Annotated in this window: 99 protein-coding genes and 4 tRNA genes (2 of these 103 only partly in view); 57 read left to right on the forward strand and 46 right to left on the reverse strand. The window is 71.3% G+C overall.

Annotated features, from left to right (window positions below; genetic code table 11):
• From RBJ77_RS52260 to RBJ77_RS52270, 3 genes are all read right to left on the reverse strand, one after another.
• Positions 1-101, reverse strand: the beginning of a protein-coding gene (locus tag RBJ77_RS52260; RefSeq protein WP_372351404.1) for a S28 family serine protease. Its footprint begins 1,309 nt before the window's first position; the window shows 101 of its 1,410 coding nt (coding positions 1-101); the start codon lies at positions 99-101; the stop codon falls past the left edge of the window.
• Positions 102-225: 124 nt separating this feature from the next.
• Positions 226-645 (reverse strand): hypothetical protein, encoded by a 420-nt coding sequence (locus RBJ77_RS52265; RefSeq protein WP_372351405.1) that lies wholly within the window; start codon positions 643-645, stop codon positions 226-228.
• 102 nt (positions 646-747) lie between these two features.
• Positions 748-4,464 (reverse strand): ABC transporter ATP-binding protein, encoded by a 3,717-nt coding sequence (locus tag RBJ77_RS52270; RefSeq protein ID WP_372351406.1) that lies wholly within the window; start codon positions 4,462-4,464, stop codon positions 748-750.
• A gap of 156 nt (positions 4,465-4,620) precedes the next feature.
• Here RBJ77_RS52270 and RBJ77_RS52275 point away from each other — a divergent pair, with 156 nt between their 5' ends.
• A complete protein-coding gene (locus RBJ77_RS52275) occupies positions 4,621-6,951 on the forward strand; it encodes a glycosyltransferase family 39 protein (protein ID WP_372351407.1) in 2,331 nt (776 codons plus the stop codon).
• Here the strand turns inward: RBJ77_RS52275 and RBJ77_RS52280 are convergent.
• Together RBJ77_RS52280 and RBJ77_RS52285 are read right to left on the reverse strand one after the other, a co-directional pair.
• Complete coding sequence (locus tag RBJ77_RS52280) at positions 6,944-7,765, reverse strand: helix-turn-helix domain-containing protein (protein WP_372351408.1); 822 nt, start codon at positions 7,763-7,765, stop codon at positions 6,944-6,946. The genes RBJ77_RS52275 and RBJ77_RS52280 overlap by 8 nt on opposite strands.
• Positions 7,762-8,568, reverse strand: a complete 807-nt coding sequence (locus RBJ77_RS52285; RefSeq protein WP_372351409.1) for a helix-turn-helix domain-containing protein — start codon at positions 8,566-8,568, stop codon at positions 7,762-7,764. Before RBJ77_RS52285 ends, RBJ77_RS52280 begins: the two co-directional genes overlap by 4 nt.
• A 236-nt stretch (positions 8,569-8,804) precedes the next feature.
• Between RBJ77_RS52285 and RBJ77_RS52290 the strand changes: the two genes are divergently transcribed.
• From RBJ77_RS52290 to RBJ77_RS52315, 6 genes are all read left to right on the forward strand, one after another.
• On the forward strand, positions 8,805-9,224 hold the full coding sequence (locus RBJ77_RS52290) for a peptidoglycan-binding protein (RefSeq protein WP_372351410.1): 420 nt from the start codon (positions 8,805-8,807) through the stop codon (positions 9,222-9,224).
• A 203-nt stretch (positions 9,225-9,427) separates the two neighbouring features.
• Positions 9,428-10,222, forward strand: a complete 795-nt coding sequence (locus RBJ77_RS52295; RefSeq protein ID WP_372351411.1) for an endonuclease I family protein — start codon at positions 9,428-9,430, stop codon at positions 10,220-10,222.
• Between the two features lie 316 nt (positions 10,223-10,538).
• Positions 10,539-10,946, forward strand: a complete 408-nt coding sequence (locus RBJ77_RS52300) for an RNase A-like domain-containing protein (protein WP_372351412.1) — start codon at positions 10,539-10,541, stop codon at positions 10,944-10,946.
• A gap of 42 nt (positions 10,947-10,988) precedes the next feature.
• Positions 10,989-11,645, forward strand: a complete 657-nt coding sequence (locus RBJ77_RS52305) for a hypothetical protein (RefSeq protein WP_372351413.1) — start codon at positions 10,989-10,991, stop codon at positions 11,643-11,645.
• A gap of 10 nt (positions 11,646-11,655) precedes the next feature.
• Positions 11,656-11,961, forward strand: coding sequence for an RNase A-like domain-containing protein (locus RBJ77_RS52310; protein WP_372351414.1), 306 nt, complete (start codon positions 11,656-11,658; stop codon positions 11,959-11,961).
• A 13-nt stretch (positions 11,962-11,974) separates the two neighbouring features.
• Positions 11,975-12,658 carry a contact-dependent growth inhibition system immunity protein gene (locus RBJ77_RS52315; RefSeq protein ID WP_372351415.1) on the forward strand — a complete coding sequence of 228 codons (684 nt, stop codon included), beginning with the start codon at positions 11,975-11,977 and terminating at the stop codon, positions 12,656-12,658.
• A 6-nt stretch (positions 12,659-12,664) separates the two neighbouring features.
• On the opposite strand, the gene RBJ77_RS52320 is transcribed toward RBJ77_RS52315, so the two are convergent.
• The 4 genes from RBJ77_RS52320 to RBJ77_RS52335 all read right to left on the reverse strand — a co-directional run bounded on the left by RBJ77_RS52320 (position 12,665) and on the right by RBJ77_RS52335 (position 17,934).
• Positions 12,665-13,489 carry a nitrilase-related carbon-nitrogen hydrolase gene (locus RBJ77_RS52320; protein ID WP_372351416.1) on the reverse strand — a complete coding sequence of 275 codons (825 nt, stop codon included), beginning with the start codon at positions 13,487-13,489 and terminating at the stop codon, positions 12,665-12,667.
• A 13-nt stretch (positions 13,490-13,502) separates the two neighbouring features.
• Positions 13,503-15,176, reverse strand: coding sequence for a thiamine pyrophosphate-binding protein (locus RBJ77_RS52325; RefSeq protein ID WP_372351417.1), 1,674 nt, complete (start codon positions 15,174-15,176; stop codon positions 13,503-13,505).
• Between the two features lie 253 nt (positions 15,177-15,429).
• The gene (gene speB, locus RBJ77_RS52330) at positions 15,430-16,425 is read right to left on the reverse strand and encodes an agmatinase (protein ID WP_255973458.1); all 996 of its coding nucleotides are present in this window, start codon (positions 16,423-16,425) and stop codon (positions 15,430-15,432) included.
• A 27-nt stretch (positions 16,426-16,452) separates the two neighbouring features.
• On the reverse strand, positions 16,453-17,934 hold the full coding sequence (locus RBJ77_RS52335; protein WP_372351418.1) for a sodium:solute symporter: 1,482 nt from the start codon (positions 17,932-17,934) through the stop codon (positions 16,453-16,455).
• A gap of 202 nt (positions 17,935-18,136) precedes the next feature.
• Between RBJ77_RS52335 and RBJ77_RS52340 the strand changes: the two genes are divergently transcribed.
• Positions 18,137-19,573, forward strand: a complete 1,437-nt coding sequence (locus RBJ77_RS52340; RefSeq protein WP_372351419.1) for a PucR family transcriptional regulator — start codon at positions 18,137-18,139, stop codon at positions 19,571-19,573.
• A 63-nt stretch (positions 19,574-19,636) separates the two neighbouring features.
• The gene (locus RBJ77_RS52345) at positions 19,637-20,440 is read left to right on the forward strand and encodes a phosphatase (protein ID WP_372351420.1); all 804 of its coding nucleotides are present in this window, start codon (positions 19,637-19,639) and stop codon (positions 20,438-20,440) included.
• A 308-nt stretch (positions 20,441-20,748) separates the two neighbouring features.
• Here RBJ77_RS52345 and RBJ77_RS52350 read toward each other — a convergent pair whose 3' ends face one another.
• The 5 genes from RBJ77_RS52350 to RBJ77_RS52370 form a co-directional block, all read right to left on the reverse strand.
• The gene (locus tag RBJ77_RS52350; RefSeq protein ID WP_372351421.1) at positions 20,749-20,898 is read right to left on the reverse strand and encodes a hypothetical protein; all 150 of its coding nucleotides are present in this window, start codon (positions 20,896-20,898) and stop codon (positions 20,749-20,751) included.
• A complete protein-coding gene (locus RBJ77_RS52355) occupies positions 20,895-21,884 on the reverse strand; it encodes a cation diffusion facilitator family transporter (protein WP_372351422.1) in 990 nt (329 codons plus the stop codon). The genes RBJ77_RS52350 and RBJ77_RS52355 overlap by 4 nt, the downstream gene beginning before the upstream one ends.
• A 20-nt stretch (positions 21,885-21,904) precedes the next feature.
• Entirely contained in the window at positions 21,905-22,786 is an 882-nt protein-coding gene (locus tag RBJ77_RS52360; RefSeq protein WP_372351423.1) for an acyl-CoA thioesterase, read from the reverse strand.
• A gap of 35 nt (positions 22,787-22,821) precedes the next feature.
• Positions 22,822-23,979, reverse strand: a complete 1,158-nt coding sequence (locus RBJ77_RS52365; protein WP_255973431.1) for an acyl-CoA dehydrogenase family protein — start codon at positions 23,977-23,979, stop codon at positions 22,822-22,824.
• A gap of 105 nt (positions 23,980-24,084) precedes the next feature.
• The gene (locus tag RBJ77_RS52370; protein ID WP_372351424.1) at positions 24,085-24,675 is read right to left on the reverse strand and encodes a TetR/AcrR family transcriptional regulator; all 591 of its coding nucleotides are present in this window, start codon (positions 24,673-24,675) and stop codon (positions 24,085-24,087) included.
• Positions 24,676-24,784: 109 nt separating this feature from the next.
• On the opposite strand from RBJ77_RS52370, the gene RBJ77_RS52375 reads away from it, so the two are divergent.
• The 10 genes from RBJ77_RS52375 (at position 24,785) to RBJ77_RS52420 (ending at position 37,868) form a co-directional block, all read left to right on the forward strand.
• Positions 24,785-26,407 (forward strand): carboxyl transferase domain-containing protein, encoded by a 1,623-nt coding sequence (locus tag RBJ77_RS52375; protein ID WP_372351425.1) that lies wholly within the window; start codon positions 24,785-24,787, stop codon positions 26,405-26,407.
• 23 nt (positions 26,408-26,430) lie between these two features.
• Complete coding sequence (locus RBJ77_RS52380) at positions 26,431-28,452, forward strand: acetyl-CoA carboxylase biotin carboxylase subunit (protein ID WP_372351426.1); 2,022 nt, start codon at positions 26,431-26,433, stop codon at positions 28,450-28,452.
• A complete protein-coding gene (locus tag RBJ77_RS52385) occupies positions 28,449-29,405 on the forward strand; it encodes a hydroxymethylglutaryl-CoA lyase (protein WP_372351427.1) in 957 nt (318 codons plus the stop codon). The genes RBJ77_RS52380 and RBJ77_RS52385 overlap by 4 nt, the downstream gene beginning before the upstream one ends.
• Positions 29,406-29,411: 6 nt before the next feature.
• Positions 29,412-30,572, forward strand: a complete 1,161-nt coding sequence (locus tag RBJ77_RS52390) for an acyl-CoA dehydrogenase family protein (RefSeq protein WP_255973425.1) — start codon at positions 29,412-29,414, stop codon at positions 30,570-30,572.
• Positions 30,573-30,723: 151 nt separating this feature from the next.
• Entirely contained in the window at positions 30,724-31,770 is a 1,047-nt protein-coding gene (locus RBJ77_RS52395) for an ABC transporter substrate-binding protein (protein WP_372351428.1), read from the forward strand.
• 4 nt (positions 31,771-31,774) lie between these two features.
• Positions 31,775-32,653, forward strand: coding sequence for a siderophore-interacting protein (locus RBJ77_RS52400; protein WP_372351429.1), 879 nt, complete (start codon positions 31,775-31,777; stop codon positions 32,651-32,653).
• A 176-nt stretch (positions 32,654-32,829) separates the two neighbouring features.
• On the forward strand, positions 32,830-34,272 hold the full coding sequence (desA, locus tag RBJ77_RS52405; RefSeq protein WP_372351430.1) for a lysine decarboxylase DesA: 1,443 nt from the start codon (positions 32,830-32,832) through the stop codon (positions 34,270-34,272).
• The gene (locus RBJ77_RS52410) at positions 34,256-35,536 is read left to right on the forward strand and encodes a lysine N(6)-hydroxylase/L-ornithine N(5)-oxygenase family protein (RefSeq protein ID WP_372351431.1); all 1,281 of its coding nucleotides are present in this window, start codon (positions 34,256-34,258) and stop codon (positions 35,534-35,536) included. Before desA ends, RBJ77_RS52410 begins: the two co-directional genes overlap by 17 nt.
• Complete coding sequence (locus tag RBJ77_RS52415; RefSeq protein ID WP_255973415.1) at positions 35,533-36,093, forward strand: GNAT family N-acetyltransferase; 561 nt, start codon at positions 35,533-35,535, stop codon at positions 36,091-36,093. The genes RBJ77_RS52410 and RBJ77_RS52415 overlap by 4 nt, the downstream gene beginning before the upstream one ends.
• Positions 36,090-37,868, forward strand: coding sequence for an IucA/IucC family siderophore biosynthesis protein (locus tag RBJ77_RS52420; RefSeq protein WP_372351432.1), 1,779 nt, complete (start codon positions 36,090-36,092; stop codon positions 37,866-37,868). The genes RBJ77_RS52415 and RBJ77_RS52420 overlap by 4 nt, the downstream gene beginning before the upstream one ends.
• A gap of 107 nt (positions 37,869-37,975) precedes the next feature.
• On the opposite strand, the gene RBJ77_RS52425 is transcribed toward RBJ77_RS52420, so the two are convergent.
• Positions 37,976-39,556 carry a beta-N-acetylhexosaminidase gene (locus tag RBJ77_RS52425; RefSeq protein ID WP_372351433.1) on the reverse strand — a complete coding sequence of 527 codons (1,581 nt, stop codon included), beginning with the start codon at positions 39,554-39,556 and terminating at the stop codon, positions 37,976-37,978.
• A gap of 179 nt (positions 39,557-39,735) precedes the next feature.
• Here RBJ77_RS52425 and RBJ77_RS52430 point away from each other — a divergent pair, with 179 nt between their 5' ends.
• Positions 39,736-40,635, forward strand: coding sequence for a DUF4429 domain-containing protein (locus RBJ77_RS52430; protein WP_372351434.1), 900 nt, complete (start codon positions 39,736-39,738; stop codon positions 40,633-40,635).
• A gap of 280 nt (positions 40,636-40,915) precedes the next feature.
• On the opposite strand, the gene RBJ77_RS52435 is transcribed toward RBJ77_RS52430, so the two are convergent.
• Positions 40,916-42,499 carry a purple acid phosphatase family protein gene (locus RBJ77_RS52435; protein ID WP_372351435.1) on the reverse strand — a complete coding sequence of 528 codons (1,584 nt, stop codon included), beginning with the start codon at positions 42,497-42,499 and terminating at the stop codon, positions 40,916-40,918.
• 196 nt (positions 42,500-42,695) lie between these two features.
• On the opposite strand from RBJ77_RS52435, the gene RBJ77_RS52440 reads away from it, so the two are divergent.
• Both RBJ77_RS52440 and glmS read left to right on the forward strand, forming a co-directional pair.
• Positions 42,696-42,953 carry a hypothetical protein gene (locus RBJ77_RS52440; RefSeq protein ID WP_255973405.1) on the forward strand — a complete coding sequence of 86 codons (258 nt, stop codon included), beginning with the start codon at positions 42,696-42,698 and terminating at the stop codon, positions 42,951-42,953.
• 32 nt (positions 42,954-42,985) lie between these two features.
• The gene (gene glmS / locus RBJ77_RS52445) at positions 42,986-44,803 is read left to right on the forward strand and encodes a glutamine--fructose-6-phosphate transaminase (isomerizing) (protein WP_372351436.1); all 1,818 of its coding nucleotides are present in this window, start codon (positions 42,986-42,988) and stop codon (positions 44,801-44,803) included.
• A gap of 140 nt (positions 44,804-44,943) precedes the next feature.
• Here the strand turns inward: glmS and RBJ77_RS52450 are convergent, their stop codons facing one another.
• Positions 44,944-45,516: a GPR1/FUN34/YaaH family transporter gene (locus RBJ77_RS52450; RefSeq protein ID WP_372351437.1), complete on the reverse strand. Its 573-nt coding sequence runs from the start codon at positions 45,514-45,516 to the stop codon at positions 44,944-44,946.
• A gap of 141 nt (positions 45,517-45,657) precedes the next feature.
• Positions 45,658-46,182 carry a universal stress protein gene (locus tag RBJ77_RS52455; RefSeq protein ID WP_255973401.1) on the reverse strand — a complete coding sequence of 175 codons (525 nt, stop codon included), beginning with the start codon at positions 46,180-46,182 and terminating at the stop codon, positions 45,658-45,660.
• Positions 46,183-46,640: 458 nt separating this feature from the next.
• Here RBJ77_RS52455 and RBJ77_RS52460 point away from each other — a divergent pair, with 458 nt between their 5' ends.
• The 4 genes from RBJ77_RS52460 (at position 46,641) to RBJ77_RS52475 (ending at position 49,620) form a co-directional block, all read left to right on the forward strand.
• A complete protein-coding gene (locus RBJ77_RS52460) occupies positions 46,641-46,928 on the forward strand; it encodes a hypothetical protein (RefSeq protein ID WP_372351569.1) in 288 nt (95 codons plus the stop codon).
• A 399-nt stretch (positions 46,929-47,327) separates the two neighbouring features.
• Positions 47,328-48,611, forward strand: coding sequence for a helix-turn-helix domain-containing protein (locus RBJ77_RS52465; RefSeq protein WP_372351438.1), 1,284 nt, complete (start codon positions 47,328-47,330; stop codon positions 48,609-48,611).
• 202 nt (positions 48,612-48,813) lie between these two features.
• Positions 48,814-49,425 carry an oligoribonuclease gene (gene orn, locus RBJ77_RS52470; protein WP_255973398.1) on the forward strand — a complete coding sequence of 204 codons (612 nt, stop codon included), beginning with the start codon at positions 48,814-48,816 and terminating at the stop codon, positions 49,423-49,425.
• 122 nt (positions 49,426-49,547) lie between these two features.
• Positions 49,548-49,620, forward strand: a tRNA-His gene (locus RBJ77_RS52475).
• A 58-nt stretch (positions 49,621-49,678) separates the two neighbouring features.
• Here RBJ77_RS52475 and RBJ77_RS52480 read toward each other — a convergent pair.
• Positions 49,679-50,734 carry a LacI family DNA-binding transcriptional regulator gene (locus RBJ77_RS52480; RefSeq protein WP_372351439.1) on the reverse strand — a complete coding sequence of 352 codons (1,056 nt, stop codon included), beginning with the start codon at positions 50,732-50,734 and terminating at the stop codon, positions 49,679-49,681.
• Positions 50,735-50,989: 255 nt separating this feature from the next.
• Between RBJ77_RS52480 and RBJ77_RS52485 the strand changes: the two genes are divergently transcribed.
• From RBJ77_RS52485 to RBJ77_RS52515, 7 genes are all read left to right on the forward strand, one after another.
• Positions 50,990-52,318 carry an ABC transporter substrate-binding protein gene (locus RBJ77_RS52485; protein ID WP_372351440.1) on the forward strand — a complete coding sequence of 443 codons (1,329 nt, stop codon included), beginning with the start codon at positions 50,990-50,992 and terminating at the stop codon, positions 52,316-52,318.
• Positions 52,315-53,340 carry a carbohydrate ABC transporter permease gene (locus RBJ77_RS52490; RefSeq protein ID WP_372351441.1) on the forward strand — a complete coding sequence of 342 codons (1,026 nt, stop codon included), beginning with the start codon at positions 52,315-52,317 and terminating at the stop codon, positions 53,338-53,340. The genes RBJ77_RS52485 and RBJ77_RS52490 overlap by 4 nt, the downstream gene beginning before the upstream one ends.
• Positions 53,337-54,236 (forward strand): carbohydrate ABC transporter permease, encoded by a 900-nt coding sequence (locus RBJ77_RS52495; RefSeq protein ID WP_372351442.1) that lies wholly within the window; start codon positions 53,337-53,339, stop codon positions 54,234-54,236. Before RBJ77_RS52490 ends, RBJ77_RS52495 begins: the two co-directional genes overlap by 4 nt.
• A 340-nt stretch (positions 54,237-54,576) precedes the next feature.
• Positions 54,577-56,028 carry a GH1 family beta-glucosidase gene (locus tag RBJ77_RS52500; protein WP_372351443.1) on the forward strand — a complete coding sequence of 484 codons (1,452 nt, stop codon included), beginning with the start codon at positions 54,577-54,579 and terminating at the stop codon, positions 56,026-56,028.
• Positions 56,029-56,138: 110 nt separating this feature from the next.
• The gene (gene aspT / locus RBJ77_RS52505) at positions 56,139-57,815 is read left to right on the forward strand and encodes an aspartate-alanine antiporter (RefSeq protein WP_372351444.1); all 1,677 of its coding nucleotides are present in this window, start codon (positions 56,139-56,141) and stop codon (positions 57,813-57,815) included.
• A 15-nt stretch (positions 57,816-57,830) separates the two neighbouring features.
• Positions 57,831-59,534 (forward strand): aspartate-alanine antiporter, encoded by a 1,704-nt coding sequence (aspT, locus tag RBJ77_RS52510; RefSeq protein ID WP_372351445.1) that lies wholly within the window; start codon positions 57,831-57,833, stop codon positions 59,532-59,534.
• A gap of 18 nt (positions 59,535-59,552) precedes the next feature.
• The gene (locus tag RBJ77_RS52515; protein ID WP_372351446.1) at positions 59,553-61,202 is read left to right on the forward strand and encodes a bifunctional aspartate transaminase/aspartate 4-decarboxylase; all 1,650 of its coding nucleotides are present in this window, start codon (positions 59,553-59,555) and stop codon (positions 61,200-61,202) included.
• A 98-nt stretch (positions 61,203-61,300) separates the two neighbouring features.
• Here the strand turns inward: RBJ77_RS52515 and RBJ77_RS52520 are convergent, their stop codons facing one another.
• The 3 genes from RBJ77_RS52520 to RBJ77_RS52530 all read right to left on the reverse strand — a co-directional run bounded on the left by RBJ77_RS52520 (position 61,301) and on the right by RBJ77_RS52530 (position 65,008).
• Positions 61,301-62,776, reverse strand: coding sequence for a cellulose binding domain-containing protein (locus RBJ77_RS52520; protein ID WP_372351447.1), 1,476 nt, complete (start codon positions 62,774-62,776; stop codon positions 61,301-61,303).
• 124 nt (positions 62,777-62,900) lie between these two features.
• On the reverse strand, positions 62,901-64,307 hold the full coding sequence (locus RBJ77_RS52525) for a sensor histidine kinase (RefSeq protein ID WP_372351448.1): 1,407 nt from the start codon (positions 64,305-64,307) through the stop codon (positions 62,901-62,903).
• Positions 64,304-65,008, reverse strand: a complete 705-nt coding sequence (locus RBJ77_RS52530; RefSeq protein ID WP_255979499.1) for a response regulator transcription factor — start codon at positions 65,006-65,008, stop codon at positions 64,304-64,306. The genes RBJ77_RS52525 and RBJ77_RS52530 overlap by 4 nt, the downstream gene beginning before the upstream one ends.
• A gap of 177 nt (positions 65,009-65,185) precedes the next feature.
• Here RBJ77_RS52530 and RBJ77_RS52535 point away from each other — a divergent pair, with 177 nt between their 5' ends.
• Complete coding sequence (locus tag RBJ77_RS52535) at positions 65,186-65,710, forward strand: hypothetical protein (protein WP_372351570.1); 525 nt, start codon at positions 65,186-65,188, stop codon at positions 65,708-65,710.
• Between the two features lie 21 nt (positions 65,711-65,731).
• Here RBJ77_RS52535 and RBJ77_RS52540 read toward each other — a convergent pair whose 3' ends face one another.
• Together RBJ77_RS52540 and RBJ77_RS52545 are read right to left on the reverse strand one after the other, a co-directional pair.
• The gene (locus RBJ77_RS52540; RefSeq protein WP_372351449.1) at positions 65,732-66,616 is read right to left on the reverse strand and encodes a spermidine synthase; all 885 of its coding nucleotides are present in this window, start codon (positions 66,614-66,616) and stop codon (positions 65,732-65,734) included.
• 69 nt (positions 66,617-66,685) lie between these two features.
• On the reverse strand, positions 66,686-67,099 hold the full coding sequence (locus RBJ77_RS52545) for a hypothetical protein (RefSeq protein ID WP_372351571.1): 414 nt from the start codon (positions 67,097-67,099) through the stop codon (positions 66,686-66,688).
• Positions 67,100-67,388: 289 nt separating this feature from the next.
• On the opposite strand from RBJ77_RS52545, the gene RBJ77_RS52550 reads away from it, so the two are divergent.
• Entirely contained in the window at positions 67,389-68,750 is a 1,362-nt protein-coding gene (locus tag RBJ77_RS52550) for a tetratricopeptide repeat protein (protein WP_372351450.1), read from the forward strand.
• A 538-nt stretch (positions 68,751-69,288) separates the two neighbouring features.
• Here the strand turns inward: RBJ77_RS52550 and RBJ77_RS52555 are convergent.
• On the reverse strand, positions 69,289-69,888 hold the full coding sequence (locus tag RBJ77_RS52555) for a histidine phosphatase family protein (protein ID WP_372351451.1): 600 nt from the start codon (positions 69,886-69,888) through the stop codon (positions 69,289-69,291).
• A gap of 230 nt (positions 69,889-70,118) precedes the next feature.
• Between RBJ77_RS52555 and RBJ77_RS52560 the strand changes: the two genes are divergently transcribed.
• The 7 genes from RBJ77_RS52560 (at position 70,119) to RBJ77_RS52590 (ending at position 76,406) form a co-directional block, all read left to right on the forward strand.
• A complete protein-coding gene (locus tag RBJ77_RS52560) occupies positions 70,119-71,051 on the forward strand; it encodes a phosphatase PAP2 family protein (RefSeq protein WP_372351452.1) in 933 nt (310 codons plus the stop codon).
• Positions 70,975-72,135, forward strand: coding sequence for a hypothetical protein (locus tag RBJ77_RS52565; RefSeq protein ID WP_372351453.1), 1,161 nt, complete (start codon positions 70,975-70,977; stop codon positions 72,133-72,135). Before RBJ77_RS52560 ends, RBJ77_RS52565 begins: the two co-directional genes overlap by 77 nt.
• 55 nt (positions 72,136-72,190) lie before the next feature.
• Entirely contained in the window at positions 72,191-73,783 is a 1,593-nt protein-coding gene (locus tag RBJ77_RS52570) for a hypothetical protein (protein WP_372351454.1), read from the forward strand.
• Positions 73,780-75,162 (forward strand): AAA domain-containing protein, encoded by a 1,383-nt coding sequence (locus RBJ77_RS52575; RefSeq protein ID WP_372351455.1) that lies wholly within the window; start codon positions 73,780-73,782, stop codon positions 75,160-75,162. The genes RBJ77_RS52570 and RBJ77_RS52575 overlap by 4 nt, the downstream gene beginning before the upstream one ends.
• 98 nt (positions 75,163-75,260) lie before the next feature.
• Positions 75,261-75,617, forward strand: a complete 357-nt coding sequence (locus tag RBJ77_RS52580; protein WP_372351456.1) for a hypothetical protein — start codon at positions 75,261-75,263, stop codon at positions 75,615-75,617.
• Between the two features lie 122 nt (positions 75,618-75,739).
• Entirely contained in the window at positions 75,740-76,342 is a 603-nt protein-coding gene (locus RBJ77_RS52585; protein ID WP_372351457.1) for a bifunctional DNA primase/polymerase, read from the forward strand.
• Positions 76,333-76,406: transfer RNA gene (locus tag RBJ77_RS52590), tRNA-Lys, on the forward strand. Before RBJ77_RS52585 ends, RBJ77_RS52590 begins: the two co-directional genes overlap by 10 nt.
• A 313-nt stretch (positions 76,407-76,719) precedes the next feature.
• On the opposite strand, the gene RBJ77_RS52595 is transcribed toward RBJ77_RS52590, so the two are convergent.
• Positions 76,720-78,006, reverse strand: a complete 1,287-nt coding sequence (locus RBJ77_RS52595) for a M6 family metalloprotease domain-containing protein (protein ID WP_372351458.1) — start codon at positions 78,004-78,006, stop codon at positions 76,720-76,722.
• Between the two features lie 389 nt (positions 78,007-78,395).
• Between RBJ77_RS52595 and RBJ77_RS52600 the strand changes: the two genes are divergently transcribed.
• A complete protein-coding gene (locus RBJ77_RS52600) occupies positions 78,396-80,114 on the forward strand; it encodes a putative bifunctional diguanylate cyclase/phosphodiesterase (protein WP_372351459.1) in 1,719 nt (572 codons plus the stop codon).
• 73 nt (positions 80,115-80,187) lie between these two features.
• Here the strand turns inward: RBJ77_RS52600 and RBJ77_RS52605 are convergent, their stop codons facing one another.
• Positions 80,188-81,285 (reverse strand): LLM class flavin-dependent oxidoreductase, encoded by a 1,098-nt coding sequence (locus RBJ77_RS52605; RefSeq protein ID WP_372351460.1) that lies wholly within the window; start codon positions 81,283-81,285, stop codon positions 80,188-80,190.
• A gap of 288 nt (positions 81,286-81,573) precedes the next feature.
• On the opposite strand from RBJ77_RS52605, the gene RBJ77_RS52610 reads away from it, so the two are divergent.
• Entirely contained in the window at positions 81,574-82,506 is a 933-nt protein-coding gene (locus RBJ77_RS52610; protein ID WP_372351572.1) for an RNA polymerase sigma-70 factor, read from the forward strand.
• 16 nt (positions 82,507-82,522) lie between these two features.
• Here RBJ77_RS52610 and RBJ77_RS52615 read toward each other — a convergent pair whose 3' ends face one another.
• Both RBJ77_RS52615 and RBJ77_RS52620 read right to left on the reverse strand, forming a co-directional pair.
• The gene (locus RBJ77_RS52615; protein ID WP_372351461.1) at positions 82,523-83,254 is read right to left on the reverse strand and encodes a decarboxylase; all 732 of its coding nucleotides are present in this window, start codon (positions 83,252-83,254) and stop codon (positions 82,523-82,525) included.
• Positions 83,251-84,090 carry an aspartate/glutamate racemase family protein gene (locus tag RBJ77_RS52620; protein WP_372351462.1) on the reverse strand — a complete coding sequence of 280 codons (840 nt, stop codon included), beginning with the start codon at positions 84,088-84,090 and terminating at the stop codon, positions 83,251-83,253. The genes RBJ77_RS52615 and RBJ77_RS52620 overlap by 4 nt, the downstream gene beginning before the upstream one ends.
• A gap of 167 nt (positions 84,091-84,257) precedes the next feature.
• On the opposite strand from RBJ77_RS52620, the gene RBJ77_RS52625 reads away from it, so the two are divergent.
• Both RBJ77_RS52625 and RBJ77_RS52630 read left to right on the forward strand, forming a co-directional pair.
• Positions 84,258-85,277: a D-2-hydroxyacid dehydrogenase gene (locus tag RBJ77_RS52625; protein WP_372351463.1), complete on the forward strand. Its 1,020-nt coding sequence runs from the start codon at positions 84,258-84,260 to the stop codon at positions 85,275-85,277.
• Positions 85,278-85,314: 37 nt separating this feature from the next.
• Positions 85,315-86,712: an amidase gene (locus tag RBJ77_RS52630; RefSeq protein WP_372351464.1), complete on the forward strand. Its 1,398-nt coding sequence runs from the start codon at positions 85,315-85,317 to the stop codon at positions 86,710-86,712.
• Positions 86,713-86,851: 139 nt separating this feature from the next.
• Here RBJ77_RS52630 and RBJ77_RS52635 read toward each other — a convergent pair whose 3' ends face one another.
• Complete coding sequence (locus tag RBJ77_RS52635) at positions 86,852-87,361, reverse strand: DUF3830 family protein (RefSeq protein ID WP_372351465.1); 510 nt, start codon at positions 87,359-87,361, stop codon at positions 86,852-86,854.
• 109 nt (positions 87,362-87,470) lie between these two features.
• On the opposite strand from RBJ77_RS52635, the gene ehuB reads away from it, so the two are divergent.
• From ehuB to RBJ77_RS52665, 6 genes are all read left to right on the forward strand, one after another.
• Positions 87,471-88,379 carry an ectoine/hydroxyectoine ABC transporter substrate-binding protein EhuB gene (ehuB, locus tag RBJ77_RS52640; protein ID WP_372351466.1) on the forward strand — a complete coding sequence of 303 codons (909 nt, stop codon included), beginning with the start codon at positions 87,471-87,473 and terminating at the stop codon, positions 88,377-88,379.
• Positions 88,376-89,125, forward strand: coding sequence for an ectoine/hydroxyectoine ABC transporter permease subunit EhuC (gene ehuC, locus RBJ77_RS52645; RefSeq protein ID WP_372351467.1), 750 nt, complete (start codon positions 88,376-88,378; stop codon positions 89,123-89,125). The genes ehuB and ehuC overlap by 4 nt, the downstream gene beginning before the upstream one ends.
• Positions 89,122-89,790 (forward strand): ectoine/hydroxyectoine ABC transporter permease subunit EhuD, encoded by a 669-nt coding sequence (gene ehuD, locus RBJ77_RS52650; RefSeq protein ID WP_372351468.1) that lies wholly within the window; start codon positions 89,122-89,124, stop codon positions 89,788-89,790. Before ehuC ends, ehuD begins: the two co-directional genes overlap by 4 nt.
• On the forward strand, positions 89,780-90,595 hold the full coding sequence (ehuA, locus tag RBJ77_RS52655; RefSeq protein ID WP_372351469.1) for an ectoine/hydroxyectoine ABC transporter ATP-binding protein EhuA: 816 nt from the start codon (positions 89,780-89,782) through the stop codon (positions 90,593-90,595). The genes ehuD and ehuA overlap by 11 nt, the downstream gene beginning before the upstream one ends.
• Positions 90,596-90,767: 172 nt before the next feature.
• Positions 90,768-91,538, forward strand: a complete 771-nt coding sequence (locus RBJ77_RS52660; protein WP_255980855.1) for an IclR family transcriptional regulator C-terminal domain-containing protein — start codon at positions 90,768-90,770, stop codon at positions 91,536-91,538.
• A gap of 60 nt (positions 91,539-91,598) precedes the next feature.
• Positions 91,599-91,672, forward strand: a tRNA-Lys gene (locus RBJ77_RS52665).
• A gap of 409 nt (positions 91,673-92,081) precedes the next feature.
• Here RBJ77_RS52665 and RBJ77_RS52670 read toward each other — a convergent pair.
• The 5 genes from RBJ77_RS52670 to RBJ77_RS52690 form a co-directional block, all read right to left on the reverse strand.
• Positions 92,082-93,746, reverse strand: coding sequence for an AMP-binding protein (locus tag RBJ77_RS52670; protein WP_372351470.1), 1,665 nt, complete (start codon positions 93,744-93,746; stop codon positions 92,082-92,084).
• A gap of 54 nt (positions 93,747-93,800) precedes the next feature.
• Positions 93,801-94,235 (reverse strand): DUF3592 domain-containing protein, encoded by a 435-nt coding sequence (locus RBJ77_RS52675; RefSeq protein ID WP_372351471.1) that lies wholly within the window; start codon positions 94,233-94,235, stop codon positions 93,801-93,803.
• Between the two features lie 119 nt (positions 94,236-94,354).
• Positions 94,355-94,951, reverse strand: a complete 597-nt coding sequence (locus RBJ77_RS52680; RefSeq protein ID WP_255978032.1) for a lytic polysaccharide monooxygenase — start codon at positions 94,949-94,951, stop codon at positions 94,355-94,357.
• Positions 94,952-95,137: 186 nt separating this feature from the next.
• Positions 95,138-96,310: an SPFH domain-containing protein gene (locus RBJ77_RS52685; RefSeq protein WP_372351472.1), complete on the reverse strand. Its 1,173-nt coding sequence runs from the start codon at positions 96,308-96,310 to the stop codon at positions 95,138-95,140.
• Entirely contained in the window at positions 96,307-97,611 is a 1,305-nt protein-coding gene (locus RBJ77_RS52690) for a peptidoglycan-binding protein (RefSeq protein WP_372351473.1), read from the reverse strand. Before RBJ77_RS52690 ends, RBJ77_RS52685 begins: the two co-directional genes overlap by 4 nt.
• A 197-nt stretch (positions 97,612-97,808) precedes the next feature.
• Between RBJ77_RS52690 and RBJ77_RS52695 the strand changes: the two genes are divergently transcribed.
• The 4 genes from RBJ77_RS52695 to RBJ77_RS52710 all read left to right on the forward strand — a co-directional run bounded on the left by RBJ77_RS52695 (position 97,809) and on the right by RBJ77_RS52710 (position 102,984).
• Positions 97,809-97,882 (forward strand) — tRNA-Lys (locus RBJ77_RS52695).
• 176 nt (positions 97,883-98,058) lie between these two features.
• Positions 98,059-98,754, forward strand: a complete 696-nt coding sequence (locus RBJ77_RS52700) for a FadR/GntR family transcriptional regulator (protein ID WP_372351474.1) — start codon at positions 98,059-98,061, stop codon at positions 98,752-98,754.
• A 340-nt stretch (positions 98,755-99,094) separates the two neighbouring features.
• Entirely contained in the window at positions 99,095-101,050 is a 1,956-nt protein-coding gene (locus RBJ77_RS52705; protein ID WP_372351475.1) for a glycosyltransferase family 2 protein, read from the forward strand.
• Positions 101,047-102,984, forward strand: coding sequence for a galactose oxidase-like domain-containing protein (locus RBJ77_RS52710; RefSeq protein WP_372351476.1), 1,938 nt, complete (start codon positions 101,047-101,049; stop codon positions 102,982-102,984). The genes RBJ77_RS52705 and RBJ77_RS52710 overlap by 4 nt, the downstream gene beginning before the upstream one ends.
• A 79-nt stretch (positions 102,985-103,063) precedes the next feature.
• Here the strand turns inward: RBJ77_RS52710 and RBJ77_RS52715 are convergent, their stop codons facing one another.
• Positions 103,064-104,065: a glycoside hydrolase family 6 protein gene (locus tag RBJ77_RS52715; protein ID WP_372351477.1), complete on the reverse strand. Its 1,002-nt coding sequence runs from the start codon at positions 104,063-104,065 to the stop codon at positions 103,064-103,066.
• A gap of 190 nt (positions 104,066-104,255) precedes the next feature.
• Between RBJ77_RS52715 and RBJ77_RS52720 the strand changes: the two genes are divergently transcribed.
• On the forward strand, positions 104,256-104,981 hold the full coding sequence (locus RBJ77_RS52720; RefSeq protein WP_372351478.1) for an ANTAR domain-containing protein: 726 nt from the start codon (positions 104,256-104,258) through the stop codon (positions 104,979-104,981).
• Between the two features lie 266 nt (positions 104,982-105,247).
• On the opposite strand, the gene RBJ77_RS52725 is transcribed toward RBJ77_RS52720, so the two are convergent.
• The 10 genes from RBJ77_RS52725 to RBJ77_RS52770 all read right to left on the reverse strand — a co-directional run.
• A complete protein-coding gene (locus RBJ77_RS52725) occupies positions 105,248-105,925 on the reverse strand; it encodes a class F sortase (RefSeq protein WP_372351479.1) in 678 nt (225 codons plus the stop codon).
• Between the two features lie 6 nt (positions 105,926-105,931).
• Positions 105,932-106,498, reverse strand: a complete 567-nt coding sequence (locus tag RBJ77_RS52730) for a hypothetical protein (RefSeq protein WP_255978013.1) — start codon at positions 106,496-106,498, stop codon at positions 105,932-105,934.
• Between the two features lie 118 nt (positions 106,499-106,616).
• The gene (locus tag RBJ77_RS52735) at positions 106,617-107,396 is read right to left on the reverse strand and encodes an HAD-IIA family hydrolase (RefSeq protein WP_255978011.1); all 780 of its coding nucleotides are present in this window, start codon (positions 107,394-107,396) and stop codon (positions 106,617-106,619) included.
• 84 nt (positions 107,397-107,480) lie between these two features.
• A complete protein-coding gene (locus RBJ77_RS52740) occupies positions 107,481-108,980 on the reverse strand; it encodes an alkaline phosphatase family protein (RefSeq protein ID WP_372351480.1) in 1,500 nt (499 codons plus the stop codon).
• Between the two features lie 141 nt (positions 108,981-109,121).
• On the reverse strand, positions 109,122-110,183 hold the full coding sequence (locus RBJ77_RS52745) for a 2-aminoethylphosphonate ABC transporter substrate-binding protein (protein WP_372351481.1): 1,062 nt from the start codon (positions 110,181-110,183) through the stop codon (positions 109,122-109,124).
• A 53-nt stretch (positions 110,184-110,236) separates the two neighbouring features.
• On the reverse strand, positions 110,237-111,034 hold the full coding sequence (locus RBJ77_RS52750) for an ABC transporter permease (RefSeq protein ID WP_372351482.1): 798 nt from the start codon (positions 111,032-111,034) through the stop codon (positions 110,237-110,239).
• A 92-nt stretch (positions 111,035-111,126) separates the two neighbouring features.
• Positions 111,127-111,999 (reverse strand): 2-aminoethylphosphonate ABC transporter permease subunit, encoded by an 873-nt coding sequence (locus RBJ77_RS52755; protein WP_372351483.1) that lies wholly within the window; start codon positions 111,997-111,999, stop codon positions 111,127-111,129.
• Positions 111,992-113,077, reverse strand: a complete 1,086-nt coding sequence (locus RBJ77_RS52760; protein ID WP_372351484.1) for an ABC transporter ATP-binding protein — start codon at positions 113,075-113,077, stop codon at positions 111,992-111,994. Before RBJ77_RS52760 ends, RBJ77_RS52755 begins: the two co-directional genes overlap by 8 nt.
• A 182-nt stretch (positions 113,078-113,259) precedes the next feature.
• Positions 113,260-114,027 (reverse strand): GntR family transcriptional regulator, encoded by a 768-nt coding sequence (locus RBJ77_RS52765; protein ID WP_372351485.1) that lies wholly within the window; start codon positions 114,025-114,027, stop codon positions 113,260-113,262.
• A gap of 102 nt (positions 114,028-114,129) precedes the next feature.
• Positions 114,130-114,144, reverse strand: partial view of a hypothetical protein gene (locus RBJ77_RS52770; RefSeq protein WP_372351486.1) — the 3' end only. The gene runs 705 nt beyond the window's last position; 15 of the gene's 720 nt are visible here — the last part of the coding sequence; its start codon lies off the right edge, out of view; the stop codon is at positions 114,130-114,132.

A 114,144-nucleotide genomic window follows, 5' to 3' on the forward strand; every position in this document is an offset into this window, starting at 1 on the left:
GTCGCGGGCTGTTCGACGGCGGTCGCCGTCGTCATCCCGGCCGCACTCACGGTGCCTATGAGCACCACGAGCGACAGCAGCCATCTGAGCGCTTTGCGCATGCACCCTCCCCTGGAGATACACAGATGCGCTCCGGAAGCTATCGGAGCAACTCGTGTACCACCAGAGCAACTTGGTGTCCGCTCAGCGCAGCGGCCCGACCGGTCCCTTCCGGTCCCGTCCGGTTCAGCACAGGATCCAGCCCGAACTGACCGACTTCGACCCCACCTGTCCCTTCACGCGCACGCAGCGGTGACCGGCGTGGACGGTGACCGGGCCCGCGTGGTGGGTGTAGCGGCCCTTGTCGACGACGGCCCGGTTGCCGCGGGCCTGGACGCTGACCGACATGGTCTGGCGGACGCCGGTGCGCTTGGCGAGGGTGACGGCGCAGACGTAGCCGCGGCTCTTGTAGACGACCGTGCTGCCGGTGGCGAACGGGAGGGTGCGTACCTTGTGGCCCGCGCAGAGCGCCGCGGCCTGGGCGCCGGTCACGCCGGGGCCCGCCACCGTGAGCAGGCCGGCCGCGACCAGGCCGGTCAGGGCCAGCGCGCACAGCCGGCGTGGCGTGCGTACGCCCCGTATGTCGGCGTCCTCACCTCTTCGCACTGCTGCCCCTCCCGTCACGTCGGCATCAGGGTACTGATGAACTGACGCGACACACGGTGCGTACGGTTGCACGAGGCCCCGCACCCTCTGGCGGAGCGCGTCTCAGCCCACCGTCTCCGTCTCCGGCTCCTCCTCACCGATGAACGTGCGCCACAGCGCCGCGTACCGGCCGTCCCTGCGCAGCAGCTCGTCGTGGGTGCCGTCCTCCGCGACCCGGCCGTCGGCCATCACCACGACCCGGTCGGCGCGGGCCGCCGTCGTCAGGCGGTGCGCGACGACGAGCGTGGTGCGCTTGCCGGCGAGACGGTCCGTGGCCTGGTTGACCTGCGCCTCGGTGGCGAGGTCGAGGGCGGCCGTCGCCTCGTCGAGGAGCAGGACGTCGGGGTCGACGAGTTCGGCGCGGGCCAGGGCGATCAGCTGGCGCTGGCCCGCCGAGAGGTTGCGGCCCCGCTCGGCCACCTCGTGGAGGTAGCCGCCCTCCAGGGTCGCGATCATCTCGTGCGCGCCGACCGACCGCGCCGCCGCCTCGACCTGGGCGTCGGTGGCGTCGGGCCGGCCGTAGGCGATGGCGTCGCGGACGGTGCCCTGGAAGAGGTACGCCTCCTGCGGGACGACGCCGAGCCGGTGCCGGTACGAGGTGAGGTCCAGGTCGCGCAGGTCCGTGCCGTCGACGGTGACCCGGCCGCCCGTCGGGTCGTAGAACCGGGCGACCAGCTTGACCAGCGTCGACTTGCCCGCGCCGGTCTCGCCGACGAACGCGACGGTCTGCCCGGCCGGGATGCGCAGCCGGACGTCGGAGAGCGCCGCCTCGTCCGTGCCGTAGGCGAAGTCGACGTCCTCGAAGGCGATCTCGCCGCGCAGGGAGAGGACCTCCAGGGGCTCGCGCGCCTCCTTGGTCGAGGTCGGCTCGCGCAGCAGTTCCTGGATGCGGCCCAGCGAGACGGTGGCCTGCTGGTAGCCGTCGAAGACCTGGGAGAGCTGCTGCACCGGGGCGAAGAACAGGTCGATGTACAGGAGGTAGGCGACCAGCGCGCCGGTGGTGAGCGTGCCCGCGTCGACCCGGTGCGCGCCCACCATCAGAACGGCCGCGGCCGCCACCGACGACAGGAGCTGCACGAACGGGAAGTAGACGGAGATCAGCCACTGGCCGCGGATGCGGGCGGCCCGGTAGCTCTCGCTGCCCGCGGCGAACCGCTCCCGGCCGTCCCGCTCGCGCCGGAACGCCTGCACGATGCGCAGCCCGGCCACGGACTCCTGGAGGTCGGCGTTGACGACGGAGACCCGCTCGCGGGCCAGCTCGTACGCCTTCACGCTGGAGCGCCGGAAGAAGAACGTGCCGACGATCAGCGGCGGCAGCGTCGCGAAGACGACGAGGGCGAGCTGGACGTCGATGACGAGCAGGGCGCCCATGATGCCGAAGAAGGTGACGACGGAGACGAAGGCCGTGACCAGGCCCGTCTGCAGGAACGTCGACAGCGCGTCGACGTCCGTCGTCATACGGGTCATGATCCGGCCGGTCAGCTCCCGCTCGTAGTAGTCGAGGCCGAGCCGCTGGAGCTGGGCGAAGATCTTGAGGCGCAGCGAGTAGAGGACCCGCTCGCCGGTGCGTCCCGTCATCCGGGTCTCGCCGGTCTGCGCCACCCACTGCACGAGCACGGCGACCAGCGCGAGCGCGGCGGCCGCCCACACGGCGCCGAGCGCCATTTGCGTGACGCCCTCGTCGATGCCGTGCCGGATGAGGACCGGCAGCAGCAGGCCGACGCCCGCGTCCACGGCGACCAGGGCCAGGCTGATCAGGAGCGGGGCCCCGAAGCCGCGCAGCAGCCGGCGCAGGCCGTACGACTCCTCGGGGGTGACGGCCCGTGCCTCGTCGATGTCGGGGGTGTCGACGGCCGGCGGCAGCGCGTCGACCTGCGCGAGGAGCTCGGGCGTCGCGGGCATCCCCGACAGCGCGGTGTCCTTGGGCTCTCGGTCCCCGGTCCACAGCCTGGGGGTGACGCCGCGCTCGGCGTCGAACTCGGCGTCCAGTTCGGCACGGACCGAGGTGTCCTCGGCGGGTGCCGTCGGCAGGGCGTGGCCCGGGGACACGCCGCCCAGCTCGTCCGGGTCGGTGAGCAGCCGCCGGTAGAGCGCGGAGTCCCGCTCCAGCTCCTCGTGCGTACCGATCGCGGCGAGCCGGCCGCCGTCCAGGACGGCGATGCGGTCGGCGAGGTTCAGGGTGGAGCGGCGGTGTGCGATGAGGAGCGTCGTGCGGCCCTCCATCACCTGCTTGAGCGCCTCGTGGATCTCGTGCTCGACGCGGGCGTCCACGGCGGACGTGGCGTCGTCGAGGACGAGGAGGCGCGGGTCGGTGAGGATGGCGCGGGCGAGCGCGACGCGCTGGCGCTGGCCGCCGGAGAGGGTCAGTCCGTGCTCGCCGACCTTGGTGTCGTAGCCCTCGGGCAGCTCGGCGATGAACCGGTCGGCCTGCGCGGCGCGCGCGGCGGCCTCGATCTGCTCGTCGGTGGCGTCCGGGACGCCGTACGCGATGTTGCTGCGCACGGAGTCGGAGAAGAGGAAGGAGTCCTCCGGCACGAGGCCGATGGCGGCCCGCAGCGACGGGAGGGTCAGCTCGCGCACGTCGTGGCCGCCGACGAGGACGGCGCCGTGCGTCACGTCGTAGAAGCGCGGCAGCAGCAGCGAGACGGTGGACTTGCCGGAGCCGGAGGAGCCGACGACGGCGAGGGTCTCGCCGGCCCGGATCTCGAAGCTGAGCCCGCCGAGGACGGGCCGGTCGGCGCCCGCGTACTCGAAGGAGACGTCGTCGAACTCGACGGTCGCGGGCGCGTCGGCGGGCAGCTCCTTCGTGCCGTCCGTGAGGCTGGGTTCGGTGTCGATCAGCTCCAGGACGCGCTCGACACCGGCCCTGGCCTGCTGGCCGACGGTGAGCACCACGGCGAGCATCCGGACGGGCCCGACGAGCTGGGCGAGGTACGAGGAGAACGCGACGAAGGTGCCGAGCGTGATCTGCCCGCGCACGGCGAGCCAGCCGCCCAGCGCCAGCATGGCGACCTGCCCGAGCGCGGGCACGGCCTGGAGTGCCGGGGTGAACTTGGAGTTCAGCCGGACCGTGCGCAGCCGTCCGGCGAACAGCTTGCGGCCGACCTCGCGCAGCTTCCCGGTCTCCTGCTCCTCCTGCCCGAACCCCTTCACGACGCGGACGCCGCTGACGGCGCCGTCGACGGCCCCGGCGACGGCGGCGGCCTGCGCCTGCGCGTACCAGGTGGCGGGGTGCAGTTTGGAGCGGCTGCGCTTGGCGATGAACCACAGCGCGGGCGCGACGGCCAGCGCGACCAGGGTCAGCGGCAGCGACAGCCACGCCATGATCACCAGGGAGATGAGGAAGAGCAGGATGTTCCCGATGGTCATCGGGAGCATGAAGAGCAGCCCCTGGATCAGCTGGAGGTCGCTGGTGGCCCGGCCCACGACCTGTCCGGTGGACAGCTCGTCCTGGCGCCGTCCGTCGAGCCGGGTGATCGTCCCGTACATCTCGGTCCGCAGGTCGTGCTGGACGTCGAGGGCGAGCCGGCCGCCGTAGTAGCGGCGGATGTACGTGAGGACGTAGACGACGACGGCCGCGCCTATCAGGACGCCCGCCCACACCCCCATGGACCGGGAGTGGTCGCCGATCACGTCATCGATGATGATCTTGGTGATCAGCGGGACGAGCGCCATGACGGCCATGCCGCCGAGCGAGGCGCCGAGCGCGAGGAAGACGTCCTTGGGGTAGCGCATGGCGTAGCCCCACAGCCGCTTCGCCCAGCCCCTTTTCTCCGCCACCTGTGCCGCCTCCCGCTCGTTCGACCTGCCGATGGGCCAACGCGGGCGGATCCGGATTTCATCCCGCCGCAACAATCGGATCCCGGGACGCGGATCCACAGGTGACGCCCAGGTTCGCCACAGCCCGCGCCCACCCGTGGCGTGCACGGTGCACTGGTGACCTCTGCGACCGAACCGCTCCCCCACGCCCCCGCCGCCCCGCCGCCGCCCGCGTCGGCACCGACCGCGCACCGCGCGCCGCGCTGGTCGCTGCCCGCGCTGCTCGCGATCCTGGCCCTGGCCGCGGTCCTGTACGCCTGGAACCTGTCCGATTCGTCGGCGAATGGCCTGAACAGCTTCTACAGCGCCGCCGTCTACAGCGGCACCCAGAGCTGGAAGGCCTGGTTCTTCGGCTCCATCGACGCGGGCAACTTCCTGACGGTGGACAAACCGCCGTTCGCCCTGATGGTGATGGGCCTGTCCTGCCGGATCCTCGGCTTCGGCACCTGGCAGATGATGCTGCCGCAGATCGGCGCCGCGCTCGGCACGATCTGGATCCTGCACTCCTCCGTGAAGCGGGTGTGGGGCCACGCGGCGGCCGCGCTCGCCGCGCTGGTGCTCGCGCTGACGCCGATCACCGTCGCGATCAACCGGGACAACAACCCGGACACGATCCTGCTCCTGCTGATGGTGGGCGGTGCGGCGCTGGCGCTGCGCGCCACCCGCGACGGCAGGCTGCTGCCGCTGCTCGCCTCGGCGGCGTGCTTCGGCCTCGCCTTCAACACCAAGATGCTCCAGGGCTACATCGCGCTGCCCGCGGTCTTCGCCGTCTACCTGTACGCCTCCGGCCTCGGCTGGGGCCGCAGGATCCGCAATCTGGCGCTCGCGGCCGTGGTGCTCGCGGTGTCCAGCTTCTGGTGGGCCACGGCCGTCTCGCTGGTGCCCGCCGACGACCGCCCGTACATCGGCGGCTCGACCGACGGCTCCGCCTGGGACCTGATCATGGGCTACAACGGCCTGGGCCGGGTCCTCGGCGGCGAGGGCAACGGCGGGGGCGGCGGGGGCGGGGGCTTCTCCGGCGCAGCGGGTCTCGGCCGGCTCTTCAACGACACCCTCGGCGGCCAGATCTCCTGGCTGATCCCGTTCGCCGCGATCGCCCTGGTCGCCGGTCTGGTGCTGCGCGGCCGCGCCCCGCGCACCGACGCCACGCGCGCCGCGCTGGTGCTGTGGGGCGGCTGGCTGGTGCTGCACTACGTCACGTTCGCGACGGCCGAGGGCACCATGCACCCCTACTACACGACGGCGGTCGCCCCCGGCATCGCCGCCCTGTGCGGTGGGGGCGGCGTGATGCTGCTGCGCGCCTTCCGCGCCGACCGGCGATGGGCGTGGGTGCTGCCGATGGCGCTCGCCGCGACCGGCCTGTGGGCGGTCGTGCTGCTGCGCCGGGCGTCCGGCTGGAACGGCTGGCTGTGGCCGGTGATCGCCCTGGTCATGGCGGCCGCCGTCGCGGGTCTGCTGGTGTTCCGTACGGCGTCGGGGGCCCGGCTGCGGCTGTTCGCGGCGGCCGTGGCGGCGGCGGTCGTCGCGTCCGTGGCGGGCCCGGCGGCCTACTCCTTCGCGGAGCCGCTCGCCTCCGGCGAGGCCGGGGGGATGGGCGGGACGAACCCGACGGCCGGGCCCACGACCGGGGGCGGGATGGGCTTCCCCGGCGGGGGCGGCGGGGGCGGCGGGGGCCGCGGCGGGTTCCCGGGCGGCGGTGAGCAGCAGGAAGGCGCGGCGCCGAACGGCGACGGGGGCGGCTTCCCAGGTGGTGGCGAGATGCCGGGCGGCGGTGACATGCCCGGCGGTGGCGAGATGCCGGGCGGCAACGGTGAGGGTGGCTTCCCCGGTGGCGGCCAGATGCCTGACGGCGGCCAGATGCCCGGCGGCGGCGAACTGCCCGGCGGCGGCGAACTGCCCGGCGGCGGCGAACTGCCCGGCGGCTCCGGACAGGGCGGCTCGCAGGAGAGTGGCGGCGGCATGCCGGGCGGCTCGGGCGGCGGCCCCGGTGGCGGCATGGGCGGCGGCATGGGCGGCAACGTCAGCAGCGACCTGATCGCGTACCTGGAGAAGCACCAGGACGGCGCCGAGTGGCTGCTCGCGGTCTCCAATTCGCAGTCCGCCGCGCAGATCATCCTCAGCACGAAGAAGCCCGTCATCTCGATGTACGGCTTCACCGGCTCCGACCGGGGCATGACGGTCGCGAAGCTCAAGAAGCTGGTGAAGAGCGGCCGGCTGCACTACATCCAGGTCGGCGGGAGCGGCATGGGCGGCGGTGGCATGGGCGGCGGCAACGACGTCAGCTCCGCGGTCACCGCGTGGGTGAAGAAGCACGGCACGGCGGTGAAGGAGAGCGCGTACAGCAAGAGCACGGACAAGGGCACGGACAAGAGCACGGGCACGAGCGAGAGCGGCGCCGGCTCGTCGTCCGCCTCGCTCTACCGCCTGGACCCGTCCGACGTCAGCTGACCGGCGCGCCGAAGCACCACCGCTTCCCGCCCCGCACCAGGCACGCCGTCACCCGGTCGAGCTCGCTCCGGGTGGCGGCGGCCATGGGGGTGGACAGGGCACCGCGCGCGTCGAACTCGTCCTCCACGGAGGCCTGTTGGGGCCGGCGCCCCGGGACGCGGATCTCGATCCGGTCACCCACCTCCCCCAGGTCGATCCGCGCCCACACGGCGGCGCAGTCCGGTCCGTGCCGGAGCTTGACGACGGTGCCGCCGGGGAAGGCCCGGCGGCGCAGCGTCGTCGGCACCGGGTCGATTCCGCAGCCGTACGCCTCCGGGTCCTTTCCGGTGCAGTCGGCGCCGTGGCAGCCCTTGGCCGCGGTGGTGACGGAGGCGGCGGCCGGTCCGCGGGGGTGGTCGTCGCCGCCGACCAGCAGGGCGACGGCCACCGCCGCGAGCACGAGGACACCGGCGAGGACCCCGATCCCGATCACCGGCCGCCTCCCCCACCGCCCCGGCCCCGGCACGTCCACGACCACCGGTTCCGGCACCGGATCCGCGACCGGCACCGGCACCGGCTCCGCCGCCGCGGCCCGCCCGCTCCACGCACCGTCCGCCAACTCCCAGAGCGCGAGCGCCCGTTCGGGCCGCTGGCCCGCGAGTACGCAGAGGTCCTCGACGGCCTGCCGCGGCGGCAGGGCCTTGCCGTTGAGATAGCGCTCCCAGGACGACTTGCTGTACGGGGTCTTCGCGGCCAGCGCGGCGAGGCTGAGCCCCGACCTGCTGCGGGCCGCGCGCAGCGTCTCCACCAGCCGGTCGCACTCCACCGCCGTCATGTGCGCAGCGCCTTCCAGGTGTCCTCGCCCACGATCCCGTCGACGACGAGGTGGGCCCGCTTCTGGAGCCGCTGCACGGCGCGTCCGGTGCGGGGCCCGAAGAATCCGTCGGCGATGCCGGGCGCGAGGCCGCGGTGGCGGAGCAGGCACTGGGCCTCGACGACGGGCCACTGCGCGGACTGCGGGCCGATCAGGCCGGTGCGGGTCCTGCTGTATCCCGCGTAGAGGAGTCCGTCGTCGGCGCGGTGCACCTTGCAGGGGTGGTCGACGCCCGCCTCGAACACGAACGCCTTTGTCTCCGAGGCCCTTTCGCCGCCGTCGCCCCAGGGGCGGACGAGGACGAGCGAGAGGGCGAGGGCGGCCACGACGACCGCCGCGACGACCGCCGCCCCGACGGCGAGGCCCGGGCGGCGCAGCCCCCGGACCCGCCCTGTCCGCGCCGGCCCGGCGTCCGCCGGCTCCGGAGCCGCGTCGGGGCCTGCCACGAGAAGCGCATCAGGAAGCGCATCGGGAAGCATCTCGGGAACCGCGTCGGCGTCCCCGCCGCGCTCCGCCGCCACTTCGTGCAGCGCGAGCAGCCGTACGGGATCGCCGTCGCAGGCGCGGGCGAACGCCTCGACGGCTTGGCGGGGCGGCAGCGCCCTGCCGTTGAGATAGCGGTCCCAGGACGAGCGGCTGTACCCGGTGCGGGCCGCGACCGCGCGCAGGGTGAGTCCGCTGCGGTCCTTGAACCGGCGGAGCTGGACGGTGAGTTGACGCTGCCTCGGCTCCATCGAGGCGGGCAGCTGCTTCCAACGAGACATGTTCCCCCTCCATGTCTGTTCGTCACACCCGGTAAAGATGCCCCGCACCGGTACTTCAGTTCCCCGGGCGCGCACGGCGTCCCGCCGCTGCCCCGTCCCGCCGGGCGTCCGTGCAGGTCAGCGAGTGGGACGTCCCGCGCTTGCAGCAGAATCGCGACATCTCTGGCCGCGTCCTGGCCGCTCCCGGCACCGTCGGTGGTGTTCGACAACCGACCACTCATCACGGGGAGTTGCCCATGACCAGGACCATCGCCACCACTCCGCGCCGGCTGCTCGGCGTCGGCCTCGCCTCGCTCACGCTGCTCGGCGGCGCGGCGGCCGGGGTCGCCACCGCGGACGCCGCCGCGCCGGCCGCCGCCCGCGGCACCGTGCACGCGGCAGCCGACAAGGCGTGCACCTACTACAACGGCGTCGGCTTCCGCTGCGGCTACTACAACGGCAGCGCGACGGTCGGCACCGGCAACAGCGGCCGGGCCGTCAAGGAGGTCCAGGCGCTGCTCAACCAGACGACCTCCGCGCCCGGCACCCTCAAGGTCGACGGCCGGTTCGGGTCGCGGACCAAGGCCGCCGTGGTCTGGTTCCAGAAGAAGTACCACGTCAAGCCGTACGACGGGATCGTCGGCCCGAAGACGTGGAAGGAGCTGCGGCTGAAGTAGGCCGGGCTGCCACGACGTGGCGCGACCGGCCCGCGCTCCCCGGGGGAGGGTGCGGGCCGCGTCGCGCCAACTGGTTCCCGGAAAACGGAAGTTGCCGCGTTCCGACACACAATCGTCGCCGAACGTTCACCCCTTTGCGTACGTGTCCATGTCACGCTCCGTCCGTCCCCAGTCGACACGCGTAGAACGGACGGACACCCCACATGCCCCCCATCCCCATACGCACCGCCGCCCTCACGACAGCCGCGCTGCTCGCCGCCGTCGCCCTCCCCGCGGCCACCGCGAGCCCCGCCTCCGCGACCACGACCGCGTACGACTCGACGTACTACAAGAACGCGATCGGCAAGACGGGACCGAGCCTCAAGTCGGCCCTGCACACGATCATCAGCAGCCAGACCAAGATCTCGTACTCCGCGGTCTGGGACGCCCTGAAGGCCACCGACCAGGACCCGAACAACAGCAACAACGTGATCCTGCTGTACAGCGGCGTCTCCCGCGCCAAGTCCCTGAACGGCGGCGACGTCGGCGACTGGAACCGCGAGCACACCTGGGCCAAGTCCCACGGCGACTTCGGCGAGGTGACGGGCCCGGGCACGGACCTGCACCACCTGCGTCCCGCGGACGTCCAGGTCAACAGCATCCGCGGCAACAAGGACTTCGACAACGGCGGCAGCGCCGTCAGCAACGGCGGCGGCAGCCTCACCGACTCCGACTCCTTCGAGCCGCGCGACGCCGACAAGGGCGACGTGGCCCGCATGATCCTCTACATGGCGGTCCGCTACGACGGCGGCGACGGCTTCGCCGACCTGGAGCCCAACGAGTCGGTGAACAACGGGAGCAACCCCTACATGGGCAAGCTCGCCGTCCTCAAGCAGTGGAGCGACGAGGACCCGCCGAGCGCCTTCGAGGAGAAGCGCAACCAGGTCATCTACGACTCGTACCAGCACAACCGGAACCCGTTCATCGACCACCCGGAGTGGGTCGACGCGATCTGGTAGGCACGGCGCCGGTTGAACTCTCCTCAGTCCACTGGGGAGTTCAACCGACCGTCAACGAATGCCCCCCATCCAGAGCCTCCGCCCCAACTCGTCCAGGTCCGCCCGCCGTGCCTGGTCAAGGGTGGCGCGGAGGTCGGCGCCGAGATCACCCTGAACATCGACACAGCTGCCCTCAACGCGGTGGTCGAGGGGTACAACGGCCAGGGCACTCAACGACTTCAAGAAGGAGCACAAGTACACGGTCGACGCGGACGAGAAGAACCACTTCTACGCGATCGACCTCGCCAACGCCGAGGGTCTCTACGGCGGTCACAGCGTGGACAAGCACGTCGGCAAGACCGACGAACAGCTCGTCCAGCGGCTGCGTGATCAGCAGATCACCCGCCCGGACGGCTCGGTCCGGCCACAGGCCGCCTCTTCGTTCAAGGATCTCGCGTCAGCGCAGCACTACACGCAGGCGACGATCGACGACGTCGGAAACGCCGAGAAGATCGAGCGGTGGCTCAGCCGCCTGGAACGGCAGCCGGTCGCCAACGAGAATTCCACCCTGACCCTCGACACGTCCTTCACCGAGGTGACAGGGCGCTCGGTCAGCCGGAGCGACTACGACCGGGACGGCCTCAAGGCGACAGCTACCGACGCTCATGGCACCAATGTCGTCCTACGGTACAAGAGGGGCATTGATCCGCCGTTTATCGTGCTCACGTCCATGCCGTCGGCATGACAGCATCCACCACCGCCCGTCATGGGAAGGAACCGCATCCCGGTGACCACGTACACCGACGCCGTCTACGAGAACGGAATTCTCGCCAAGCTGGCCGACGTCCTCGCGGTAGCCCGTGCACGCACCCCGCAGACTCCCGCACGGGACGAGATCGACCGTGTCGTCCGATGGTTGAACAGCGGCGCGGCCATGTCTGCTGCGATGCCCGTCGCGACTCTTGCGGCTCTCGTAGATCTGGTCGCAGAGGAGTTCTCCCAGGGAGCGGAGGCTCGGCTGCCTCAGCCCTTCATGTCTCAACTCGCCCTAGCAGCCGGAGATTCGGATGTACTGGATTTCCTCGGGGCTACGTCCGTGATGCTGCGCGCCTCCCAACGTGACGGGGCGCGGCGATTCGACGATCTTCCCCTGGCGCCTTGGGAGGCCGAGCTCCGTTTCGCGCATCTCCACGCCTTCGCCTGGTGGGTGGAAGGCGATGAGTACGACTCGTTCGAGGATGGCGTCCTCGCCGGTGTGGCCAGCGAGCATCCGTATGGCTGTGCGGACCTCCTCCCCGCTCTGATCGCAGAGTGTCACGCGGTGCTGCTGCTGGAGGCCGACGAAGCGTCTTCGGCCGCGCTCCGGTCGGTGGTGCCCTGGGCAACAGGACCGGTGACCCGCGAGATCCTCCGCCTCGCATCCGCACACCTGGAAGATCACTGAGGTCACCCCCATGCCGCAGCCGAACCGCTCCGCCACCTATCCCGACCGGGAAACCGCCCACTGGGCCACCCAGCACGTGGTCACGGCCAATGAGCAGCAGATCCACCGCTGGCTCGCCCAGTCGACCCGCTCTCGGCTCACCATCGAGGCATCCTGGCCGTCGCGGCCCGATCCGGTTGGCCGGGTGCTGTCGCAGCCGATGATGCTGGCCGACCGTGAACCTGTGGACGTGCGCGCGGCCCGGGTCGTTCTCAGACGTGAGCCGTCCAGCCCGCACGGCTTCGTCGTGCACGCCACCTTCCCGATCCTTCTCTAGAGGTCTGCCCGCCATGCCGATGAGCCCCCTCGAACACGACCACCGCTACGGCGAGCTGGACCAGCTGATGAGGGCGTACGCGGGTCAGCCCGCCGATGACACCGCGGACAGGCCGAGCCTCGCCCTGACCGCGTATCTGCGCCACACCTGGCACACCCGACCCTGGACTCTGGCCCTCTGCGAGTCCCAAGTGCGCGAGTACGCGCGCAATCCTCCTGGCCGGTTGCGGCTGCGGCTCGGGGAGTTCTACCCGGTGCCGGACGTCGGTCTGACCGAATCCGGCGTCCAGAACTGGCTGTTTGTCGTCGCCGATCACATCAGGCACAGCGTCGAGGACGGTGACGTACCACGCCCGTCCGCACCCTCGACGCACTGGGAATGGCACGCATGCTTCCCCGAACTGGCCCAGTTCCTTGGTGGCTGGTTCTCCCAGGACATGCCCGATGAGTTCGACAGTCACGACGCCGCCGTGGACGACTACATGGCGGCGGCCGACCGGAATCTCGTGGCTCGTCTCGCCGGTGAGCTGCACGAGCTGCTCGCCAGTGGACGGGAGGAACCCGATCTCGTAGCCGGGTTGGCCGAGCTGGGCATGGAGGTGGACCCGCCGCCCCCGCTCACACCCAGCGCGTGGTTGGCGCACGTCGCGGCCCGTGTTGCCAGGCCGGTCCCGGGCTACGGCCCGCCCGGACCATGACGCTGGTCAGCCCTCGTACAGCTCCGGCCGCCGGTCCCCGAACACGTCGTTGTGCTCGCCGAGCCGCTTGTCGCGGGCCTGTTCCAGGTCGCAGGCGGCAAGGAGCAGGGCCGGGCCCTCGGTCGGGGCGTGGCCGGCGAGCGGGAAGCCGTCCGGGTCGGCGATCACCGAACCCCCGGTCCATCGCACCCCGCGCTCCTCCCCCGCGCGGTCGCAGGCCGCGACGTACATGCGGTTGACGGCGGCGTCGGCTTGGACGCGGACGGCCTCGGCGGGCCGCTCGCCCTCGGGGCGCGGGAACAGCGGCCAGTTGACGGGCGCGCAGAGCAGTTCGGTGCCGGCCAGGGCGGCGAGCCGGACCCACTCGGGGAACTCCAGGTCGTAGCAGACCATGACGCCGATCCGGCCGACGCCCTCGACGTCGACGACGGGCGGCCGTTCGTCGCCCGGCACGAAGAAGTCCTTCTCCGTGCCGAAGAGATGGGTCTTGCGGTAGACGGCGCGGACGGTGCCGGTGGGGTCGATCAGGACCGCCGAGTTGCGGACCCGGTCGTCCGCGTCCAGCTCCGCCAGGCCCGCCACGAGCGTCACGCCGTGCCGGCGGGCCGCCGCCGACCAGGCGGTGACCGTCGGCCCTTCGACCGGTTCGGCGAGCGCCCGCGCCTCGGCGGCGGACGCGAACACATAGCCGCTGTTGGCGAGTTCGGGCAGGACGACGACGCGGGCGCCGGCGCCCGCCGCCGCCTCGATCGCCTCCTCGGCGGCGGCGAGGTTGGCCGCCACGTCGCCCACGCCGAGGGCGAGCTGGGCACAGGCCACGGTCGTCGTCATGCCACTTCCTCCGTCATCCCAGGTGGGTGGGGGCGAACATGCGCAGCAGCGCGGGGAGCACCACCACGTACGGGCCGGGCTCGGCCAGCGCCTTCGCCAGGTCGGCGCGGAGCGACTCCGGGCTGGTCCTGACGCCGGGGACGCCGAAGGACTCGGCGAGGGCCACGTAGTCGGGGCGGGTCAGCTCGGTCGCCGTGGCCTGGCCGAAGGCGTCCGTCATGTACTCGCGCAGGATGCCGTAGCCGCCGTCGTCGACGATCAGCCAGGTGACGTTCAGGTCGTGCTGGCGGGCGGTGGCGAGCTCCGCGATCGAGTACAGCGCGCCGCCGTCGCCGGAGACCGCGAGGACCGGGGTGGTGGGGTCGGCGGCGGCCGCGCCGAGCGCCGCCGGGAAGCCGTAGCCGAGGCCGCCCGCGCCCTGCGCCGAGTGCATCGCGCCGGGCCAGGCCGACCACGCCCAGTAGGCGAGGATCGTCATGTCCCAGAACGACGGGGAGCCGGCCGGGAGCGCCTCGCGCACGGACGCCAGGACCTGCTGCTCCAGGGTGAGTTCCTGGGCGTCGATGCGCTCGCGGACGGCCTTGAGGACCGCGGCGACGCGCGCCGGGGCGTCGGCGTCGGGCCGCTCGTCGACCGTCTCGACCAGCGCCTGGAGGGCGAGTCTGGCGTCGGCGTGGATGCCCAGGGCCGGGTGGTTGGACTCCAGCTTGCCGGCGTCCGCCTCGATGTGGACGACCCGGCCGCGCGGCTTGAACGTGTGGTAGTTCGAGGAGAGTTCACCGAGTCCCGAGCCGACGACGAGCAGCACGTCGGCGTCCTCCAGGAAGTCGGTGGTGTGCCGGTCCTCCAGCCAGGACTGCAGCGACAGCGGGTGCTCCCACGGGAAGGCGCCCTTGCCGCCGAAGGTCGACACGACCGGCGCGTTGACCCGCTCGGCGAGCGCGAGCAGCTTGCCCGCGGCGTCCGCCCGGACGACACCGCCGCCCGCGATGATCGCCGGCCGCTCCGCCCTGGCGAGCAGGTCGGCGGCGACGGCGGTCAGCTCGGGGCGCGGGACGAGCTCGCGCGGGGTGGCGTCCATCGCCGTGACGACCGGCAGGGTGGTCTGCGCGAGCAGCACGTCCTGCGGGATCTCCACCCACACCGGGCCGTGCGGGGCGCTCAGCGCGGACTCCCAGGCGGCGGCGATGGCCGACGGGATCTGCGACGCCGTGCGGACGGTGTGGACGGACTTGACCACGTCCCGGAACGAGGCCTGCTGGTCGCGCAGCTCGTGCAGATAGCCGTGGCGTCCGCCGCCGAGCCCGGCGACCGGGATCTGGCTGCCGATGGCGAGCACCGGCGCGGACGCGGCGGCCGCCTCCTGGAGCGCGGCGAGCGACATCAGCGAGCCGGGCCCGGTGGACAGCAGCAGCGGCGCGACCTCGCCGGTCACCCGGCCGTACGCGTCCGCGGCGAAGCCCGCGTTGTTCTCGATGCGCAGTCCGACGTAGCGCAGGTCGGAGCGGCGCAGCGCGTCGAACATGCCGAGCGCGTGCTGGCCCGGCAGACCGAACACGGTGGACGCGCCGAGCCCGTGCAGCGTCTCGACGACGAGGTCGCCGCCGTTGCGCCCGGGCGGGGGGTTCAGGGCGGCCTCGGTCTGCGCTGCCGTGGGCCGGAGCTCCAGGTCGTGGTCGTGCGTCATGCGGTTCCGCCTCCGCGGTGGTTCGGGTCTGCGCCTGCTCGCCGTAGGGGGTTCGCTTCGGTCGCGGCCGCGGCTTTCGTCGTGGCTGGTCGCGCAGTTCCCCGCGCCCCTGAAGGCATGCGCTGCGCGCAGCCTTCCCCGATGAGATGCGGAGCATTTCAGGGGCGCGGGGAACTGCGCGACCAGCCCACGACGACCGGTGGCCGCCGACATGACCGAACCCCCTACGGCGAAGGGGCCGGCCCGTCAATTGTCACTCGGCCCGGGCCGACGCGATCTGCCGGGACATGATCGTCGTCAGCTCGTACGCGGTGTGCGACGCGGCGACGGCAGTGATCTCGGCGTGGTCGTACGCGGGCGCCACCTCGACGACGTCCGCCGACACCAGGTTGCACGAGGCGAGGCCGCGGAGGATCTCCAGGAGCTCGCGGGAGGTCATGCCGCCCGCCTCCGGGGTGCCGGTGCCGGGGGCGTGCGCCGGGTCGAGGCAGTCGATGTCGATGGAGATGTACAGCGGGCGGTCGCCGATCCGCTGGCGCAGCTGGTCGGCGACCTCGTCGGCGCCGCGCCGGTAGACGTCGGCGGAGGTGACGATGCCGAAGCCGAGCTTCTCGTCGTCCGTCAGGTCCTGCTTGCCGTACAGCGGGCCGCGGGTGCCCACGTGGGACAGCGCCGACGTGTCGAGGATGCCCTCCTCGACGGCGCGGCGGAACGGCGTGCCGTGGGTGTACTCGGCGCCGAAGTACGTGTCCCAGGTGTCCAGGTGCGCGTCGAAGTGGAGCAGCGCGACCGGGCCGTGCTTCTTCGCGACGGAGCGCAGCAGCGGCAGCGCGATGGTGTGGTCGCCGCCGAGCGTCATCATGCGGGCGCCGGAGCCGAGCAGCTCGTCGGCGGCGGCCTCGATGGTCTCGACGGCCTCGTTGATGTTGAACGGGTTGGCGGCGACGTCACCGGCGTCCGCGACCTGCGCGAGGGAGAACGGCGACGCGTCCTGCGCCGGGTTGTACGGGCGCAGGAGGCGCGACGCCTCACGGATCGCGTTGCCGCCGAAGCGGGCGCCGGGCCGGTAGGAGACACCGGTGTCGAAGGGGACGCCCACGACGGCGACGTCGGCGGCACCGACCTCGTCGAGGCGGGGCAGGCGCGCGAAGGTCGCCGGACCCGCGTACCGCGGGATGCGGGAGGAGTCGACCGGACCGACAGCACCGGTGGGACCGGCGGGAACGCGGGGCGTCTCGAAGCTGTTCATTGCGCGCATGCCTTCTTTCTTACGGGGTTACTGCGGTACGGCGACGGGAGCCGCGTCGGGCTCGGGGGCGCCGCGCCCGGCGAGCCGCTCCCGCCAGTTGGCGAGGACGGCGGCGTCGGTGGGCCGGGTGGCCAGGGACACCACGACGTAGACGACGAGGGAGGCGGTCAGGCCGTAGTAGACGGGCTCGTTGGCGAGGATGCCGTAGTGCCACATCAGGCCGATGACGGAGAGACCGCCGACGACGACGGAGGTGAGGGCGCCGGTGCCGGTGCCGCGCTTCCAGACCAGGCCGCCGAGGATCGGTACCAGCAGTCCTGCGACGAGCAGGTTGTAGGCGACGGTCAGCGCCTCGACGACGTTGTTGAGGATGATCGAGGTGACGATCGCGACGATGCCCAGGACGAGGATGAAGATCCGGTTGCCCTTCACCTCGTCGTGCTCGCCCTCGGGCGCACCCTCCGCGGCGTCCGGCTTGATGCCGCGCAGCCGCTTCCAGATGTCGTTGTTGGCGACGGTGGCGCAGGCGATCAGGGCGCCGGACGACGTCGACATGACGGCGGCCAGGGCGGCGGCGAGGACCAGGCCGCGGATGCCGACCGGGAGTTCGTCCTTGACGATGCGGGCGAACGCCTCGTCGGCGGCGCCGAGCCCGTTCGGGTAGAGCACCTTGGCCGCGGTGCCGATGACCGCGCCGCCGATCGCGTAGACCAGGCAGTAGACGCCGGAGATCGTGCCGCCCCAGCGGGCCACCTTGTCGGTGCGCGCGGTGAACACGCGCTGCCAGATGTCCTGGCCGATGAGCATGCCGAACGTGTAGATCAGCACGTACGTGAAGATCGTCTCGCCGCCGATGCCCAGCGGGTCGAAGTACGAGGTCGGCAGGGACGCCTTCATCTCGCTGAAGCCGCCCGCCTTGACGACGGCCACCGGCAGCAGGATCAGCAGCACGCCGATCGTCTTGACGACGAACTGCACCATGTCGGTGATGGTGATGGACCACATGCCGCCGAGCGTCGAGTAGGCGACGACGATGGCGCCGCCGATGACGATGGCCAGCCAGCGCGGCACGTCGAAGAGGACGTCGAAGATCGTGGCGTAGGCGATGGTGGAGGTCACCACGAGCATCAGCGTGTACGCCCACATCACGATGCCGGAGATCATCCCGGCGCTGCCGCCGTAGCGCAGGTCGAGCATCTCCGAGACGGTGTAGACCTTCAGGCGGGCGATGCGCGCCGAGAAGAACACCGACAGGGCGAGCAGGCCGAAGCCGATGGAGAACACCAGCCAGGCGCCGGACAGGCCGTACTGGTAGCCGAGGCCGACGCCGCCGATGGTGGAGGCGCCGCCGAGCACGACGGCGGCCATGGTGCCGGAGTACATGGCCGGGCCCAGGCGCCGCCCGGCGACCAGGAAGTCGCTCTTGGACTTGGCGCGGCGCATGCCCCACCAGCCCATCGCCAGCATGCCGGCCAGGTAGACGACGATCACGATGTAGTCGACGGCCATGGGACGCCCTCCTTTGCACACCTCAGTGGCGTGTCGTGCACGGAATGTCCGGCTGCGAGGTCCCTCGGGAGGGGCCATCGGCGTCGGGGACATCCGCCCGTACCCGCGCCCACCGGTCCAGACGAATCTAGGTGGCCGAAAAGCAACACTGAAGTGTACGTTTCCTCCACTCCACACCCTTTCAGTAGAGGAACCATCCACCGTGCCGGTGCCCGCCCCCTCCGCACCCCCCACGCCGGGCGTCCCGCTCGCCGCGCTGCTGGCCCGCGCCGACCTGGGCCTGCGCCGGATCGCGGGCCCGGACGGCGCCGACGGCGTCGACGTCACGGTGCACGGGGCGCACACCTCGGAGCTGCCCGATCCGCGCCCCTACCTGCTCGGCGGGGAGCTGCTGCTGACGGCGGGCGTGCAGACCACCGGCGTCTCCTTCGACCCGGAGACACCCTTCGACACGTACGTGGAGCGGGTCGTCGAGGGCGGCGCCACCGCTCTGGGCTTCGGTCTCGCGCCCGTGCACGACACGGTGCCGCCGGGCCTCGTCGAGGCCTGCGACCGGCACGGGCTGCCGCTCGTCGAGGTGCCGCCACGGACCACGTTCAGCGGGATCGCGCGCGCCGTGTGGGATCTGATGGCGCAGGCCAGGCACGCCGAGCTGCGCCGGGTCACCGAGGCGCAGCAGGCCCTCGCGTCGGCGGCGGCACGGCCCGACCCGGTGCGCGCGGTGCTGCGTCAGCTCGCCCAGCGCACCGGCGGGTTCGCGCTCCTGGTCGCGGCGGACGGGGCGGAGCTGCACGACGCGGGGCCGCGGCCCGCGGACCCCGTGCACGCGGCCCTGACCGCGCTGACGCAGGTGGTGCGCCCGCACACCAGCCGGCTGCTGCCCACGCCGGCGTCGGCCGCGGACACGGTCGCGGACGCGCACCTGTCGGCGTACGCGCTGAGCACGGGCGGCGCGCTCGGGCTCGCCACCCGGGGGCGGACGGCCGGCGACCACACGATCGCGGGCGCGGCGGTGGTGCTGCTCTCGCTGCTGGCGGGGGCGCACCGTTCGGCGGACGACACCCAGCGCGCGGCGGCGCTGGTGGACCTGCTGCTCGGCACGGACCGGGCGGAGGCGGCGTCGGCGCTGCTCGGCCCCGGCCTGTGGAAGGTCGTGCACGCCCGCCCGAACACCGCGGCGGTCCCGGCGCCCGCGCTCGGCACCCCGCTGGCCGGGACGTCCGCCGACGGCACGGTGACCCTCGCCCTGGTCCCCGCCGACCAGGAGGTCCCCCCGTACGAGGGCTGCGCGCTCGGCGTCAGCGCGCCCGTCCGCCCGGCCGACCTGCCGCTCGCGGACGCCCAGGCGGCCCACGCCCTGGCCCGGGCCCGCGCGACCCGCACCCCGCTGGTGCGGCACCGCCCCGACGGCACGCCGGCGCCGACCCCGGCCGCGCTCGCCGGTCAGCCGGCGCTCCTGGAGACCCTGCGCACCTGGCTCGCCCTGCACGGCAGTTGGGAGAGCGCGGCGCTCGCCCTCGGCGTGCACCGCAACACGGTGCGCCAGCGCATCGCCCGCTGCGCGTCCCTCCTGGACACGGACCTGGACGACCCCGACGTCCGGATGGAGCTGTGGTTCGCGCTGCGGCACACGTCCTGAGCGGTGGGTCCCACTGTGCGGAACCGATCAACGCCGCACAGCGACCACCGGCACAATGGACCCATGCCGATACCCGGGATTCCCAGCGATACGCCGACCCGCGCCGCCCTGATCGACCACCTCGTCCGCACCCGCATCGCGGGCGACGTGGCCACGCCCCGCGAGAACAACCTCTCCCACTACCGGAAGCTCGCGAACGGCGACCGGAACTTCTGGCTGGGACTCGAACTCGGTGACCGCTGGACCGACGAGCAGGACGTGCTCGCGGTGATGGCCGAGCGCTGCGGGGTGATCGACGACCCGGAGTTCCGCTACGGCCAGGACACCATCGACCCTGAGCTGACGGTCGACGCGCTGGAGCGGATGGCGGCGCGGCTGCGCAAGGCGGCCGAGGACCGCCAGCGCGTCCTGTTCGCGACGGGCCATCCCGGCGGCCTCCTGGACGTGCACCGCGCGACGGCGACGGCGCTGCGGGCGGCGGGCGCCGAGGTCGTGGTGATCCCCGAGGGGCTGGCCACGGAGGAGGGCATGGTCTTCCAGTTCGCCGACGTGGCGATGCTGGAGCGCGGCGCGACGCTGTGGCACACGCACTCGCCCGACCCGATGTCGGCGATCCTCGACGGTCTGGCCCGCGAGGGCCGTCCGCTGCCCGACCTGGTCGTCGCCGACCACGGCTGGGCGGGGTGCGCGGCCCAGCGCGGCCTCGACTCCGTCGGTTACGCGGACTGCAACGATCCGGCGCTGTTCGTGGGGGAGGCGGAGGGCACGATGCAGGTGACGGTCCCCTTGGACGACCACGTCACGAGCCCGCGCCACTACGACCCGATGACGGCCTACCTGCTCTCCGCAGCGGGCCTCCTGGACTAGCCGGCAGCGTGCGGGTGGGTGGGGGCTGGTCGCGCAGTTCCCCGCGCCCCTGAGCGTCTGCCGGGCCGAACTTTCGTCGCGCTCTGCGGGCCGGTGGCGCTTCTCGCGCAGTTCCCCGCGCCCCTGAGCGTCTGCCGGGCCGAACTTTCGTCATGTTCTGCGGGCCGGTGGGGCTTCTCGCGCAGTTCCCCGCGCCCCTGGAAGGCATGCGCTGCGCGCAGCCTTCCCCCGTCGGGGAGATGCCGCACCGAAGGTGCGCATCTCAGGGGCGCGGGGAACTGCGCGACCAGCCACGACGAGACCCACGCTCAAAGAACCGGCCGCCACACGGCGAGACGCACCGCCGGCCCGCAGACGAAGAACCCGCCGCCACCCGGCAGACGCTCCAGGGGCGCGGGGAACTGCGCGATCAGCCCCCCACCCACCCGCACCCGGCCCGCGGCAGACGCGGTGTTCACCAGGGATTGAGGCCCTCCGTGCGGCGCTGGGCGAAACCCGGGGTCGGGTCCAGGTAGACGCGCCGCACCAAGGGGAACCGCTCCCGAAGGCGCCGCGCAGCATCCTCACAGGCCCACTCGATCTGCGCCGCGGTCGACGCGTCCCGGAAGTCGACCTTCGCCGCGACGAGCGCCTCCTGCGGCCCCTGCACCAACGTGGTCAGCTCCAGCACGGCCTCCACGTGCTCCACCCCGAGCAACAGCTCCCGCATCTCCGCCCGGACCCGCTCCGGCAGGGGCCGCCCGACGAGCAGCTGCGCGTTGGACCGCCCGAGCACCCACGCCACCCACAGCAGCAGCAGGCCGATGCACAGCGAGGCGATCCCGTCCCACACCCCGGACCCGGTGAGCTGCCCGCCCAGCAGGCCGCCGGCCGCGATGACGAGTCCGGCGAGCGCGGCGCTGTCCTCCAGGACGACGGCCTTCACGGCGGTGTCGGGCGTGTGCTTCAGATACGTGCCGATGGGCGCCCGCCACCGCGCCGCCTCGCCCCGGGCCTGCTTGACGGCGGTGCGCAGCGAGAACCCCTCCAGGACGAAGGCGATGGCGAGCACGATGTACGACACCAGCGGATTCCCGAGGTCCTCGCCCGCGACGAGCGTGTGGATCCCGTCGTACAGGGAGAAGACCGCGCCGCCCACGAACGTGGCGACGGCGGCGAGGAGCGCCCAGATGTAGCGCTCGCCCCCGTACCCCAGCGGGTGGTCCTCGTCGGCGGGCTTCTCGCTCCGCTTGAGGGAGGTGAGCAGCATCAGCTCGGTGACGGTGTCGGCGAACGAGTGAGCCGCCTCGGAGAGCATCGCGCTGGATCCGCTGATGACGCCGGCGACGGCCTTCGCGAGGGCGATGCCGAGGTTGGCCAGCGCGGCCACGACGACCGTGCCGACGCTCTCCCCGCCCGCGCCCTTCTCGTCCACCGTCACCGCGCCGTCCGCCCTTGCATCCATGTACGGGACGGTATGTCCGATCAGCGCGGAACGCGAACCACGCCTTCCTGGATCACGGTGATCGCGAGCTGTCCTTCCCGGGTGTAGATACGGGCCTGGCCGAGTCCGCGCCCGCCGGACGCGGACGGCGACTCCTGGTCGTAGAGCAGCCATTCGTCGGCGCGGAAGGGCCGGTGGAACCACATGGCGTGGTCGAGGGAGGCCCCCACGACGTCGCCGACGGCCCAGCCGCCGCGCCCGTGGGCGAGCAGCACGGAGTCGAGCAGCGTCATGTCGGAGACGTAGGTGGCGAGGCAGACGTGGAGGAGGTGCGCGTCGATGGCGCCGTCGAGCTTGCCGTTGGTCCGGAACCAGACCTGGGAGCGCGGCGGCTGCGGCTCGCCCACGAAGGCGAACGGCGGCGCGTCCACGTACCGCAGGTCGACGGCCTCGCGGGCTTCCAGCAGCCGCTGCACGACGCCGGGCTCGACGAAGGCGTCGGCGTGGCGCGGCAGGATCTCCGCGGCGGTGGGCAGCGTCTCGGGGTCGGGCGCGGGCGGCATGTCCGCCTGGTGCTCCAGACCTTCCTCGTACGTCTGGAAGGACGCGGAGAGGTGGAAGATCGGCTGCCCGTGCTGGACGGCGACGACGCGGCGCGTGGTGAAGGAGCGGCCGTCGCGGATCCGGTCGACGGTGTAGACGATGGGCGCGCCCGGGTCGCCCGCGACGAGGAAGTACGCGTGCAGGGAGTGGGCGTGCCGGTCGGCCGGGACGGTCCGCCCGGCGGCGACCAGCGCCTGGGCCGCCACCTGCCCGCCGAAGACGCGCGGGACGACGGCGGACCGGGACTGGCCGCGGAAGATGTCCTGCTCGATCTGCTCCAGGTCGAGCAGATCGAGCAGGGACTGAAGTGCCTGATGCATGGGGTCAGTTGTACCCAGCGGTCGTTCTCGGCGGGTTACAGGCCCATGTTCTTCGCGATGATCATCTTCATGACCTCGCTGGTGCCGCCGTAGATGCGGTTGACGCGGTTGTCCGCGTACAGGCGGGCGATCGGGTACTCGTTCATGAAGCCGTAGCCGCCGTGCAGCTGGAGGCAGCGGTCGATGACGCGGTGCGCGACCTCGGTGCAGAACAGCTTCGCGGACGCGGCCTCGGCGGCGGTGAGCTCACCGGCGTCGAGGGCCTCCAGGGCGCGGTCGGCGACGGCCTCGGCGGCGTCCACCTCGGCCTGGCAGGCGGCCAGCTCGAACTTGGTGTTCTGGAAGGACGCGACCGGCTTGCCGAAGACGGTGCGCTCCTGGACGTACTCCTTGGCGAACCGGACGGCGGCCTTGGCCTGCGCGTACGCGCCGTAGGCGATGCCCCAGCGCTCGGAGGCGAGGTTCGTGCCGAGGTAGCCGAAGCCCTTGTTCTCCTCTCCGAGGAGGTCCTCGACGGGCACCTTCACGTCGACGAACGCCAGCTCGGCGGTGTCGGACGTGCGCAGGCCGAGCTTGTCGAGCTTGCGGCCGATGGAGTAGCCCTCGGACTTGGTGTCGACGGCGAAGAGGGAGATGCCGAAGCGGCGGTCCTCGGCGCTCGGCGCGGAGGTGCGCGCGCAGACGATGACGCGGTCCGCGTGCACGCCGCCGGTGATGAAGGTCTTGGCGCCGTTGAGGACGTAGTGCGTACCGTCCTCGGAGAGCTTGGCGGTGGTCTTCATGCCCGCGACGTCGGAGCCGGTGCCCGGCTCGGTCATGGCGAGCGCCCACATCTCCTCGCCCGCGACGAACTTGGGCAGGTAGCGCTTCTTCTGCTCGTCGGTGGCGAGCATCTTGATGTAGGGCAGGGCGAGCAGCACGTGCACGCCGGAGCCGCCGAAGGAGACGCCCGCACGGGCGGTCTCCTCGTACTGGATGGCCTCGAACTTGTGGGTGTCCAGGCCGGCGCCGTCGAACTCCTCGGGCACGTTGATGCCGAACAGGCCGAGCTCGGCCATCTTCGCGTAGAACTCGCGCGGCACGATGCCCTGCTGGAACCACTCGTCGTAGTGGGGGACGACCTCGGCCTCGATGAAGGCGCGCAGGGTCTCCCGGAACGCCTCGTGGTCCTCATTGAAAACGGTACGGCGCACGGAGAACTCTCCCTTGACGACGAGTGTGCAGACAGCGATCAAACGACTAAGCGCTTGCTCAGAGGAACGTTACCGGCCAGTCACCGGAGCGTCCAGAGATACACATCACTCTGCGGCAGCCGCGAAGGCCCCGCGCGCCAACTTGTGCAGCATCTGCGCCGTCGCCGCCCGGCCGGGCAGCGAGCCGGGGCGGCTCAGGTGCGGCGTGGAGTTCAGCAGCCCGAAGACCGCATGCACGGCCACGCGCGCGTGCGGCTCCGCGAGCTCCGGATAGACCTTCCGCACGGACTCCACCCACAGCTCCACGTACTGGCGCTGGAGCTGCCGCACCAGCTTGCGGTCGCTGTCCCGCAGCCGGTCCAGCTCGCGGTCGTGCAGCGTGATCAGGTCGCGGTCGTCGAGGGCGAAGTCGATGTGCCCCTCGATGAGCGAGTCGAGCAGGGCGCCGGGCCCCTGCTCCGCCTCGGCGACGCGCCGCTTGGCGCCGGTCATCAGCTGCCCGCTGATGCCGACGAGCAGCTCGGCGAGCATCGCGTCCTTGCCCGCGAAGTGGCGGTAGAGCCCGGGTCCGCTGATGCCGACCGCGGCTCCTATCTCATCGACCCCGACCCCGTGGAACCCGCGCTCGGCGAAGAGCCGGGCGGCCTCTCGGAGGATCTGCTCGCGACGGGTGGGTGCGTCGGTTCTGGTGGCCATGGAAGCAATTCTAGACAGGGAGGTTAGCGACCGTTAACCTGGAGGAAATCGGTTAACGGTCATTAACTTTTTCCTACATCGCTTCATGACTCGGTGAGGGGACCGCAGGATGCACGAGGCACCGGAGCTGACGAGCGCGGCAGATCCCGCGTCGGAGGCCTGGCGGGCCAATGAGGCGGCGCACCAGGCGCTCGGCGACGAGCTGCGCGCGAAGCTCGCCGCGGCCCGGCTGGGCGGCGGCGAGCGGGCCAGGGCGCGGCACACCGCCCGCGGCAAGCTGCTGCCGCGCGACCGCGTGGACACGTTGCTCGACCCGGGCTCGCCGTTCCTGGAGCTGGCGCCGCTGGCGGCGGACGGGATGTACGAGGGACAGGCACCGGCCGCCGGGGTGATCGCCGGGATCGGGCGGGTGAGCGGCCGCGAGTGCGTGGTCGTCGCCAATGACGCGACGGTCAAGGGCGGCACGTACTACCCGATGACGGTGAAGAAGCACCTGCGCGCCCAGGAGGTCGCGCTGGAGAACCGGCTGCCGTGCGTCTATCTGGTGGACTCCGGCGGCGCCTTCCTGCCGATGCAGGACGACGTCTTCCCGGACCGCGAGCACTTCGGGCGGATCTTCTACAACCAGGCGCGGATGTCCGGCGCGGGCATCCCGCAGATCGCGGCGGTGCTCGGGTCGTGCACGGCGGGCGGCGCGTACGTCCCGGCGATGAGCGACGAGGCCGTGATCGTGCGCAATCAGGGCACGATCTTCCTGGGCGGCCCGCCGCTGGTGAAGGCGGCCACCGGCGAGGTGGTGACGGCCGAGGAGCTGGGCGGCGGCGAGGTCCACTCGCGGGTCTCCGGGGTGACGGACCACCTCGCGGAGGACGACGCGCACGCGCTGCGCATCGTGCGGACCATCGTCTCCACGCTGCCGGAGCGCGGCCCGCTGCCGTGGTCCGTGCGGACGGCGATCGAGCCGAAGGTGGACCCCGCGGGTCTGTACGGCGCGGTCCCCGTCGACTCGCGCACGCCCTACGACGTCCGCGAGGTGATCGCGCGCGTCGTCGACGGCTCGCGGTTCGCCGAGTTCAAGTCCGAGTTCGGCCAGACGCTGGTCACCGGCTTCGCCCGGATCCACGGCCACCAGGTCGGCATCGTCGCGAACAACGGCATCCTGTTCGCCGAATCCGCCCAGAAGGGCGCCCACTTCATCGAGCTGTGCGACCAGCGCGGCATCCCGCTGCTGTTCCTGCAGAACATCTCGGGCTTCATGGTCGGCCGGGACTACGAGGCGGGTGGCATCGCCAAGCACGGCGCCAAGATGGTCACGGCGGTGGCCTGCACGCGCGTGCCGAAGCTGACGGTCGTGATCGGCGGCTCGTACGGCGCGGGCAACTACTCGATGTGCGGCCGGGCGTACTCCCCCCGCTTCCTGTGGATGTGGCCCGGCGCCAAGATCTCGGTGATGGGCGGCGAGCAGGCCGCCTCCGTCCTCGCGACGGTCAAGCGCGACCAGCTGGAGGCGCGCGGCGAGGACTGGTCGGCCGAGGACGAGGAGTCGTTCAAGGCGCCGATCCGCGCCCAGTACGAGACGCAGGGCAGTGCCTATTACGCGACGGCCCGCCTCTGGGACGACGGCGTGATCGACCCGATGGAGACCCGCCAGGTCCTCGGCCTGGCCCTGACCGCGTGTGCCAACGCGCCGCTGCCGGAGAAGTCCGGCGGGTTCGGCGTCTTCCGGATGTGAGGGGAGGACTTCAGACGATGAGCATGTTCGAGACCGTACTCGTGGCCAACCGCGGCGAGATCGCCGTCCGCGTCATCCGCACGCTGCGGGAGCTCGGTGTCCGCTCGGTCGCCGTGTACAGCGACGCCGACGCGGACGCCCGGCACGTACGTGAGGCCGACGAGGCCGTGCGGATCGGGCCGCCCCCGGCCGGCGAGAGCTATCTGTCCGTGGAGGCCCTCCTGGCGGCGGCCGCCGAGACGGGCGCCCAGGCGGTGCATCCGGGCTACGGCTTCCTGGCGGAGAACGCCGCGTTCGCGCGGGCCTGCGAGGAGGCGGGCCTGGTCTTCATCGGCCCGTCCGCCGACGCCATCGCCCTGATGGGCGACAAGATCCGCGCCAAGGAGACCGTGGACGCGGCCGGGGTCCCGGTCGTCCCGGGCGGCCGCGACCCCGAGCTGGCGCAGGCGGCCCGCGAGCTGGGCGCACCCGTCCTGCTCAAGCCGTCCGCGGGCGGCGGCGGCAAGGGCATGCGGCTCGTCCGCGACCTGACCGCCCTGGAGGAGGAGATCGCGGCGGCCCGCCGCGAGGCCCGCGCCTCCTTCGGCGACGACACGCTCCTCGTGGAGCGCTGGATCGACCGCCCCCGGCACATCGAGATCCAGGTCCTCGCCGACGCCCACGGGAACGTGGTGCACCTCGGCGAGCGCGAGTGCTCCCTCCAGCGCCGCCACCAGAAGATCGTCGAGGAGGCGCCGAGCGTCCTGCTCGACGAGGCCACGCGCGCGGCGATGGGCGCGGCGGCCGTGGAGGCGGCCCGCAGCTGCGGCTACCGCGGCGCGGGCACGGTGGAGTTCATCGTGCCGGGCGAGGACCCGTCCTCGTACTACTTCATGGAGATGAACACCCGCCTCCAGGTCGAGCACCCGGTGACCGAGCTGATCACCGGCATCGACCTGGTGGAGTGGCAGCTGCGGGTCGCGGCGGGCGAGCGGCTCCCGTTCGCCCAGCAGGACATCACCCTCACCGGCCACGCGGTCGAGGCCCGCCTGTGCGCCGAGGACCCCGCGCGCGGGTTCCTGCCCTCCGGCGGCACGGTCCTCGCCCTGCACGAGCCCGAGGGCGACGGCGTGCGCACCGACTCCGGCCTCACCGAGGGCACCGAGGTCTCCTCGCTGTACGACCCGATGCTCGCGAAGGTCATCGCGTACGGCCCCGACCGGGACACGGCGCTGCGCAGACTGCGGGCCGCGCTGGCCCGCACGGTGACGCTCGGCGTGCCGACGAACGCCGGGTTCCTGCGCCGGCTGCTGGCCCATCCGGCGGTCGTGGCGGGCGAGCTGGACACCGGCCTCGTGGAGCGCGAGGCGGACGCCCTGGCCGACCCGGGCGTCCCCCCGGAGATCTACGCGGCGGCGGGCGCCCTGCGCCAGCGGCGGCTCGCGCCACCGGCGGCCGACGGCTGGGCCGACCCCTTCTCCCGCCCGACCGGCTGGCGCCTCGGCGGCGAGCCGGCCTGGACCGTGCACCACGTGAAGGCCACCGGCCACGGCCCGGTCGAGGTCCGGGTGCGCGGCACGGAGGTCCTGGTGGACGGCGCCCCGGCCACCCCCGCCCGCCTCACGGCCGCCGCCGGCGACTGGCTGGCCCGCGACGGGGACGCCTGGCACGTCCAGGACCACGACCCGGTCGCGGCGAGCCTGACCGGCGCGGGCTCGGGCGGCGCCGGTTCCCTGACGGCACCGATGCCCGGCACGGTGACCGTGGTGAAGGTCTCGGTCGGCGACGAAGTGACCGAGGGCCAGAGCCTGTTGGTGGTGGAGGCGATGAAGATGGAGCACGTCATCGCGGCCCCCCACGCGGGCGTGATCACCGAACTGGACGTGACACCGGGAACGACGGTGGCGATGGACCAGATCCTGGCTGTGGTCGACCCTTCCAGTGCCGCGGAGGAAAGCGCCCCGCCAGGGGCGCGGGGAACTGCGCGAGCAACCACGACGGCGCCGCACGCAGCGGACAGCCCAACCACCCACGGCGAGAAGACCCCGGAGGAGGCCGCCCGATGACGCTCCCGATGACCGTCCCCGTCCAGGGCCTCCCGCCCAGGATCCGCATCCACGAGGTGGGCCCGCGGGACGGCCTGCAGAACGAGAAGTCGACGGTGCCCACGGAGGTCAAGGCGGAGTTCGTCCACCGCCTGGCCGCCGCGGGCCTCAGCACGATCGAGACGACCAGCTTCGTGCACCCCAAGTGGGTGCCCCAACTCGCGGACGCGGAGGCCCTGTTCCCCCTCGTCCAGGACCTCGCCGGCGACGGCGTGCACCTCCCCGTACTCGTACCGAACGAGCGGGGCCTCGACCGGGCCCTCGCGCTCGGCGCGCACCGCATCGCCGTGTTCGCCAGCGCCACCGAGTCCTTCGCGAAGGCCAATCTGAACCGCACGGTGGCCGAGTCCCTCGCCGTGTTCGAGCCGGTCGTGGCGCGGGCCAAGGCGGAGCGGGCGCACGTCCGCGGCTACCTCTCCATGTGCTTCGGCGACCCGTGGGAGGGCGCGGTCCCCGTCCACCAGGTCGTCTCGGTCGCCAAGTCCCTGCTGGACATGGGCTGCGACGAGCTGAGCCTGGGCGACACGATCGGCGTGGCCACCCCCGGCCACGTCCAGGCGCTGCTCGCGGAGCTGAACGAGGAGGGCGTGCCGACGAACACGATCGGCGTGCACTTCCACGACACGTACGGCCAGGCCCTCGCCAACACGCTGGCCGCGCTGCAGCACGGCGTCACCACGGTCGACGCGTCCGCGGGCGGCCTCGGCGGCTGCCCGTACGCGAAGAGCGCCACCGGCAACCTCGCCACCGAAGACCTCGTCTGGATGCTGCAAGGACTCGGCATCGAGACCGGGGTGGACCTCGGCCGTCTCACCGCCACCAGCGCGTGGATGGCCCGGCACCTGGGCCGACCCAGCCCGTCCCGCACCGTTCGCGCCCTCGCACCCGAGGCACAGTCCCCGCAGGAGCAGTGAGACACGATGGACCACCACCTCTCCCCCGAGCACGAGGAACTCCGGCGCACCGTCGAGGAGTTCGCGCACGACGTCGTCGCGCCGAAGATCGGCGACTTCTACGAGCGGCACGAGTTCCCGTACGAGATCGTGCGCGAGATGGGCCGCATGGGCCTGTTCGGGCTGCCGTTCCCCGAGGAGTACGGCGGCATGGGCGGCGACTACCTGGCGCTCGGCATCGCGCTGGAGGAGCTGGCCCGGGTCGACTCGTCCGTGGCGATCACCCTGGAGGCCGGGGTGTCGCTCGGCGCGATGCCGCTGCACCTCTTCGGCACCGAGGAGCAGAAGCGGGAGTGGCTGCCGCGGCTGTGCGCCGGGGAGATGCTGGGCGCGTTCGGGCTGACCGAGCCGGAGGCCGGATCGGACGCGGGCGGCACGCGCACGACGGCCGTGCGGGACGAGTCAACCGGCGACTGGGTCATCAACGGCACGAAGTGCTTCATCACCAACTCCGGTACGGACATCACGGGGTTGGTGACGGTCACGGCCGTGACGGGCCGCACGGCGGACGGCAAGCCGCTGATCTCGTCGATCATCGTGCCGTCCGGGACGCCGGGGTTCACGGTCGCGGCGCCGTACTCGAAGGTGGGGTGGAACGCGTCGGACACCCGGGAGCTCCACTTCGCCGACGTGCGGGTGCCGGCGGCGAACCTGGTGGGCGAGGAGGGGCGCGGCTTCGCGCAGTTCCTGCGGATCCTCGACGAGGGCCGGATCGCGATCTCCGCGCTGGCCACCGGTCTCGCCCAGGGCTGTGTGGACGAGTCGGTGAAGTACGCCAAGGAGCGCCATGCGTTCGGGCGCAGCATCGGCGGCTACCAGGCGATCCAGTTCAAGATCGCCGACATGGAGATGAAGGCGCACACGGCGCGGCTCGCCTGGCGGGACGCGGCGTCGCGGCTGGTGTCCGGGGAGCCGTTCAAGAAGGAGGCGGCGCTCGCGAAGCTGTACTCGTCGACGGTCGCCGTGGACAACGCGCGCGAGGCGACGCAGATCCACGGCGGGTACGGCTTCATGAACGAGTATCCGGTGGCCCGGATGTGGCGGGACTCCAAGATCCTGGAGATCGGGGAGGGCACGAGCGAGGTCCAGCGGATGCTGATCGCCCGCGAACTCGGGCTCACTTCCTAGGGCCTGTCGGCCGGCCTCCGCACGGGCGCGGGGGCCGGTCACCGGGCAGAGTCTGCCCGCCCCCTGGACATGCCAGGAACTTAGGTTAACCTACCCTCAGTTCCACGACCCAGTCCGGCCGTCGATCCGGCACGTCCGAAAGCAGCCCGTCATGCCCAACGCCCGACTGTCCCGCCCCTCCCGCCGCGGCATCCTCGCCGCCGGCGGCGCCCTCGGCCTCGGCGCCGTGCTTGCCGCCTGCGGCGACGACGGCGCGAAAGACAGCGGTTCGGACTCGACGCAGGCCGCGAAGAAGTCCGGCCCCTGGTCCTTCAAGGACGACCGCGGCACGACCGTGAAGCTGGACAAGGTCCCGGCGAACATCGTCGCCTTCACCGGCGTCGGCGCCGCGCTCTTCGACTACGGCGTGCAGGTCAAGGGCGTCTTCGGCCCGACCACCACCAAGGGCGGCAAGGCCGACGTCCAGGCCGGCGACATGGACGTCTCCAAGGTCACCGTCATCGGCAACGAGTGGGGCCAGTTCAACATCGAGAAGTACGCGGGCCTCGCCCCCGACGTGCTGATCACCACGATGTTCGACGACGCCGGCACCCTCTGGTACGTCCCGGAGGAGTCCGCGAAGAAGGTCGCCAAGCTCGCCCCGAGCGTCGGCATCTCGGTCTTCGACCGCAAGCTGGACGAGCCGCTGCAGCGCATGTACGCGCTGGCCGAGTCGCTCGGCGCGGACCTGAAGGCCGACAAGGTCGTCAAGGCGAAGGCCCGCTTCGAGGCCGCCGCGGCCCGGCTGCGCAAGGCCGCCAAGGCGCACCCCGACATCAAGGTCATGGCCGGCTCCGCGAGCCCGGACATCTTCTACGTGTCCGGCACGGACCTCTCCATCGACCTGGAGTACTTCGAGTCCCTCGGCGTGAACTTCGTGGAGCCCACCGAGGCCGCGAAGAAGGCGTCCGGCGGCTGGTTCGAGAACCTGAGCTGGGAGAACGTCGACAAGCACCCGGCCGACATCATCATGATGGACGACCGCGCGCAGGCCATCCAGCCGGCCGACATCGACGAGCCGACCTGGAAGAAGCTGCCCGCGGTCAAGGCCGGCCAGGTCATCGCCCGCTCCCCCGAGCCGATCCTCTCCTACGACAAGTGCGCCCCGCTCCTGGAGAACCTCGCCAAGGCGATCGAGACGGCGAAGAAGGTGTCCTGACCCGATGACGCAGACGGCCGAAGCCCCCGCGGCAGCCCCTTACAAGATGTTCGATTTCTTCGATCTGGAAGTGGTCCGCACGCGGCGGCTCGGTCCGTCGCTGCTCAGGGTCACTTTCACCGGCCCCGCCCTCGCCGGTTTCCACGGCGGCGGCCGGGACCAGTCGCTCTCCCTCTTCCTGCCGCACCCCGGCCAGGACGCCCCCGTCCTGCCGCCGGTCGAGCCGGGCGACGACGGCCGCGCCTGGCACGCGGCGTACCGGGCGATCCCGGACCACGAGCGGGCGGTCATGCGCTCGTACACGCTCAGCGGCCAGCGCCGCGAGCCCGCCGAGGAAGTCGACATCGACTTCGTGCTGCACAACGACGACCCGGCGTCGGCCGGACCCGCCTGCCGCTGGGCGGAGGCCGCGCGGCCCGGCTCCCGGGTCGCCGTGCTCGGCCCGGCGGCCGTCGACAACACCGCGGTGCGCTGCCGCCCCCAGGAGAACTTCGACCACATCCTGATGTGGGGCGACGAGACGGCGCTGCCCGCCGCCCTCGGGGTGCTCGCCTGGCTGCCCGCCACCGTCTCCGCGCACGTCTGGCTGGAGGTCCCGCACCGCGAGGACGTCCAGCCGGTGCTGACGGCGGCCGACGTCACCGTGACCTGGCTGGTGCGGGCCGAGGGCGCGCCGAGCGTGCTCGACTCCGTGCGCGCGACCGAACTCCCCGACGCCTCCAGCCCGTACGCCTGGCTCGCGGGCGAGTCCGGGACGATGAAGGAGCTGCGCCGCCACCTCGTGCGCGAGCGCGGCTACGACAAGCGGGCGGTGACGTTCGTCGGGTACTGGCGGCGCGGTCTGAGCGAGGACGCGCTGCGGGAGCAACCCGCCGCCGCATAAGGGCGATTCGGCCACACAGGACTGACTCCGGCCACACATGAGGGGCGGGGTCGCAAGCTCAACTTAGGTTAGGCTAACCTAAGCAATGGGTTCGCGACCTCGCCCCTTTTTTCGGCCCCGCTCCCTTTTCCTGCCCCACCCGGGAACACCCTCATCCCCACCCGGAGGAACCGTTCATGCGCTCGCACCTGCTCAATGACACGACCGCGGAGCTCTATCGCAGCTCCGTGTCCGAGGGAGTCGAGCGGGTGGCGGCCAAACTCGCCACCACGACACGGCCGTTCACCGGCGTCACCCCGGACGCCCTGGCCCCCACCATCGACGCCGTCGACCTCGACCGGCCGCTGCACGACACCATCGCCGTGCTCGACGAGCTGGAGGACGTGTACCTCCGCGACGCCGTCTACTTCCACCACCCCCGCTACCTGGCCCACCTCAACTGCCCCGTCGTCATCCCGGCGGTGCTCGGCGAGACGATCCTCTCCGCGGTCAACTCCTCCCTGGACACCTGGGACCAGTCCGCGGGCGGCACCCTCATCGAGCGCAAGCTCATCGACTGGACGGCGGGCCGGATCGGCCTCGGCCCCGCCGCCGACGGCGTCTTCACCTCCGGCGGCTCGCAGTCCAACCTCCAGGCGCTGCTGCTGGCCCGCCAGGAAGCCAAGACGGAGGACCTCGCGAAACTGCGCATCTTCGCCTCCGAGGTCAGCCACTTCAGCGTCAAGAAGTCCGCGACGCTGCTCGGCCTCGACGCGAAGGCGGTCGTCTCCGTCCCGGTCGACAAGGACAAGCGCATGCAGACGGTCGCGCTCGCCGCCGAGCTGGAGCGCTGCCGCGAGGACGGCCTCGTCCCCATGGCCGTCGTCGCAACGGCCGGCACCACGGACTTCGGCTCCATCGACCCGCTGCCGGAGATCGCCGAGCTGTGCGCCCAGTACTCCACCTGGATGCACGTCGACGCCGCGTACGGCTGCGGCCTGCTCGTGTCGCCGAAGAACCGCGACCGGCTCACCGGCATCGAGCGCGCCGACTCCGTCACCGTCGACTACCACAAGTCCTTCTTCCAGCCGGTGAGTTCGAGCGCCGTGCTGGTCCGTGACGGTGCCACGCTGGGGCACGCCACGTACCACGCGGAGTACCTCAACCCGCGCCGTACGATCGCCGAGCGCATCCCCAACCAGGTCGACAAGTCCCTGCAGACCACCCGCCGCTTCGACGCGCTCAAGCTGTGGATGACGCTGCGCGTGATGGGCGCCGACGGCATCGGCAACCTCTTCGACGAGGTCTGCGACCTGGCCCGCGAGGGCTGGGAGCTGCTCGCCGCCGACCCGCGCTTCGACGTCGTCGTCGAGCCGAGCCTGTCCACGCTCGTCTACCGCTACATCCCGGCCGCCGTCACCGACCCGGCCGAGATCGACCGCGCCAACCTGTACGCCCGCAAGGCCCTGTTCGCCTCCGGCGACGCCGTCGTCGCGGGCACCAAGGTCGGCGAGCGCCAGTACCTGAAGTTCACCCTGCTCAACCCCGAGACGACCCTCGCCGACATCTCGGCCGTCCTCGACCTCATCGCCGGCCACGCCGAGCAGTACCTGGGAGAATCCCTTGACCGCGCTTCCTGAATCCCATGACCGTCACGACTTCATCGGGATCGGACTCGGCCCGTTCAACCTCGGCCTCGCCTGCCTGACCGAGCCGATAGCCGAACTGAACGGCGTCTTCCTGGAGTCGAAGCCGGACTTCGAGTGGCACTCGGGCATGTTCCTCGACGGCGCCCACCTGCAGACCCCGTTCATGTCGGACCTGGTCACGCTCGCCGACCCGACGTCCCCGTACTCCTTCCTCAACTACCTGAAGGAATCGGGGCGGTTGTACGCCTTCTACATCCGCGAGAACTTCTACCCGCTGCGCGTCGAGTACAACGACTACTGCCGCTGGGCCGCGTCGAAGTTGTCCTCCGTCCGCTTCTCGACGACCGTCGCCGAGGTGACGTACGACGAGGGCACCGGCCTGTACACGGCGACCACCGGGACCGGCGAGACCTACCGCGCCCCGCACCTCGTCCTGGGCACCGGCACCCCGCCGCACATCCCCGAGGCGGTCCAGGGCCTGGACGGCGACCACCTGCACAACTCCCGCTACATGCAGCACAAGCAGGAGCTCCAGAAGAAGGACTCGATCACGCTGGTCGGCAGCGGCCAGTCCGCCGCCGAGATCTACTACGACCTGCTCAGCGAGATCGACGTCCACGGCTACCGGCTGAACTGGGTGACGCGCTCGCCGCGCTTCTTCCCGCTCGAATACACCAAGCTGACGCTGGAGATGACGTCCCCGGACTACATCGACTACTTCCACGCGCTGCCCGAGACCACCCGGTACTCCCTGGAGGAGAAGCAGAAGGGCCTGTTCAAGGGGATCGACGGCGAGCTGATCGACGCCATCTTCGACCTGCTCTACCAGAAGGGCCTCGACGGCCCCGTCCCCACCCGACTGCTCACCAACTCGGCGCTCAGAAGCGCGAGTTACGAGAACGGCACGTACACCCTCGGCCTGCACCAGGAGGAGCAGGACAAGGCCTACGAGATCAAGACCGACGGCCTGGTCCTCGCCACCGGCTACAAGTACGCGACGCCCGCCTTCCTGGAGCCGGTCAAGGACCGCATCCGCCTGGACGGCCGGGGCCGCTTCGACGTCGCCCGCAACTACTCGATCGACACGACCGGGCGCGGCATCTTCCTGCAGAACGCGGGCGTGCACACCCACTCGATCACCAGCCCCGACCTGGGCATGGGCGCCTACCGCAACAGCTACATCATCGGCGAGCTGCTCGGCACCGAGTACTACCCCGTCGAGAAGACCATCGCCTTCCAGGAGTTCGCAGTATGAGCACCACCACCGTCGGCCGACTGACCTTCCGCCCGCTCGACCCGCAGAGCGACAGCGAGCTGCTGCACACCTGGGTCACCGACCCCAAGGCCGCGTTCTGGCTGATGCAGGACGCGAAACTGCAGGACGTCGAGCGCGAGTACATGGCGATCGCGGCGGCCGAGCACCACGACGCGTACCTCGGGCTGCACGACGGCGAGCCGGCGTTCCTGATGGAGCGCTACGACCCGCGGTACGTCGAGCTCGTCGGCCTGTACGAGCCCGAGCCCGGCGACGTCGGCATGCACTTCCTGACCGCGCCGTCCGAGATACGGATACCCGGCTTCACCCGGGCCGTGATCACCGCGGTCATGGACTTCCTGTTCGCCGACCCGGCCGTCGCGCGCGTCGTCGTCGAGCCCGACGTGGGCAACAAGGCCGTGCACGCCCTGAACGAGGCCGTCGGCTTCGTCCCCGACCGGGAGATCGCCAAGCCGGAGAAGACCGCGCTGCTGAGCTTCTGCACCCGCGCCCAGTTCGAAGCGGCGACCGGCACGACGACCGGGGGTGCCGCATGACCCTCGCCGACGCCGTCTCCCACCTGACCCCCGAGCTGTGGGCCGAGGCCAACCGCCTCCTCGTCCGCAAGGCCATCGCCGAGTTCAGCCACGAGCGGCTCCTGACACCGGAGCCGACCGAGGGCGCCGCCGACCGGTACGTGGTCCGCAGCGACGACGGCCTCACCCGCTACCGGTTCTCCGCCCGCCGACTGCGCCTCGACCACTGGCAGGTGGACGCCGCGTCCATCAGCCGGCACCGCGACGGCACCGAACTGCCGCTCAACGCGCAGCAGTTCTTCATCGAGATGAAGGACGCGCTCGGTCTGTCCGACGCGATCCTGCCGGTCTACCTGGAGGAGATCTCCTCCACGCTCTCCGGCACCTGCTTCAAACTGACCAAGCCGGACGTGTCGGCCGCCGAACTCGCCGCGTCCGGGTCCTTCCAGGACATCGAGACCGGGATGACCGAGGGCCACCCGTGCTTCGTCGCGAACAACGGGCGGCTCGGCTTCGGCATCCACGAGTACCTCTCGTACGCCCCAGAGACCGCGAGCCCGGTCCGGCTGGTGTGGCTGGCGGCGACGCGTGAGCGGGCCGCGTTCACCTGCGGCGTCGGCCTGGACTACGAGTCGCTGCTCCGCGCCGAGCTGGGCGAGCAGACGCTGGAGCGCTTCGACGCGACGCTGCGCGACCAGGGCCTCGACCCGGCGGACTACCTGCTGATCCCGGTCCACCCGTGGCAGTGGTGGAACAAGCTGTCCGTCACGTTCGCGGCCGAGATCGCCCAGCAGCACCTCGTCTGCCTGGGCGAGGGCGACGACGAGTACCTGGCCCAGCAGTCGATCCGGACGTTCTTCAACGCGACGTCCCCGTCGAAGCACTACGTGAAGACGGCGCTGTCGGTCATCAACATGGGCTTCATGCGCGGCCTCTCGGCGGCGTACATGGAGGCGACCCCGGCGATCAACGACTGGCTCGCCGGGCTCATCGAGGGCGACGAGGTGCTCAAGGGCACCGGCCTCACGATCATCCGGGAGCGGGCGGCCGTCGGCTACCGGCACCTGGAGTACGAGGCCGCCACCGACCGCTACTCGCCGTACCGCAAGATGCTCGCCGCGCTGTGGCGCGAGTCGCCTGTGCCGTCGCTCGCGCCGGGCGAACGCCTGGCGACCATGGCGTCGCTGCTGCACGTGGACCGCGCGGGCCGCTCCTTCGCGGGCGCCCTGATAGAGCGCTCGGGCCTGACGCCCGCCCAGTGGCTGAAGCCGTACCTGAAGGCGTACCTGACGCCGCTGCTGCACAGCTTCTACGCCTACGACCTGGTGTTCATGCCGCACGGCGAGAACGTCATCCTGGTCCTGGACGAGCGCGGCGTCGTGACGCGCGCGATCTTCAAGGACATCGCCGAGGAGATCGCGGTGATGGACACGGACGCGGTGCTGCCGCCGAAGGTGGACCGGATCCGCGCGGACGTCCCCGACGACATGAAACTCCTGTCGATCTTCACCGACGTCTTCGACTGCTTCTTCCGCTTCCTCGCGGCGAACCTGGTCGAGGACGGCGTGCTCGACGAGGACACCTTCTGGGCGGCGGTCGCGGACTGCGTGCGCGATTACCAGGAGGCCACGCCCCAACTGGCGGACAAGTTCGGCCAGTTCGACATGTTCGCCCCGAGCTTCGCACTGTCCGCCCTGAACCGGCTCCAGCTGCGCAACAACGAGCAGATGGTGGACCTGGCGGACCCGTCGGGCGCGCTCCAGCTGGTCGGCGACCTGGAGAACCCGATCGCCTAGGCGGTCGCGGACCCCATGACCGAAGGGGGCTCGGGAGACGGTCCTCCCGAGCCCCTTTCACTTACGGTCCTCGCCCCTTCTCTTCCTGGCCCGGCCCGGCCGGCCCGTCAGCCGTTCCAGGGCACCTGCGGCGACTTGTAGTAGGCGATGCCGAGGGCGTCCCAGCGCGGCGCCTGCTCGGCGAGCCGCACCTTGTACGTGTTCCAGTCGTGCGTGGCCGCGGGCGACCAGCCGAGCTCGGCGACCCCGGGCAGCCGCGGGAAGGCCATGTACTCGACCTGCGCGGACTCCGACAGGGTCTCCGACCACATCGGCGCCTCGACGCCCTTCACGGCCGCGGCCGGGGCGCCCGGCAGGTAGTTGCCCGGGTCCCAGTCGTACGACCGCTGCACCTCGACGTAGCCCGCCCAGGCGAGGCCGAGCGGGGTGTCCTTGGTGTACTTCATGTCGAGGTAGGTCCGGTCGGCGGGCGAGATGACGAGCCCGGTCCCGTTCTTCGCGGCCGCGGCGACCTGCGCCTTCTCCGCGGCGCTCGTGCCGTCCAGGCCCCAGTACTGCGCGAGGGCGCCCTTGATGGGCGTGGCCTCGGTCAGCTGGTGCCAGCCCACCACGGTCTTCCCGTACTTGGCGACGATCGGCTGCACCCGGTTCATGAAGGTGACGTAGTCCTCGTGACTGGTGGAGTGCGCCTCGTCACCGCCGATGTGCAGGTACTTGCCGGGCGTGAGGGCGGCGAGCTCGCGCACCACGTCGTCCACGAAGTCGTACGTGACCTGCTTGTTCACGCACAGCGAGCTGAAGCCGACCTCCGTGCCGGTGTAGAGCGGCGGCGCGACGCCGTCGCAGTTCAGTTCGGCGTAGGAGGCGAGGGCCGCGTTGGTGTGGCTCGGCATGTCGATCTCGGGCACGACCTCCAGATAGCGGGAGGCGGCGTACCGGACGATGTCCTTGTACTGGGCCTTGGTGTAGTGGCCGCCCGCGCCGCCGCCGACCTGGGTCGACCCGCCGTAGGTGGCCAGCCGGGGCCAGGAGTCGATGGCGATGCGCCAGCCCTGGTCGTCGCTCAGGTGCAGGTGCAGTTTGTTGATCTTGTAGAGCGCGAGCTGGTCGATGTAGCGCTTGACCTTGTCGACCGAGAAGAAGTGCCGGGACACGTCGAGCATGGCGCTGCGGTAGCCGTAGCGCGGGCTGTCCTCGACGGTGCCGCCCGCGACGAGCCACGGACCGCTCTGCCTGCTGTCGCTCTCGGCCTTCGCCGGCAGCTGCTGCCGCAGCGTCTGGACGCCGTGGAAGAGTCCGGCCGGCGCGTGGGCGACGATGGTGACGGACCGGCCGGTGCTGGTGAGCCGGTAGCCCTCGGCGCCGAGTGCCTTGTCCTTCGCGCTGAGTTCGAGGCGGATGCCGTCGCCCGCGTCGTCGTCGGTGACGGGCAGCCGGTAGCCGGTGGAGGGGCGCAGCACGTCGGCGAGGTAGCCGCCGATGCGGCGGGCGTCCTTCGATGCGTCGTCCACGCGGATCCGGGTCTTCGCCGTGATCTCGTACGCGGATCCGCCCGGGGTCACCTTCGCGGGTGCCGGGACGATCCGGCCCAGCGGGGTGGCCCCGTCCGGAGCGGCGGTGGCCGGGGCGGTGCCGAGCGCGCCGATGCCGGCGGCGACGAGCAGGGCCGCGCCCACGAGCGCGCCCATGGCTTTCGGTCTCTGCGGCGATCTGGGGTGCTTCCTCACGAACGGTCCCTTCGACGGCGGTCGTTGGCGGAGTTCGTCCTACGGGCTGAGCAACCGATCGGTCACCATGCGTACCGTCCGCCCCTCGGCCGGTCAAGGTGTAGACCACTTATGGCGGAGCCTGATGCCAGAATTGCCCCATGGCGGAAATCATCCAGCGGGACGGCACGTGGACGTTCGACGGGGAGACGCTGCGGCTGGTGCCGGGGCGCGACAAAGGCGTGAGCGTGCTGCGCAAGGCACTGGGTGAACTGACCGTCCCGCTGCGGGCGTTGGCGGGTGTCTCCTTCGAGCAGGGCCGCAAGTCGGGGCGGCTGCGACTGCGGCTGCGGGACGGCGCGGACCCGCTGCTCCAGGCGACGGGCGGCAAGCTGACGGAGGGCACGGACCCGTACCAGCTGACCGTCGAGTCGGACCGCTACGGCGTCGCCGAGTACTTCGTGGACGAGGTCCGCAACGCGCTGCTCCTGGAGCAGGTCCCGTCCTCGGCCTGCACCGCGTACGTGCTGTCCGGTCCTTCGGTGCCGCTGTCCGTCTCGGCGGGGGACGGCACGGCGAGCTTCGACGGGGAGCACATCCGCCTGGAGTGGAACTGGAAGACGGAGGACGCCAAGGCGTCGGCCGGGACCCGGCTGCTCGCCCTCGCGGACATCACGGCGGTGGAGTGGCAGCCGGCCCTCGGTCTGGAGAACGGCTGCCTGCGCTTCGTGGTCCGCTCCTCCCCCACCAAGGCGCCGCCGAAGTACGACCCGAACTCGATCGAGCTGTGGGGCTTCAAGAAGGACCCGCTGATGGCGCTCGTCGCGGCGGCGGTCCAGGCCCGCCTTCCGCATCCGGGGGCCGGCCCCGCCCCGAAGGAGCTCACCGCGCAGGCGCCGCCCGCCCCGGCCCCCGAGCCCGCACCGGCCGCGGCCGCCCCCGAGGACGACCACGACGCGCTGCTGCGCCGGCTGCGGGAGCTGGGCGAGCTGCACGGCGCCGGGATATTGACCGACGAAGAGTTCGCAGCTGCGAAGCAGGCCGTGCTCAAGCGGCTCTGACCGCGCGCCCGGCGCCGCCCGGGTGCACCGCGTCCGGCCGGACTCCGCCGGGCGGCGCCGACCACCGCACTTCGGCCACGCCCGGCGGTGCGGCGCACCCGGGCGGAACCCCGCCCGCCCCCGTCACGCGGGTCGTGGCGCGAAGTGGCTCGATCCCGGCCATCACCCTGGGCCCCGCGAGAGTGATCGGGGCCCAGTGGACGGCGCCCGGCGGGAGCGGCGCGCCCCCGGCGAGCCGCCGTGCATCATTCCGCGGACGGCCGTCCGGGGCGCGGGACGCTCAGTGCTTCACCTTGCGGGCCACGACGAACCGGTCGATCTCCTCACCGGTCTCCGCGAGGCCCCGCACGGTCAGCGTCGCCGTCCGCCCGACCGGCGCCGGATCGACGTCCACCCGCAGGAACGAGTAGTTGGTGTAGCGCACCCGGGACCAGTCCACGGTCACCGCCTGGTGGCTGCCGTCGGGCTGGACGACGAACGACTGGAACGGATCGGTCTTCTGTTCGTGTCCCTGGTACGTGTCGGCGACCGGGAAGGCGTAGAGGCTCTTGCCCGCCGCGCCCGCGGTGACGTACACGACGCCGTCGGTCTCGGGGTAGGCGGTGCCGCCGATCGGCAGCTCCTTGGTGACCTTCTCGCCCTTGAGCACGTCGGAGCGCTCGTACACGTGGTTGTGCCCGTTGATGACGAGGTCCACGGTGTACTTCTCGAACAGCGGCACCCACTCCTTGCGCACGCCCCCCTCCGAGGCGTGCGCGGTGGCGGTGCAGTAGGCGCAGTGGTGGAAGAAGACGACGACGAAGTCGATCCCGGAGCCGTGCGCCCGGAACTTCTTCAGCTGGCTCTCGAACCACTTGGTCTGGGTGCCGCCGGAGATCCCCAGGTTCGCCGGGATCTCGAACGAGACGTCGTTCGCGTCGAGCGAGATGACGGCGGTGTTGCCGTGCACGAAGGAGTAGACGCCCGGCAGGTTCTTGGGGTCGGGGCCGTTCGACGGCGGCGCGAAGCGGGCCTCCTGGCTGCCGTAGCCGTTCGGCGAGTACCAGGCCTCCATGTCGTGGTTGCCGTAACTGACCATCCACGGCACGGACTTGGCGACGGACTCGGTCTGGGCGAGGAACTGGTCCCAGGTGCGGGCGTCGAAGGTGTCCTTGGTCTGGCCCTGCCCGGACGGGTCCGCGTACGCGATGTCACCGGCGTGCAGGTGGAAGGCGGGGCCCTGGGCGAGGATCAGGCTGTCGTTGGCGAGCGCGTGGTAGCTGACGCCCTGGTCGCCGAAGGCGGTGAAGGTGAACCGCTCGGCGCGGGACGGCGCGGTGGTGAAGGTGCCGACGGTGCCCGCGAACTTCGGCGACGCCGGGTCGAAGCCCTGGTGGCCGACGCCGTAGTAGTAGGTCCTGCCCGGCTTGAGGTGGGTCAGCTTGGCGTGCACGTAGTACTGGGTGTGGTCGGCGCTCGTGCCGACGCCCGCCGGGGTGTACAGGGCGCGGATCTCGGCCGGGATCTTCCGCGACAGGTCGCCGGCGTGCGCGCCGATGCGGATGAACGGGTTCTTGACGGCGACCGGGACCTGCCAGGAGACGGTCATCTCGGTGCGCGCGTCGTCACCGTAGGAGAGGTGCCGGCCGAAGGGCGCGACGAGGGCGCCGTCGACGTGCTCGGCGGCCGGGGCGGTCGAGGTGGCCGCGGGCGCGGCGGCCTGGGCGGCGCCCGGTACGAAGACGCCGCCCGCGACCGCGCCGAGGGTGACGGCGCCGCCGCGGATCATCGTGCGGCGGGAGAAGCGGCCGCGCAGGTACTCGTGCTGCTCGGCGAGGCTTCTGTCAGCGAGTTCGTCGGGTACGCCCATACGAGGAATGTCCATGGCCGGAAAGGTGCTTGGGGCAATCATCCCGGTCGGATACGACAGGTGAACGCGGCCCGAACAACCGGCATGGCGCCCTTCAAGGCTTCACCACTTCCCTCCCAAGAACGGGGGAATCCGCCCCGCCGCTGTGATCCTTGCCCGATATCGGGCAGATTTCTTGCGAAAGCCCGGGGTCTCCCCCAGGATCTACCGGGTGCACGAGGAACTTGTCGATCATCTGACGCGCAGCACGCCCCTGAGCCGGGGCGAGGCGCTGCGGGTGATCCAGGACGTGCTCGCCTACTTCGACGAATCGACGGAGGACTACGTCCGCCGCCGCCACCGCGAGCTCCAGGGTCAGGGCCTGGTGAACGCGGCGATCTTCGAACAGATCCTGGCGGACCTGCGGTACCGGGCGGTCGCACCGCCGGAGCTCTCGCTCCGGCAGCTGCGCCGTATGGTCTACGGCTGACGCAAGCCGATCAGAGGGGATTTTCAGAACTTATGTGCGGAATTGTCGGTTACATCGGCAAGCGTGACGTGGCACCGCTGCTCCTTGAGGGCCTGCAGCGCCTGGAGTACCGGGGGTACGACTCCGCCGGCGTCGTGATCACCAGCCCGAAGGCCACCGGCCTGAAGATGGTCAAGGCCAAGGGCCGCGTCCGCGACCTGGAGGCCAAGGTCCCGGCCCGCTTCAAGGGCACCACCGGCATCGCCCACACCCGCTGGGCCACGCACGGCGCCCCCTCCGACGAGAACGCGCACCCGCACATGTCGGACGACAACAAGGTCGCCGTCGTCCACAACGGCATCATCGACAACGCCTCCGAGCTGCGCGCCAAGCTCGTCGCCGAGGGCGTCGTCTTCCTCTCCGAGACGGACACCGAGGTCCTCACCCACCTCATCGCCCGCTCCCAGCAGTCGGACCTGGAGGACAAGGTCCGCGACGCGCTGCGCCTGATCGAGGGCACGTACGGCATCGCCGTCCTGCACGCCGACTTCCCGGACCGCATCGTGGTGGCCCGCAACGGTTCGCCGGTCGTCCTCGGCATCGGCGACAAGGAGATGTTCGTCGCCTCGGACATCGCCGCCCTCGTCTCCCACACCCGCCAGATCGTCACCCTCGACGACGGCGAGATGGCCACGCTCAAGGCCGACGACTTCCGCACGTACACGACGGAGGGCACCCGTACGACGGCGTCGCCCACGACCGTCGAGTGGGAGGCCGCCTCGTACGACATGGGCGGCCACGACACGTACATGCACAAGGAGATCTCCGAGCAGGCCGACGCCGTGGACCGCGCGCTGCGCGGCCGCATCGACGACCGCTTCTCCACCGTGCACCTCGGCGGCCTCAACCTCGACGCCCGCGAGGCCCGTTCGGTCCGCCGCGTGAAGATCCTCGGCTGCGGCACCTCGTACCACGCGGGTCTGATCGGCGCCCAGATGATCGAGGAGCTGGCCCGCATCCCCGCGGACGCCGAGCCGGCCTCCGAGTTCCGCTACCGCAACCCGGTCGTCGACCCCGACACGCTCTACATCGCGGTGTCCCAGTCCGGCGAGACATACGACGTCCTCGCGGCGGTCCAGGAGCTGAAGCGCAAGGGCGCCCGCGTCTTCGGCGTCGTGAACGTCGTCGGCTCGGCGATCGCCCGCGAGTCCGACGCCGGCGTCTACGTCCACGCGGGACCCGAGGTATGCGTCGTCTCGACGAAGTGCTTCACGAACACCACGGTCGCCTTCGCGCTGCTCGCCCTGCACCTGGGCCGCATCCGCGACCTGTCCGTCGCCGACGGCAAGCGCATCATCGACGGCCTGCGCAAGCTGCCCGCGCAGATCGAGGAGATCCTCGCCCAGGAGGCGGAGATCAAGAAGATCGCCGAGGAGTACGCGGACGCCCGCTCGATGATGTTCATCGGCCGCGTCCGGGGCTACCCGGTCGCCCGCGAGGCGTCCCTCAAGCTCAAGGAGGTCTCGTACATCCACGCCGAGGCCTACCCGGCCTCCGAGCTGAAGCACGGCCCGCTGGCCCTCATCGAGCCGGCGCTCCCGACGGTCGCGATCGTCCCCGACGACGACCTGCTGGAGAAGAACCGCGCCGCGATGGAGGAGATCAAGGCCCGCTCCGGCCGCATCCTCGCCGTGGCGCACCAGGAGCAGGAGAAGGCCGACCGGACGATCGTCGTCCCGAAGAACGAGGACGAGCTGGACCCGATCCTGATGGGCATCCCGCTCCAGCTCCTCGCGTACCACACGGCGCTGGCCCTCGGCCGCGACATCGACAAGCCGCGCAACCTGGCGAAGTCCGTCACGGTGGAGTAGCGGTCCCCGCCCCCACCGGCCCGCACCCGGGACCCGGCCCGCACCCAAACGAACGGGCCCCACGCGCGCGCCACCATTACGCACGAGGGACCCGTTCACGAAGGGCCGGAGCCGCCCATTGCCCCGGCCCCATCTGGCTGTCAGCCGGCGGCCGTCACCCCCCGGCCGGCAGCACGTCCGGGCAGCGCCGTCGGCAGCCCCGCCATCGAGGCCGTGGCCCCGTACCAGGCCAGGAGCCCGCCCGCCGCGGCGAACCAGCCGCCGACCTTCGCGAGCCCCTCGGTGTCACCGAACGCGGCGACGGCGAGCAGCACGAGCGCCACGAACAGCGCCCCGTAGGTACCCCGCGCGAACGCGCCCGCGCCGGCCGAACCCAGCGTCAGGCTCAGCGCGAGCAGGGCGAACAGGAGCAGGAAGAGCCCCGCGGCGTTCGCGGAGACGGCGTCGTCCGCCCCGACGCCCCAGGTGAACCAGAAGGCACCGAGCCCGGCGAAGGCCGTACCGGTGAAGCCGTCCGCGCGCAGCGCGAGCAGACCGGCGACGAAGAGGGCGACCCCGCCCACATACGTCGCGATCGAGACGGCGTCGGCCGCCGTCACGCCGTCGATCACCTGGGTGTGACCGAGCCCGAACGCCAACAGGGTGACCCCGAGGGCGAGTTGACCGAGAGTCGAGACAGTAGAGGCACTTCCCGCGGAGACGTCGTTGTCCACAGCGGGCTCCCTTCGTGCAAGTGCGGGTGCTGTGCTGTTGTCCAGCGACCGGTATGTACCCTTCACAAGGGCACAAACCACCTCTACGCACGAGTAGATTTATCTGCCCGTCCGGCCCATCTCCCCCGGGACCAGGGCGAGTTAAGGAATGACGACGACGGGCCGCTTGGCGCGCCGCGCGAGCCGGCCGGCGACCGAGCCGAAGATCCGCCCGACGAGCCCGTGGGTCGAGCCCACGACGATGGCGTCGGCGGAGTACTCGCGTCCGACCTCCTCCAGCTCGTGGCAGATGTCGCCACCGCGCTCGACGAGGATCCAGGGCACCTCGGAGAGATACTCCGCGCAGGCGAGTTCGAGCCCGAGGACCTCGGTCCGGTGATCGGGGACGTCGACGAAGACCGGTGGCTCACAGCCCGCCCACACGGTCGTCGGCAGCCGGTTGGCGACGTGCACGATGATCAGGCCGGAGCCCGAGCGATGGGCCATGCCGATCGCGTAGGCGAGGGCCCGCTCGCTCGACGTCGAGCCGTCGAAGCCGACGACGACACCGTGCTTGAAAGCGGGATCACAGGCGTGACGTGTCTCTTGTGCCGCTTCGGGGGTCGTCGTGGGATCGGCGACCTGCCGCTTGCGGTCCGCGGGTTCGGGGAATTCGTGACCGGCCATGAGTGTCTCGGCGTGTACCTCGTGGGCCCTGTAGAGGGGACGGCAACTGAATCGGCGGAGCTGTGTCCGGGAATCATCTTCCCAACCCCATACCCCCAAGGGTACGGCGACACTCCTCCTCTGCCCAGACTCCGGCCCGCTGTCGGACCTGTACGTATCTGCGCTCCGCGGCGTTCAGGGGAGCATGCACGAGGCCCCGCCCGTATGGCAATGGTTGCTGCCCCGTACAGGCGGTTTGCGCACCCTTGTGGCCCTGTCGGGGGCGGATCAAGTGACCGGGGCCGGTGCCACGCGTTGAACTCCCGAACCCCAGACACAGGGAGCATTCCGTGCCCGGACCGACCACCGCGCACCATTCCGCGGCCCCGCACCGGACCGCGCCCCGGCGCATCCCGGCGCCCGCCCGCGCCCCCGAGTCGCACACCCGCGCGACCCCTCACGCCCATGACGCGCCACCCATGGGTGGCGACGGGGCGAGCGACGTGGTCCGCTGGGCGGGGTTCAGCTGTGTTCTGGTGCCGCTCGTTCTCGTCGGGTACGGAATCTCCGCGGCGGGTGCCGCCGGAGCCGCCCTGGGGCTCGCCGCGGTGACCGCGGCGTGCCGGGTGCTTCTGCGCCAGTCCGAACGCGGTGCCGCGAAGTTGCACAGCGAACAATGCTGTACTCGTCGCGGCCGGCACGGCAGGACCGGTCCGGGGGCGCGCGGGGGCGGTCGGCGAGCGAGTGGGAGTACGCCGGTCGACTGACCGGAATCCGGGCGCCGCCCCATAGATTTTCAGCCAACTTCGGGTGAGGGCCCGTTCCTTGTCATCCCCCTCCCCCAACCCCCGTTCCACCAGGGCTGAAAGGACCGCAAACCCCGCCTGCACCCTACGGGGACCGGCCACTGAGTTGAGGCGTACTTCCCAGCAACGCCCGTGAGTGCAACGCTTCGTGATCGAATGCTTCACGCCAAGTTGCCATGTCGACAATGTGCCAGGTCTTTAACTGGTCACGACGGCACCACGGGACACAGTAGATTCGATCATGACTGTCTGATCTGTAGGCGGCGGGGGACTTCGTGCAGGACCGAGGGGAAACGTGCAGGAGCGAACAGCCCGTCAAAGTATTGAGGGAGCCGCGATCACCGAGGGGGGCTTAGCAGGATGAGCCACGACTCCACCACTGCTCCGGAGGCGGCGGCTCGCAAGCTGTCAGGGCGCCGGCGACGCGAGATCGTCGCGGTGCTGCTGTTCAGCGGCGGACCCATCTTCGAAAGTTCCATTCCGCTCTCCGTGTTCGGGATCGACCGTCAGGATGCGGGAGTTCCCCGGTACCGGTTGCTTGTGTGCGCCGGTGAAGAGGGACCTTTGCGCACCACGGGCGGACTCGAACTCACCGCGCCACATGGACTGGAGGCGATCTCCCGGGCAGGCACGGTCGTCGTGCCGGCCTGGCGCTCGATCACTTCACCGCCTCCTGAGGAGGCGCTGGACGCACTGCGTCGCGCGCACGAGGAGGGCGCCCGCATCGTCGGGCTGTGCACCGGCGCGTTCGTACTCGCCGCGGCCGGGCTGCTGGACGGCCGCCCGGCCACCACGCACTGGATGTACGCGCCGACGCTCGCCAAGCGCTATCCGTCGGTCCATGTGGACCCGCGGGAGCTCTTCGTGGACGACGGCGACGTGCTCACGAGCGCCGGCACCGCGGCCGGCATCGACCTGTGCCTCCACATCGTGCGCACGGACCACGGCAACGAGGCGGCGGGCGCGCTCGCCCGCCGTCTGGTGGTCCCACCGCGCCGCAGCGGCGGCCAGGAGCGCTATCTCGACAGGTCTTTACCTGAGGAGATCGGCGCGGACCCGCTGGCCGAGGTCGTCGCCTGGGCCCTGGAGCACCTCCACGAGCAGTTCGACGTGGAGACGCTGGCGGCCCGCGCCTACATGAGCCGCCGTACGTTCGACCGCCGCTTCCGGTCGCTGACGGGGTCCGCCCCGCTCCAGTGGCTGATCACGCAGCGGGTGCTGCAGGCCCAGCGGCTCCTGGAGACCTCCGACTACTCGGTCGACGAGGTGGCCGGGCGCTGCGGGTTCCGCTCCCCCGTCGCGCTGCGCGGGCACTTCCGGCGGCAGCTGGGCTCGTCCCCGGCGGCGTACCGGGCCGCGTACCGGGCCCGCAGGCCGCAGCCGGGCGACAACCCGGGGGCCAACGGGCACGGCGGCAAGTCCGACAAGCCGGTGGAGATGGCACCGGCGCAGGGCCCCGAGACCCCGGGTCCGGTACCGGCGCAGTCCCGGCGCACGGCGGCAGCGGCCGCCTCGTCCGGGGTCGGTGCTTCCGCGGCGTCCATGCCGGCCGGTCCGGCGGGTCATGCGGAGGGCTTCACACCGCACCCCGACGCCTTCGCGCAGGGCCGGGCGAGCCTGCCGGGTCCGCGCACGGCTCCATAGCGGTCCCGCCGGGGCGTCCCCCGGCCGGGCCGTAGCCGATCGGTGCTGGTCAGCGAGGTCCGGCGCGTGCAGCTGCCGTGCAGCAGTCGTGCGCTCCGGACCCCGCGGCAGCGGCCGCGTCGGCGTCCGCCCCGGCCGGCCGGGGCAGGAGTCGGCGCACGCCGTCTGCCAGCGCGAAGGTCCTGCCCGTAGGGTTGACCGCATGAACGATCGCATGGTGTGGATCGACTGCGAGATGACCGGACTCTCGCTGGCGAACGACGCGCTCATCGAGGTGGCCGCACTGGTCACCGACTCGGAGCTGAACGTACTCGGCGACGGAGTGGACATCGTGATCCGCCCGCCGGACGAGGCCCTGGAGACGATGCCCGAGGTGGTGCGCACCATGCACACGGCCTCGGGTCTCCTCGACGAGCTGGCGGGCGGTACGACCCTCGCCGACGCCGAGGAGCAGGTTCTCTCCTATGTACGTGAGCACGTCAAGGATGCGGGCAAGGCCCCGCTGTGCGGGAACTCGGTCGGCACCGACCGCGGGTTCCTGCTGCGTGACATGCCGACGCTGGAGGAGTACCTCCACTACCGGATCGTCGATGTGTCCTCGGTCAAGGAACTGGCCCGGCGCTGGTACCCGAGGGCGTACTTCAACAGTCCGGAGAAGAACGGCAACCACCGGGCGCTCGCGGACATCCGCGAGTCCATCGCCGAGCTGCGCTACTACCGCGAGGCGATCTTCGTCCCGCAGCCCGGACCGGACTCGGAGACCGCGAAGTCGATCGCGGCGAAGCACGTCCTGCCTGCGGAACCCGCTGAATAACCCCTCGTAAGCCCCTGTGTACGGGGTCCGGACGCCCGCGGAAAAAGGTGGGCGCGAGCACCCCTTCGGACCCTGTACACTTTTTCTCGGCCGGTCGGAAGAACGACAAACGACCGGACATGGTGGGTGTAGCTCAGTTGGTAGAGCACCTGGTTGTGGTCCAGGTGGCCGCGGGTTCAAGTCCCGTCACTCACCCTGAAGGGTCGAAGGCCCCGGTTCGGAAGAACCGGGGCCTTCGTCGTTCCCCGTGCCCTCACGAGGAGCCACGGACGACCAGCTCCGTCGGCAGCACCAGATGGCGCTCGGCGCCCCGGCGGACCGAGGAGCGCTTGCCCTCGGCGGCCAGCGCGATCTCGTCCAGGAGCAGTCCCGTCATCGCCCGGCCCATGTCGCGGGTGGGCTGGCGCACGCTGGTCAGACCGGGCTCCATGTGGCGGGCGATCACCGAGTCGTCGAAGCCGACCAGGGCGACGTCGTCGGGGATGCGGCGGCCGGCCTCGCGCAGCACCTGGCGGGCGCCGGAGGCCATCAGGTCGGAGCAGGCGAAGACGGCGTCGAGGCCGGGGCTGCGCTCCAGGAGCTCGGTCATGCAGCGGCGGCCGCCCTCCTCGGTGAAGTCTCCGTAGGCCACCAGCTTCTCGTCGTACGAGAGCCCGCTCGCGGCCAGCTCGTCCTCGTAGCCGGCGAGACGGCGCTGGGCTCCGTACACGTCGAGGGGGCCCGCGATGATCGCGACGGAGCGGCGGCCCCGGGAGACCAGGTGGTCGACGGCGGAGCGGGCCCCGGCGTAGTTGTCGGTGTCGACCGAGGGCAGCGGCTCGTCCGCCGAGCGGGGGCCGCTGATCACGGTCGGGATGTCCATCTGGAGGAGGCGGTCCGCGAGCGGGTCGTCGGCGTGCACGGAGACCAGCAGGACGCCGTCGACGCGGTGGGCGGCGAGGTAGGCCGCGAGGCGGTCCTGTTCGCGCTCGCCACGGGCGAAGGTGAGCAGCAGCTGGAGGTTGGACTCGGCGAGGGCCATGCCGACGCCGCCGACCATGCCGGAGAAGTACGGCTCGGAGAAGAACCGGGACTCGGCCTCCGGAACGACCACGGCTATGGAGTCCGTGCGGTTGGCCGCGAGGGCGCGGGCCGCTGTGTTCGGGACGTAGCCGAGCTCGGCGACCGCCTCCTCGACCGCGGCGCGCGTACGGTCGCTGACCCTCGGTGATCCGTTGATCACCCGGGAGACCGTGCCCCGGCCCACGCCCGCCCGGGCCGCGACCTCCTCAAGGGTCGGACGCCTGCCGTGAGTGCCGCGAGCCGCCATGACTCCTACCTCCCCAAGTCTCACGCGGAATCTAACAGCCCGATAACCGCTGCGACTTGCCGCTGCCGAGTGTCTTGACACCCATCGGCCGAGCGACGACCCTTCAACTCATCACCGATGGGAGCGCTCCCACCCTAGTGGACGCATACAGAAGCCGCACGTTCCCCGACCGAGCCGCAGAGTGAACGAACGGGCACAGCAAGGCAGTTGGCCGGGATCAGTACAGATCAGTAATTGAGCACTTGGAGGACGCAAATGCGCACGACTGCCCGTACGTCCCGACGCGCGATGACCTTCGCGGTCGTCGCCACTCTCGCCACAGGGCTGCTCGCCGGATGTGCGAGCGATGACGACGACGGTGGATCCGACGGCGGTTCCGGGGGTGCCGGAGGCAACGGCAAGACCACCATCACCATCGGAACCTTCGGAACCTTCGGCTACAAGCAGGCCGGTCTCTACGACGAATACATGAAGCTGCACCCGGACATCAACGTCAAGGAGAACGTCACCACCCGCACCGACGTCTACTGGCCCAAGACGGTCACCCGGCTGCAGGCCGGTTCGGGCACCGACGACGTGCAGGCCATCGAGATCGGCAACATCACCGACGCCGTGCAGACGCAGGGCAGCAAGTTCGTCGACCTGGGCAAGGAGGTCGACAAGTCGCAGTGGCTGGACTGGAAGCTGAAGCAGGCCACCACCGCTGACGGCAAGACCATAGGGCTCGGCACGGACATCGGCCCGATGGCGATCTGTTACCGCAAGGACCTGTTCAAGAAGGCCGGTCTGGAGACGGACCGCACCAAGCTCGCCAAGATGTGGGCGGGCGACTGGAGCAAGTACGTCGCCGTCGGCAAGCAGTACATGAAGAAGGCGCCCAGCGGCACCAAGTTCGTGGACTCGGCGTCCTCGGTCTACAACGCGGCGCTCGGCGGCGAGGCCGAGCGTTACTACAAGGACCCCGAGACGGTCAGCTGGGACAAGTCCGAGGGCGTGAAGAAGTCCTGGGACGTCGCCATGGAGGTGGCGACCAGCAACATGTCGGCGAAGCTGAAGCAGTTCGACAAGTCGTGGGACCAGGGCTACGCGAACGGCACGTTCGCCAGCGTCGCCTGCCCGGCCTGGATGATCGGTTACATCCAGGAGAAGTCCGGCACCGCCGGCTCCGGCAAGTGGGACGTGGCCGCCGCGCCGACCGCGGCGAACTGGGGCGGCTCCTTCCTCGGCGTGCCGACGGCGAGCAAGCACCAGAAGGAGGCCATCGCCCTGGCGAAGTGGCTGACCGCTCCCGAGCAGCAGGCGAAGGTCTTCGCGAAGCAGGCCAGCTTCCCGTCCACCCCGTCGGCGTACAGCACGCTGAAGCCGAAGGCCGAGACGTCCGCGTACTTCTCGGGCGCCCCGCTCACCCAGATCTTCTCCGACTCGGCGAAGACCATCCCGTCGCAGTACTTCGGCATCAAGGACCAGCCGATCAACACCGCGATCACCGACGTCGGCATCCTCCAGGTCGAGCAGAAGGGCAAGTCGCCCGAGCAGGGCTGGGACGCGGCGTCCAAGGAAGTCAAGGACGTGCTCGGCCAGTGACCGTGTCCAAAGAGGCTCTCGCGCAGTCCGCGTCGAGTGCCGATGCCGCGCCCTCCGACAAGGAGGGCGCGGCCCGCGGTACTCACGGTCGCGGTACGGCCAAGGCTCCTGACTCGTGGCGCAGCCGGCTGTACCGCTGGGACATGAAGGCGTCCCCGTACGCGTTCATCTCCCCCTTCTTCATCATCTTCGGCGCCTTCTCGCTGGTGCCGCTGCTCTACACCGCCTGGTACTCGCTGCACCACGTGCAGCTGTCCTCGCTGGACACCCAGACCTGGGCGGGTCTCGACAACTACACCAACCTGTTCTCCTCGGACTTCTTCTGGAACGCCCTGAAGAACACGTTCAGCATCGGCGTCCTGTCGACCGTGCCGCAGCTGGCGGCCGCGATCTGGCTGGCGCACATGCTGAACTACCGGCTGCGCGGCTCGACCGTGTGGCGCGTCGTGATGCTCACCCCGTACGCCACCTCGGTGGCGGCGGCGACGCTGGTGTTCACGCTGTTGTTCGCCCCCGAGAACGGCATGATCAACTGGCTGCTCGACCTGATCGGGATCGATCCGGTCAACTGGCGCGAGTCCGACTGGGGTTCGCAGTTCGCGGTGTCCTCGATCGTGATCTGGCGGTGGACCGGCTACAACGCGCTGATCTACCTCGCGGCCATGCAGGCCATCCCCGCCGACCTGTACGAGTCGGCGGCGCTGGACGGAGCGAGCCGCTGGCAGCAGTTCCGGCACGTGACCATCCCGATGCTGCGTCCGACCATCCTGTTCACCGTGGTCGTCTCCACCATCGGCGCGACCCAGCTGTTCGGTGAACCGCTGCTGTTCGGCGGCGTCAGCGGCTCCAAGGGCGGGTCCGAGCACCAGTACCAGACGCTCGGCCTGTACATGTACGACCAGGGCTGGATGATCGGCAACCTCGGCAAGGCGTCCGCCATCGCCTGGTCGATGTTCCTGATCCTCCTGATCATCGCCGCGATCAACCTGCTGATCACCCGACGGCTGAGGAAGTCCCAATGACCACCACTGATGTGACCCTGCCTCAGGTGGCCGCGCCGGACGCGCCGGGTGGCCGGCGGCGGGTGATGGGCGCGGGCAAGCACCTGCACGCCGGGCCTGTCACCTACGTCGTCCTGGCCCTGTTCGCCGTGGTCTCGCTCGCCCCGCTGCTGTGGACGGTGGTCGCGGCCTCGCGGACCAACGCCCGGCTCGCCCAGACCCCGCCGCCGTTCTGGATCGGCGGCAACCTGTTCAAGAACCTCGAACGGGCGTGGAACGAGGCGGGCATGGGGACCGCCATGCTCAACACGATCCTCGTGGCGTCGGCGATCACGGTCGGCACCGTGCTGTTCTCCACGCTCGCCGGGTTCGCCTTCGCCAAGCTGAAGTTCCGGTTCTCCAGCCTGCTGCTCCTGCTCACCATCGGCACGATGATGGTCCCGCCGCAGCTCGCGGTCGTCCCGCTGTACCTGTGGATGTCCGACCTGGGCTGGGCCAACCAGCTGCAGACGGTCATCCTGCCGACCCTGGTCAGCGCCTTCGGCACGTTCTTCATGCGGCAGTACCTGGTGGGCGCGCTGCCGACCGAACTGATCGAGGCCGCCCGCGTCGACGGCGCGAGCAGTCTGCGCGTGGTGTGGCACGTCGTCTTCCCGGCCGCGCGGCCCGCGATGGCCGTGCTCGGGCTGCTGACGTTCGTCATGGCCTGGAACGACTTCCTGTGGCCGATCATCGCGCTCAACGGTGAGAACCCGACGGTCCAGGTCGCCCTGAACCAGCTGGGCACCGGCTACATCCCCGACGACTCCGTCATCATGGCCGGCGCGCTGCTGGGCACGCTGCCGCTGCTCATCGCGTTCCTGCTGTTCGGCAAGCAGATCGTGGGCGGGATCATGCAGGGCGCGGTCAAGGGCTGACGGTCCGGTTCGGGCCTGCCCGGTCCCGGCCGGGCAGCTGTCGGGCGCGCGCGACGGGGGGCGCGCCCGGCATCCCGCCGTGGGTGGTGTGGTCTGCGCTGCCGGGTGCGGGTCTCGTCGTGGTTGCTCGCGCAGTTCCCCGCGCCCCTGGAAGGCATGCGCTGCGCGCAGCCTTCCCCCGCCGGGGAGAGGCCGCCCGAAGGGCGTGCCTCTCAGGGGCGCGGGGAACTGCGCGACCAGCCCCCACCGGCCCGCACCCGGCCCCCGACCCGCAGAAGACGAGGCCCACCCGCCGCCTCCCCCAACTCGACGTCCCCTCAACCCCTATGGGAGCGCTCCTATGACCACCACTGACAACACCAGCACCACGACCGCCACCGCACCCCACCGCCCCCAGTTCCCCACCGGATTCCTGTGGGGCGCGGCCACCGCCGCGTACCAGATCGAGGGCGCCGTGCGGGAGGACGGCCGGACGCCGTCGATCTGGGACACGTTCAGCCACACGCCGGGGAAGGTGGCGAACGGGGACACCGGGGACGTCGCCGTGGACCACTACCACCGGTGGCGCGACGACGTGCGGCTGATGGCGGACCTGGGCCTCACCTCGTACCGCTTCTCCGTGGCCTGGCCGCGGGTGCAGCCCACCGGCCGCGGGCCCGCCGTGCAGCGCGGGCTCGACTTCTACCGCGGTCTCGTCGACGAGCTGCTCAGCCACGGCATCAAGCCCGTGGTCACCCTCTACCACTGGGACCTGCCCCAGGAGCTGGAGAGCGCGGGCGGCTGGCCCGCGCGCGACACCGCCCACCGGTTCGCGGAGTACGCCGGGATCGTCGGCGAGGCGCTCGGCGACCGGGTCGAGAACTGGGTGACCCTCAACGAGCCCTGGTGCAGCGCCTTCCTGGGGTACGCCTCGGGCGTGCACGCCCCGGGCCGCACCGACCCGGCCGCCGCGCTGCGCGCCGCCCACCACCTCAACCTCGGGCACGGTCTGGCCACCCAGGCGCTGCGCTCCGTCCTGCCGGCCCGCGCGGGCATCGGCATCAGTCTCAACCCGAGCGTGGTCAGGGCCCTCACGGAGTCCCCCGCCGACCTGGACGCCAAGCGCCGGATCGACGCGCTCGCGAACCGCGTCTTCACCGGGCCGCTGCTCAAGGGCGCCTACCCGCAGGACCTGATCGACGACACCGCGCGCCTGACGGACTGGTCCTTCGTGCAGGACGGGGACCTCGCGTCCATCCACCAGCCCCTCGACTTCATCGGTCTGAACTACTACACGCCCGCCGTCGTCTCGGCCGCCCGCCCCGACCAGGACGGCCCCAGGCTGGACGGTCACGGCGCCAGTGACCACTCCCCCTGGCCGGCCGCCGACGACGTCGCCTTCCACCACGCGCCCGGCGAGGTCACCGCGATGAACTGGCCGGTGGATCCGACCGGTCTCACGGACCTTCTCCTCGACTACACCGCTCAGGCCCCCGGGGTTCCGCTCTACGTGACGGAGAACGGCGCCGCGTACGACGACGTCGTGGACGCCGACGGCCGGGTCCACGACCCGGACCGCATCCGCTACCTGCACGGCCACCTCGGCGCCATCCACGACGCGATCCGTGCGGGCGCCGACGTCCGCGGGTACTTCCTGTGGTCGCTGCTCGACAACTTCGAATGGGCGTACGGGTACGGCAAGCGGTTCGGCGCGGTCTACGTCGACTACGAGACCCAGGCCCGGATCCCGAAGTCGAGCGCCGCCTGGTACGCGCAGGTCGCCCGGACGGGTGGGCTGCCCGCCACCGACTAGGACGGCCGGGGCCGGTGCGCGCTCGCATAGCGGAGTGACGCATCGGCCCTTATTTTGCGCATATGCCTCACATGTCCGACACATTCGCTCCAGAGATCCGCTGAGCTGCCATGGGCGTACTCAAGGATCATCCGGAACTCGTCCTGTTCGCGAGCCTCGCGCTCGGCTACCTCGTCGGGAAGCTGCGCGTCGGCCCGCTCACCCTGGGCGGCATCTGCGGAACCCTGATCGTCTCGCTGCTGCTCGGCGCCTGGACCAAGGCGGAGATCTCCGGCGACGTGAAGACCGTGTTCTTCGCGCTCTTCATCTTCGCCCTCGGCTACATGGCCGGGCCGCAGTTCTTCCGCAACCTCAACAAGAAGTCCCTGCGCTTCTTCGTGCTCTGCGGCATCGAGCTGGTCTGCGTCCTCGGCATCGCCTTCGGCCTCGCCAAGTGGTTCGACCTCGACGTCGGTACGGCCTCCGGCATCCTGGCCGGCGCCGCCACCGAATCGGCCGTGGTCGGCACGGCGACCGAGTCCATCGGCAAGCTCACCAACCTGACCGCCGCGCAGATCAGCGAGTACCAGGGCAACGTCGCCACCGCGTACACCGTCTGCTACCTCTTCGGCCTGATCACGATCGTGCTCTACACGAGCCAGATCATGCCGATGCTGCTCCGCATCAACCTGCGCGACGCCTCCCGCGAGCTGTGGGAGCGCACCCGCAGCAGCGGCAGCCTGGAGTCGGACGAGCGCGCCGCGCTGCCCACCATGGTGGGCCGTACGTACCTGGTGACCACCGCCGACGGACGGACCGTCGGCGACCTGGAGTCCAGCCTCGGCACCCGGATCACCATCGAGTCCGTCAAGCGCGGCAGCAGGATGCTGACGCCCTCCCCCGACCTGGAGCTCACCCTCTCCGACCTGGTCCTCGTGGTCGGCCGGCGGGCGAACACCATCGAGGCGGGGCGGCTGATCGGCCCCGAGACGCCCGGCGTGCCGGGGCTCGACTCGCCGCTCGCCACCAAGCAGGTGTCGATCACGGACAAGGCCAACGACGGCAAGACCATCGACGACCTCGTGCGCGAGAACCCCGAGTTCCTCAGCGACGGCGTCTACGTCACCGACGTCGTCCGCGCCGACCAGGACATGCCCGCGAACGGCGACACGGTCGTGCACCGCGGCGACGTGCTGACCCTGGTCGGCGCCCGCTCGGGCCTGAGCAAGCTGGTCGCGAAGCTGGGCTCGGTCGTCAAGAACGACGCCACCGACTTCATCTACCTCGGGCTCGGCATCGCGGCCGGTTCGCTGCTCGGCCAGGTCGTGGTGAAGTTCGGCGACGTACCGATGTCGCTCGGCACCGGCGGCGGCTGTCTGATCTCGGGCCTGCTGTTCGGCTGGTTCCGCTCCCGCTCGCAGACCTTCGGCGCGTTCCCGCCGCAGGCCGCCTCGACCATCAAGGACATGGGGCTCGCGGTCTTCATCGCCTGCACCGGTCTGGTGTCGGGGCCGCAGGCGTGGCCGCTGCTGAAGGAGTACGGGGCGCTGCTGCCGTTCGCCGGGATCGCGATGGTCCTGGTCCCCGCGACGATCTCGCTCGTCGTCGGCCGCAAGCTCCTCAACATCGAGAAGCCGTTGCTGATCGGCGCCATCGCGGGGCAGCAGTGTTCGACGCCCGCGATCACCGCCGTCACCCAGGTGGCGCAGTCGTCGGTGCCGATGCTCGGCTACACGATCACCTACGCCCTCTCGAACTTCCTGCTCCCCCTGACGGGCCCCGTGCTCGTCGGCGTACTCGGACACTGAGAGGCGGCACGTCCAGTGATCGACTTTCTCAACCGGAACATCTTCCAGCCCTATCCGGAACTGCTGGTGTTCCTCACCGTCGCGCTCGGCTTCCTCTTCGGCAAGCTGCGCTACAAGGCGATCGCGCTCGGCGCCGTCACCGGCTGCCTGGTCGCCGGCCTGCTGCTCGGCGCGCAGTTCAAGGTCACCGTCGACGGGACCGTGAAGAGCCTGTTCTTCATCATGTTCCTGTTCGCCCTGGGCTACAAAGTGGGTCCGCAGTTCTTCCGCGGACTGAAGAAGGACGGCCTGCCGCAGGTCGTCAACGCCATCGTCGTCTGCGTCACCGGCCTGCTGGTCTGCTGGCTCTTCGCGGCGATGCTCGGCTACGGCCCCGGGCTCTCCGCCGGTCTGCTGGGCGGCGCGCTCACCCAGTCCGCGGTCATCGGTGTCGCGCAGGACGCCATCGGCAACCTGCCGGGCCTCACCTCCGGGCAGGCCAAGAACGAGGAGAACCTCGTCGCGATCGGCTACGCGGTCACGTATCCGCTCGGCACGATCCTGTGCGCGATGCTGCTCGCCAACGTCCTGCCGAAGCTCTACAAGAAGGACCTCGCGGCCGAATCGGCCGTGCTGGCCAAGGAGCTGGACGCACCGGAGGACGACCCCGACCTGCACGAGGGCTACTACGAGGTCGTGCTGCGGGCCTACACGATCCAGCGCCCCGACATCGTCGGCCGCACCATCGACGACTTCGAGAAGCAGCAACAGCAGCTGGGCCACCGCATCTACCTCACGCGCGTGCGCCGCGACGGCCAGGTGCTCGACCACGACCAGCGGACGGTGCTGCGCGAGGGCGACGTCGTCGCGGTGAGCGCACTGCGCGGCTCCCTCGTCGAGTACGACGCCCGGACGCACATCGGCATGGAGACCGACGACGTCGAACTGCTCGGCTACGAGACGGAGACGCTGCACGTGGTGGCGTCGGAGAAGGCCCAACTGGGCAAGACCGTCGCCGAGCTGCGGCGCGAGCCGTTCATGGTCGGGGTCTACATCGACAAGATCTACCGGTCCGGTGCCGAGTTCCCCTACCGGCTCTCCACGAAGATCGAGCGCGGCGACACGCTCATCCTGACCGGGCCGCGACGCCTGGTGGACCCGGCCGGCGCCGCGATCGGCAAGCCGGTCCCCACCTCGTTCGCCACCGACATGATCTGGATCGGCCTCGGCATCTTCCTCGGCGGCTGCATCGGCATCCCCGCGCTGACCGTCTCCGGCGTGCCGATCTCGCTGTCCACCTCCGGCGGCGCGCTCATCATGGGCCTGGTCTTCGGCTGGATCCGCGGCAAGTACCCGACGTACGGCAACGTGCCGCCCGGCGCCCAGTGGTTCATGGACACGCTCGGCCTGTGCCTGTTCGTCGCGGTCGTCGGCATCAACGCGGGGCCGAGCTTCACCTCCGGCCTGTCGCAGGCCGGCTGGGGGCTGCTCGTCTTCGGCGCCGTGGCCACGGTGATCCCGCTGATCGTCGGCTTCCTCGTGGGCCACTACATCCAGAAGATCCGCTTCCCGATCCTGATGGGCGTCCTCGCGGGCGGCCAGACGACCACGGCCGCGATCGGCGCGATCAACGAGGCGTCCAGATCCCAGGTTCCGACGCTCGGCTACACGATCCCGTACGCCGTCGGGAACGTGCTGCTGACCATCTGGGGCGCCGTGATCGTCCTCCTCCACCACTGACCGTAAGGAAGCCACACCATGCCGAAGACGCCCCTCACCCGTGAGCAGATCCAGCACTACGCCCAGCTCTCCCCCTTCGAGCTGAAGAACGTCTTCATCGACCTGGCCAAGGAGGCGCAGGCCGACAAGCCGGGCCAGAAGGGCACCTCCAGCGTCCAGATGCTCAACGCGGGCCGCGGCAACCCGAACTGGGTGGCCACCGGACCCCGCGAGGCGTTCTACGCGCTGGGCTACTTCGCCCTGTCCGAGTCCCGGCGCGTGTGGACGGCCGACAACCTGGGAGGCATGCCGGAGAAGGACGGCTCGTACGAGCGCTTCGACACCTTCGTGCGCCGCCACCCGGACCTGCCGGGCATCGAACTCCTCGCCCAGTGCGTGCAGTTGGGCATCCAGCGGTTCGGGTTCGACAAGGACGCGTTCGTGCACGAGCTGACCGACAGCTCGGTCGGCGACAACTACCCGGTGCCGGACCGGATCCTGGAGCACGTCCAGGAGATCGTGCGCGGCTACGTCGCGGACGAGATGTTCGACAAGAAGCCGCCGGCCGGGCAGATCTCGTACTTCGCGACCGAGGGCGGCACGGCCGCCATGTGCTACATCTTCGACTCGCTGATGAAGAACGGGATCCTGCACAAGGGCGACAAGATCGCGCTGATGGTCCCGGTGTTCACGCCGTACATCGAGATCCCCGAGCTCGACACGTACGAGTTCGACGTGACCTACGTCGAGGCCAGCATGTTCGCCGAGACGGGCGTGCGCGAGTGGCGCTACCCGGCCGAGGAGGTCGCCAAGCTGGCGGACCCGGAGATCAAGCTGGTCTGCCTGGTCAACCCGTCCAACCCGCCGTCCCTCGCGCTCAGCCGGCGGGTCGCGGACCAGATCAAGGACATCGTCGCGACGAAGAACCCGAACCTGCTGATCGTCACGGACGACGTGTACGGCACGTTCGTGGACGGCTTCCGCTCGATCGCCGCCGACCTGCCGCGCAACACGCTGCTCGTCTACTCGTACTCGAAGCACTACGGCTGCACGGGCTGGCGGCTCGGCGTCATCGGCCTGCACGACGACAACGTGATCGACGAGCAGATCAAGGCGCTCCCCGCGGCCGAGACGGAGCGGCTGAACAAGCGGTACGGCACGCTCACCCTGGAGCCGGAGAAGATCAGGTTCATCGACCGGCTGGTCGCCGACTCCCGGCAGGTGGCGCTCAACCACACGGCGGGCCTGTCGCTGCCGCAGCAGGTCATGCTCGCCCTGTTCTCGCTCTTCGACATGCTGGAGGAGGGCCAGGCGTACAAGGAGCGGATCCGTGCGATCGTCCGGCAGCGGCTCGAACTCCTGCTGGAGGGCTCGCAGATGAAGATCGCCGAGGACCCGGAGCGGGCCGGCTACTACATCGAGCTCGATCTGCTGGCGCAGGCGGAGCTGGAGCACGGGCAGGAGTTCGCGGCGTTCCTGGAGAAGAGCTACGAGCCCATCGACGCGCTGTTCCGCCTCGCCCAGCAGACGGGTGTGGTGCTCCTGAACGGCGGCGGCTTCGAAGGTCCCGAGTGGTCGGTGCGGGTCTCCCTCGCCAACCTGGACGACCTGGACTACCTGAAGATCGGCCACCACCTGCGGGCGATCTTCAACGACTACGCGCAGGAGTGGCGGGCCGCGCAGGCCTGACCGCGCAGGCCCGACCTGACACAGCCCCGGCCGGGTGGGGGACTCCGCAGAGCGCCGGCCGGGGCCGCGGCCCCCGTTCCTCGCAGTGGCTGGTCGAGCTAGTCGAAGGCCACGAAGGCCTTCTGGAAGGCGTTGGCACCCTGCTCGATCGACGAGCAGGTCGGGTCCGCCGAGTTCTTGGCGCCGCCGGCGCACTGCTTGTCACGGGTCGCCGACCACATCGACAGGCCGCCCAGGCCCTTCTCCTTGGCGAAGGAGACGAGCTGGGTGGCGTCGTCGACCTTGAAGACCTCGGACGCGACGTCGTTGACGCCGATCATCGGGGTGATCGCGACGGCCTTCCAGGCGGCCGCGTCCGACAGGCCGAGGGCCGACTTGATCTGCGCCTGCGTGGCGGTGGCGGCCTGCTCGGCGTAGGTGCCCATGTCGCCGCTGTACGAGCCGCCGTAGTCCATCGCCATGATGTTGACGAGGTCGGTGGCGACGCCGTTCTCCTTGGCGTTCTTGAGGAAGTTCACGCCGTCCGACGTCAGGCCCTCGGGCATGACGGGCAGGGTGAAGGAGACGTTCAGGTCGGGGTTGTCCTTCTGCAGCGTGGCGATGGCCTCGGCGCGCTTGGTGTTGTTGGCCGTGTCGGGCAGCGCGCCGCCCTCGACGTCGAAGTCGACCCTGGTGAGCTTGAACTGGTCGATGACCTTCTGGTACGCCGCCGCCAGGTCGGACGCCGAGGAGCAGGCCTGCGCGAGTTCGGTGCCGGAGGCGCCGCCGAAGGAGACGCGGACGTCGCCGCCCGCGGACCGCAGGTCGCCGATCTGCGCCGCGACCTCGTCGCTGCCGAGGTCGGTGACGCCGCCCCACTTCGGGACGCACGAGCCGCCCGAGGTGATGAAGGCGAGGTTGTACTCCTTCACGCCGGTGGCCTTGGACGAGGCGACCAGGTCGAACTTCGGGTACAGGGAGGTGTCGACGTACGGGGCGAATCCGGCGGCCGCCGTCGAACCCGAACCCGAACCCGAGCCGGAGGACGACGAGGCGGTCGGGCTCGCGGTGGCCGTCTCGCTCGGCTTCGCGGTGGTGGAGGCCGAGGCGGTCGGCGACGGGGTGGCCGTCTCTGTGGGGCGGCCGGACGGCTCGGGGGTCGCGCCGTCGTCGACGGAGCACTTGGTGTCGTTGATGAGACAGCCGGCCGGGTCGGCGTCACCGGTGACGACGAAGCCGACGGTCACGGCCTTGCCGGCCGCGATGCCCGCCTTGTCCCAGGAGGCGGCGGTGACGGTGACGTGCTGCCCGTCGGTCTTCGACTCGGCGTTCCACAGCGAGCCCAGCTTCGTGCCCGCCGGCAGGTCGAACTCCAGGGTCCAGTCGGCCTGGGCCTTGTCGGTGTCGTTCGTGATGACGTACTGCCCGGTGTAGCCACCGGACCAGCTGCTGGTCCTGGTGAACGCGGCGCCCACCGAGGCAGCCGACGCGCTCGACGCGAAGAGGAACCCGCCGCCGCCCACGACGGCCGCGGCGACGACGCCGCCTATCGCCTTGTTCCTGCCGCTGACCCTGCGCCGGTGCGTGCTGCTCATCACGTGCCTGCCTTAGCTGTACGGGGGTGGGGGTGCCCTGGGGGTAGGGCGCGGCAGCACGCTAGCGATCCGGAATCCGTCAATTCGGTCAACCGGGGCGGGGGTTGAGGATCTTAGGGTTGGCTTAAGGAAGGGATCGGGAGCGATTAAAGGTAGAGACCAGTCCTTTACGTTCCCGGCTCCGGTGTCCGCGTCCGCGCCGGGTCCCGGCCGGGGCCCTGGTGGCCCGCTGGTCGGTCTGGACCCAGATCCGCACCTCGGTGCCGCCGAGCACGGACGAGCCGATGCGCACGTCGCCGCCGGTGGACTCGGCGAGGCGCCGCACGATGTCCAGGCCGAGGCCGGTCGAGCCGTCGCTGCCCGAGCCCCGGCCGCGGGCCATCGCCGCCTCGGGGTCGAGGATGCCGGGGCCCGCGTCCGAGACGAGCACGATCACGGCGTCCTCGCCGCTGTGCACGTCGACCGCGAAGGCGGTGCCCTCCGGGGTGTGCCGGAAGACGTTGCCGAGCAGCGCGTCGAGGGCGGCCACCAATTCGCCGCGGACGACCGGGATGCGGACGGGCCGGTCGATCCCGGCGACCCGCACCTTGCGCCCCTCGTCCTCGGCGAGCGCCGACCAGAAGTCCATGCGCTCGCGGATCACCTCGGCGGCGTCGCAGCCGGCGCCAGGACCGGCCGCGGCGGTCTGCGGCTTGGCGTCCCTGGCCGTGCGGATGATGGTGTCGACCTCGCGCTCCAGCTGCTCGACGGCGACCCGGGTCTGCTCGGCGGCGGGCCCGTCCCCCAGCGAGGCGGCGTTCAGCCGGAGCACGGTCAGCGGGGTGCGCAGCCGGTGCGACAGGTCGGCGGCCAGCTCCCTTTCGTTGGCGAGCAGTTGGACGACCTGGTCGGCCATGGAGTTGAACGCGACGGCGGCGAGCCGCAGTTCGGTCGGCCCGTCCTCGGGCACCCGCGCGCCGAGCCTGCCCTCGCCGAGTTCGTGCGCGGCGCCGACGAGCCGCTGCGCGGGCTGCACCATGCGCACCCCGAGCCGGTCCGCGACCGCCACGGACCCGATGACGAGCGCGATGCCGACGCCCGCGAGCACGACCCACGCGGTCGTCACGCCGTTGGTGACCTCGGCCTCGGGGACGAACACCTCGACGACGGCGATCTTCACGGTGCTGATCGCGATCGGCTGCAGCCACACGGAGCCGCCGGGCACGTCGACGACGGTCGCCCGCCGGATGTCGAGGTCGTCGGCGTCGACCCGCTGCTCGCCGAGCCGGATGGCGGGGTTGCCGTCGGCGGCCGGGACGTACACGGACATCCGGTCGCCGTCGCCGGTCTGCGCGGTGGCGAGGGCGCGGGCGAGCTGGTCGCGGTCGGTGGTGATGGAGAGGGTGGGGCCGATGGCGACGGCGGTCCGCTCGGCGTTGGAGAACGCGCGGTCCCGGGCCATCTCCTTGATGACGAGCCCGAGCGGGACGGCGAACGCGACGACCACCATGGTCGTCACGGCCAGACAGACCTTGACGAGCGCCCACCTCACGGCGAGGCCTCCAGGCGCGGCGGCTCCAGCTTCACGCCGACGCCGCGCAGGGTGTGCAGATAGCGGGGCCTGGCGGCCGTCTCGCCCAACTTCCGGCGCAGCCACGACAGATGGACGTCGATGGTCTGGTCGTCCCCGTAGCTCTGCTGCCACACCTCGGCGAGGAGTTCCTTGCGGGGGACGACGACGCCGGGCCGCCCGGCGAGGAAGGCCAGCAGGTCGAACTCGCGGCGGGTCAGGTCGAGCCGGGCACCGTCCAGCTCGGCCTGCCGGCGCAGCGGGTCGATGGACAGGCCGCCGACCTGGAGGAGCCGCGAGGGCGGCTCGGCGGTGGCGCTCCCCCGCGAGCGGCGCAGCACGGCGGCCATCCGCGCGGACAGGTGCTCGGGCGAGAACGGCTTGGTCAGGTAGTCGTCGGCACCGTCGTTGAGCAGCCGGACGATCTCGGCCTCGTCGTCCCGCGCCGTGGCGATGATCACCGGTACGTCGGTGATGCCGCGGAGCATCTTCAGCGCCTCGGCCCCGTCCAGATCCGGCAGGCCGAGGTCGAGGATCACCACGTCGAACCGGAAATGAGCGACCTCGCGCAGCGCCTCCAGGGCCGTGCCGACGCTGCGCACGGTGTGTGCCGCGTCGGTCAGGTGCCGGATGAGGGCCGAGCGCACGAACTGGTCGTCCTCGACCACGAGCACACTTGCCATGGGCGGCACCGTACGCCATCCGGACGTTTTCAGGCCTCCCCCGGGTGACGGTGGACCGTACGGGACACGGGTGGCGGGTGTGGTGCAGTATGGCCCGCGATGCAACCGACGCTCTCCTCGCCCCCACCGACGCCGACGCCGGAACCGCCCCGGGCACCGCGGTCGGTCCGCCGGGGGCTGGTGCACTCGGTCGCGTGGCTGCTCGCCACCGGGGCCGCGGTGACGCTGTCGTGGTGGGGCGTGCACACGGTGATGTCCGGCACGGCGTACGACCCGCCGCAGGCGCTGCCGGTGATGGCCACGGACGACGGGGACGCGGCGTCGCCGGTCTCCTCGTCCACGCACCGTCCGGAGCCGTCGCCCTCGGCGTCGTCCTCCGCGGCGTCGTCGAAACCGTCCCGGTCGGCGTCGAAGTCCGCCACGCCCGGCCCGAAGCCGTCGCCCACCACGCGCTCCTCGTCACCCGGCACCGCCTCGTCCGGCACCGTGAAGAGCTACGCGACGACGGGCGGGCGCGCGGTCTTCGACCTCGGGACGTCGTCCGCGACGCTGGTCTCGGCGACCCCGGCCTCGGGCTGGTCGGTGCAGGTGTGGAAGCAGACCACGTGGATCCGGGTCGAGTTCACGTCCGGCGCGGACAAGGTGTCGGTGTTCTGCACGTGGCACGACCACGCGCCGACGGTGGAGATCGCGAAGTACTGAGCCCTCACCGGGACGGGGCCCTCACCGGAACACGGACGGCGGCGGTGCCGGGGAGGCCTTGGCCGCCGCGTCCACGACGGGCACCGCCCCGCCCGTGAAGTCCGCCAGCGCCTTCCCGTGCTCGACCCGCCCCGGATGCGGGTCCCCCGCCGCGCGCCGGGTCAGCTCGGTGACCGGCAGGGGCTGCGCGGACGCCACCAGGACCGCGTTCCCGAACCGCTTGCCGCGCAGCACGGTCGGGTCGGCGACCAGGGCGAGCTCGGGGAAGACGGCGGCGGCCGTGGCGATCTGGGCGCGCAGGTGCGCGAGGGGCGGCCCGTCGGCGAGGTTGGCGACGTAGACGCCGGTGGTCCGCAGCACGCGGCGCACCTCGGTCAGGAACTCCGTGCTCGTCAGGTGGGCCGGGGTGCGGGCCCCGCTGAACACGTCCGCGACGAGGACGTCGGCCCAGTCGTCGGGCAGCTTGGCGAGGGCCTCGCGGGCGTCGGCGGTGCGGACGCGGATCCGGGCGCCGGGGTCCAACGGCAGGGTGGCGCGCACGAGTTGGACGAGCGGGCCGTCGCGTTCCACGATCTGCTGCGTGGAGCGGGGGCGGGTGGCGGCGACGTAGCGGGCCAGTGTGAAGGCGCCGCCGCCGAGGTGCAGGGCCTGCACCGGGCGGCCCTGGTCGGCGGCCAGGTCCAGGACGTGGCCGATCCGCCGCTGGTACTCGAAGGAGAGGTGCGTCGGGTCGTCGAGGTCGACGTGGGACTGCGGGGCGCCGTCCAGGAGCAGGGTCCAGGCGGCCGGGCGGTCCCGGTCGGGTATCAGCTCGGCGAGCCCGCCGTCGACGCTCTCCACGACGGGCTCCCGGGCCCCTCGGCCCCCACCGTCGCTGCTGCGCCCCTGCTTGCGTGACCTCGCCATTCGCCCATTATCGACGGGTGGCGGCGCATCGGCCCAGCGGCGGTCCCCGCGACGGTCTCAGCGGCGGTCTCAGCGGCAGTTGTCGGCGGCCTCGATCAGCCGGGCGGCCTCGTCCAGGGCGGCCCGCAGCACGGCCGGGTCGGTGACCAGGTCGCCGCTCTCCTCGCCGGGCGGCAGCAGCCATCCGGTGCCCTCGACCGGCGGCGGGGCGGAGACCGCGCCGAACGCGAGCCCGCGGCCCTCCGTGTGCGTACAGGCGCTGCCCGGGACGTCCCAGCCGTCGGCGGTGCCGGGCGGCACGAGGAAGCCGAGGGTGTCGCCGCCGCCGTCGTGCAGCACGGGACCGACCGTCTCCGTGCAGCCCCTGCGCAGGATGTCGACCGCCTCCAGGCCCTGCCGCGATGGCACCGTGACCAGATCGCAGGCGCCGGGCGGCTGCTCGCTGCGCTCCTCGGTCGGACGGTGTTGCGCTGTCGACGTCATGGGCTGTGCCGCGTCCAACACGTCGGCCCCTCCTCGTGTCCCGAGTGTCCCGATGGGGTTTCGCCGCATGGTTCAACGCACGAGGCTGTCAAGGGCTACGGCGGCACGCCGCCGCAAAGGATGGCACTTCATGGCGGATCGTGGGTGAGATATCCGGTTTGTAGCCAAACCCTGCGTGTCGCGTCCGTCACAGCCGGTACCTTCGAGCCTCGCCGGAACAAGGGAGTTGGCGGCCGGCGGCCCCAACTCCCGTGGCATCCGGCACGGTTCGCACGGGAGGACCCCGCTCATGACGTCGTCTCCGTATGTCTCGGCGCCACCGTCCCCACGGCCGAACCTCGCCTTCCGGGAGTTGCGCGGGCAGCGCTCGCCGGGCGAGTTCGCGGCCGCGGTACGGCGTGCGGCCCGGGAGATCGGCGAGCGGGTCAGCTGCGACGCTCGCTACATCGGACGGGTGGAGGCCGGCGAGATCCGCTGCCCCAACTACGCGTACGAGCGGGTGTTCCTGCACATGTTCCCCGGCCGGACGCTGACGGACCTGGGGTTCGCCCCCCGCTCCGCGGTGCGCGGCCGCGGCACGCGCCCCGCCGTCGCCACTGCCGAACCGCAGCACACGCATCACACGTACGACGAGGAGAGCGACGTGCGACGTCGCGCATTCATGACCGGCATGACCGGTTCCACGGCCACCGTGGCCGTCGCCACCCTGACGCCCTTCGGGGCGCCCCTCGCCCCCGGCGAGGCCGCCCACCACCCGGCGCGGGCCGGGATCGGCGCGGTGGAGGAGGCGATCCGGCGGATCCGGCTGCTCGACGACCGGCACGGCGCGGACGGCCTGTACCGGCGGGCCGCCACGCCCCTGCGGACCGCCTTCGAACTGCTCGACGCGGGCACCGCGCAGCGCGACGTCACCGAGCGACTGCAGACCGGGGCGGGTGAACTCGCCATCTCCGTCGGCTGGTTGGCGCACGACTCGGGCCGCTTCGACGACGCGCGCTCGCACTACGCGGAGGCGCTCGCGACGGCGCGGATGGCGGGCGACGAGGCGCTGGAGGCGCACGCGTTCTGCAACACGGCGTTCCTCGCGCGCGACGCGGGCCGCCCGCGCGAGGCCGTACGGGCGGCGCAGGCGGCGACCCGGGTGGCCGCGGGCAGCGGCTCGCCGCGCCTGCTGTCGCTGCTCGCGCTGCGGGAGGCGGGCGGCTGGGCGGGGCTCGGTGACCAGCGGGCGTGCGAGCGGTGTCTGGCGCGGGCGCAGGCGTTGTTCGCGCGGGGGGCGTCGGAGGCGGATCCCGAGTGGATGTCGTTCTACGGCGAGGCCGAGCTGGAGGGGCTCGAGGCGCAGTGCTGGTCCGCGCTCGGGAACTGGGACCGGGCGGCTCGGCACGCGCGGCGTGCCGCCGCGCTCCAGGATCCGCACTTCACCCGCAACATGGCGTTGTACACGGCCGAGTTGGCGGACGATCTGGCGCGGGCCGGTCAGCCGGACGAATCCGCTGCCGCGGGGGCGCGGGCGCTGGGCCTGCTCCGTGACGTCCGCTCGTCGCGCATCGAGTCGATGCTGGCGACGACGGCGCGCGTCCTGCTGCCGCACCGGCGGGCGGCCGGGGTGGCGGCCTTCCTCGAATCCCACGCGGCGTCCCGCCGCTAGCCGCCGTATGACGGGCGCGGGTCGGTGAGGGCTGGCCGCGCAAACACGGCTACGCGCCGTGACCACAACCGCTCGTTCACCGACTGCCGGCCGGTGGGCTTCTCGCGCAGTTCCCCGCGCCCCTAAAAACACGGCTACGCGCCGCGACAACAACCGTCCGCTCACCGAGTGCGGCCCGGTGGGGGCTTCTCGCGCAGTTCCCCGCGCCCCTGGAAGGCATGCGCTGCGCGCAGCCTTCCCCCGCCGGGGAGATGCCGCCCGAAGGGCGCATCTCAGGGGCGCGGGGAACTGCGCGACCAGCCCCCACACACCCGCAGACACAGTCGAGTTTCCAGGGGCGCGGGGAACTGCGCGAGCAACCCCCACACACCCGCAGACACAGTCGGGTTTTCAGGGGCGCGGGGAACTGCGCGAGCAACCCCCACACACCCGCAGACACAGTCGGGTTTTCAGGGGCGCGGGGAACTGCGCGACCAGCCCCCACCGGCCCGCAGCCCGCAGCGAAACAGGGACCCGGCAGATCCGCACCGGGGTCCGGTCAAGCCGCCGCCAGGTGACCCGTTTCGTTCCAGGATTCGAGCGCCGGCTCCCCGTACGCCCACCCCAGTACCGACAGCGACGTCGGGTTGAGCCGGATGCGGGAGGCGAAGTCGAGCGGGAGGCCGAGCCAGCGCGCCCCGATCGACCGCAGGATGTGCCCGTGGGCGAACACCAGCACGTCCCGCTCGGCGCCCCGCGCCCACGCCACGACCTCATCGGCCCGAGCCGTCACCTCGGCCAACGTCTCACCCTCCGGAACCCCGTCCCGCCAGATGAACCACCCGGGCCGCAGCTCCTGGATCTGAGCCGGGGTGAGCCCCTCGTACGCGCCGTAGTCCCACTCCAGGAGCGCGTCCCACGCGACGGCCCGGTCCCCGAACCCCGCCAGCTCGCACGTCTCGCTCGCCCGCGCCAGCGGCGAGGTGCGCACCTCGACCCCGGCCAGACCGTCGTACGGGGCGTGCCGCAACCGCTCGCCGAGCAGCTTCGCGCCGCGTCGGCCCTCTTCCAGGAGCGGGATGTCCGTCCTGCCGGTGTGGCGCCCGGACAGGGACCATTCCGTCTGTCCGTGCCGGGCCAACAGGATGCGCGGTGCCATGATCGGGCCCTTTCACAACTTCAGGGATGAACACGATGAACACGGGGCAACAGCAGATGTCACCCGTTCCATCATCCCGCAACAGGAACGCCGAGGGTCCGCCGGGCAACCCGCCGGCTGATCTCAGCGTCTACGAGGGTCAGGGGTCACCCACACAGGCCCCCGTGAACGCCGTAGGGTGACCGAGTGGCCGGAGGCCGCCGAACGAGGAAAGAGGGGGAGCGGCCCGCATGTCGCAGACCGACGACGCACCTTGCACGGAGGCGATACCGGGCGCCCGGCTCCGATGGTGGACCGAGCTGCCGCTGATCGTCCTGGTGTACGGCGCGTACTCGGCGGGCCGGCTGCTCGCCCGCGGCGACGTGAGCACGGCCGTCGACCACGGCCTCGCGATACTCCGGGCCGAGAAGGCAGTCCGGCTCAACCTCGAACACCCGCTGAACCGACTCTTCACGCGCGAGGCCTGGATCGGCGTACCCGCCGACTTCTGGTACGCCTCGCTGCACTACCTGGTCACCCCGCTGATCCTGGTCTGGCTCTTCCGCCGCCGCGCCACCGTCTACCGCGCGGCCCGCACCTGGCTGATGACCTCCACGCTGATCGGTCTGATCGGCTTCACCCTGCTGCCGACCTGCCCGCCCCGGCTGCTCAGCCAGGGCCACGGCTTCGTCGACACCATGGCCCAGTACAGCTCGTACGGCTGGTGGGGCGGCGCGGCGAGCGCGCCCAAGGGCCTGGGCGGGATGACGAACCAGTACGCGGCGATGCCCAGTCTGCACGTCGGGTGGGCGCTGTGGTGCGGGATCATGCTGTGGCGCCACGGCCGCAGCCCGTACGCGAAGGCCGCGGGCGTCGCCTATCCCCTCATCACGACGATCGTCGTGATGGGCACCGCCAACCACTACTTCTTCGACGCGCTCGCCGGTGTCGCGGTGATGGGCGTGGGCCTGCTGCTCACGAAGCCGGTGATGCGGCTGGCGGCACGGATCAAGGACCGGGTGAACACGGTGCTCGCGGGCGGCTCGGCGACAGCCCCTTCCGCCACACGTTCCTCGATTGTCAGTGGAGAGTGCCAGACTTCCCCGGGTGAGCGAATTCCCCGACAGCGCAAGGCCGCCGCACCGCACGACTCAGGCGACGGGGCTGCGGCGCCGGCTCGCTGAGCTGCGCGGCCCGGACCATCCGCCGCGTCCGCTGGACGCGCGCGCCCTCGCCGCGCTCGCGGCGAACCCGGGGTGCGACCGCCGTGCGCTGATGGACGGCGCGGGGGTGGACAAGGCGCTGCTCGCCGACGCCCTCGGCGCCCCCTCGGCGTTCGGCCAGTCGCAGTTCGCGCTGGCCCGGGGCAATGTGTTCGAGGCGCGGGTGAAGGCCGACGGCGGCGCGGAGCTGCTGCGGCTGGTGCACGCGCGGGTGGGCGGCGCCGGCGACCCCGAGCCGGTCCCCGAGCTCGTCCGGGCCCCCGATCTGTCGGCGGCCGGGCCCGAGGGCCGCACCGCGCGCACGGCGCTCGCCCTGCGCGAGGCGGTGCAGGCACCGGGCACGTGGACGTTCCTCGACCACCCGATGGTGGCGCTCGACGTGGCGGGCAGCCCGGCGTTCCTGGAGCCGGACGCGGTGGTGGTGCATCCGGACGGCAGCTGGACGGTCGTCGAGATCAAGTCGTTCCCGATGATCGACGGCGCGGCGGACCCGGCGAAGGTGGGTGCGGCGGCCCGTCAGGCGGCGGTGTACGTGCTGGCCCTTGAGCAGGTCGCGGCCCGGCTGCCCGAGGCGTCGCCGGTGGTCAGGGACCGGGTGGTGCTCGTCTGCCCCAAGGACTTCAGCAACCTTCCGGCCGCGTCCGCCGTGGACGTGCGCAAGCAGTTGTCGGTGACGCGCCGCCAGCTGACCCGCCTCACCCGGATCGAGGACATCGCGGCGGCGCTGCCGCCCGGCACCGCCTTCGACCCGGCGCTGCCCGCCGCCGAACTGCGGGCCGCTGTCGAGTCGGTCCCCGCGACGTACGCGCCGGAGTGCCTGGCCGCGTGCGAGCTGGCGTTCCACTGCCGCGACCGGTCGCGCGCGGCGGGCGCGGTGACGGCGCTGGGCCGTCCGCTCCGCGCCGAGCTGGGCGGTCTGACGACGGTGGACGCGGTGCTCGCCGCCGCCCGTGGCGAGTCGGGCGATCCGGCGGATCCGACGGTGGCGGCGCTGCGGCGCGCGGCCGCCCTGCGCGCGGAGGCCCTGGAGGGCGCCCGGTGCTGACCCCGTACGTGACCGGCCCGCGCACGGCGTGCGGGGTGTGCAAGGAGATCGTCCTGTGAGCCTGATCGACCACTTGGCCCGCCTGGAGGCCACCGCGTCCGGCCGCGCCCAGCCCACGGCCACCGTCCGGCACCGGCACCTGTCGCAGCGCCCGCTGGTCCTGGTCCCGCTCACCACCGCGGGCGAGACCGGCGCCCCGCTCGGCGCGCTGGTCGGCACCGAGCGCACGTCGCCGCGGCTGCTGGTCGTCCCGCAGCCCCGCGACCGCGATCTGCGCTTCACGTTCCTGACGCAGCTCGCGGAGTCGGTGCTGCCGTACATCGACACGTTCGCCGCCGACGTCGAGGCCGCCGAGCGCAGCGAGACCGATCCGGAGACCGGCAAGAAGGTCAAGGTCGAGGTCGAACTGTGCGCGGACGCGCCCCAGTTGATCGTGCCGAGCCGCGCGGGCATCGAGTTCGTCCGGCTCCTCGGCCGCTCGATGCGCTTTCGCCGCACGGCGGAGCAGGACCCGGAGACGCCGTACCCGGCGCCGCCGCACGTGCCGCTCCTCGGCCGCTGGCTGACGCACTACGGCGAGCGGGCCAGGGTCCCCGGCTCCGCGCTCCTCCTGGCGATGACGGACCTGCTCTCCCACCACTGGGCGACGGGCCAGTCGAGCCTGGAGGACCAGCACCTGGGCGCGCTGCTCGCCTGGATCGACGCGGCGGAGGGCACGTCGGGCGCCGAGGCCGCGCTCCGCGCCGAGCTGGGCCGCGACGCCCGGGGCCAGCTCCTGTGCCCGCCGGCGGGCCCGGCCACGGACCCGGCGTTCGACAACAAGCTGCTGGCGCCCGCGATCGAGCGTTACGACCGGGCGCGTACGAGGCTGGCGGCCACGGAGGACGCGATCGAGGCGGACGGCCGGCTGGCCGAACTCACGGCGGCGGAGCGGGAGATCCACGCCCTGGTCGAGTCGCGCACCCGGCCGACGTGGGACGCGGTGTGGCGCGGTCTCGACCTGCTGTGCACACTGCCCGAGGGCGGGTACGCGGCCGAGCGCTGGACCCGCGACCGCTGGTCGTTCACCGGCCACCGGGACCGGGTGGCGGCGGGCGAGCCGCCGCAGCCGCGCCGCGACGACGCGGTGACCGCGGCGAACAAGCTGGCGACGCGGGAGCGCGAGCAGGCCCGCCTGGACGCGCAGGAGGCACTCGACGACCCGCTGGTGATGGCGGGCCGGCGGCTGGCCGGTGAGGCGTTCGCGGGCGAGGTGACCGAGGTCGTGGCGGCGTACAACGAGAAGAAGCGCCCGCGCCCGCTGATCACCGTGCGCACGGACGACCGGCCGCACCTCGGGGAGCGCGTGAAGGTGTTCCGCTCCCTCGAAGGCAAGCCGCAGAGCGCCGAGTTCGTGGCGTACGAGGACGCGGCGGACGGGGGCGGCGCGGTGGTGCTCCGGGTGCTGGACAAGATGGGGCGCGGCAAGGAGCCGGAGGACGGGTCCGTGCCGCGGAAGGGGGACCGGGTGTGCTGGACGCTGTTCGAGCACGAGCAGCGGGTGGGCCCGAAGCTGCCGGAGCCGGAGCTCACGCCGTGGACGCACGGGGGGCCGCCCGGTGCGGGGGCCGAGACACCGGACGCGGTGACGTCGGAGGACATCCTGTGAGCAGCACGGCCATCACCGAGCCCGGGGCCGGGACCGGAACCGAGACCTTCGACCCGGGTGCCGCGGCGACCCGGGCCACCGACGCGATCCTCCACGACACCCTGCACGGCGACGCGCGCGGCGTGGTCGTGGACTCGCCGCCCGGCGCCGGGAAGTCGACGCTGGTCGTGCGGGCCGCGCTCGAACTCGCGGACGCGGGCCGCCCGTTGATGATCGTGGCACAGACGAACGCGCAGGTCGACGATCTGGTGCTGCGGCTGCACGAGAAGAACCCCGAGCTGCCGGTGGGCCGGCTGCACAGCAGTGACCCGGACGCGTACGACAAGGCGCTCGACGATCTGGCGCAGGTGCGCACCTCCACGAAGGTGGGCGATCTCGCGCCGCTGCCGGTCGTCATCTCGACGGCGGCGAAGTGGGCGCACGTGAAGGCGGACGACGCCGGGGGGCCGTGGCGGCACGCGATCGTCGACGAGGCGTACCAGATGCGCTCGGACTCGCTACTGGCCGTGGCCGGGCTGTTCGAGCGGGCGCTGTTCGTGGGCGACCCGGGGCAGTTGGACCCGTTCTCGACCGTGGGCGCGGACCAGTGGGCGGGCCTGTCGTACGACCCGTCGGCCTCGGCGGTGGCGACGCTGCTCGCCCACAACCCGGAGCTGCCGCAGCACGAACTCCCGGTGTCCTGGCGGCTTCCGGCGTCGGCGGCGCCGCTGGTGTCGGCCGCGTTCTACCCGTACACGCCGTTCCGCAGCGGCACCTCCGAGGGCGACCGGCTGCTGGACTTCCGCGCTCCGTCGGACGGTTCGGGGCCCGACCGGGTCATCGACGAGGCCGCGCGCGCCGGCTGGGGCCTGCTCGAACTGCCCGCCGCGCACACGCCGCGCACGGACCCGGAGGCGGTGCGGGCCGTGGCCCTCGTCGTGCGGCGGCTGCTCGACCGGGACGGGGTGACGGTGTCGGAGCGCGGGCCGCAGGAGGTGCCGCTGACCGCGGACCGGATCTGCGTCGGCACGGCCCACCGCGACCAGGCGGCGGCGGTGCGGGCGGCACTGGCGGAGCTGGGCGTGCGGGACGTCACCGTGGACACGGCGAACCGGCTGCAGGGCCGGGAGTTCGACGTGACGGTGGTCCTGCACCCGCTGTCGGGCCGGCCTGACGCGACGGCGTTCCACCTGGAGACGGGCCGGCTGTGCGTGCTCACGTCACGGCATCGGAACGCGTGCATCGTGGTGTGCCGGGCGGGCGTCTCCGCCCTCCTGGACGAGCATCCGTCGGCGGAGCCGGTCCAGTTGGGCGTGACGGTGAAGTTCCCGGACGGCTGGGAGGCGAACCACTCGGTGCTGGCCCGGCTCGCGGAACACTGGGTGACCTGGCAGCCGTGAGCGCCGGGTGTGGCGGTCTTGCGCGCCGCCGGACAATGGAAGGTGGCCCGGGCTACGAACCACGGGTCGCACCACTCCCGCAACAAGGAGGAACCACCATGGCGGAGCCCGAGCGGCCCCGTAGCTCGCAGCCGCGGCTGCGGCCCGCCCCGCTGATCTTCGAGCCCGCGGAGGCCGCCGCCGACCCGGAGCACTTCTTCGACCTGGAGTCCATCGAGGACCCCCGCGAACTGCTGACGCGGGCCACCGAGCTGACGCACGCGTTCCGCGCGGCGACGGACCGGTCCGTCGAGTTCCAGGCGATCGCGGCCGCCCAGCTCGCCGACCCGCGCCGGTTCGACCGGCTGACCACCGCGGACATCGCCGAGCGGGCGCAGTGGACCGAGGACTATGCGAAGAAGATGGTCGAGTTCGGCCGTGACCTGCTGCGCGGCGGCGCCGAGCAGGCTCCTTGATCACTCCATAAAGATCATTTGGCATATGCCAGAGGGGCAAGATACTCCACCCCGCCCCTCCCTGTCCCGATTTCCCGCAACCCTGGGGAGCCGCACCCTCACGCCCTGTAGATGTAGTCGACATGAGCACCGCACACCCCCACTTCGCCCCCGCCCCCCACGACCGGTTCGACGTCTCCGGCGTCACCCCCGAGGGCGCTGCCTGGCTCGCCTCCGCAGGAACGTATCCGCGCTCGACCGTCGCCCACTGGGAGTCCCGCCCCACCGCCCCCGTGGTGCTGCCCTGCGGGTCCGTCTTCGACGTGGTGAACGTGCCCGCGATCTTCGGCCGGCGGATGTTAGACCGGCTCTGGGACGAGGGCCCCGGCTCCGGCCCCGTCGCCTCGCACCGCGGCCGGATGCTCCTGTTCACGGCGCCGGGCACGGCCCAGCGGCTCCCCTCGCTGCTCCAGTGGGAGGAGTGGGGCCCCGCGGTGCCGCCGCTCCTGTGCCACGGCTCCGGCGACGCGGTCACGGTCCCCGCCCCCATGACCCGCGCCACCCCCGCCGACCAGCGCCTCGAGTCCCGCTGGGTGGTGGCCCCCGACACCCGCCACCCCTGGCTGCCGGGCCCGGAGGTCCTCCTCTGGGCCTGCGTCCGCGCGGCCCGCGCCACGGTGCGGATATCGATTTTTCCCTCCGCCGATCAGGATGCTAAGGTCTACGACGTCAGCAGGCGCCGCTAGCTCAGTTGGTTAGAGCAGCTGACTCTTAATCAGCGGGTCCGGGGTTCGAGTCCCTGGCGGCGCACGTTGTCGGTGGCGGGATGTGTTCGCGGAAAGCGCGAACCGTCCCGCCACCGTTGTTTTTGCCCGGCTGCGCCGCGCGCAGTGGGGGCTCCGCCACCCACACCCCCGCAAGCCGACGCACCCCGGGAAACGCCCCGCCAAGGGGCGCGGGGAACTGCGCGACCAGCCCCCACCAGCCGTCAGCCGAAGACCACCCCGCCTCCCGCAAGCCAACAACACCCGGCGCACGCCCCACCCAGGGGCGCGGGGAACTGCGCGACCAGCCCCCACCCGCGGTCAGCCGAAGAACACCGGACCGGACCGGACCGAACCGGTCAGCCCGTCGTCACCTTGACCGTCCAGGCGCCGGAGGCTGTACGGTCCTCCGCCTCGATGCGGATGTTCTCCCCCGGCACCGTGAAGCTCTCCCCCAGCCCGACAGGCGCATCGGCGAGCGGCGGATACACCGAGTCCCCGTAACAGGCCTCACTGTCCGGATGGGCGTCGAGGACCTGGACCGGCCCTCCTCCGGAGGAGGAGTCGCTGCGGATCCGGTAGACCAGCACCCCCTGCGTACAGGTCGCACTGTCATTCCCCCCGGCCCCCCGCGCCTCCAGCGCGACCGCACTGGACGGCCCCGTACGGACGACGGCCAGCTTGGTGCCGCCCCCCGTACCGAACGGCGCCCCCGCCGCCCGCGGCGCCGTGCTCAGCGGCTCCAGCGTCAGCCGCGTCACCCCGGTCCGCGTCACGCACGCCACCTGCCGCGGGTCCAGCCACCCCAGCTTCCACTTGTGCCAGCCGAAGAAGTCCGGCGCGAGCCCGAACTGGCTGCCCATGACGTCCCAGTCCCCGACGTACGTGTCCCAGTCGCCCTTGCCGTCGGACGGCCGGTGGTACAGGTCGGGGAGGTCGAAGACGTGACCCGTCTCGTGGGCCAGCACGTTGCGGTCCGGCGGATGCTGCTCGAAGACCGTGACGATGCGCCGGATGTCGGTGCCGTCGGCCCGCATCGGCCGGTCGAAGTTCACGACCTTCGTCGCGTCCGAGTCGACGCCCGGCGCGTCCGGGTCGGCGACGAAGTAGACGATGTCGTACTTGCTGAAGTCGGTGTGCGCGTCCGCCGCCTTCAGGGCGTCGCGCAGGTACGCGCTGCGGTTCGCCGCGTTCCAGTCACGCTGTATCGCGTACGTCGTCGAGTCCTGCGGCATCTCGATCCACTCGCGCTGCGGGTGCGGCACCAGGTGGAACTTGCCGTACGAGGCGCGGTCGAAGAACCGGCTGGTGGCCGGGAAGTAGTCGGCCGTCAGCTCCGCGGGCGTGGTCAGCGGACGCGAGTCGGGGAACGAGAGGAACACCATCACCGCGTCGAGGGTCCGCTCGGGCCTCGGGTACGCCGTGTTCCAGGTGTCCAGTCCCTCGGAGTGGTGGGCCGGGGTGCGCTCCAGGGCGCAGGGGCCCGCGTAGGGGGCGGCGACCGCGGGGCCCGCGACCAGACCTGTGGCGGCCAGGGCGGTGAGAGCGGTCAGCGCCGCGGCGACGGTGCGCAGGCGGGGCTTGTCCACTCCCCCGAGTGGCTGCGGACGCGGCAAGTCGACCTCCGGGAGGGGAATGCGGGACACCCCACCCAGACTGTGGGTGTTTGTAGCGTTTCGCCCTGTTTATCTGGCCCGGATGAGTGAGCCGACGACACCCCGAGCGGTCACAGAACGTCACACGTGATCGAGGTGTGCAAGAACCGCGCTCCCTCACGAGCAGAAACGATCTGCCGTAGCGGAGTTCGACCATCCGGAACCTGCCCGCACCGTGGACAAGGCTGGATGGGCCGTCCGACCTGCCTCTATGATCGGCACACTTTCCTGCCGGGACCCGGCTGCACCAGACCACGCAACCAGACGACGCACTGCGGGAGCGAGCGGTGAGCGCACAGCCCGATGGGCCCACGACCGCGACGGAAGCGTCTCCACCAGGCCCGCGGGTCGAAGTCCTCACGGAGCGTGGCCGCACCGCGGTGAGCGGCCGGAGCTCCGCCTACGACGCGGCCTTCCTCGCCGCACCCCTGGCCATGCTGGTCGTCGACCGTGCCGGCCTGGTCGTCGGCGCCAACACCGCGGCGCTCGTCCTGCTGCGCGGCGAGGGCACCGAGCCGCTCACCGGCCGCGTCGCCGCCGATCTGCTCGACCTCTCCTCCGACCCGCGCACCTGGCACGCGTACCACGAGGTGCTGCGCGGCCGGGAGGCGCGGCTGTCCCGGACCCGCCGCATCAAGCACGCGGCGGGCCACTCCCTGTGGGTACGGGTGACGGTGTCGCCGGTGCCGGGCGCCGAGGTCGTCCTGCTCTCGCTCACCGACATCAGCGCCCGCCGTGAACTCCAGGCCCGGCTGCGGCACTTGCAGATGCACGACCCGGTGACGAAGCTGGCGAACCGGGCCCTGTTCTTCGAGCGGCTGTCGGCCGCCCTGGAGGCGGGGGCGTACGAGGGCACGGGCGCCACCGGCCGGGTCGGGCTGTGCTACCTCGACCTCGACGGCTTCAAGGCGGTCAACGACACCCTCGGCCACCACGTCGGCGACCGGCTGCTCGCGGCCGTCGCCCAGCGGCTCACGCACTGCGCGGACCGGGCCGGGCACGCCGCGGGCGCACCGCTGGTGGCCCGGCTCGGCGGCGACGAGTTCGCGCTGCTCGTGGAGGACTCGACCGGTACGGAGCAGGTGGCCGCGCTGGCGGAGGCCGCGCTCAAGGCGCTCCAGGAACCCTTCGACCTGTCCGGCCGGCGGCTGTCGGTGTCGGCGTCGATCGGTGTCGTGGAGCGGCACGTCGCGGAGACGACGAGCACGGGTCTGATGCAGGCCGCCGACACCACGCTGTACTGGGCGAAGGCCGACGGCAAGGCCCGCTGGACGCTCTTCGACCCGGAGCGCAACGCGCACCTGATGACCCGGCAGGCCCTCTCCTCGGGGCTGCGGCCCGCCGTCGAGCGCGGCGAGTTCGTCCTGGAGTACCAGCCGCTGGTGCGGCTGGAGGACGGGCGGCTGCGCGGGGTGGAGGCGCTGGTGCGCTGGCGGCACCCGCAGTTCGGGCTCCTGACGCCGAATCGGTTCATCGGGCTCGCCGAGGAGGACGGGTCCATCGTGCAGCTGGGGCGGTGGGTGCTGCGGACCGCGTGCGCGCAGGCGCGGCGCTGGCAGCTGGAGCACCCCGGGGTGCCGCCGGTCTTCGTGAGCGTGAACGTGGCGGTGCGCCAGGTGTGGGACTCGGATCTGGTGGCCGATGTGGCGCAGATCCTGGAGGAGACCCAACTGGCGCCGGAGCTGCTGCAGTTGGAGCTCACGGAGTCGGCGGTGATGGGCTCGGCGGGGCGGCCGCTGCAGGCGCTCCAGGCGCTCAGCGACATGGGGGTGCACATCGCCATCGACGACTTCGGCACCGGCTACTCGAACCTCGCGTACCTGAGCCGTCTGCCGGTGTCCGTGCTGAAGCTGGACGGCTCGTTCGTGCGCGGGTTCCAGGACGGCGGGGACACGCCGTCGGACCCGGCGGACGCGGTGATCGTGGAGGCGATGGTGCAGCTGGCGCACCAGCTCGGCCTGACCGTGACCGCGGAGTGCGTGGAGACGGCCGAACAGGCCGACCGGCTCCGCCGGATCGGCTGCGACACGGGACAGGGCTGGCTGTACTCGCGGCCCGTGGCGGCGGAGCGCATCGCCGGGATGCTGGCGGAGCGTTAGCACCGGCCGGGCCCGGCGGGGCAGCACGAAGGCGCCGCCCGTGCGGGGCGGCGCCTTCGTCGTCCGGCCGGTGTCAGGCCGTCGGCAGCCCGTAGGCGTCGGCGATGAGTTCGTACGAGCGCAGGCGCACGTCGCCGCTGTGGGCGTTGGCCGTGAGCATCAGCTCGTCGGCGCCGGTGCGCTTGTGGAGGTCGTCGAGGCCGGAGCGGACCTCGTCGACGGTGCCGTGGATGACGTTCGCGTTCCAGGTGCGGATGAAGTCGCGCTCCATCTCGTTGAACTGGTGGGCCTCCGCCTCCTCGGGCGTCGGGACCAGACCCGGGCGGCCGGTGCGCAGGCGGACCATGTTGAGGGCGGCGGCCATCACCTGGCGGCGGGCCTCGGTGCCGTCGTCGTCGGTCGCGAGCGCGGAGACGCCGATGAGGGCGTACGGCTTGTCCAGCACCTCGGAAGGCTGGAAGGACTCGCGGTACAGGTCGAGCGCCGGGATCGTGTTCTGCGCCGAGAAGTGGTGGGCGAACGCGAACGGCAGGCCGAGGACACCGGCGAGGCGGGCGCTGAAGCCGGAGGAGCCGAGCAGCCACAGCGGCGGGCGGTGCGGGTCCTGGACGCCGCCGGGCGAGGTGGCCTGGACCGGTCCGGGGACCGCGTGGATGCGGGCGTAGGGGTGACCGTCGGGGAAGTCGTCGTCGAGGAAGCGGGTCAGCTCGGCGAGCTGCTGCGGGAAGTCGTCCGCGCCCTCGTTCAGGCGGTCGCTGCGGCGCAGGGCGGCGGCGGTGGCGCCGTCGGTGCCCGGGGCGCGGCCGAGACCGAGGTCGACCCGGCCCGGGGCCAGGGCCTCCAGGGTGCCGAACTGCTCGGCGATGACGAGCGGGGCGTGGTTGGGCAGCATGACGCCGCCGGAGCCGAGCCGGATGCGGTCGGTGTGCGCGGCCAGGTGGGCGAGGATCACGGCCGGGCTGCTGGAGGCGACGCCCGGCATCGAGTGGTGCTCGGCGACCCAGTAGCGGTGGAAGCCGCGGCGCTCGGCGAGGCGGGCGATGTCGACGCTGGTCCGCAGGGCCTGCGTGGCGGTGCGGCCCGCTCCGACGGTGACCAGGTCCAGGACCGAGAGGGGCGTCGGGGCGGTGCCGTGGGATGCGCCGCGGATCTCGTCGGGGGTGGCCGGCACGGAGTCCTCCTGCATGCGTACGTGGGGTGGGACCACCGGTTAACGGAGGGAGTCTCCGCTTTATTCCCCGCGGGCGGTCCGGGCCGGGGAACCGTCGGATGTCACAGGAGCGGGCGCCGTCTCGTCCCAGGGGTGGGGCCGGCCCCACGCCTCCGCGAACCGTGCGTCCCGCGCCGCGGGTTGTGGGTCGTCGGCCGATCATGGAAGGTGAGGAGGGTCCATGAGGATCATGGGCGGAGACCGTCATGGGGGGCGATCGTGCGAATGTCCGACGACCGGGACGCGGGGATGAGCAGGACCGAGGAGTTCCAGGAGCTGCGGCCGCTGCTGTTCTCCGTCGCGTACCGGATCCTGGGCAGTGTCAGCGAGGCGGAGGACGCGGTGCAGGAGACCTGGCTGCGCTTCGAGGCCAGCGGGACCGAGCCACGTTCGGTCAAGGCGTTCCTCTCCGCGACGGTGACCCGGATCTCCATCGACGTCCTGCGCTCGGCGCGGGTGCGGCGGGAGGCGTACGTCGGTCCGTGGTTCCCCGAGCCGCTGCTCGACGACCCCTACGAGGACCCGGCGCGCTCGGCCGAGCTGGCCGACTCCGTGTCGATGGCGGCCCTGCTGCTCCTGGAGCGGCTCAGCCCGCTGGAGCGCGCGGTCTTCGTGCTGCGCGAGGTGTTCGACTTCGGCTACCCCGAGGTGGCCTCGGCCGTGGGGCGCTCGGAGGCGGCCTGCCGGCAGCTGGCGGCGCGGGCCCGGCAGCACATGACCGAGGGCCGGCCCCGCTTCGAGGCGGACCGCAAGGAGCGCGGCGAGCTGGCGTCCCGGTTCTTCGACGCGCTGCGCCAGGGCGACGTCGGTGAGCTGCAGGACCTGCTGGCCGCCGACGTGTCGCTGGTCGGCGACGGCGGCGGCAAGACGCCGCAGCTGTCCAGGACGGTGATGGGCGCCGAGAAGGTGGCCCGCCTGGTCGGCTCCACGTTCGAGATGATGGCCCGCGTCGACGTGACCTGGGAGCCGCAGGAGGTCAACGGGGCACCCGGCGCGATCATGCGGGACGCCGACGGCAAGGTCCTCAACACGATGGTGCTCGACGTGCTCGACGGCCGGGTGCAGGCGATCCGCCTGGTCAACAACCCGGACAAGCTCGCCCACCTGGGCCCGGTCGCCGACGCCTGGGCCGTCCACCACGACGTACAGGAGGCGCGCAGGGCCGACCGGAACAGGCCCTAGGGCCTGTTCGGCAGCCTCAGACCTGGACCACCGGTTCCTTGGTGAACAGGGCGCCGAGCGCGGGGGCGTTGATCCGGCGGTCGACCAGGCGCAGGGCCTCCCACACCGTGACCTGGTTGGCGGTGAGGACCGGCTTGCCGAGCTGCTGCTCCAGGTCACGGACGTACGCGGCCGTGTGCAGGGCGGTGTCGGGCAGCAGCACCGCCTCCGCGTCCGGGTGGTCGCCCGCGCGGGCCATCGCGAGGACCTCGTCCCACCCCCACGTCCCGACCTCGGCGGCGGTGATGATGCCGCTGCCGCGCACCGAGAGGACCTCGGCGCCGGCCGCCTTGAGGAACGTGGCGAAGTGCCCCGCGACGTCCTCCGGGTACGTCGCGGCGACGGCGACCCGCCGCGCCCCGACCTCCCGGATCGCGTGCGCGAAGGCGAAGGACGTGCTGGAGGCGGGGAGCCCGGCGGCCCGGGCGAGGGAGCGGACCTGCTCGTGCGCGCCCTCCCAGCCGAAGACGAAGCTGCCCGAGGTGCACGCCCAGACGACCGCCTCCGCGCCGGAGAGCCGCAGCTCCTCCACGCCGGCGGCCAGCCGCCCCGGCGCGCCCATCTCCAGGAGCGCGTCGACGCGGTGCGCGTCCTCGCCGATGTCGGTGTGCACGACGGGCAGCCGTACGTCGCTGTCGATCAGCATCTCGATCCGCGGATAGTCGTCCTCCGCGGAGTGTCCGGGGTAGAGAAATCCGAGCGCGGTCATGACCGTCCCTCCTGTCCCTCCGGAAGTTCCGGAAGACCGTGTCCTGGCGGGAGCCCGTGCTCCGGTGGGAGCCCGTGCCCCGGCAGGGGCCACTGCCGTCGCGCCGCCGGGTCGAGCAGCGCCTGGTACGGCCCCACGGCACGGGTACCCAGCCGGGCGAGGGCTGCCCACATCGTGACCTGGTTGGCCGAGATCACCGGCATCCGCAGCTCGGCCTCCAGCTGCGGGATGACGTCGTAGGTGGGCAGGTTCGTACAGCTGATGAAGAGCGCGTCGGCCACGCCGCGCACGGCCTCCCTGGCCATCCTGGCGACGTCGCGGTACGGCACCTTCCAGATGTGCCGGGTCAGGCCGAGATAGGCGCGTCCGGTGACGACGATGCCCGCCTCGGCCAGGTACTCCTCCAGGGACTCGGTCACCGAGCGCGTATAGGGGGTCACCAGGGCGATGCGCCGCGCGCCCAGTTCGACGAGGGCATCGAGCAGCGCGCCGGACGTGGTGAGCGCGGGCAGTTCGCCGGAGCGGCGCATCGCCTCGCACATGGCGCGCTCGCCGGCGATGCCGCCGACGAAGCTGCCCGAGGTGCAGGCGTACGCGAGGACCTCCGGTTCTGCGGCGCCGAGCGCCCTGACCGCCTCGCCGAGCGTCTCGTGCTCGCTGACCAGGCGGGCCAGGTCGAGGCTGACCTCGACGGGGACGAACGGCGTGCGCGTGAGGTGGAGGGAGACATCGTCGGGCACCCAGCGCCACAGCTCGCGGTCGAGGGCGAAGTCGAACGGTGCGACGACGCCCACGCCGCGCTGCGGCTGCGGTCCCCCAAGGAATGAGACGTCCATGAGAAGGCCCCAAGTTCAGCTGACGTGATATTTGCCGGTGCGGTGCAAAGCCGGCGAACCGCCGGGACGTCGGGACAGCGGAGAAGGGCGGGCGGTCCGCTCGGTTCGCGCGCGGAGGACCCCTGTTGACGAAGGTAGGTTCAGGTGCCAGCGTGGTCAATCCGCGCATGTCAGAAGGGTTCGATCTGTCTACCCAGGAAAGCGGAGTTTCGTTGCGAAACGATGTCCCGGCGGTTCCGACCGTGCTCGTTCTGGACGCAGGGCCCACGGAGCCGGAGCCCCGGCTCGGCAGTCTCACCGGCCGCGCCCGGGTCCTGCACGCCGCCGACGCGGACCAGCTGCGTGATCAACTGCCCGCCGCCGACGTCCTGCTGGTGTGGGACTTCCTCTCCGACGCGGTACGGGCCGCGTGGCCGGGCGAGGGGCCGCGGCCGCGCTGGGTGCACACGGCGAGCGCGGGCGTCGACCGGCTGATGTTCCCCGAACTCGTCGACTCCGACGCCGTGTTGACCAATGCGCGAGGCGTCTTCGACACCCCGATCGCCGAGTACGTCGCCGCGCTGGTGCTCGCGCTGGGCAAGGACCTGCCGCGCACGCTGGAGCTGCAGGCGCGGCGCGAGTGGCGCCACCGCGAGTCGCAGCGCATCGCCGGGACCCGGGCCTGCGTCGTCGGTTCCGGCCCGATCGGGCACGCGATCGAGCGGCAGCTCAAGGCGCTCGGCATCGTCACGGCGCTGGTGGGGCGGCGGGCGCGGGCCGGGGTGCACGGCCCCGCCGACCTGGACCGGCTGCTCGCCCGCGCCGACTGGGTGGTGTGCGCGGCGCCGCTCACGGAGGACACTCGGGGCATGTTCGACGCGCGCCGGTTCGGCGTGATGCAGCCGTCGGCCCGCTTCATCAACATCGGCCGGGGCGCGCTCGTCGTGGAGCCCGACCTGGTCGCCGCCCTGCAGAAACGATGGATCAGGGGTGCGGCGCTCGACGTCTTCGAGCACGAGCCGCTGCCGCGGGACAGTCCGCTGTGGACGGCGCCCGGGCTGCTGGTCTCACCGCACATGAGCGGGGACACGGTGGGCTGGCGGGACGAACTCGGGCGCCAGTTCCTCGAGTTGTACGGGCGCTGGGAGGCCGGCCGGCCGCTGATGAATGTAGTCGACAAGAAACGTGGGTATGTCCCCGGGAACTGATCACCGCACTGCACCGTAGCTTCGCCGTGGAGGACGGATGACGACCGAGCTCACCCGACTGACCGCACAGGATCTCGTCGACGGCTACCGCAAGGGCGAGTTCAGCCCCGTCGACGCCACCCGGGCCGTGCTCGCCCGGATCGAGGAGACGGAGCCCGCGCTGAACGCGTTCGTGCGGGTCGACGCGGAGGGCGCCCTCGCCGAGGCCGGGGCCAGTGCGGAGCGATGGCGGCGCGGGGAGCCGCAGGGCCTGCTCGACGGGGTGCCGGTGACGGTGAAGGACATCCTGCTGCAGCGCGGCGCGCCCACCATGCGCGGCTCCAAGTCGTCCCGCACGCAGGGGCCTTGGCAGGAGGACGCGCCCTCGGTGGCCCGGCTGCGGGAGCACGGCGCCGTCTTCGTCGGCAAGACCACCACGCCCGAGTTCGGCTGGAAGGGCGTCACCGACTCGCCGCTGTCGGGCGTGACCCGCAATCCGTACGACACCGCGCGCACCGCCGGCGGTTCGAGCGGCGGCAGCGCGGCGGCGGTCGCGGTCGGCGCGGGACCGCTGTCGCTGGGCACCGACGGCGGCGGCTCGGTACGCATCCCCGCCGCCTTCTGCGGGATCTTCGGGCTGAAGCCGACGTACGGGCGGGTGCCGCTGTACCCGGCGTCGGCGTTCGGCACGCTGGCGCACGTGGGGCCGATGACGCGGACCGCGGCCGACGCCGCGCTGATGCTCGACGTGATCTCCGGCGCCGACGCCCGGGACTGGTCGGCGCTCGGCCCGGCGCCCGGCAGCTTCCTGGACGGGCTGCGCGACGGGGTCCGGGGACTGCGGGTGGCGTTCTCGCCGACGCTGGGCGGGCAGGTCGCGGTGCGGCCGGGGGTGGCGTCGGCGGTCCGGGAAGCGGTGACGCGGCTCGCCGGGCTCGGCGCGTACGTGGAGGAGGTCGATCCCGACTTCACGGATCCGGTCGAGGCGTTCCACACGCTGTGGTTCAGCGGGGCGGCCCGGGTGACGCAGCAACTGTCGGCGGCGCAGCGGGAGTTGCTGGACCCGGGGTTGCAGGAGATCTGTGCGCGGGGGGCCCGGTACAGCGCGCTCGACTACCTGGCGGCGGTGGACGTCCGGATGGAGCTGGGCCGCCGCATGGGCGCCTTCCACTCCACGTACGACGTGCTGCTCACGCCGTCGCTGCCGATCACCGCGTTCGAGGCGGGGGCGGAGGTGCCGAAGGGGTCGGGCCTGCGGCGCTGGACGGGCTGGACCCCGTTCACGTACCCGTTCAACCTGACCCAGCAGCCGGCCGCCTCGGTGCCGGTCGGGGTGGACCGGGCCGGGCTGCCCGTGGGGTTGCAGGTGGTGGCGGCACGGCACGCGGACGGCCTGGTCCTCCGGGTGGCGCATGCGCTGTACGAGGCCGGCGCCGCGGGCATCAGCGCCCCATGAGGGGCGCGGCGAACTGCGCGGCCGGCCACGACGGCGCCGCACCCGCGACCGCATCGGACGCCCCAACGGCGCGAGGGCCACGGGGCTCCGCCGCTCGATCGCCGCAGGGGCTTGACTGCCCCAACGGCGCGAGGGCACCTCAGGCGCGCCGGAACCCCAGCGTCTCCCCCGCCGCCCCGTTCCGCCACAGGTCCTGGCAGGCCGCCGCCATCTCGTCCAGGCCCTCGACCACCTGACCCCACACGATGCCGGGCACCCACCCCACGTCCCCGTTCAACAGCAGGTTGTTCCGTTCGTAGAACAGCGCGAGGTCGATGACGGGAGTTCCGGCGTCGACGCCGGCGCCCGTTCCGTAGCCGTACGACTGCGACCCCAACTGCGTACCGTTGAAGGAGAAATAGCAGAGGTCACCCGGAATGGGCGTCACCGTCGGATTCTCCAGCGGTGGCTCCTGTTCCGCGAATGCCGGGAACAGGGCGTAGATCTCGTTGCGCGCGTATTTGGCGTGATAGACGTCGGATACGAGCGGCAGTGCGTCCCACACCGCCGCGCAGGTCAGCGGCGCCCGGTCGGCGAGCAGTTTCGCCGTACAGGTAACGCCCCTTTTGGCCAGGGAGACTTCGAGGTACCGGTCCTGATTCGCAGCCATACGTCCCATGGTCGACCTCATCCACCCCTCCCGGTCAAGACCGCCTCGCCCGCATCAGGGGCGCGAATTGATCGGCATAGGTTGAGTCGAGCCGGGTAGCCGCGCGCCCATGGCTCCACCAACTGAGACACGGACGAACGAGATAGCGGAAAAACGACCTCTACGCAGACGATCACTGCTTTTCGGCGCGGGCGCGCTGGGCGCGACGGGCGCTCTCGGCGCGGCCGGCTGCAGCCGCGTACCGGACGGCGACACCCTCGCCCGGCTGCAGGGCCAGGGCACGGTGCGCCTGGGCATCGCGGGCGAGGTGCCGTACGGCTACATCGACGACTCGGGCGAGTTCACGGGCGAGGCGGTGGAGCTGGCCAAGGTCATCTTCAAACGGCTCGGCGTCGGCCACGTCCAGCCCGTCGCCACCGACTTCGCCTCTCTGATCCCCGGCCTGAAGACGCAGCAGTTCGACGTCGTCTCCGCCGGGATGTACATCAACAAGGACCGGTGCCAGCAGGTCATCTTCGCGGACCCCGAGTACCAGATGCTGGACTCCTTCATCGTGGCCAAGGGCAACCCGAAGGACCTGCACGACTACGCGGACTGCGTGAAGGCCAAGGCCAAGATCGGTACCGGCACCGGCTACGCGGAGATCGCGTACGCCGTCGAAGCCGGTTACAAAGAGGCCGACATCGTGATCCTCCAGGACCAGGTGGCCGGTCTGAACGCCGTCGAGTCGGGCCGGATCGACGTCTTCGCGGGCACCGCCCTGACGACCCGCGAAGTCACCAAGAAGAGCCGCAAGGCCGAGTCCACCGAGCCGTTCGCCCCGCTGGTCGGCGGAAAGAAGCACGTCGACGGCGGCGGCTTCACCTTCCGCCCCAACGACACGAAGCTGCGCGACGCCTTCAACGTCGAGATCCACAAGATGAAGAAGAGCGGTGAACTGTTCCGGATTCTCCAGCCGTTCGGTTTCACGAAGGCGGAGATGACGACGCTGACCGCCAAGGAGCTGTGCCGACAATGACCTCAGGACTGTGGGAACACTGGGTACTGCCCGGCATCTGGATCACGATCCAACTCACCATCTACAGCGCCGCGTTGGCGACGGTCGTGGCGTTCGGCGTCGGGATGGCCCGCACGCACCGGCTGTGGATCGTGCGGTTCGTGGCCGGCGTCTACACCGAGATCTTCCGGGGCACGTCCGCCCTGGTCCTGATGTTCTGGATCTTCTTCGTCCTGCCGCAGATAGCCGGCTGGTCGCTCGTCCCGATGTGGGCGGCGGTCCTCGCACTCGGCCTGTCCTACGGTGCGTACGGTGCGGAGATCGTGCGCGGCGCGCTGAACGCGGTGGCGCCGGCCCAGCGCGAGGCGGGGGTCGCGCTGAGCTTCACGCCGTGGCAGCGGATGCGGCTGATCCTGCTGCCGCAGGCCGTGCCGGAGATGATCCCGCCGTTCAGCAACCTCCTGATCGAGCTGCTCAAGGGCACCGCCCTCGTCTCGCTGCTCGGCATCGGTGACGTGTCCTTCGCGGCGTACCTGGTGCGTCTGGCGACGACCGAGAGCGCGGAGATCTACTCGCTCACGCTCGTCATCTACTTCGTGATCGCGTTCCTGCTGACGCGTGGGATGCGTGCGCTGGAGCGCAAGACCAAGGCGGGGATCGGACAGCGTCCCGCGGCCGGGAACGGAATCATGGGCAGCAAGCTCAACATGCGTCAGACGACGGACGTGTCGCAGGTCCCGGCGGGCTCGGGAGGTGGCGGCGCATGATCACCACTGCCGCATCCACCTGGGACTGGTCGGCCGTCGGCGACTTCATGCCGCACTTCTGGGACGGCCTGCTCGTCACGCTCCAGGCGCTGGTCCTCGGCTCGCTGATCTCCTTCAGTCTCGGCCTGGTCTGGGCGCTCGCCTTCCGGGCGCCGACCCGTTTCGTCAGATGGCCGGTCGGGCTCATCACGGAGTTCATCCGCAACACCCCGCTCCTGGTGCAGCTCTTCTTCCTCTACTTCGTGCTGCCGGACTGGGGCATCCAGTTCTCCGCGCTCACCACGGGTGTGGTGGCGATCGGCCTGCACTACTCGACGTACACCGCGCAGGTCTACCGCGCGGGCATCGAGGCGGTCCCGGCCGGTCAGTGGGAGGCCGCCCGCGCGCTCAGCCTGCCGTACCGCAAGACGTGGACCGCGGTGATCCTGCCGCAGGCGATCCGCCGCGTCGTGCCGGCGCTCGGCAACTACGTCGTGGCGATGCTGAAGGACACCCCGCTGCTCGCGGGCATCGGCGTCCTGGAGCTGCTGCAGCGCTCGCGCCTGGAGGCGGCCCAGACGTTCCAGTACACGGAGGCCCTCACGGTCGTCGGTGTCGCCTTCATCGTCATCTCCTACACCGCATCCCTTCTTCTCCGATCCCTGGAGCGCCGCCTTGTCCACTGACACGAACCTCTCCAACGAACAGCCCAATCCCAAGGTGGACGGGAGCGAGCTGATCCGCTTCGACAAGGTCGTGAAGCGGTTCGGCGGCAACACCGTCCTCGACGAGCTGGACTTTTCGGTCGCCTCCGGCAAGCACGTGACGCTGATCGGCCCGTCCGGCTCCGGCAAGACGACGATCCTCCGTCTCCTGATGACCCTGATCAAGCCGGACCAGGGCACGATCAAGGTGAACGGCGACTACCTCACGCACGAGCAGAAGAACGGCAGCCTGGTCCCGGCCGGCGAGAAGCACATCCGTGAGGTCCGCAAGAACATCGGCATGGTGTTCCAGCAGTTCAACCTGTTCCCGAACATGAAGGTGCTCAGGAACATCACCGAGGCGCCGGTCACCGTGCTCGGCCTGTCGAAGGACGAGGCGGAGGAGCGGGCCCGCGAGCTGCTCGACATGGTCGGGCTCGGCGACCGCTGCGACGCGTACCCGACGCAGCTGTCCGGTGGCCAGCAGCAGCGGGTCGCCATCGCGCGGGCGCTGGCGATGCGGCCGCAGGTGCTGCTCCTCGACGAGGTGACGTCGGCGCTCGACCCGGAGCTGGTGGCGGGGGTCCTCGACGTCCTCAGGGACATCGCGCACACCACGGACATCACCATGCTCTGTGTGACCCACGAGATGAATTTCGCTCGGGACATCTCTGACCAGGTACTGATGTTCGATGCGGGCCGGGTCATCGAGTCCGGATCTCCGGACAAGATCTTCAGCGAACCGGAGCACGAGCGCACGCGAGAGTTCCTGAGCGCGGTCCTGTGACCAGCCGCTCACGCAATGGAGCATGACTTTGGCATATGCCAGGGTGGCGCGTTCCAGTTGAGAGCCACGGAACGCGCCACCAATCTCGCCAACAGCCGCCCCGAATCGGTGCGTTGACGGCTATCGTGGACGAAGCCCAGCTGTCCGGAACCGTTCCATGCAGGGGGATCCCGTGGCGCTGAAGCACGAACCGGATGCGTCATCGCATCAGCCGCACCAGTCGGTGCAGCACGCTCTGCGCGTGCTGGAGACCGTCGCCCACCGTGGCGTCGGTGTCACCGACACGGAGCTGGCGCGCGTGTCCGGTCTGCCCGCCGACCAGCTCACCGCTCTCCTGCGCATGCTGCGCCGCGAGGGCTACGTCCAGCAGACCGCCGACGGCGCGTACGTCACGGGCGAGACCCTGACCAGGCTCAGCTCGGCCGACGGCCGCGAGGCCGCCCTCACCGCCAAGCTCCAGATCACGCTCGACGAGCTGCGGGACACGGTGGGCGCGGCGGTCTACATCAGCCGGTACATCGACGGCGAGGTCCGTGTCACCCAGTACGCGGCGGGGCCCGAGGCCCCCGCGGTGAACGAGTGGGTGGACTTCCGCGTCTCGGCGCACGCCAGCGCGGTCGGCAAGAGCCTCCTCGGCCAGCTCGACCTGAACGGCAGGCGGGACCACCTCTCCCGCCACAAGATGGCCCGCCTCACCTCGCGCACCATCACGAACGAGCGGATCCTGCTCTCCAAACTGGCCGCCCAGCCGGCGACGGTCCCGGTCCTGGACCTCCAGGAGTACGCGGTCGGCACGGTCTGCGCGGCGGTCCCCATCACGGCCGGCGCGGCTGTCGGCTGCCTGGCCCTCTCCCTCCCGGTCGAACACGCCCACCGCCTCCACCACGCGGCCGACCGCCTGAACAAGGGCGCGGCCCCGGTCCTCCTCTCCCTGGCCATCTGACCCCACCCACGGTTGGTCAGAAGCACCCCTCCCGGCCAGGTACTATTTACGAGTCAGCAAGCGCCGCTAGCTCAGTTGGTTAGAGCAGCTGACTCTTAATCAGCGGGTCCGGGGTTCGAGTCCCTGGCGGCGCACGTTGTCGGTGGCGGGATGTGTTCGCGGAAAGCGCGAACCGTCCCGCCATCGTTGTTTTTGCGCGGCTGCGCCGCGCGCAGTGGGGGCTCCGCCACCCACACCCCCTCAAGCCGACGCACCCCGGGAAACGCCCCGCCAGGGGCGCGGGGAACTGCGCGACCAGCCCCCACCGGCCGTCAGCCGAAGACCACCCCGCCTCCCGCAAGACAACCCCACCCGCGAACACGCCCCCCAGGGGCGCGGGGAACTGCGCGACCAACCCCCACCAGCCGTCAGCCAAAGAACACCGCACCCTCCCGCAAGCCGACAATTCCCGGGGCACGCCCCACCCAGGGGCGCGGGGAACTGCGCGACCAACCCCCACCCGCGGCCGGCCGAAGAGCACCGCACCCACCACCCCCACCACCCTCACGGAGTGAGCAGCTCCCGCCGCCCCCGCTCCACGAACTCACCCAGCAACCGGTCGAGCCGCGCAGCGTCGAGCCGCTCGTACGCCGCCTCACCCGGCGGCCGCCACCACAGCTCGCCCCCGCTCCAGAACCCCTCCCGCCGCAACTCCCCCCGCCGCACCTTGTTCGTCGCGGTCACCGGCATCCGCTCGACCACCCGCACGAACCGGGGCGCCATCTTGGTCCCCAGATCCCCCTGCGCCAGCAGGAACTCACCGAAGCCCAGCGGGTCGAACCCCACGCCGGACCGCAGCGCCACGGTCGCCATCACCTGGTCCCCGGAGACCGGATCGGGCACCCCGTACACGGCGACGGCGGCCGCCTCCCGCCACCGGGCGAGGATGTTCTCGATCATCGCGGGGGCGAGGTTCTCGCTGTCGACCCGGATCTTGTCGTCGCCGCGCCCGGCGAAGTAGAGGAAGCCGTCGGCGTCCCGGAAGAACAGGTCACCGGTCCAGTACCAGCCGTCCTCGCGCACCCTCTCCGCGTACGCGCCGTCATTGCGCCAGTACCCCTCGAACGGCGACCGCCCCCGGTTCACCAGCTCCCCGATCGCCGCCGCCCCGTTCAGCAGCCGCCCACCGGCGTCGAACACGGCGGCGGGGCACTCGGCCCGCGTCACCGGGTCGAGCACCGCGAGGTCGTCCCCGGCCACCGCCCGCCCGATCGCACCCGGCGGGGTGTCGGCCGTGCGCTGCACCGCGGCCCCGCCCTCCGACGACCCGTACCCCTCCACGAGCCGCACCCCGAACCGCTCCTCGAACCGCGCGGCGTCCACCGCCCCCGCCTCGGTGCCGAACCCGACGCGCAGCGGATTGTCCCGGTCGTCGGCCCGCTCCTCCGTGGCCAGGAGGTACTGCACGGCCCGCCCCACGTACGTGAAGTAGGTCGCCCCGAACTTCCGTACGTCACCCAGGAATCCGGAGGCCGAGAAGCGCCGTCTGAGCGCCACGCCCGCGCCCGCCGCCATGGCCGGCGCCCAGTCGGCGATGACCGCGTTCCCGTGGAAGAGCGGCATGCAGACGTAGTGCACGTCGTCGGCCCGGACGCCGAAGTGGCCGACCAGCGACTGCCCGGCGGCGGCGAGGCGCCCCTGGGTGCAGATGGCGGCCTTGGGGGCGCCGGTCGAGCCGGAGGTGAAGTACAGCAGCATGTGCGCGCCGGGGCCGACCCGCCCGTCGACCTCAGGCTCCGCCCCTTCGTAGTCGGCGAGCAGCTCCGCGTACGCGCCGGTGTCGGTCACGAGCACCCGGACGCCCGGCAGCCGGAGCCCGTCGAGCAGCGGCAGATGGGCCCGCTCGGTGATCAGGACGCGGCATTCGGTGTGGGTGATGTCGCGGGCGAGTTCGGCGCCGCGCCGGGTCGGGTTGATCCCGGCGACGGCCGCCCCGGCGAGCGCGGCGGCCCCCAGCCACTGCGGGAACTCGGGGGTGTTGTCGAGCAGCACCCCGATGTGCGGGGCGGCGCCGCGGGGCAGCAGTTCGCCGAGCAGCACGGCACGGGCGGCCGCCCCCGCGGCGATCTGGTGATGGCTGAGAACCTGATCCTCGAACGCGAGTCCCGGCCGGTGGTCCTGCCACCGCGCCTGGACGAGTTCGGCGAAGGTGCGCGTCATGGATCCCATGGCGGCGCACGATAATTGACGTACCGTCAGATGTGGAGGGGGCGGGTCGGCGGATCAGAAGGCGTCCGTGGGCAGATCGGTCACGAAGTACACGCAGCAGCCCACCACGAGGCCCAGGAATCCGATCAGGAGCACCGTTCCCGTCAGGTTCGCCACCGGTCGCGGCTCCCTGGCCGTGGCGTGCTCGGGGCGGCGGTCCGTGTAGTGCACGACCACGACGTCCCCGGCGACGGTCGTGGCGGGGCCGCCCTCCTCGTCGAAGCGGACGGTGCCGCCCTCGCGGGTGGTGAACTCGTAGACGTGGTGGTGCACCGTGCGCGGATGGTCGCCGCCGCGCGCCTTCGTGTACGCGCGCAGACAGCGCGCCTCCGCCGTGAGCCCGCCGCGCCAGGCCGCACGCAGGTGCAGCGTGCGGCGCAGCACCGCGCAGCCGACGGCCAGCGCGACGCAGGCGATGAACGCCGGCGCCCCGTAGAAGATGACGTCCATGGGACTCCCCCGTGCTCGAACCCTGCGCACCGCCCCGCGGTCGAGACGGGGTGGTGCGCAGGGAAGTTACCCGCATCCGGGCCGGAAGAGCCTCAAGGCGACCTCAGAGATCCCGGACCTCAGAACGTGACGTCCGAGCAGGCGTAGAACGCGTTCGCGGTGTCCGCGATCGTCCACACCGCGAGGATCACGTGGTGCCCCGACTTGCCGGACGGCAGCGCACCGGAGTGCGACAGGGTCGCCGGGGGCTGGCCGCTGAAGGGCACCGTGAGGAAGGGGGTGGTGTTCAGGGCCGACCGGGTCAGCGGCTTGCTGTCGTCCCAGCCGTCCTTGGTGACGTAGTAGCGGAAGTCCGTGGTGGAGTGCCGCGCGGTGAACTGCCAGCGGAACGTGTAGTTCTGACCGCCCGTCACCTTCGTGGTGGGCCAGGCGGTGCCGTTCGGCTGCTTGGCGGCGTTCAGCGCGCCGAACTCGCCGTGGCCCGCCGAGCAGATCTGCCCGTCGGCGGGGCCCGCGGCCGGGAAGCCCTTGGGCCCCTCGACGCTCTGCGGCTCCCACTGGATGTTGCCGCAGCCACTGACCGTGCCGTTGGCACAGAGTTTCTGCCGGCTGATGGGCAGGTCGGTGTAGCCGTGGCCGCTGGCGCCACCGGCCGAGAGCGCGAAGGCCCCGGCGGTGGTCAGACCCAGCAGGCCCGCGTAGATCCTCTTTCGCATGCTGCCGCTCCTGGGGGTGTGGGGAGTTCCGGTAGCCGTGCGCACAGCGATAGTTCAGGTCTAGACCAACTCCCAATGTATTGCCGGAAGTTGAACATGTCCATACCAATAGCGGAGCCGCACCGCACGACCCACCGGACCCACCGGACCCACCGGGCCCGCCGGACCCGTCCGTCCCGAGGAGCGTCACTCACCTCGCCCGGTGTAGAACGCCACCGTCAGATCCTTCACGAGCGCCTTGCGCTCGTAGTCGTCCAGCTCGACCAGACCCCGTGTGGTCAGCCGGGTCACCGTGTCCTCCACCGAGTCCACGACCGACGTCAGGACCGAGTCCCGGTGCTGCGCGTCGAGCGCGGCGATCCGGCGGCGCTGCATCGCGGCGGCCACCTCGGGCGCGTACTCGATCCGGGTCGGCTGCGCCGAGAACACCTCGATGCCGACCGGCTCGGCGTCCGCCGCCAGGCGCCGGGTGAGCAGCCCGCCGACGGCCTCGGCGTTGCGCAGCGTCGGCGCGTCCTCGTGGAAGGCGTCCGCGGGCAGCTGGGACAGCACCCGCGCCATGTCCGCCTCCACGCACGCGCGCAGGTACTCCTCGTGGTCCTCCACCCCGAGCGTCGCCTTCGCGGTGTCCTTGATCCGCCACACCACGAGAACGACGACGCGCAGCGCGACCCCGTTCGCGTCGACCGCGGGCATCGGCTCGCTGCGCCAGTGCCGCAGGCGTACGTCGACCCGGCGGCGCAGGAACAGCGGGTTCACCCACATCAGTCCGGCCCTGCGCACGCTCCCCCGGTACCGCCCGAAGAGCGTGAGCACCCAGGCCCGCCCGGTCCGCCCGCGCGCGAGCCCGCCGAAGCCGAGGAGCGCGAGCGCGCCGGAGCCCGCGACCGCCGCCCACTGCACGGGCCCGAGCCCCGCCCCCTCGTACCCGGGCAGCCCGGCGATCTCCGTCATGATCCTCGGCAGCGCCCCGGCCCAGCCGAGCGACACCGCGGTTCCGGCCGCGCCCACCGCCCCGCCGAACACCCCGGCCGCGCCCGGCAGCACCCGCCCCGGCCGCTCGACGATCTCCGGGTCGACGGAGGGCACCGGGCGGACGGGCGCGCGCTGCGGCATCCGGCGCGCCGCGGGCCGGCCGGTGCTCCCGGTACCGGTGCCGGTGCCGGTGCCGGTGCCGACGACCACGGGGCTCATCGGCACGGGGACCGGGTCCGGGTCGTCGCGGAACAGGAGGTGGACAGGGATCTCGGTGGTGGCCTCGTTGTGGATGAGCCGAGCGCCCCGCGCCCCACTCTCGGTTTCGGTCATCGAACCCTCCGCGTTGCGATCACTGCACTCGTGCGAGGAAGCCGTGCTCATGAGAAGAGCCGTCGCCAGGTCTCGGGCCCCGGATAGCCGTCGGCCGCGGCGCCCCGCCAGCCCTGCGCCCGCTGGAACGCCTCGACGGCCCGCCGGTCGGCCTCGCCCCAGCGCGGCCCCGGGCCCTGGCTGTAGTACCTGCCAAAACCTTTCTTCACGAGCTGCTTGCCGAGCTGCGTGACGGCGGCGTTGTTCGCGCCGGGCCGGAACGAGCCGGTCCCCGGGAAGGCCGGGACCTTCGACCCGGTGCTCCCGCCGCTCCCGGCACTCCCGCCCGGGATGTCCTTCCCCTTCCCGCTGACCAGGTACGACCAGGTCGTGGGCCCGGGAATGCCGTCCGCGTCCGCCCCGGTCCAGCCCTGCGCCCGCTGGAACGCCTGGGTCGCCCTGCGGTCGGCGTCGCCCCAGCGCGGCCCCGGCCCCTGGGTGTAGAACCGCTTCCCGCCCCGCTCCACGAGCAGCCGCCCGAGCTGGGTGACGTACGCGTTGTCGGCGCCCGGCCCGAAGGAGGCCGCCCCCGGGAACTTGGTCGTCGAGGCCCCCGACCCGGAGGTGCCGCCCGCCTTCACGCCCTTGTAGCGGTAGGCGAGGTAGCGGCTGGAGTTGCTCCAGTACGCGTAGGGCGTCGCCTGCTTCCGCGTGCCGGGCCGGGTCTGCTCGTACGCGATGTAGTAGGTGCGCGTGTAGTCCGTCCACCCGCCGAAGATCGTGACGTGCGACCCCTTCTCCGGGTCGGCCGGGTTGTGGAAGAGCAGGATGTCGCCGGGCTGCAGCTGCGCCTTGGTGATCCGGGTGCCGTAGGTGGCGAGCGAACCGGTCCACTCGTTGCCCGGCAGGTCCCACGCCATGGAGACGAAGCCCGAGCAGTCCTGCCGGTACCCGTCCGTCCAGTACTTGTCCATGTTGTACGGGACCTTCGCCGCGACCCAGGTCTTGGCGCGGTTGATGATCGCGGCCCGCGTCGTGGTGCGCAGCGCGCTCTGCTGCGCGAGGTCGACGGAGCCGGCGGCCTGGCCCGGCGCGCCGTGCAGCGGGCTGGTCCCACCCTGCGGGGTCGTCGGCCCGCCGGCCGGGGGCGGGGTCGGGTCGCCGGGTCTGGCCTCGTGGTGTTCGGTCGCGGTGGCCGGGGCGGCGGTCTGCAGGCCGCCGATGACGGTGCCGGCCGCTGCCGCGATCACCAGGGCGTGCCGGGCGCCGGCCTTCGTCCGCACCGGATGCGGAACGGCTCCGCGCCACTGGACGCATCCCGCGCACCCGCAGTCGTCCGCCGGCTCGATCTCCTCGAATACCGGACTCTCCATGCGATCCCCTCACACTCCCGTGCCGCCCACTGCTCTATTCCGCCTCGTGCTCGCACGCAGGAAGCGTCTCAACTGTCTGAACAAATCGCATGTTGACGGTCCGAATGATGGAAATCCCTACAAATCACCCCCTTCCCCGGCGCGTCGAGTGGTCAGGAGCACCCCTGGAGGTCGGGTAAAGTTACGCAGGTCAGCAGGCGCCGCTAGCTCAGTTGGTTAGAGCAGCTGACTCTTAATCAGCGGGTCCGGGGTTCGAGTCCCTGGCGGCGCACCGACAACGAGAGGCTCCCACTCCGGTGGGGGCCTTTCGCATGGGCCGCACGCAGTGCGCCCTCCAGGGGCGCGGGGAACTGCGCGACCAGCCCCCACCGGGCCGGCAGCCGAACGGCAGGACACCCCCACCGGCGGTCAGTCGAACAAACACTCCCGGCCGGATACGGTGAGCGCATGGCGCAGCGGGACCTTCAGGAGTGGATCAAGAGGCTGATCGTGGAGCGGCGGCTGCCGCCGGGCGCCTCCCTGCCCACGGAACCCGAGTTGATGGAGCTGCTGGGCGTCAGCCGCAACTCCGTACGCGAAGCGCTCAAGGCGCTGCAGGCGATGGGCATCGTCGAGATCCGGCACGGCTTCGGCACCTACGTGGGCCCGATGTCGATGGCCCCGATGGTCGAGGGCCTGACCTTCCGCACGGTCGCCGCCCACTACCGCGGAGAGGACAGCCTCCGCCAGCTCCTCGAACTGCGCGAGGCCGTGGAGACCGGCCTCGTGGCCCGGCTCGCGGGCCGCGTGCCCGAGGAGGACCTGGCCGAACTCGACGCCCTCGTGGGGCGGATGGAGAAGGAGGCCGACTCCCCCGACGGATCCGTCGCGGCGGCCACCGACCGGGCATTTCACGCCACGCTCTACCGGGGCCTGGGCAATCCCCTGCTCGGCGAGGTGCTGGAAGCGTTCTGGGAGGCGTTCCACCGGGTGCGCACGGACCTCGCGGACGTCCCGCAGGACCCACACGTGACATGCCGTCAGCACCGGGACATCCTCGACGCCGTACGGTCCGGCGATGCGATCAGGGCAGAACAGGCCATAAGGGATCACTTCACCAACATTCGGCGCCGATTGACAGCAACCCCACAGCAAGACCGGTAAACACCGTGTTTCGCTGCGTATCGCCCTTGCGATCATGAGCCGGGGCGCAGCACCCTATCCTGGAGCCATTGGCTCCAATGAGGCTTACGGTGCAAGGCAGTTGGGGCCTGCATGTGGCGGGAACACGGCACGGTCCGGTTGCGCACGGCGCGGGGATGGGGGCCCCGTTCATGAAGCGATGTCGAGGGGGGCATCATGCAACCGGAAGGTTGTCGTTCCAGTCTTAGAGAGGGTGGGACGGTGGCCTGCCACTGATACGTCAGGGAAAGGTCGAGGGGGACCGGACCCTGACGAGGACCGACGACCACGCGGTGACTCGCGTGCGGGGGGATGACTCATCATGACGTCGACGCCGACGGGCGCCCGCGAGGGCTTCGACCCGTCCCAGACGACCCAGCTGCGGGTGCCACCGCACCGCACCGGCGGCTTCCGGCGCATCAAGAAGACGCTGCCGCGGTACGACTACGAGCACTACAGCCGACTCGCAGGACCCCTCACCCAGCCCGATCCGAACAAGCCGTACGAGGTGCAGTACCGCTCCCTGCTCTCGCAGGAGCCGCACCGGATACGGGCCGCGCTGATGCTGGGCGCCGCGCCGCTGCTCTCGCTCGTCCTGCTGTTCTGGCTGCTCCAGCCCGAGCACTGGACCGAACGCGACTACGTGGAGTACGACTTCCTGCCCACGCTCGACATCGTGATGCTGGTGTCGATCGGTCTGATCGAGTTCTTCCGCTGCATGAACGTGCTGTCGAACGCGCACGCCACGCTGGTCGCCCGCGACCCGATCCCGGTGGTGCCCGAGACCGGCACGAGAGTCGCCTTCCTCACCTCGTTCGTGCCCGGCAAGGAGCCGATCGAGATGGTCACCAAGACCCTGGAGGCGGCGGTCAAGCTGCGCCACCGGGGGCTGCTGCACATCTGGCTCCTCGACGAGGGCGACGACCCCGAGGTCAAGGCGGTCTGCGAGCGGCTCGGCGTGCACCACTTCTCCCGCAAGGGCGTCGCGAAGTGGAACCAGCCGAAGGGCCCGCACCGCGCCAAGACCAAGCACGGCAACTACAACGCCTGGCTGGACGCGCACGGCGACGACTACGACTACTTCGCCTCGGTCGACACCGACCACGTGCCGCTGCCGAACTACCTGGAGCGGATGCTCGGCTTCTTCCGCGACCCGAACGTGGGCTTCGTGATCGGCCCGCAGGTCTACGGCAACTACGACAACTTCGTCACCAAGGCCGCCGAGTCGCAGCAGTTCCTCTTCCACGCGCTGATCCAGCGCGCGGGCAACCGCTACGGCGCGCCGATGTTCGTCGGCACGTCGAACGCCGTGCGCATCAAGGCCCTCAAGCAGATCGGCGGTCTGTACGACTCGATCACCGAGGACATGGCGACCGGCTTCGAGATCCACCGCCACAAGAACCCGGCCACGGGCAGGAAGTGGCGCTCCGTGTACACGCCGGACGTGCTGGCCGTCGGTGAGGGCCCGAGCGCCTGGACGGACTTCTTCACGCAGCAGATGCGCTGGTCCCGCGGCACGTACGAGACGATCCTCAAGCAGTACTGGAAGGGCTGGTTCTCGCTTCCGCCGAGCAAGCTCTTCAACTACACGATGATGATCATCTTCTACCCGATGTCGGCCCTCAACTGGATCCTGGCGGCGCTGAGTTGTGCCCTGTTCCTGGGTCTGGGCGCCTCGGGCGTGAACATCGACCCGACGATCTGGCTGATGCTGTACGGCAACGCGTCGGCGCTGCAGATCGGCCTCTACATCTGGAACCGCCGGCACAACGTCTCGCCGCACGAGCCCGAGGGTTCCGGCGGTGTGGCCGGCATGGTGATGTCCGCGCTGTCGGCGCCGCTGTACGCGAAGGCACTGGTCGACGCGGTGCTGCGCCGCAAGAGCAAGTTCGTGGTGACCCCCAAGGGCGACTCGGCGAGCCCCGACCGCTGGTTCGGGACCTTCCGCTACCACTGGTACTTCATCCTCATCTTCGCCGGGTCGATCGGCGCCGGATTCGTCTACGGGCACTCGCACCCCGCGATGATCACCTGGGCCTGCTTCGCCCTGCTGATCACCGCGCTGCCGATGTTCGCGTGGCGCTACATGCTCCGGCAGGAGAAGAAGAAGCCCAAGCCGCCGGCCGCCGAGCCGGGTGAACCGTCGCAGCCCCAGCCGCACCAGCAGGCGGCGCCGTCGCACAGCGTGCCGCAGCAGAAGCCCAGTTGGGCCGCGGGCCGCAGCGACGGGGGCAACGACCAGACCATGCAGATCTCCCTGGGGGGACGTAACAAGTGAAAGACGGTGCGAGCCGCCGCCGTGCCCGGCGCATAGCCATCGGCACGGTGGTGGTACTGGCGCTGGCCGGGATGAACGGACCCTGGCTGTATCGCTTCGGGTCGGCCAAGTACCACGAGTACAAGATCAACAGACCGGAGTACAAGGCCGACAACGGCAAGTGGGACGTCGTCGAGTTCCCCAAGGACATGCGCCTCAACACGATCCACGCGGCGCTGCTCCACACCGGCAAGATCCTGCTGGTGGCCGGTTCGGGCAACAACCAGAAGAACTTCGACGCGAAGAAGTTCGACACCCGGCTCTACGACCCGGTGAAGAAGACCATCAAGAAGATCCCGACGCCCAGTGACCTGTTCTGCACGGGCCACACGCAGCTGGCGAACGGGAACCTGCTGATCGCGGGCGGCACCAAGAAGTACGAGAAGCTCAAGGGCGACGTCACCAAGGCCGGCGGCCTGATGATCGTCCACAACGAGGACCCGGACGCGCCCAAGACGATCAAGGCCGGCACGAGGTTCACCGGCAAGGAGAACGGCAAGACGTTCGTCTCCGACATCAACATCACGGTCGACCGCGCGAAGAAGGTCTTCGACCCGAACACCGGCAAGTTCCTGCGCAACGAGCCGGGCATCGGCCGGGTCTACGTCGAGGCGCAGAAGTCCGGCGTGAAGTACGAGACGGGCACCCAGGACAACTACCGGGTGCAGGGCCTGACCGGTGCCGACGCGCGCAACGTGTACGGCATCGCGCAGAAGCTGGCGCTCGACAAGAAGGACTTCCAGGGGATCAAGGACTCCTACGAGTTCGACCCGGTCGCCGAGCGGTACATCAAGGTCGACCCGATGAACGAGGCGCGCTGGTACCCGACGCTGACCACGCTCTCGGACGGCAAGGTCCTCTCGGTCTCCGGCCTCGACGAGATCGGGCAGCTGGTGCCCGGCAAGAACGAGGTGTACGACCCGAAGACGAAGAAGTGGACGTACCTGAAGGACATCCGCCAGTTCCCGACGTACCCGGCGCTGTTCCAGATGGCGAACGGCAAGATCTTCTACTCGGGCGCGAACGCGGGCTACGGCCCGGACAACGTCGGCCGCAAGCCCGGCATCTGGGACCTGACGACGAACAAGTTCCAGAAGATCCCGGGTCTTTCGGACGCGAACATGATGGAGACGGCCAACACGGTCGAGCTGCCGCCCGCGCAGGACCAGAAGTACATGGTGATCGGCGGCGGCGGTGTCGGTGAGTCGAAGCTGTCCAGCAAGAAGACCCGGATCGTCGATCTGAAGGACGCGGCGCCGAAGTTCACGGACGGCCCGCAGCTGGAGAAGGGCACGCGCTACCCGCAGGCCTCGGTGCTGCCCGACGACTCCGTGCTGGTCTCGGGCGGTTCGGAGGACTACCGCGGGCGCGGCGACTCGAACATCCACCAGGCGCGGCTCTACGACGCGAGGACGAACTCGTTCAAGCGGGTCGCCGACCCGCTGGTGGGCCGGAACTACCACTCGGGTTCGCTGCTGCTGCCCGACGGCCGGGTGCTGTTCTTCGGCTCCGACTCGCTCTACTCGGACAAGGCGAACACCAAGCCCGGCGAGTTCGAGCAGCGCATCGAGATCTACACGCCGCCGTACCTGTACCGGGACTCGCGCCCGACCCTGGACGGCGGCGAGAAGACGATCCGGCGGGGCGCGTCGGCGACGTACAAGACGGAGCACGCGTCGTCGATCAAGACGGCACGGCTGATCAGGCCCAGCGCGTCCACGCACGTCACGGACGTCGACCAGACGTCGATCGCGCTCGACCTGAAGAAGTCGGCGGACTCGGTCACGGTGACCGTCCCGAAGAACCGGTCGCTGGTCGAGTCGGGCTGGTACATGCTGTTCGTGACGGACGATCAGGGCACGCCCAGCAAGGCGCAGTGGGTGCACGTGCCGTAACGCCCGCGGAACGCCGTGGAACGCCGGAGGGCGCGGGGAGTCGATCCGACTCCCCGCGCCCTCCGGCGTTCGCTCCGGGTCAGTTGCTGGCCTGCGCCAGCTTCAGCGCGTACTCGCCCCACCAGTCGCCGGCCTTGGGCCCGCCCTTGCAGGTGCCGTCCGACTCACCGGGCCGCTTCACCCACAGGTACGCCTTCACCTGCGGGTCGCCCGTCTTGGTGGTGGGCGCCTCGCCGAGGGCCCGGCCGGGCGGGTTGCACCAGCGCTCGTCGGCCTTGCCGCCGGTGTACGGCCCGTTCCCGTTCCGGCTGGTGTCCACGACGAACGGCTTGTTGCCCACCTTCGCCGAGAGTTCCTTGCCGTACTTCACGGACTCCTCGGTGGTGTAGAAGTTCGACACGTTCACCGAGAAGCCGTCGGCCTGGTCGATGCCGGACCACTGCAGCGGCTGGAAGATCTGGTCGGGCTTGCCCCAGCCCGCGTTGCCCGCGTCCAGGTAGACCGTCGTGTTCTTCAGGGACTTGAACGTGGCGATGGCGCCCTTGAGCAGGTCGTAGCGCTCCTCGTGGAACTGCTCGGGCGTGCAGTTGTCCACCATGTGCTGCACCGCGTCCGGCTCCAGGATCACCGTGGCGGGGCGGTCCCCGATGCCCGCGGCGACCTGGTCGATGAACGTCCGGTACGCGTTGCCGTCGGCGGCGCCGCCCTGCGAGTAGTTCCCGCAGTCGCGGTGCGGGATGTTGTAGACGACGAGCAGGGCGTCGCGGTTCGCCTTCTTGGCGGCCTCGGTGTAGCCGCGGGCCTGGTCCTCCGCGTTCTCCGGGATGATCCACTCGCCGCTGGGCTGCTCGGCGATCTTGCGGACCGTCTTCGCCTCGTCGCCCTTGCCGTCCTGCTCCAGGTCCGCGACGGCCTTGGCCGCCTTGCTCTCGGGATTGACCCAGAACGGGTCGGCGCTCCTGGGCTGCTGCTCGACGGGAGACGCCGAGGAGTTGTCCTTGCCGTCGCCTCCGGAGGAACACGCGGACACGAGCAGCGCCGCCCCCACGACGACCGCTCCAGTCCTCAGTTTCCGGTACATCCACTCCCCCTTGGGTGCACTGTCTGGTCCTCAATCGTGACATACGTCCCGGCCGGGTCACGAGGCCGGACGGCCCTTGTCAAAGAGCTGTTACAGCCTTCGGATGGAGGGTAGGCGCCGACCAGGAGAGCGCTGCCCAGTGGGACGGAAGGGGCCGTGGACGATGCCACACCACACTCATGAGCTGCGGTTGGCCACAGTCCTGGTCGAGTCCGCGGACACCCTCCTCGACGACTTCGACCCGGCGCGCTATCTGAGCCGGCTGGCCGACCACTGCGTGGAGTTCCTCGGCGCGCGGGGTGCCGGCGTGACGCTCCTGGAGTCGGACGGGCGGCCGGTCCCCGCCGCGCACAGTTCGGAACGCCCGGAGCTCGTGAAGGAGTTGCTGGAAGCGGGCCGCACCTCCGGGCCGACGCACGACAGCCTGAAGACGGGGAAGCCGGTGCCGCCGGTCGACCTGGCCTCCGAGGCGGCGGCGATGCGCTGGCCGGTCTTCACCGCGGTCGCCCTCCGCCACGACATCACCACCACCTACGCGGTACCCCTGCGCCAGCGCGAGATCCTCCTCGGTGCCATCAGTGTCTTCACACCTCAACCCACCACCTGCACAGGAGGATTGGCGATCGCACAGACCCTGGCCGACGCGGCGGCCGTGGGGCTGCTCAACCATCGCGCTTACGCCCAGTACAGGACGTTGGCGGGACAACTGCGATCGGCACTTGCCAGCCGTGTGCGGATCGAACAGGCAAAGGGCATGCTCGCCGAGCGCTGGCGGGCCACGCCGGACTCCGCGTTCACGACGTTGCGCCAGTACGCGCGCAGCAAACGACTGCCCCTCGACCAGGTCGCGCGAGCGGTGGTCCATCGCGCCCTGCCGGAGGACGAGTTACATCCAGGCAAGTCCGGACCTGCCTGAAAACAGGCTCCGACCTGCGACGACCACGCTGTGCCACCATCCTCGTACTTGGCGTCAAACGCCCTCTAGGCTGCGGCGCCCATCCGTTCTAGAGTCTGTGTCAGGCCCAAGACCTCGGCCTTCTCGACCGGACGGACCCCTAGAACCTCCCGCGTCGGCGCCGGGTTACTCCCGCAGCCCGTTGCGCCCGCGGTCGAGGACCAGCCCGGTCGGCGGCTCCGGGGGGAGCGGGCCGCCGGCCGGGCCAGGTGCCTTCCGGGCCCGGGTCAGCTCGCCTTCTTCGGCGCCTCGCTGATGCCCGACAGATATGCGGAGACGACGACGTTCGCCGTGTAGGTCCTGGACGCCTTGTCGAAGGTGCCGCCGCAGGTGATCAGCCGGAGTTCGGCGCGGTCCGAGTGGTGCGGCCCGTACGCCTCGTGCGGGTCGAACGCCTCCCGGGAGAAGACCTGGACGTCGTCGACGGTGAACTCGGCGACCGATCCGTCGTCGCGCACCACCCGCACGCTGTCGCCCGGCTTGGCCTCGCTGAGGTGGTAGAAGACGGCGGGCCGGGTCTCGGTGTCCACGTGGCCGACGAACAGGGACGTGCCCTTCTCCCCCGGCTGTGCGCCCTGGCCGTACCAGCCGACGACGCCGGCCTGGTCGTAGGGCGGCGGGTCGATGGCGCCGCCGCCGTCCAGGCCGCGGGCGACGACGGGGGCCTGGATACTGAGCGCGGAGACGTCGATGCGCTGGGGTTTCGCGGCCTTCACGGGCTTGTGGGCGGCGGGCAGCTCGACGCCGAGGGGGCGGCCGACGGCGGCCGCGTCCCCGGTCGTCGGCGAGGAGAGGTTCACGTCGGTGACGCCGCGGCCCCACAGCCACAGGCCGAGCAGCAGCACCGCCCAGGCGACGCCGGTGATCAGTCGCCCGGCGCCGTGCGGTCGGTCGCCGTTCGCCATGTCGGCCTACTGGGGTGAGGACCGGCGGCGCCGGACGCTGCGGAAGGCGACGGCCACGGCGGCGATCGCGGCGAGGACCAGGCCGATGACGGCGTGCCGGGTGCCGGGGCCCTCGCTGGGCGCGGCGGCGGGGCGGGTGTGCGCGGCGGCCAGCTCGGCGGCGGCGCCGCCCCCTCCGGCGTGCACCGGCGCGGTCGGCGTCGGGGTGGGTGTCGCACGGTTGTCGAGGACCCGGACGGTGCCCTTGACCTTGCCGTCGATGCCGTCGCAGGTCACCTTGATCTCGTAGTTGCCCGGGGCGACGGACGACTTGACGCGGGCCTCCGCGAAGAGCGTGGGCTGGTCCGCGGAGGGCGCGAGCACGCCGGGCGAGACGAAGGCGTCGGAGTAGGCCCGGCCGGTCGTGCCCTTGCAGCCGCTGACGCGCAGGTCGACCTCGGTGCCCGGTGGCACGGCGTACGGGGAGACGGTGACGGATCCGCCGCTGTCGGCGGCCTGGGCCGCGGTGACCGGCAGGGTCATCAGGACGGCGGCCGCCCCTGCGGCACGGAGAGCAAGCGGACCAGCACGCATCGTGAACCTCCTAGTACTGGCAGGTTCACGCGCGCGGCGGCATTCCGCATCTTGAGCGGCCCGGCCGCAGGTCAGCCGGGTGGGGCCGGACCGGTGCCGGACCGGCATCAGACCGGTGTCAGACCAGATCGACGAGGTCGGCGATGGAGTCGACGACGTGCGAGGGCGTGAACGGGTACTTCTTGATGTCGGCGTCGCTGGTCAGCCCGGTGCGCACGAGGAACGTCTGCATGCCCGCCTCCAGGCCCGCCAGCACGTCGGTGTCCATCCGGTCGCCGATCATGGCGCTGGACTCGGAGTGCGCCCCGATGGCGTTCAGGCCGGTGCGCATCATCAGCGGGTTCGGCTTGCCCGCGAAGTACGGCTGCTTGCCGGTGGCCTTGGTGATCAGCGCGGCGACGGCGCCGGTGGCGGGCAGCGGGCCCTCGGTGGAGGGGCCGGTCTCGTCGGGGTTGGTGCAGATGAACCGGGCGCCGCCGTTGATGAGCCGGACGGCCTTGGTCATGGCCTCGAAGGAGTAGGTGCGGGTCTCGCCGAGGACGACGTAGTCGGGGTCGTGGTCGGTGAGCACGTAGCCGATGTCGTGCAGGGCCGTGGTCAGTCCGGCCTCGCCGATGACGTAGGCGGTGCCGCCGGGGCGCTGGGCGTCCAGGAACTTGGCGGTGGCCAGGGCCGACGTCCAGATGTTGCCGACGGGAACCTCCAGGCCCATCCGGGTGAGGCGGGCCTGGAGGTCACGGGCGGTGTAGATCGAGTTGTTCGTCAGCACCAGGAACGGCTTGCCGGACTCGCGGAGCTTCTTGATGAACGCGTCGGCGCCGGGGATCGGCACGCCTTCGTGGATGAGCACGCCGTCCATGTCGGTGAGCCACGAATCGATGGGCTTGCGCTCTGCCATGGGGTGCTCTCCTGCGGTCCGCGGTGTCACTACTGAGCTGTACGGGGCGCCGGGACAACGCTGTGCCGACGCCCCACACCTTAGTCAGGACCGGCTGATCTTGACCCCGTCGATCGTCCAGAACCAGTTGTTGCCGCCGGTGTACCGGAAACGCACCTTCGCCCTGGTCACTCCGCTGGGCACGGACAGGGTCACGGTCTCGGTGCGGGAGGGCACGTCGGCCGTGTACGTCTTCACGGTGACCGGGGTGCCGCCGTCGTAGGAGACGAGGACCTCGCCCTTCTGCGGGGACTCCTGGCGGTAGAAGGTCGTGTACGTGAGGGTGGCCGGGCTGCCGCCGGTGACCGGGAAGTCGGGGCTGACGAGGGTCGAGTCGAAGGTCCCTGACACGGTCTTGTCGGACCATTCGTCGCCGTCGGCGACCGCGAACACGTTCCGGGCGCGGACGTTGGACTCGCGCTGCTGGTCGGGGGCCGCCCTGGTCCAGAACTCGTCGGTCGTGAACGACCAGCCGCGCCACTCGGTGACGCCGCCGGTGCCCATCGCCGTGTTGTCGACGGACCAGCCGCTGGGCGGGGTGTGGGTGAAGCCGATGACGCCCGCGCCGACGCCGGTCTCGTCGACCGGGCCGGTGAGCTGGGCGCGCAGGGTGTCGAAGTCGTCGGGCGTCGGCTGCTGGATCGGGCGGCCGTCGAGGCCCCACGCCGGGTCGATGGCGACGCCGAGGTGGGCGAGGGCGGAGGCGGCGACGTCCGGCATCCGCACGTCGTACCGGGTGGAGCCGGCCGCGGCGGTGCCGCCCACGGCGATCAGGAACGTCTGCCGCTCGGGCCAGCTGGAGCCGCCGTGGCCGCCGGCGTCGGTGTGCCCGTGGTCGGCGGTGATCAGGATCAGCCAGTCCTCGGTGCCGTACGTGGCGCGGGACGTGAGGGCGTCGACCAGCTGCCCGACCTGGCCGTCGACGCCGTGGATGGCGTCCAGGTACTGCCGGCTGGCGGCACCGTAGGAGTGGCCGGCGTGGTCGACGTTGTCGAGCTGGACGAAGACGGCGTCGGGATCGGCGCTCCTGAGCCGGTCGACGGCGCGGCTGGTGGTGCCGGTGTCGTACTCGGCGCTCGGGGTGGAGACGCGGGTGTCGACCTTCGAGGAGAAGACGGTGTCCGTGATGGGGGCCCAGGAGGAGACGGCGTACGTCGACAGGTTCGGCTTCGCGGTCTCGACGCGGGTGAGGAAGTCCGGGTACTGGGCGAACTTGTGGCCGGTGAAGTTGTTGTCCTTCACGTTGTGCTTGTCCGGCCACACGCCCGTGATCAGCGTCGACCAGCCGGGGCCCGACATGGTGGGCGCCATCGGGTTGGCGTAGATCGGGCTGGGCGCGGTGAGGCCGGCCGCCATCAGGGCCTTGAGGCGGGGCGCGTCGGCGTCCTTGATTCTGCTGAGGAGGGTGCCGTCGAGGCCGATGACCAGGACCTTGGGGGTCCTGGCGGCGGCGGACGCGGTGGTGGGGACGGCGAGGGCGAGTGCGGCGGTGGCGGAGCCTATGAGGAGCGAGCGGCGGGAGACGCCGGACGTGCTGCGCGACATGCGGTCCTCCGGAGGTGTGGGGGCACGGAACGGTCCAACACCCCGATTCCATCGGAGTGTTGGACCAGACCCGTTATCTTTTGGTGACGCGCCGACGAATGGCCATGGACATTCGTCACCGCCCGATGGACTCAGCTGTCGTCAGCTGCCGGTGGCCGACTTCCAGTCCTCCACGTACGTCTGGAGGTTCTTGTCGATGTCGTTCCAGTCCGGCTCGGTGATCTCGACGCCGTCCATGATCTTGGCGAGCGAGATGGCGTTCGCGTCGGTGGCCTTGACGTCGCCGCGGGCCGCGAAGCCGCCGCCGATCGAGCTGACCTCCTGCTGCTGCTCGGTGGCGAGCATGAAGTCGAGGAGCTTCTTGCCGTTGGCGGTGTGCGGGGCGTTCCGCACCAGCCCGGCCGCGTACGGGAGGGCGAAGGAGGTGGGCTTGCCGCCGGCCTTCTTCGGGAACCAGATGCCGAGGTTCGGCATGTCCTTGGACTGGGCGAAGCTCATCTGCACGTCGCCGTTGGCGACGAGGAGTTCGCCCTTGTCGACCTTGGGGCCGAGCTTGCCGGTGGAGGCGGACGGGCCGACGTTGTTGGCCTGGAGCTTCTTCAGGTAGTCCATGGCGGGCTGCTTGCCGCCGAAGTCGTGCATGGCCTTGACGACCACGGCCGTGCCGTCGCCGGCCACGCCGGGGGTGGAGTACTGGAGCTTGTTCTTGTACTTCCCGTCGAGCAGTTCTTCCCAGGTCTGCGGAGCCGTCTTCAGTTCCTTCTTGTTGTAGATGAAGCCGAAGTAGTTGTTCACGACGGAGGTCCAGGTGCCGTCGGCCGCCTTGTCGGCGCCGTCGACCTGGTCGGCGCCCTCGGGCGCGTACTTCGCCAGCAGGCCCTTGCCGTCGGCCTGCTGGATGAACGGGGGCAGGGTGACGATGACGTCGGCCTGCGTGTTGGACTTCTCGCGGACGGCGCGCTGCACCATCTCGCCGGAACCGCCCTCCACGTACTTGACCTTGATGCCGGTCTTCGCGGTGAAGTCCTTGAAGACCTTGTCGTACCAGCCGTCGCCGTTCTCGCCCTTGAGGCCGTCGGCGCTGTAGACGGTGACGACCTTCTCGTCGGAGGCGGCGGAGCTGCCGCCGCAGGCGGTCAGGGACGCGGCGAGGGCGAGGCTGCCGACGGTGGCGGCGATCGGAGTGAGCGTGCTTCTGCGCATGGCGAGGTGAACTCCTAGCGGGATCAGGGCCGTTGAGCGGTAGATGCGGAGGCTTATCGGTACGAGGCCTTGGTGCGGACCCGCGACACGGCGAGCAGCACCAGCAGCGTGGCGGCCATCAGGACCACGGCGATCGCGGATCCGGTGAACAGCGAACCGCGGTCGGTGATCGCGTAGATCTGCACCGGCAGCGGCATCCAGTCCGGCGGGTAGAGCATCATCGTGGCGCTCAACTCGCCCATGGAGAGCGCGAAGCAGAGCCCGGCGGCCGCGTTCAACGACGGCAGCAGCAGCGGCAGCTTCACCTTCCACAGGACGTACGAGGGCCGGGCGCCGAGCGACGCCGCGGCCTGTTCGTACGCCGGGTCGAGACGCACGATGGCGGCCGAAACCGACTGGTAGGCGAACGCGGCGACAAGAATCGTGTGCGCGATGATGACGATCCAGCGGGTGCCGTTGAGCAGCATCGGCGGCTTGCTGAACGCGACGAGCACGGCGAGTCCGACGACCACGGACGGCACGGCGACGGGCAGGACGAACAGCGCGTCCATCAGGCGCCGCCCGGTCTTCTTCAGGGACGCGGCCGCCAGCGCGGCCCAGCCGCCCACGACCAGCGCGAGCACGCTCGCGGTGACGGCCGTGACGAGGCTGGTGGTGAGGGCGGAGAGCGAGTCGCCGCTGGTGGCCGCGGTGTAGTGGGCCGCGGTGAACCCGGAGGGCAGGGCCCCGGACCAGTTCGTGGCGAACGACGCGGCGAGGATGACGAGGAGGGGCAGGGCGAACAGGGGCAGGAAGAGGACGAAGAAGACGACCCAGGTGGCCCACTTGCCCGTCTTGCTATGCACCAGCACGAGGATCCGCCTCCCGGTGGAACGACGCGCCCCTCGGGGGCGCGGGGCAGTGTCGGTCAGCGGCTGCGCCGCGGGGCGCGCCCGGTGTCGGTTCAGGCGCCCACACGGCGGCTCACCACCCGGTACAGCCCGTAGAGCCCCACGGAGATCGCCACGTTGACCACGGCGACGACGCACGCGCCGGGGTAGTCCGACTCCAGGATCGCCTTGCCGTACACGAGCATCGGCAGCGTCGTGACGCCCTTGGCGCCGGTGAAGAGCACGATCCCGAACTCGTTGAGGCACAGGACGAGGACCAGCGAGCCGCCGGCGGCCAGCGCGGGCAGCGCCTCGGGCAGGATCACCTGCCGCACGATCCGCGCGGGCCGCGCCCCCAGCGACGAGGCGACCTCCAGCTGGGCCGTGTCCACCTGCGAGAACGCGGCGAGCAGCGGCCGCATCACGAACGGTGTGAAGTACGTGATCTCGGCGAGGAGCACGCCCCAGGGCGTGGCGAGGAACTGGAAGGGCCCGCTCGCCGCGCCGGTGACGTCCGTCCACAGCCCGTTGGCCATGCCGACCTGCCCGTAGACGAACAGCAGCGCCAGCGTGATGAGGAACGAAGGGAAGGAGAGGAACACGTCGATGAACTTGGCGACGGCCTTCCCGCCGGGGAACGGCACGAACGCGATGACCAGCGCGAGCACGAACCCGAGGACGAGGCAGCCGGCCGTCGAGCCGACCGCGAGCCACACCGTCGTGCCGAGCGCCTCCCGGAACGCGGACGAGGCGAACACGTCGGCGTACGGCTGGAGCGAGGTGCCGCCGGTGTCGGGGCGCAGCGACTGCTCGACGACGAGGTAGAGGGGGTAGAGGAAGACCACCGCGAGGGCGGCGACGGGCGGCAGCGCCCACACCCGACTCGCCGTCCTCGTACGGGGCTTCGTGGTCGTCTCGACCGGTGCGGTCAGCGTGGTGCTAGCCATCCTCGGCCACCCCCGCGGCGAGCAGCACCGCGTCCTCCGGCGCGAAGTGCACGGTCACCCGCTCCCCCAGGGCGGGCGGCTCGCGCAGTTCGCGGAGGTCGGCCTTGACCCGGTGCCCGTCCACGTCGACGTACAGGCGGTGGGTCGAGCCGCGCCACTGGACCTCGGCGACCTCGCCGGTGAGCGAGTTGGGTCCGTCGCCGAGCCCGACCAGGTGCGGGCGGACGCACAGCGTGGCGGTGGCCCCGGCCGCGACGCCCTGCGCGGGCACCGTCAGCTCGGCCTGCCCGAAGGAGACCGTGCCCTTCTCGCCCGAACCCACCGTCACCGGAAGGAGGTTGGCGTTGCCGACGAACGACGCCGTGAACTCGGTGCGCGGCCTGCGGTACAGCTCCTGCGGTGTGCCGACGTCCTGGAGCCGGGCCCGGTCCATGACGGTGATCCGGTCGGCCAGGGTCAGCGCCTCGACCTGGTCGTGGGTGACGTAGAGCATGGAGACGTCGGGCAGCTCGCGGTGCAGGCGGGCCAGTTCGGCGAGCATGCCGGAGCGCAGCTGCGCGTCGAGCGCGGACAGCGGCTCGTCGAGGAGGAGCACGCCCGGCCGGATGGCGAGGGCGCGGGCGATCGCGACGCGCTGCTGCTGGCCGCCGGAGAGCTCGCGCGGGTAGCGCTTGGCGTAGGCGGCCATGCCGGTCAGTTCGAGGGCCTCGGCGACCCGGCCGGGTATCTCGCCCTTGGGGACCTTCTGGGCCTTCATCCCGAAGGCGACGTTGTCCTCGACCCGCATGTGCGGGAAGAGCGCGTACTGCTGCACGACCATGCCGATGCCGCGCTGGTGCGGCGGCAGGTCGGTGACGTCGCGCTCCCCGATGAGGACGCGCCCGGACGTGGGCCGGACGAATCCGGCGACCGCGCGCAGGGCGGTGGTCTTGCCGGATCCGGACGGGCCGAGGAGGGCCATCACCTCGCCCGGCTCGACGGTCAGGTCGAGGGAGTCGAGTGCCACGGTGCGGGCGCCTCCCCCGCCGTACGCGACGGACACCCGGTCGAACCGGATGCCGCTGCTCCGTTCCGCCATCAGCCCTCAACTCCCCTGCGTTCCGTTTCTCTCACGGCGACCACGCTCCTCGGGACGGGTGTCCCGTACCGGTCCGGACGGCAACGGGACGGTGAACGCGCACCCAAGGTTGGCCTAGACCCGTTACGCTTCCGTTATCGACGGATGTCGGTCGTGGTCAACTGGCAGGCAGGGAGGCCCGGTTAACGCCCGTCGCCGCCCAAACGCGTGGTGAACGAGAACCGGTCCCCCCGGTAAAGCGTCCGCACCCGCTCGGTCGGCCGGCCCGCCGTGTCGTACGAGACGCGGTGGATCAGCAGCATCGGCAGGGCGGGCGGGGTGCCGATGAGCAGCGCCTCGCGCGGCGTCGCGAGCACGGTCTCGATGCGCTCGTCGGCCGAGCCGAAGTCGATCCCGAGGCGTTCGTGGACGTACGAGTAGAAGGACGAGTCCGGGTCGAAGTCGGCGTCGAGGCGCGGCATCCGCTCGACCGCGACGTAGGTGGACTCCAGGCCGACCCGCTCGTCGTCCGCGAGCAGCACGCGCTCCATGTGCCAGACCGGCTCGCCGCGCTCCAGGCCGATCTCGGCGGCGAGCGCGGGCGGGCACGGGAAGCGGTCGAGGCCGATCAGGTTACGGCCGGGCCTGCGGCCCTGGCGACGCACGCCCTCGGTGTACGAGGCGAGGGACAGCGGCTGCTCCAGCTTGGGGCCCGCGGCGACGGTGCCCCGGCCCTGCCGCTTCAGCCGCCCTTCGAGCAGCAGCTCGCGCAGCGCCTGGCGGACGGTCTCCCGCGACACCGCGTACCGCACGGCGAGGTCGCGCTCGGTCGGCAGCGTCTCGCCCTCCGCCAACTCGCCGATGAGAGAACCGAGTTGGGCCTTCACCGCGTAGTACTTCGGGATGCGGCCGTGCTCGGGGATGCCGTCGCGCACGGGGGCGCCGGGGGCCTGGTCGTTCGGGTAGTCCACGCAGGGATGGTCGCAGACGCCGGTGAACAGGCTTTTCCCGTCCCCTTCTGAAGTCCGGAGTCCGAAGTCCGAAGTCCGGAGTCCGGGGCGCGGCGCCCGGTCTCAGCGCCTCCCGGG

The organism is Streptomyces sp. KL116D (genome assembly GCF_030766975.1).
Taxonomy (GTDB): Bacteria; Actinomycetota; Actinomycetes; order Streptomycetales; family Streptomycetaceae; genus Streptomyces; species Streptomyces longispororuber_A.

Coding starts and splice junctions, on each gene's coding strand:
- RBJ77_RS52280 (WP_372351408.1), bottom strand. CDS start 7,765: ATGACGGCGGTGGAGTGCGACCGGCTGGTGGAGACGCTGCGCGCGGCC.
- RBJ77_RS52285 (WP_372351409.1), bottom strand. CDS start 8,568: ATGTCTCGTTGGAAGCAGCTGCCCGCCTCGATGGAGCCGAGGCAGCGT.
- RBJ77_RS52290 (WP_372351410.1), top strand. CDS start 8,805: ATGACCAGGACCATCGCCACCACTCCGCGCCGGCTGCTCGGCGTCGGC.
- RBJ77_RS52295 (WP_372351411.1), top strand. CDS start 9,428: ATGCCCCCCATCCCCATACGCACCGCCGCCCTCACGACAGCCGCGCTG.
- RBJ77_RS52310 (WP_372351414.1), top strand. CDS start 11,656: ATGCCGCAGCCGAACCGCTCCGCCACCTATCCCGACCGGGAAACCGCC.
- RBJ77_RS52315 (WP_372351415.1), top strand. CDS start 11,975: ATGCCGATGAGCCCCCTCGAACACGACCACCGCTACGGCGAGCTGGAC.
- RBJ77_RS52320 (WP_372351416.1), bottom strand. CDS start 13,489: ATGACGACGACCGTGGCCTGTGCCCAGCTCGCCCTCGGCGTGGGCGAC.
- RBJ77_RS52325 (WP_372351417.1), bottom strand. CDS start 15,176: ATGACGCACGACCACGACCTGGAGCTCCGGCCCACGGCAGCGCAGACC.
- speB (WP_255973458.1), bottom strand. CDS start 16,425: ATGAACAGCTTCGAGACGCCCCGCGTTCCCGCCGGTCCCACCGGTGCT.
- RBJ77_RS52335 (WP_372351418.1), bottom strand. CDS start 17,934: ATGGCCGTCGACTACATCGTGATCGTCGTCTACCTGGCCGGCATGCTG.
- RBJ77_RS52345 (WP_372351420.1), top strand. CDS start 19,637: ATGCCGATACCCGGGATTCCCAGCGATACGCCGACCCGCGCCGCCCTG.
- RBJ77_RS52355 (WP_372351422.1), bottom strand. CDS start 21,884: ATGGATGCAAGGGCGGACGGCGCGGTGACGGTGGACGAGAAGGGCGCG.
- RBJ77_RS52360 (WP_372351423.1), bottom strand. CDS start 22,786: ATGCATCAGGCACTTCAGTCCCTGCTCGATCTGCTCGACCTGGAGCAG.
- RBJ77_RS52370 (WP_372351424.1), bottom strand. CDS start 24,675: ATGGCCACCAGAACCGACGCACCCACCCGTCGCGAGCAGATCCTCCGA.
- RBJ77_RS52375 (WP_372351425.1), top strand. CDS start 24,785: ATGCACGAGGCACCGGAGCTGACGAGCGCGGCAGATCCCGCGTCGGAG.
- RBJ77_RS52380 (WP_372351426.1), top strand. CDS start 26,431: ATGTTCGAGACCGTACTCGTGGCCAACCGCGGCGAGATCGCCGTCCGC.
- RBJ77_RS52385 (WP_372351427.1), top strand. CDS start 28,449: ATGACGCTCCCGATGACCGTCCCCGTCCAGGGCCTCCCGCCCAGGATC.
- RBJ77_RS52390 (WP_255973425.1), top strand. CDS start 29,412: ATGGACCACCACCTCTCCCCCGAGCACGAGGAACTCCGGCGCACCGTC.
- RBJ77_RS52395 (WP_372351428.1), top strand. CDS start 30,724: ATGCCCAACGCCCGACTGTCCCGCCCCTCCCGCCGCGGCATCCTCGCC.
- RBJ77_RS52400 (WP_372351429.1), top strand. CDS start 31,775: ATGACGCAGACGGCCGAAGCCCCCGCGGCAGCCCCTTACAAGATGTTC.
- desA (WP_372351430.1), top strand. CDS start 32,830: ATGCGCTCGCACCTGCTCAATGACACGACCGCGGAGCTCTATCGCAGC.
- RBJ77_RS52415 (WP_255973415.1), top strand. CDS start 35,533: ATGAGCACCACCACCGTCGGCCGACTGACCTTCCGCCCGCTCGACCCG.
- RBJ77_RS52420 (WP_372351432.1), top strand. CDS start 36,090: ATGACCCTCGCCGACGCCGTCTCCCACCTGACCCCCGAGCTGTGGGCC.
- RBJ77_RS52425 (WP_372351433.1), bottom strand. CDS start 39,556: ATGGGCGCGCTCGTGGGCGCGGCCCTGCTCGTCGCCGCCGGCATCGGC.
- RBJ77_RS52430 (WP_372351434.1), top strand. CDS start 39,736: ATGGCGGAAATCATCCAGCGGGACGGCACGTGGACGTTCGACGGGGAG.
- RBJ77_RS52435 (WP_372351435.1), bottom strand. CDS start 42,499: ATGGACATTCCTCGTATGGGCGTACCCGACGAACTCGCTGACAGAAGC.
- glmS (WP_372351436.1), top strand. CDS start 42,986: ATGTGCGGAATTGTCGGTTACATCGGCAAGCGTGACGTGGCACCGCTG.
- RBJ77_RS52455 (WP_255973401.1), bottom strand. CDS start 46,182: ATGGCCGGTCACGAATTCCCCGAACCCGCGGACCGCAAGCGGCAGGTC.
- RBJ77_RS52460 (WP_372351569.1), top strand. CDS start 46,641: ATGGGTGGCGACGGGGCGAGCGACGTGGTCCGCTGGGCGGGGTTCAGC.
- RBJ77_RS52465 (WP_372351438.1), top strand. CDS start 47,328: ATGAGCCACGACTCCACCACTGCTCCGGAGGCGGCGGCTCGCAAGCTG.
- orn (WP_255973398.1), top strand. CDS start 48,814: ATGAACGATCGCATGGTGTGGATCGACTGCGAGATGACCGGACTCTCG.
- RBJ77_RS52480 (WP_372351439.1), bottom strand. CDS start 50,734: ATGGCGGCTCGCGGCACTCACGGCAGGCGTCCGACCCTTGAGGAGGTC.
- RBJ77_RS52485 (WP_372351440.1), top strand. CDS start 50,990: ATGCGCACGACTGCCCGTACGTCCCGACGCGCGATGACCTTCGCGGTC.
- RBJ77_RS52495 (WP_372351442.1), top strand. CDS start 53,337: ATGACCACCACTGATGTGACCCTGCCTCAGGTGGCCGCGCCGGACGCG.
- RBJ77_RS52500 (WP_372351443.1), top strand. CDS start 54,577: ATGACCACCACTGACAACACCAGCACCACGACCGCCACCGCACCCCAC.
- aspT (WP_372351444.1), top strand. CDS start 56,139: ATGGGCGTACTCAAGGATCATCCGGAACTCGTCCTGTTCGCGAGCCTC.
- RBJ77_RS52515 (WP_372351446.1), top strand. CDS start 59,553: ATGCCGAAGACGCCCCTCACCCGTGAGCAGATCCAGCACTACGCCCAG.
- RBJ77_RS52520 (WP_372351447.1), bottom strand. CDS start 62,776: ATGAGCAGCACGCACCGGCGCAGGGTCAGCGGCAGGAACAAGGCGATA.
- RBJ77_RS52530 (WP_255979499.1), bottom strand. CDS start 65,008: ATGGCAAGTGTGCTCGTGGTCGAGGACGACCAGTTCGTGCGCTCGGCC.
- RBJ77_RS52540 (WP_372351449.1), bottom strand. CDS start 66,616: ATGGCGAGGTCACGCAAGCAGGGGCGCAGCAGCGACGGTGGGGGCCGA.
- RBJ77_RS52545 (WP_372351571.1), bottom strand. CDS start 67,099: ATGACGTCGACAGCGCAACACCGTCCGACCGAGGAGCGCAGCGAGCAG.
- RBJ77_RS52550 (WP_372351450.1), top strand. CDS start 67,389: ATGACGTCGTCTCCGTATGTCTCGGCGCCACCGTCCCCACGGCCGAAC.
- RBJ77_RS52555 (WP_372351451.1), bottom strand. CDS start 69,888: ATGGCACCGCGCATCCTGTTGGCCCGGCACGGACAGACGGAATGGTCC.
- RBJ77_RS52560 (WP_372351452.1), top strand. CDS start 70,119: ATGTCGCAGACCGACGACGCACCTTGCACGGAGGCGATACCGGGCGCC.
- RBJ77_RS52580 (WP_372351456.1), top strand. CDS start 75,261: ATGGCGGAGCCCGAGCGGCCCCGTAGCTCGCAGCCGCGGCTGCGGCCC.
- RBJ77_RS52585 (WP_372351457.1), top strand. CDS start 75,740: ATGAGCACCGCACACCCCCACTTCGCCCCCGCCCCCCACGACCGGTTC.
- RBJ77_RS52610 (WP_372351572.1), top strand. CDS start 81,574: ATGAGCAGGACCGAGGAGTTCCAGGAGCTGCGGCCGCTGCTGTTCTCC.
- RBJ77_RS52615 (WP_372351461.1), bottom strand. CDS start 83,254: ATGACCGCGCTCGGATTTCTCTACCCCGGACACTCCGCGGAGGACGAC.
- RBJ77_RS52620 (WP_372351462.1), bottom strand. CDS start 84,090: ATGGACGTCTCATTCCTTGGGGGACCGCAGCCGCAGCGCGGCGTGGGC.
- RBJ77_RS52625 (WP_372351463.1), top strand. CDS start 84,258: ATGTCAGAAGGGTTCGATCTGTCTACCCAGGAAAGCGGAGTTTCGTTG.
- RBJ77_RS52630 (WP_372351464.1), top strand. CDS start 85,315: ATGACGACCGAGCTCACCCGACTGACCGCACAGGATCTCGTCGACGGC.
- RBJ77_RS52635 (WP_372351465.1), bottom strand. CDS start 87,361: ATGGCTGCGAATCAGGACCGGTACCTCGAAGTCTCCCTGGCCAAAAGG.
- ehuB (WP_372351466.1), top strand. CDS start 87,471: ATGGCTCCACCAACTGAGACACGGACGAACGAGATAGCGGAAAAACGA.
- ehuC (WP_372351467.1), top strand. CDS start 88,376: ATGACCTCAGGACTGTGGGAACACTGGGTACTGCCCGGCATCTGGATC.
- ehuD (WP_372351468.1), top strand. CDS start 89,122: ATGATCACCACTGCCGCATCCACCTGGGACTGGTCGGCCGTCGGCGAC.
- RBJ77_RS52670 (WP_372351470.1), bottom strand. CDS start 93,746: ATGGGATCCATGACGCGCACCTTCGCCGAACTCGTCCAGGCGCGGTGG.
- RBJ77_RS52675 (WP_372351471.1), bottom strand. CDS start 94,235: ATGGACGTCATCTTCTACGGGGCGCCGGCGTTCATCGCCTGCGTCGCG.
- RBJ77_RS52680 (WP_255978032.1), bottom strand. CDS start 94,951: ATGCGAAAGAGGATCTACGCGGGCCTGCTGGGTCTGACCACCGCCGGG.
- RBJ77_RS52685 (WP_372351472.1), bottom strand. CDS start 96,310: ATGAGCACGGCTTCCTCGCACGAGTGCAGTGATCGCAACGCGGAGGGT.
- RBJ77_RS52690 (WP_372351473.1), bottom strand. CDS start 97,611: ATGGAGAGTCCGGTATTCGAGGAGATCGAGCCGGCGGACGACTGCGGG.
- RBJ77_RS52700 (WP_372351474.1), top strand. CDS start 98,059: ATGGCGCAGCGGGACCTTCAGGAGTGGATCAAGAGGCTGATCGTGGAG.
- RBJ77_RS52705 (WP_372351475.1), top strand. CDS start 99,095: ATGACGTCGACGCCGACGGGCGCCCGCGAGGGCTTCGACCCGTCCCAG.
- RBJ77_RS52715 (WP_372351477.1), bottom strand. CDS start 104,065: ATGTACCGGAAACTGAGGACTGGAGCGGTCGTCGTGGGGGCGGCGCTG.
- RBJ77_RS52725 (WP_372351479.1), bottom strand. CDS start 105,925: ATGGCGAACGGCGACCGACCGCACGGCGCCGGGCGACTGATCACCGGC.
- RBJ77_RS52730 (WP_255978013.1), bottom strand. CDS start 106,498: ATGCGTGCTGGTCCGCTTGCTCTCCGTGCCGCAGGGGCGGCCGCCGTC.
- RBJ77_RS52735 (WP_255978011.1), bottom strand. CDS start 107,396: ATGGCAGAGCGCAAGCCCATCGATTCGTGGCTCACCGACATGGACGGC.
- RBJ77_RS52740 (WP_372351480.1), bottom strand. CDS start 108,980: ATGTCGCGCAGCACGTCCGGCGTCTCCCGCCGCTCGCTCCTCATAGGC.
- RBJ77_RS52745 (WP_372351481.1), bottom strand. CDS start 110,183: ATGCGCAGAAGCACGCTCACTCCGATCGCCGCCACCGTCGGCAGCCTC.
- RBJ77_RS52755 (WP_372351483.1), bottom strand. CDS start 111,999: ATGGCTAGCACCACGCTGACCGCACCGGTCGAGACGACCACGAAGCCC.
- RBJ77_RS52760 (WP_372351484.1), bottom strand. CDS start 113,077: ATGGCGGAACGGAGCAGCGGCATCCGGTTCGACCGGGTGTCCGTCGCG.